Annotated in this window: 94 protein-coding genes and 1 riboswitch (2 of these 95 cut by a window edge); of the genes, 39 read left to right on the top strand and 55 right to left on the bottom strand. The window is 67.2% G+C overall.

Going from position 1 to position 115343, the window contains the following annotated elements; translation table 11 throughout:
• A protein-coding gene (locus tag IFE19_RS04940) for a HipA domain-containing protein (RefSeq protein ID WP_076222546.1) crosses the window boundary here: on the top strand, positions 1-250 show its final stretch. 1070 nt of this gene lie to the left of the window's left edge; the window shows 250 of its 1320 coding nt (coding positions 1071-1320); its start codon lies beyond the left edge, outside the window; it ends in the stop codon at positions 248-250.
• Between the two features lie 48 nt (positions 251-298).
• Here IFE19_RS04940 and IFE19_RS04935 read toward each other — a convergent pair whose 3' ends face one another.
• Together IFE19_RS04935 and IFE19_RS04930 are read right to left on the bottom strand one after the other, a co-directional pair.
• The gene (locus IFE19_RS04935) at positions 299-439 is read right to left on the bottom strand and encodes a hypothetical protein (RefSeq protein ID WP_207826187.1); all 141 of its coding nucleotides are present in this window, start codon (positions 437-439) and stop codon (positions 299-301) included.
• A gap of 283 nt (positions 440-722) precedes the next feature.
• Positions 723-1385 carry a methyltransferase family protein gene (locus IFE19_RS04930; RefSeq protein ID WP_076222548.1) on the bottom strand — a complete coding sequence of 221 codons (663 nt, stop codon included), beginning with the start codon at positions 1383-1385 and terminating at the stop codon, positions 723-725.
• Positions 1386-1733: 348 nt separating this feature from the next.
• Here IFE19_RS04930 and IFE19_RS04925 point away from each other — a divergent pair, with 348 nt between their 5' ends.
• The gene (locus tag IFE19_RS04925; protein ID WP_233126657.1) at positions 1734-2891 is read left to right on the top strand and encodes an MFS transporter; all 1158 of its coding nucleotides are present in this window, start codon (positions 1734-1736) and stop codon (positions 2889-2891) included.
• Between the two features lie 47 nt (positions 2892-2938).
• Here IFE19_RS04925 and IFE19_RS04920 read toward each other — a convergent pair whose 3' ends face one another.
• The gene (locus IFE19_RS04920) at positions 2939-3373 is read right to left on the bottom strand and encodes a CBS domain-containing protein (protein WP_207826185.1); all 435 of its coding nucleotides are present in this window, start codon (positions 3371-3373) and stop codon (positions 2939-2941) included.
• A 282-nt stretch (positions 3374-3655) separates the two neighbouring features.
• Between IFE19_RS04920 and IFE19_RS04915 the strand changes: the two genes are divergently transcribed.
• Genes IFE19_RS04915 through arsH form a run of 5 tightly spaced genes read left to right on the top strand, consistent with a single transcriptional unit; the run spans position 3656 to position 6689 of the window.
• The gene (locus tag IFE19_RS04915) at positions 3656-3991 is read left to right on the top strand and encodes an ArsR/SmtB family transcription factor (RefSeq protein WP_076222553.1); all 336 of its coding nucleotides are present in this window, start codon (positions 3656-3658) and stop codon (positions 3989-3991) included.
• A gap of 7 nt (positions 3992-3998) precedes the next feature.
• A complete protein-coding gene (gene arsC / locus IFE19_RS04910; protein ID WP_076222555.1) occupies positions 3999-4421 on the top strand; it encodes an arsenate reductase (glutaredoxin) in 423 nt (140 codons plus the stop codon).
• Entirely contained in the window at positions 4421-5506 is a 1086-nt protein-coding gene (gene arsB, locus IFE19_RS04905; protein WP_207826182.1) for an ACR3 family arsenite efflux transporter, read from the top strand. The genes arsC and arsB overlap by 1 nt, the downstream gene beginning before the upstream one ends.
• Entirely contained in the window at positions 5506-5946 is a 441-nt protein-coding gene (gene arsN2 / locus IFE19_RS04900; RefSeq protein ID WP_178826584.1) for an arsenic resistance N-acetyltransferase ArsN2, read from the top strand. Before arsB ends, arsN2 begins: the two co-directional genes overlap by 1 nt.
• Positions 5943-6689: an arsenical resistance protein ArsH gene (gene arsH / locus IFE19_RS04895; protein ID WP_040345443.1), complete on the top strand. Its 747-nt coding sequence runs from the start codon at positions 5943-5945 to the stop codon at positions 6687-6689. Before arsN2 ends, arsH begins: the two co-directional genes overlap by 4 nt.
• Before the next feature lie 189 nt (positions 6690-6878).
• On the opposite strand, the gene darG is transcribed toward arsH, so the two are convergent.
• From darG to IFE19_RS04865, 6 genes are all read right to left on the bottom strand, one after another.
• Positions 6879-7928 (bottom strand): type II toxin-antitoxin system antitoxin DNA ADP-ribosyl glycohydrolase DarG, encoded by a 1050-nt coding sequence (gene darG, locus IFE19_RS04890; protein WP_003164995.1) that lies wholly within the window; start codon positions 7926-7928, stop codon positions 6879-6881.
• 10 nt (positions 7929-7938) lie between these two features.
• Positions 7939-8541, bottom strand: a complete 603-nt coding sequence (gene darT, locus IFE19_RS04885) for a type II toxin-antitoxin system toxin DNA ADP-ribosyl transferase DarT (protein WP_081461864.1) — start codon at positions 8539-8541, stop codon at positions 7939-7941.
• A 281-nt stretch (positions 8542-8822) separates the two neighbouring features.
• Positions 8823-10091: a Swt1 family HEPN domain-containing protein gene (locus IFE19_RS04880; protein ID WP_178826586.1), complete on the bottom strand. Its 1269-nt coding sequence runs from the start codon at positions 10089-10091 to the stop codon at positions 8823-8825.
• A gap of 167 nt (positions 10092-10258) precedes the next feature.
• Entirely contained in the window at positions 10259-10768 is a 510-nt protein-coding gene (locus IFE19_RS04875; RefSeq protein ID WP_040345450.1) for a hypothetical protein, read from the bottom strand.
• An 11-nt stretch (positions 10769-10779) separates the two neighbouring features.
• Complete coding sequence (locus IFE19_RS04870) at positions 10780-11181, bottom strand: JAB domain-containing protein (RefSeq protein ID WP_306424861.1); 402 nt, start codon at positions 11179-11181, stop codon at positions 10780-10782.
• A 423-nt stretch (positions 11182-11604) separates the two neighbouring features.
• A complete protein-coding gene (locus IFE19_RS04865; protein WP_003165001.1) occupies positions 11605-12222 on the bottom strand; it encodes a cation transporter in 618 nt (205 codons plus the stop codon).
• Positions 12223-12619: 397 nt separating this feature from the next.
• Between IFE19_RS04865 and lspA the strand changes: the two genes are divergently transcribed.
• The 4 genes from lspA to IFE19_RS04845 all read left to right on the top strand — a co-directional run bounded on the left by lspA (position 12620) and on the right by IFE19_RS04845 (position 16179).
• Entirely contained in the window at positions 12620-13147 is a 528-nt protein-coding gene (gene lspA, locus IFE19_RS04860) for a signal peptidase II (RefSeq protein ID WP_218650374.1), read from the top strand.
• Between the two features lie 53 nt (positions 13148-13200).
• Positions 13201-13686 (top strand): MAPEG family protein, encoded by a 486-nt coding sequence (locus IFE19_RS04855; RefSeq protein ID WP_178826588.1) that lies wholly within the window; start codon positions 13201-13203, stop codon positions 13684-13686.
• 66 nt (positions 13687-13752) lie between these two features.
• Positions 13753-14187 carry a MerR family transcriptional regulator gene (locus IFE19_RS04850; protein WP_178826590.1) on the top strand — a complete coding sequence of 145 codons (435 nt, stop codon included), beginning with the start codon at positions 13753-13755 and terminating at the stop codon, positions 14185-14187.
• Positions 14188-14244: 57 nt separating this feature from the next.
• Positions 14245-16179: a cytochrome c/FTR1 family iron permease gene (locus tag IFE19_RS04845; protein ID WP_178826592.1), complete on the top strand. Its 1935-nt coding sequence runs from the start codon at positions 14245-14247 to the stop codon at positions 16177-16179.
• A 181-nt stretch (positions 16180-16360) separates the two neighbouring features.
• Here IFE19_RS04845 and IFE19_RS04840 read toward each other — a convergent pair whose 3' ends face one another.
• Entirely contained in the window at positions 16361-17266 is a 906-nt protein-coding gene (locus IFE19_RS04840) for a cation diffusion facilitator family transporter (RefSeq protein ID WP_184270874.1), read from the bottom strand.
• Positions 17267-17515: 249 nt separating this feature from the next.
• On the opposite strand from IFE19_RS04840, the gene IFE19_RS04835 reads away from it, so the two are divergent.
• Positions 17516-17869, top strand: a complete 354-nt coding sequence (locus IFE19_RS04835; protein WP_207826179.1) for a hypothetical protein — start codon at positions 17516-17518, stop codon at positions 17867-17869.
• A 37-nt stretch (positions 17870-17906) separates the two neighbouring features.
• Here the strand turns inward: IFE19_RS04835 and IFE19_RS04830 are convergent, their stop codons facing one another.
• Positions 17907-18599, bottom strand: coding sequence for an IS6 family transposase (locus tag IFE19_RS04830; RefSeq protein ID WP_088411784.1), 693 nt, complete (start codon positions 18597-18599; stop codon positions 17907-17909).
• Between the two features lie 282 nt (positions 18600-18881).
• Here IFE19_RS04830 and IFE19_RS04825 point away from each other — a divergent pair, with 282 nt between their 5' ends.
• The 6 genes from IFE19_RS04825 (at position 18882) to IFE19_RS04800 (ending at position 25812) form a co-directional block, all read left to right on the top strand.
• Positions 18882-19520 (top strand): hypothetical protein, encoded by a 639-nt coding sequence (locus IFE19_RS04825; protein WP_207826177.1) that lies wholly within the window; start codon positions 18882-18884, stop codon positions 19518-19520.
• Entirely contained in the window at positions 19517-20548 is a 1032-nt protein-coding gene (locus IFE19_RS04820; protein WP_207826175.1) for a hypothetical protein, read from the top strand. The genes IFE19_RS04825 and IFE19_RS04820 overlap by 4 nt, the downstream gene beginning before the upstream one ends.
• Before the next feature lie 539 nt (positions 20549-21087).
• Positions 21088-21546 (top strand): hypothetical protein, encoded by a 459-nt coding sequence (locus tag IFE19_RS04815; RefSeq protein ID WP_207826173.1) that lies wholly within the window; start codon positions 21088-21090, stop codon positions 21544-21546.
• Between the two features lie 9 nt (positions 21547-21555).
• Complete coding sequence (locus tag IFE19_RS04810) at positions 21556-23091, top strand: hypothetical protein (RefSeq protein WP_207826171.1); 1536 nt, start codon at positions 21556-21558, stop codon at positions 23089-23091.
• Positions 23091-25118 (top strand): hypothetical protein, encoded by a 2028-nt coding sequence (locus IFE19_RS04805; RefSeq protein ID WP_207826168.1) that lies wholly within the window; start codon positions 23091-23093, stop codon positions 25116-25118. The genes IFE19_RS04810 and IFE19_RS04805 overlap by 1 nt, the downstream gene beginning before the upstream one ends.
• 25 nt (positions 25119-25143) lie before the next feature.
• A complete protein-coding gene (locus tag IFE19_RS04800) occupies positions 25144-25812 on the top strand; it encodes a hypothetical protein (RefSeq protein WP_178823753.1) in 669 nt (222 codons plus the stop codon).
• Between the two features lie 141 nt (positions 25813-25953).
• Here IFE19_RS04800 and IFE19_RS04795 read toward each other — a convergent pair whose 3' ends face one another.
• From IFE19_RS04795 to IFE19_RS04770, 6 genes are all read right to left on the bottom strand, one after another.
• Positions 25954-26634 carry a thermonuclease family protein gene (locus tag IFE19_RS04795; RefSeq protein ID WP_207826166.1) on the bottom strand — a complete coding sequence of 227 codons (681 nt, stop codon included), beginning with the start codon at positions 26632-26634 and terminating at the stop codon, positions 25954-25956.
• Positions 26635-26960: 326 nt separating this feature from the next.
• A complete protein-coding gene (locus IFE19_RS04790; protein WP_207826164.1) occupies positions 26961-27641 on the bottom strand; it encodes a DUF799 domain-containing protein in 681 nt (226 codons plus the stop codon).
• A complete protein-coding gene (locus IFE19_RS04785) occupies positions 27641-28006 on the bottom strand; it encodes a DUF4810 domain-containing protein (RefSeq protein WP_178823757.1) in 366 nt (121 codons plus the stop codon). Before IFE19_RS04785 ends, IFE19_RS04790 begins: the two co-directional genes overlap by 1 nt.
• Complete coding sequence (locus IFE19_RS04780; RefSeq protein WP_178823760.1) at positions 28003-28308, bottom strand: hypothetical protein; 306 nt, start codon at positions 28306-28308, stop codon at positions 28003-28005. Before IFE19_RS04780 ends, IFE19_RS04785 begins: the two co-directional genes overlap by 4 nt.
• A complete protein-coding gene (locus IFE19_RS04775) occupies positions 28309-29247 on the bottom strand; it encodes a CsgG/HfaB family protein (protein ID WP_207826162.1) in 939 nt (312 codons plus the stop codon).
• Between the two features lie 82 nt (positions 29248-29329).
• Positions 29330-30901 (bottom strand): DUF2779 domain-containing protein, encoded by a 1572-nt coding sequence (locus IFE19_RS04770; RefSeq protein ID WP_207826161.1) that lies wholly within the window; start codon positions 30899-30901, stop codon positions 29330-29332.
• Between the two features lie 157 nt (positions 30902-31058).
• Between IFE19_RS04770 and IFE19_RS04765 the strand changes: the two genes are divergently transcribed.
• Positions 31059-31760: a hypothetical protein gene (locus IFE19_RS04765; RefSeq protein ID WP_207826159.1), complete on the top strand. Its 702-nt coding sequence runs from the start codon at positions 31059-31061 to the stop codon at positions 31758-31760.
• A gap of 52 nt (positions 31761-31812) precedes the next feature.
• Here the strand turns inward: IFE19_RS04765 and IFE19_RS04760 are convergent, their stop codons facing one another.
• The 4 genes from IFE19_RS04760 to IFE19_RS04745 all read right to left on the bottom strand — a co-directional run bounded on the left by IFE19_RS04760 (position 31813) and on the right by IFE19_RS04745 (position 35883).
• Positions 31813-32307 carry a hypothetical protein gene (locus IFE19_RS04760; protein ID WP_207826157.1) on the bottom strand — a complete coding sequence of 165 codons (495 nt, stop codon included), beginning with the start codon at positions 32305-32307 and terminating at the stop codon, positions 31813-31815.
• Between the two features lie 313 nt (positions 32308-32620).
• Positions 32621-33373: a plasmid partitioning protein RepB C-terminal domain-containing protein gene (locus IFE19_RS04755; protein ID WP_225910407.1), complete on the bottom strand. Its 753-nt coding sequence runs from the start codon at positions 33371-33373 to the stop codon at positions 32621-32623.
• A gap of 141 nt (positions 33374-33514) precedes the next feature.
• Positions 33515-34393 (bottom strand): plasmid partitioning protein RepB C-terminal domain-containing protein, encoded by an 879-nt coding sequence (locus IFE19_RS04750; protein WP_178823768.1) that lies wholly within the window; start codon positions 34391-34393, stop codon positions 33515-33517.
• Positions 34390-35883 carry a recombinase family protein gene (locus tag IFE19_RS04745; protein ID WP_213086732.1) on the bottom strand — a complete coding sequence of 498 codons (1494 nt, stop codon included), beginning with the start codon at positions 35881-35883 and terminating at the stop codon, positions 34390-34392. Before IFE19_RS04745 ends, IFE19_RS04750 begins: the two co-directional genes overlap by 4 nt.
• A 210-nt stretch (positions 35884-36093) precedes the next feature.
• On the opposite strand from IFE19_RS04745, the gene IFE19_RS04740 reads away from it, so the two are divergent.
• The 13 genes from IFE19_RS04740 to IFE19_RS04680 all read left to right on the top strand — a co-directional run bounded on the left by IFE19_RS04740 (position 36094) and on the right by IFE19_RS04680 (position 52955).
• A complete protein-coding gene (locus IFE19_RS04740) occupies positions 36094-36399 on the top strand; it encodes a hypothetical protein (protein WP_225910406.1) in 306 nt (101 codons plus the stop codon).
• A 286-nt stretch (positions 36400-36685) separates the two neighbouring features.
• The gene (locus IFE19_RS04735; RefSeq protein WP_207826155.1) at positions 36686-37372 is read left to right on the top strand and encodes a hypothetical protein; all 687 of its coding nucleotides are present in this window, start codon (positions 36686-36688) and stop codon (positions 37370-37372) included.
• Between the two features lie 154 nt (positions 37373-37526).
• Positions 37527-38972, top strand: coding sequence for an aldehyde dehydrogenase family protein (locus IFE19_RS04730; RefSeq protein WP_207826154.1), 1446 nt, complete (start codon positions 37527-37529; stop codon positions 38970-38972).
• A gap of 17 nt (positions 38973-38989) precedes the next feature.
• A complete protein-coding gene (locus IFE19_RS04725; protein ID WP_207826151.1) occupies positions 38990-39754 on the top strand; it encodes a glucose 1-dehydrogenase in 765 nt (254 codons plus the stop codon).
• On the top strand, positions 39738-40856 hold the full coding sequence (leuB, locus tag IFE19_RS04720; RefSeq protein WP_207826149.1) for a 3-isopropylmalate dehydrogenase: 1119 nt from the start codon (positions 39738-39740) through the stop codon (positions 40854-40856). The genes IFE19_RS04725 and leuB overlap by 17 nt, the downstream gene beginning before the upstream one ends.
• A 10-nt stretch (positions 40857-40866) precedes the next feature.
• On the top strand, positions 40867-42153 hold the full coding sequence (locus IFE19_RS04715; RefSeq protein WP_207826147.1) for an acetylornithine deacetylase/succinyl-diaminopimelate desuccinylase family protein: 1287 nt from the start codon (positions 40867-40869) through the stop codon (positions 42151-42153).
• A 5-nt stretch (positions 42154-42158) separates the two neighbouring features.
• Positions 42159-42725: a cupin domain-containing protein gene (locus IFE19_RS04710; RefSeq protein WP_207826146.1), complete on the top strand. Its 567-nt coding sequence runs from the start codon at positions 42159-42161 to the stop codon at positions 42723-42725.
• A 291-nt stretch (positions 42726-43016) separates the two neighbouring features.
• Entirely contained in the window at positions 43017-45212 is a 2196-nt protein-coding gene (locus IFE19_RS04705) for a TonB-dependent receptor (protein ID WP_207826144.1), read from the top strand.
• Positions 45213-45406: 194 nt separating this feature from the next.
• Positions 45407-46726 (top strand): aspartate aminotransferase family protein, encoded by a 1320-nt coding sequence (locus IFE19_RS04700; RefSeq protein WP_207826141.1) that lies wholly within the window; start codon positions 45407-45409, stop codon positions 46724-46726.
• A 52-nt stretch (positions 46727-46778) separates the two neighbouring features.
• Positions 46779-49367 carry an ABC transporter substrate-binding protein gene (locus IFE19_RS04695; protein WP_225910405.1) on the top strand — a complete coding sequence of 863 codons (2589 nt, stop codon included), beginning with the start codon at positions 46779-46781 and terminating at the stop codon, positions 49365-49367.
• The gene (locus IFE19_RS04690; RefSeq protein ID WP_207826139.1) at positions 49364-50215 is read left to right on the top strand and encodes an ABC transporter permease; all 852 of its coding nucleotides are present in this window, start codon (positions 49364-49366) and stop codon (positions 50213-50215) included. Before IFE19_RS04695 ends, IFE19_RS04690 begins: the two co-directional genes overlap by 4 nt.
• A gap of 2 nt (positions 50216-50217) precedes the next feature.
• Positions 50218-51834, top strand: a complete 1617-nt coding sequence (locus IFE19_RS04685; RefSeq protein WP_207826137.1) for an ABC transporter ATP-binding protein — start codon at positions 50218-50220, stop codon at positions 51832-51834.
• On the top strand, positions 51831-52955 hold the full coding sequence (locus tag IFE19_RS04680; protein ID WP_207826135.1) for a P1 family peptidase: 1125 nt from the start codon (positions 51831-51833) through the stop codon (positions 52953-52955). The genes IFE19_RS04685 and IFE19_RS04680 overlap by 4 nt, the downstream gene beginning before the upstream one ends.
• 34 nt (positions 52956-52989) lie before the next feature.
• Here the strand turns inward: IFE19_RS04680 and IFE19_RS04675 are convergent, their stop codons facing one another.
• Both IFE19_RS04675 and ggt read right to left on the bottom strand, forming a co-directional pair.
• Positions 52990-55455, bottom strand: coding sequence for a zinc-dependent metalloprotease (locus tag IFE19_RS04675; RefSeq protein WP_207826133.1), 2466 nt, complete (start codon positions 55453-55455; stop codon positions 52990-52992).
• 36 nt (positions 55456-55491) lie between these two features.
• On the bottom strand, positions 55492-57231 hold the full coding sequence (ggt, locus tag IFE19_RS04670) for a gamma-glutamyltransferase (protein WP_207826131.1): 1740 nt from the start codon (positions 57229-57231) through the stop codon (positions 55492-55494).
• 333 nt (positions 57232-57564) lie between these two features.
• Here ggt and IFE19_RS04665 point away from each other — a divergent pair, with 333 nt between their 5' ends.
• On the top strand, positions 57565-60660 hold the full coding sequence (locus tag IFE19_RS04665) for a TonB-dependent receptor domain-containing protein (protein WP_207826129.1): 3096 nt from the start codon (positions 57565-57567) through the stop codon (positions 60658-60660).
• Positions 60661-60740: 80 nt separating this feature from the next.
• Complete coding sequence (locus IFE19_RS04660; protein ID WP_207826127.1) at positions 60741-62192, top strand: amidohydrolase; 1452 nt, start codon at positions 60741-60743, stop codon at positions 62190-62192.
• Between the two features lie 197 nt (positions 62193-62389).
• Here the strand turns inward: IFE19_RS04660 and IFE19_RS04655 are convergent, their stop codons facing one another.
• From IFE19_RS04655 to IFE19_RS04645, 3 genes are all read right to left on the bottom strand, one after another.
• Positions 62390-62812: a low affinity iron permease family protein gene (locus IFE19_RS04655; protein WP_207826125.1), complete on the bottom strand. Its 423-nt coding sequence runs from the start codon at positions 62810-62812 to the stop codon at positions 62390-62392.
• A 33-nt stretch (positions 62813-62845) separates the two neighbouring features.
• A complete protein-coding gene (locus IFE19_RS04650) occupies positions 62846-64162 on the bottom strand; it encodes an amidase (RefSeq protein WP_225910483.1) in 1317 nt (438 codons plus the stop codon).
• A gap of 200 nt (positions 64163-64362) precedes the next feature.
• Positions 64363-66612 (bottom strand): S9 family peptidase, encoded by a 2250-nt coding sequence (locus tag IFE19_RS04645; protein ID WP_225910404.1) that lies wholly within the window; start codon positions 66610-66612, stop codon positions 64363-64365.
• 138 nt (positions 66613-66750) lie between these two features.
• Here IFE19_RS04645 and IFE19_RS04640 point away from each other — a divergent pair, with 138 nt between their 5' ends.
• From IFE19_RS04640 to IFE19_RS04625, 4 genes are all read left to right on the top strand, one after another.
• A complete protein-coding gene (locus IFE19_RS04640) occupies positions 66751-67566 on the top strand; it encodes a ferredoxin--NADP reductase (protein ID WP_207826122.1) in 816 nt (271 codons plus the stop codon).
• A 4-nt stretch (positions 67567-67570) separates the two neighbouring features.
• Complete coding sequence (locus IFE19_RS04635) at positions 67571-67912, top strand: chorismate mutase (RefSeq protein ID WP_207826120.1); 342 nt, start codon at positions 67571-67573, stop codon at positions 67910-67912.
• Between the two features lie 49 nt (positions 67913-67961).
• Positions 67962-68164: riboswitch (cobalamin riboswitch) on the top strand.
• 108 nt (positions 68165-68272) lie between these two features.
• Positions 68273-70606, top strand: a complete 2334-nt coding sequence (gene metE / locus IFE19_RS04630; protein WP_207826117.1) for a 5-methyltetrahydropteroyltriglutamate--homocysteine S-methyltransferase — start codon at positions 68273-68275, stop codon at positions 70604-70606.
• Complete coding sequence (locus IFE19_RS04625; protein WP_225910403.1) at positions 70603-71343, top strand: acyl-CoA thioesterase; 741 nt, start codon at positions 70603-70605, stop codon at positions 71341-71343. Before metE ends, IFE19_RS04625 begins: the two co-directional genes overlap by 4 nt.
• 10 nt (positions 71344-71353) lie before the next feature.
• Here the strand turns inward: IFE19_RS04625 and IFE19_RS04620 are convergent, their stop codons facing one another.
• The 27 genes from IFE19_RS04620 to IFE19_RS04490 form a co-directional block, all read right to left on the bottom strand.
• A complete protein-coding gene (locus IFE19_RS04620) occupies positions 71354-71791 on the bottom strand; it encodes a hypothetical protein (protein ID WP_207826115.1) in 438 nt (145 codons plus the stop codon).
• A 10-nt stretch (positions 71792-71801) separates the two neighbouring features.
• Complete coding sequence (locus IFE19_RS04615; RefSeq protein ID WP_207826113.1) at positions 71802-72392, bottom strand: OmpH family outer membrane protein; 591 nt, start codon at positions 72390-72392, stop codon at positions 71802-71804.
• Positions 72393-72395: 3 nt separating this feature from the next.
• Positions 72396-73175 carry a SapC family protein gene (locus tag IFE19_RS04610; protein ID WP_207826111.1) on the bottom strand — a complete coding sequence of 260 codons (780 nt, stop codon included), beginning with the start codon at positions 73173-73175 and terminating at the stop codon, positions 72396-72398.
• A gap of 65 nt (positions 73176-73240) precedes the next feature.
• Positions 73241-86569 (bottom strand): filamentous haemagglutinin family protein, encoded by a 13329-nt coding sequence (locus IFE19_RS04605; protein ID WP_207826109.1) that lies wholly within the window; start codon positions 86567-86569, stop codon positions 73241-73243.
• A 109-nt stretch (positions 86570-86678) separates the two neighbouring features.
• Positions 86679-86969, bottom strand: coding sequence for a hypothetical protein (locus IFE19_RS04600; protein ID WP_207826107.1), 291 nt, complete (start codon positions 86967-86969; stop codon positions 86679-86681).
• A gap of 260 nt (positions 86970-87229) precedes the next feature.
• Positions 87230-88948 carry a putative porin gene (locus IFE19_RS04595; protein ID WP_207826105.1) on the bottom strand — a complete coding sequence of 573 codons (1719 nt, stop codon included), beginning with the start codon at positions 88946-88948 and terminating at the stop codon, positions 87230-87232.
• A gap of 20 nt (positions 88949-88968) precedes the next feature.
• Positions 88969-89658, bottom strand: coding sequence for a TonB C-terminal domain-containing protein (locus IFE19_RS17835; RefSeq protein ID WP_207826103.1), 690 nt, complete (start codon positions 89656-89658; stop codon positions 88969-88971).
• A gap of 5 nt (positions 89659-89663) precedes the next feature.
• On the bottom strand, positions 89664-90074 hold the full coding sequence (locus IFE19_RS04585) for an ExbD/TolR family protein (protein WP_207826101.1): 411 nt from the start codon (positions 90072-90074) through the stop codon (positions 89664-89666).
• A 14-nt stretch (positions 90075-90088) separates the two neighbouring features.
• Entirely contained in the window at positions 90089-91816 is a 1728-nt protein-coding gene (locus IFE19_RS04580) for a DUF2341 domain-containing protein (RefSeq protein ID WP_225910402.1), read from the bottom strand.
• Complete coding sequence (locus tag IFE19_RS04575; RefSeq protein WP_225910401.1) at positions 91816-93345, bottom strand: ShlB/FhaC/HecB family hemolysin secretion/activation protein; 1530 nt, start codon at positions 93343-93345, stop codon at positions 91816-91818. The genes IFE19_RS04580 and IFE19_RS04575 overlap by 1 nt, the downstream gene beginning before the upstream one ends.
• Positions 93346-93536: 191 nt before the next feature.
• A complete protein-coding gene (locus tag IFE19_RS04570; RefSeq protein WP_207826094.1) occupies positions 93537-94472 on the bottom strand; it encodes a FecR family protein in 936 nt (311 codons plus the stop codon).
• A 47-nt stretch (positions 94473-94519) separates the two neighbouring features.
• The gene (locus IFE19_RS04565) at positions 94520-95065 is read right to left on the bottom strand and encodes an RNA polymerase sigma factor (protein ID WP_207826092.1); all 546 of its coding nucleotides are present in this window, start codon (positions 95063-95065) and stop codon (positions 94520-94522) included.
• Between the two features lie 10 nt (positions 95066-95075).
• Positions 95076-95690, bottom strand: coding sequence for an energy transducer TonB family protein (locus tag IFE19_RS04560; RefSeq protein ID WP_207826091.1), 615 nt, complete (start codon positions 95688-95690; stop codon positions 95076-95078).
• Between the two features lie 108 nt (positions 95691-95798).
• Positions 95799-96458, bottom strand: a complete 660-nt coding sequence (locus IFE19_RS04555) for an STN domain-containing protein (RefSeq protein WP_207826089.1) — start codon at positions 96456-96458, stop codon at positions 95799-95801.
• A gap of 9 nt (positions 96459-96467) precedes the next feature.
• Positions 96468-96944, bottom strand: coding sequence for a type II secretion system protein GspM (gene gspM / locus IFE19_RS04550; RefSeq protein ID WP_207826082.1), 477 nt, complete (start codon positions 96942-96944; stop codon positions 96468-96470).
• Positions 96944-98041 (bottom strand): type II secretion system protein GspL, encoded by a 1098-nt coding sequence (gene gspL / locus IFE19_RS04545; RefSeq protein WP_207826080.1) that lies wholly within the window; start codon positions 98039-98041, stop codon positions 96944-96946. Before gspL ends, gspM begins: the two co-directional genes overlap by 1 nt.
• Positions 98038-98994 (bottom strand): type II secretion system minor pseudopilin GspK, encoded by a 957-nt coding sequence (gene gspK / locus IFE19_RS04540; protein WP_207826079.1) that lies wholly within the window; start codon positions 98992-98994, stop codon positions 98038-98040. Before gspK ends, gspL begins: the two co-directional genes overlap by 4 nt.
• Positions 98995-99032: 38 nt before the next feature.
• On the bottom strand, positions 99033-99623 hold the full coding sequence (gspJ, locus tag IFE19_RS04535) for a type II secretion system minor pseudopilin GspJ (RefSeq protein ID WP_207826077.1): 591 nt from the start codon (positions 99621-99623) through the stop codon (positions 99033-99035).
• Positions 99620-99979 (bottom strand): type II secretion system minor pseudopilin GspI, encoded by a 360-nt coding sequence (gene gspI, locus IFE19_RS04530; RefSeq protein ID WP_207826075.1) that lies wholly within the window; start codon positions 99977-99979, stop codon positions 99620-99622. The genes gspJ and gspI overlap by 4 nt, the downstream gene beginning before the upstream one ends.
• Positions 99972-100397: a GspH/FimT family pseudopilin gene (locus IFE19_RS04525; RefSeq protein WP_263972814.1), complete on the bottom strand. Its 426-nt coding sequence runs from the start codon at positions 100395-100397 to the stop codon at positions 99972-99974. Before IFE19_RS04525 ends, gspI begins: the two co-directional genes overlap by 8 nt.
• A 112-nt stretch (positions 100398-100509) precedes the next feature.
• A complete protein-coding gene (gene gspG / locus IFE19_RS04520; protein WP_207826073.1) occupies positions 100510-101043 on the bottom strand; it encodes a type II secretion system major pseudopilin GspG in 534 nt (177 codons plus the stop codon).
• Between the two features lie 14 nt (positions 101044-101057).
• On the bottom strand, positions 101058-102272 hold the full coding sequence (gene gspF / locus IFE19_RS04515) for a type II secretion system inner membrane protein GspF (RefSeq protein ID WP_207826072.1): 1215 nt from the start codon (positions 102270-102272) through the stop codon (positions 101058-101060).
• Positions 102272-103771, bottom strand: coding sequence for a type II secretion system ATPase GspE (gspE, locus tag IFE19_RS04510; RefSeq protein ID WP_207826071.1), 1500 nt, complete (start codon positions 103769-103771; stop codon positions 102272-102274). Before gspE ends, gspF begins: the two co-directional genes overlap by 1 nt.
• 5 nt (positions 103772-103776) lie before the next feature.
• A complete protein-coding gene (gene gspD, locus IFE19_RS04505) occupies positions 103777-105894 on the bottom strand; it encodes a type II secretion system secretin GspD (protein WP_207827408.1) in 2118 nt (705 codons plus the stop codon).
• The gene (locus IFE19_RS04500) at positions 105894-106763 is read right to left on the bottom strand and encodes a type II secretion system protein N (protein ID WP_225910400.1); all 870 of its coding nucleotides are present in this window, start codon (positions 106761-106763) and stop codon (positions 105894-105896) included. The genes gspD and IFE19_RS04500 overlap by 1 nt, the downstream gene beginning before the upstream one ends.
• 124 nt (positions 106764-106887) lie before the next feature.
• Positions 106888-109533 carry a TonB-dependent receptor domain-containing protein gene (locus IFE19_RS04495; RefSeq protein ID WP_207826070.1) on the bottom strand — a complete coding sequence of 882 codons (2646 nt, stop codon included), beginning with the start codon at positions 109531-109533 and terminating at the stop codon, positions 106888-106890.
• A gap of 97 nt (positions 109534-109630) precedes the next feature.
• Positions 109631-111124, bottom strand: a complete 1494-nt coding sequence (locus IFE19_RS04490; protein WP_207826069.1) for a hypothetical protein — start codon at positions 111122-111124, stop codon at positions 109631-109633.
• A 297-nt stretch (positions 111125-111421) separates the two neighbouring features.
• Between IFE19_RS04490 and IFE19_RS04485 the strand changes: the two genes are divergently transcribed.
• On the top strand, positions 111422-112180 hold the full coding sequence (locus tag IFE19_RS04485; protein WP_207826068.1) for a prepilin peptidase: 759 nt from the start codon (positions 111422-111424) through the stop codon (positions 112178-112180).
• Here the strand turns inward: IFE19_RS04485 and IFE19_RS04480 are convergent.
• Positions 112177-113523 carry a purple acid phosphatase family protein gene (locus IFE19_RS04480; protein WP_225910399.1) on the bottom strand — a complete coding sequence of 449 codons (1347 nt, stop codon included), beginning with the start codon at positions 113521-113523 and terminating at the stop codon, positions 112177-112179. The genes IFE19_RS04485 and IFE19_RS04480 overlap by 4 nt on opposite strands.
• Before the next feature lie 14 nt (positions 113524-113537).
• Positions 113538-115343: the 3' portion of a TonB-dependent receptor gene (locus IFE19_RS04475; RefSeq protein WP_207826065.1), read on the bottom strand. It continues 1347 nt past the right edge of the window; only the last 1806 of its 3153 coding nucleotides appear in the window; its start codon lies off the right edge, out of view; the stop codon is at positions 113538-113540.

Genomic DNA, 115343 nt, shown 5'->3' with positions numbered 1-115343 from the left:
GATGACGGGCGAGGACCTGAACGCCTTCTTCGTAGAAATGGGCGTCGAAGAAGCCGATTTCGACCTGCTGCTCGAGGGCGAGATCACCCCCATGATCGTGGCTCTCGAGAAGGCCTCGCCCCGGCTGAAATCGGCGGGACTGAAATCCTTCAACGACCTCCTTGGACGGGAGATGGAAGAACTGACGGAACGATTGGAACTCGCCACCCCTGTCGAGGCCCGAGACTATTTTCCGGCCGAAGGCGTCTGATCGGAACACATTCGCGTCAGGCCATGCGGGGCTCGGCCGCAGCCGAACCTATCTCGATGGCGTCCGCAGGTACTTCACCAGCGCCGCGATCCCCAGCACAGCCAGCACGACGGCGAGGAGCCATTGGACGCCCATCGCCAGCATCATCATGCCGCCCATGCCGCTCATCATGTTCATGCAGTTCATCATTGCTCGCGTCCTGACATTCTGTCGGCGGGGACCAGTCCAACCGGCCGTTTAAATCTAAGCGTCTGATCCCATTCAGGGCGCCCATCGCCCTGGTCGGAATCGGGTTGAGAAGCAGCCGTTCAGTGAGGGCCTATTCTTTGCGTTTCGGGTCGGGGTCGATCTTACGCTTCGGAGCGTCCGTCTTCCCTCGGCGAAGGCTCCTCACGATCATGGGCGCCACGCAGCAGATGAACAGCATCAAGGCTATGATGGTTATAACGAAGTTCTGATCCATGACTGGCTCCTAGGTGGCCTTTCCTCCCGGCCCGGGTGAAGCGATCCATCGAATCAACGAGCGCCATGCGGCGACCCTCGGAATGAACATCGGCGTCTGGCTGCAATATCGCCTGTAGTCATCGCCGTACTGGCTGAGCAGTTGGCGCTCCTCGCTCCTGGCGAGCCATGCGTAGGCGATGACAATCACCGGAAAGGCCGCAAGGGAGAAGACGGTGGGCCAGTGGATCACCCCCTCGCCCAGGATCGCAATGAACAGTCCGGAGTATTGGGGGTGCCGCATATAGGCGTATGCGCCCTGCGTAACGAGCCGACCCTCCCTGACCCCCGCGTGCAGTTGCCGCCAGGCGACAATGATCAGCATGATCCCAAGGGCCGCAACGCCGTATCCCACGATCATCGACACGTACATGATCTCGGGAACGCCGGTCAGGTAAACCCAAAGATTTCCGCGCCAAAGCCCACCTCCCGCCTCGAGACCGAAGACACGGGTGATCACGTACAGGGTGAGCGGAAACCCATACATCTCGGCGTAGAAGGCGATGAGAAAGGCCTGGAGGACACCAGCGCGCGTCCATTCTCTCCACGTGCGGGGCGCGAGGTAGTGGTAAAGAAGCCAGGAGACGACGGCGATCGATATCGCCGCTACTCCCCAATAGGTACGGTCAGGCATCAGGCGCACCTTTCTGCTCGGACCTGCTCAATGATCAGCAATACCTGATCATCAAGGTTTGGTTTCAAGGGAACCCGTCTACGAGGCCATCGTTCCGCTGGCCGCCTCTCGCGGACCCCCGCCTCAAGGGCGGCGACCACACTAAATCCGTCGATCGTCCAGGACAGACTCAGGATTCACATCATACCCAGAGGGCGCGCATTGCCGCACATAAATACCGTAGCCGCCGAATAGGCGACGTTGGTCGGGCTCGAGAGGCCCTTCAGCGCGGGAAGGATGTTGATGATCGGTCGAGGTTTGCGAGCGGTCCCTCGCGGCGTCTGGGCTTTGGGGTTCGTATCCCTGTTCATGGACATCTCCTCGGAGATGATTCACAGCCTGCTGCCCGTCTTCCTCGTCACCACCCTGGGCGCCAGCGTTGCCCTGGTCGGCGTGATCGAAGGCGTGTCCGAAGCCAGCGCATCCATCACCAAGGTCTTCTCCGGCTGGCTCAGCGACCGGTTGGGCAACCGCAAACTGCTGGCGGTTCTCGGCTATGGCCTCGGCGCCGTGTCCAAGCCCTTCTTCCCCCTGGCGGTCACGCCGTTCGAGGTGCTGGGCGCCCGTTTCGCCGATCGGATCGGCAAGGGCGTGAGAGGGGCCCCACGCGATGCGCTCGTGGCTGACATTACGGAGCCCGGGACCCGAGGGGCCGCGTTCGGGCTTCGTCAGTCGCTGGACACGATCGGCGCCTTCATGGGTCCTGTGATCGCCATTCTGCTCATGCTGGCCCTGGCCGGAAACATTCGCGCCGTGTTCGCCTGGGCCGTCGTCCCGGGCGTCATCGCCGTGCTTCTGCTCGTGTTCGGCGTCGAGGAGCCGAAGAAGCATGGCGAGGCCAGGGCTGCTCGCTCGCCCATCCGATGGAGCGAGGTCAGGGCCATGGGGCGACCCTTCTGGTCGGTCGTGGCCGTCGGCGTCGTGTTCACCATGGCTCGGTTCAGTGAAGCCTTCCTGGTTCTGAGGGCTCAGGACGTCGGCCTCACCATGGCCCTGGTTCCCGCCGTGATGATCGTCATGAATGTGGTCTATGCCGCCGTGGCCGCGCCCGTCGGGGCCTTGTCCGACCATCTGGATCGGAGAATGCTGCTGGTCCTGGGCCTGGGCGTTCTGGTGCTGGCCGACCTGGCCCTGGCGTTCGCTACCTCAATTGGAGTCGTCCTGATCGGGGTGCTGCTCTGGGGGCTCCACATGGGCATGACCCAGGGGCTGCTGGCCGCCTTGATCGCCGACACGGCCCCCGCTCGACTGCGGGGAACCGCCTTCGGCGTTTTCAATCTCGCGACCGGCGTCGCCTTGCTGGCGGCGAGCAGCCTGGCAGGCGGCCTTTGGTCCCTGGCAGGGCCGCAGGCGGCCTTCCTGTCCGGCGCCGTCTTCAGTCTTGTCGCCATGATCGGCCTGGCGTCGCTTCATATGCGAGCGAGGCGATCAAAACCTCCTCCCTCCCAACGCCTGCCGGGCGCCTGAGCAAGGGGGAAGGGCGGTGCGTCCGAGAAGCAACGGGACCGGAGCGTTCAATGTTGACTGTGACGCGCACTCGGTTCGGTCACCCCCGCCAGCGCTGCGGCGGCCTGAGAGCGGTTTCCCCCGGCCTGGCTGATGTCGCCCAGGGATATGACCCCCACAAGGCGTTTGCTTCGACTAAGGACAGGGAGCCGGCGGACTTGCTGGGCGCCCATCTGGGAGGCGACGTCGTCGAGGCTCTCGTCGTCAAAACAATAGAGGACCTCGGCGCTCATGATATCCCGTACAGGCGTGTTCGGACCCCGATCTTCCGCAACCCCGCGAACCGCCAGATCCCGATCCGTGATCATCCCTACCAGGCGATCATTCTCACCGACCGGCAGGAAGCCGGCGTCAATCTTCTTCATCATCCGCGCGGCGTCGGCCATGGTGTCGCCTGGCGCGCAGACCTGCACGTCCGTGCTCATGCATTCGTTGACTTTCATCACCCGGCTCCTTGTCGATCGCCTTGCCTCGCTTCGGGAACAGCCCCCGAGCGCAAGGGACGATCAGTGCTTTTTCCCTTGGCGCAGTCTCGACCCACCCACGCCCGGGAGGGCGTCAAATCTGATGGTCGGAACCACAGTCCTCGGAAGGCCTGAGGACCACATTGAAACCGACCAGACCTGCCTCAGGTTCCGGCGCCATGCAGCCTTCCCGCCAATGTCGTGGCCGCAGTACGCTGACGCGGGACTTGCACGCCTCATTAATTCTATTATCTTGGAATTATGGAATCAGAACCCGCCATCCTCGCTCTGGCCGCCCTGGCGCAGCCGACGCGCCTTGAGACCTTCCGCCTGCTGGTCCGGCACGAACCCGAAGGCCTGCCCGCCGGCGAGATCGCGGACGCCCTCGCGGTGCCGGCCAACACCATGTCAGCGCACCTCGGGGTTCTGTCCCGCGCCGGACTGATCAGTTCGGAGCGCCGCAGCCGCTCGATCATCTACCGGGCCGACCTCGATCGCCTTCAGGCGCTGGTCCTGTTTCTGCTGAAGGATTGCTGCCAGGGCCGCGCCGAATTGTGCGAGCCGCTGCTGGCCGAACTCTCACCCTGCCGCGCCTGAGGTCATCATGGACGTCGTCATCTATCACAATCCCGCCTGCGGGACGTCGCGCAACACCCTGGCCCTCATCCGCCACGCCGGGATCGAACCGCACGTCGTCGAGTATCTGAAGACGCCGCCCAGCCGCGCCATGATCCTGGGGCTGGTCGAGCGCATGGGCGTCCCGCTGCGCAGCCTGCTGCGCGAGAAGGGTACGCCCTTCGCTGAACTTGGGTTGGGTGATCCCGCCTTGACGGACGATCAACTGCTGGACGCCATCGAAGCCCATCCGGTTCTGCTGAACCGTCCCATCGTCGTGTCCCCACTGGGCGTGAAGCTGTGCCGGCCGTCCGAGGCGGTTCTCGACCTTCTGCCGCCGGAAGGGCTCAAGCCCTTCACCAAGGAGGACGGCGAAGTCGTCATCGACGCCGAGGGCCGGAGGGTCCGCTGATGGTCGAGGCCGTCATCACTGATCAACCGAAGCGCCGCCTGGCCTTCCTCGACCGCTGGCTAACGCTGTGGATTTTCGTCGCCATGGCGCTGGGTGTGCTGCTGGGTACGGTCGTGCCGGCGCTGCCCGGCTGGATCGACGGCCTGTCGGTCGGGACGACCAATATCCCGATCGCCGTCGGCCTGATCCTGATGATGTATCCGCCGCTGGCGCGGGTAAAGTACGAGGAACTGCCGCGCGTCTTCGCCGACAAGCGCGTGCTTGCCCTGTCCCTGTTCCAGAACTGGGTGCTGGGGCCGGTGCTGATGTTCGCCCTGGCGGTGATCTTCCTGCGCGATCAACCGGAATACATGACCGGCGTCATCCTGATCGGCCTGGCCCGCTGCATCGCCATGGTGCTGGTCTGGAACCAGTTAGCGCGCGGCGACAACCAGTATGTGGCGGGCCTGGTCGCCTTCAACTCGATCTTCCAGATCGCCTTCTTCAGCCTCTACGCCTGGCTGTTCCTGACCGTGCTGCCCCCCCTGTTCGGGCTGGAGAGCAGCGTGGTCGACGTCAGCGTCTGGACCATCGCCGGCGCCGTCCTGGTCTATCTGGGTCTGCCCTTCCTCGGCGGCTTCCTGACCCGGCGCACCCTGGTCGCGAGGAAGGGGAGCGATTGGTACGAGACGCGCTTCCTGCCGCGCATCGCCCCGATCACCCTGATCGCCCTGCTCTTCACCATCGTCGCCATGTTCAGCCTGAAGGGCGGCGACGTGGTCGCCCTGCCGCTGGACGCCCTACGCATCGCCGTCCCGCTGACGATCTACTTCTTCGTCATGTTCGTGGTCAGCTTCCTGATGGGGCGGCTGATCGAGGCGGACTATCCGCGCACCACGGCCCTGGCCTTCACCGCCGCCTCCAATAATTTCGAACTGGCGATCGCCGTCGCCATCGCCGCCTTCGGCCTGGCCTCGCCAGTGGCTTTCGCCGCCGTCATCGGTCCGCTGGTCGAGGTGCCGGTGTTGATCCTGCTGGTGTCGGTCGCCCTGTGGCTGGGCCGCCGCTACTTCCCCGACACCGCCCCGAAGAAGGACGCCTGCTGATGGCCTTCAACGGCGTGGCTTTGTCCGCCCCCACTCCCGACCTGACCGCAGCGCTGGAGACCGCGGGACTGCCGACAGATGATCTCCGCGAACCCGGCCGCAGCTTCTACCGCTTCGAGGACGATGCCGGACTGATCGGCTACGGCGGGCTTGAGCAGGTCGGCTCCGACGCCCTGATCCGCTCCATCGTTGTCATCGACGACCGTCGCGGCGAAGGCCACGGCTCAGCAATCCTGTCCTGGCTGGAAACTATGGGGGCCGAGCAGAATGCGTTCGCCCTCTACCTGCTCACGACCTCGGCGACCGCCTTCTTCCAGCGGCACGGCTACACCGCCCTTCCCCGTTCGGCGGCGCCGCCCGCCATAGCCGCCTCCCGGCAGTTCAGCACCCTGTGCCCGGCCTCGGCGACTTTCATGTTCAAGGAGTTGCGCCCCCAATGACCCGCCTTCGCGTCCTGCCCGATCCCGACCACATGCCCGCGCTCGACCCGGCCTACCTGTCCAGCCAGCCGGCGCTCGGCCTCGGCCCGAACGACCATCCGCCCCGCATCCTGCTGCTCTACGGCTCACTGCGGGATCGGTCCTTTTCCCGACTGTGCGTTGAGGAGGCCGCGCGCCTGCTGCGCTTCATGGGCTGCGAGACACGCATCTTCGATCCGTCCGACCTGCCGCTGACCGACCAGGTCGACCACGACGACCACCCCGCCGTCCATGAACTGCGCGAACACGCCCTGTGGTCGGAAGGCATGGTCTGGAGCAGCCCGGAGCGCCACGGCCAGATTTCGGGGATCATGAAGCTCCAGATCGACCACCTGCCGCTCAACATGGGCGGCATGCGCCCGACCCAGGGCCGCACCCTGGCCGTCATGCAGGTCTCCGGCGGCTCTCAGAGTTTCAACGCGGTCAACACCCTGCGCCTGCTGGGCCGGTGGATGAGGATGATCACCATCCCCAACCAGTCCAGCGTCGCCAAGGCCTTCATGGAGTTCGACGACAACGGCCGCATGAAGCCCTCCAGCTACTACGACCGCATCGTCGACGTGATGGAGGAGCTGGTGCGCTTCACCGTCCTGACCCGCGTCCACGCCGGTCAGTTGGTCGACCGCTACTCTGAGCGGAAGGCTTCGGGCGTGCCAATCGATGCGGCCAACGACCTGTCCGCGATCGCCATCAGGACCGCTTAGCGCCAGCATACGCGCCCCCGAGGCCGAGGCTTCGCCACGTCGGCAGACCGTCGCCAACTGTGGCGACGAAGACAAAATCCGGCGCCGTCATCGAAGAACTAGGTTCGAGCTAAAGCAGACGACCCGTTGCGCCCGCTATTTGACGAACCGACTCCGATCCGCTGCCACGGATCGGAGTCCCGTCCTGGCTCAGGCGGCGTGCGCCCGGTTCGCCCAACCATTCCGCTGGAGATGATCGAGCGCCGTGCGGATGTGAGGCTCTCGCATCACAGCGGCCTTCCGAGAATTCCAGGCGTGCACAGCCTGAACCACGCGATCCGGGTCGCCGGACGCTTCGGCGTCATGAACCAGGACCCAGTGGACGGTAGACAGGAGTTCGAGACCGTAGGGGGTCTCGAAACCCGCGATGAGCTCGGCCACGCGGTCGAGACGATCCCGGGCGGCTTCATCGCCGGCGAGGTAGGCCTCGGCTTCCCTACGGCCGCCTTCCAGTACAGCGATCTCCGCCGCTTGGCTGCGATCGCCGTACCCTCGAATGAAGTGCCCCTCGATCCGCTGAAGCACGTGATTGAGATTCTCGGCGTAGGGGCCGTACTGGTACTTCTGGAAGCCCAGCTTGAGATCCTCGCCCGCCGCTTGCAGGAAGTAGGTCAGCTTCTGCACCTCAAGGAGGCTATGGCGGTAACCCGCTGCCCCATAGAGACCCAGAAGCGTCAGCACGAGCGCTCGTCCACGGCTCATGTTGGGGCGGGTCGTACCCACTCTCATCTCATCGACTTTCGGCGCTGCTCCAGGAGCGAAGAGCCGAACATCCACTTCATTGAGGTCGCCCAGGGCGCGGCGGATCACAGGCTCAACCTCAGCCCAGTCCAGACCGCCATTGCCGCATCCGAGCGGCGGCACGGCGATCGAGCGAATTCCATTCTCGAGGATCACTCGCTTCAGATCCTCAAGGCCGGTCTCGATGTCGGACAGGCGGGATTTCGCCTTCCAGTGACCCTTGGTCGGAAAGTTGATGATCCAGCGCGGATTGATCATGCTTCCGGTATCGAAGACGAACATCTCGCCCAGACGTACTTCGCCCGCGTCGCAGGCGCGCCGGTACGCATCATAGTTGCGGGGGAAGGCCTGCTTGAACTGCAGGGCGATACCCTTGCCCATCACCCCGACGCAGTTGACCGTATTAATGACGGCCTCGGCGCCGGACTGGAGCAGGTCGCCTTTCGAGAAGGTGATCATCGTCGGCTCCCTAGTAGTACCAGGCGGATTTTTCCACCACTTTCATTCTAACGCCTCGGCGCTCCAGAAGAGCCTCGACTTCGGCTTTGCGAGCCGCGGACTGCACCGCCAAGCCGCTGAGAAGCGTAACCGGGAATGCGTCCCGCACGAGAAACTCGGCCTGCTTGCGGCGTTTGCGGTCGCCGTCCTCCAGCGTATCAGCCCATTGTCGACTGCCGACCACATCCCAGTCGACCTCCCCCAGCCGCCCCAGATCGTCAAAGAAGCTGGAGTAGGTCATGATTCCGTGACCGTCGGTAAACGCGAAGCCCAGGCCGGCTTCCACGACCTTCTGGGCGGTCGACACCAGGTGCACCAGCGCGCCCTGCCCTCCCTCGCACGGCACGTTGCCACGATGGATGGTGTAGAGCATCGGGCTGCGCGTCGTGAAATAGAAGGGCACGTAATCGTGCAGACAGCCGCCAGGACCGCACGGGACCTGCCGCGCTGCACGCTGCGCCTGGATCGAGCTGTAGGCGATATTGTTATACCGCGCGTCAGCAGCCTGCAGGCGTGCGGTAGAACTCAAGGCGCCCTTTGCGAGAATCTCGTCAAGGTTGCCGATGTGGGTCATGTGAATGATCGGCGTCGGCTGAGGAACGTTTCCAGGCATGCTCCTTCAATCGATCAACCGCCCTCCATTGTCCAGCCAAGCTGCAGGACCGCTACGGCTCTGATCAACCTAGAACCGAAACGGGAACATTTCAAGAACACCATTCCCAGCAACTTCGGAAACGACGCTCGATCAGGATCAACAAACCGCCACCGCACATCAAGCTGAGCCGCATGACCGGCAGCCCGCTTCGAACATTGCTTCGTCGCAACGAGTTCCGCCGTTCGGACTGAACCGGCCTGTCACGCCTTACGGATGGCTCGTAGAATCCGACGCGTTTCTACGGTGAGCAACATCTCGTCGTCCTGGGTAATCATTCGCGCATGCATGGTGGCGATTCTCACCGGATAAAGCCGCTGAAAGGATTCCTGAATATCTGTGGACCTGTTGAAGACCGGAGCGAAGACGGTTTTCCAGTTCTGCTTCTTCTCAATGATCGCTCGGTAATCCGTGAAGTCCGCGAACTCGATCAGAGGCTTGATCGCTCCGGTCGCCTTGGCGTCCGTCGCCTGCTTCTGACGCCAATTGTCGCTTGTGCCTTCCGGCGCCTGGGTGATGCACCAGTCGGGACCGAAGGCCTCGGTCATCCGCTCGTCGATGAAACGGCGCAACGCCACCTCAAAGCGTTGCAGCTGGTCAAACGCCGATCGATTTCTTGCAAACGAAGCTTCCAACGTTTCGTCCGCATCGGCCTCGTCGTCATCAAGATCTTCGGACGAGTCCAGGTCCAGACCCGCATGATGCATGCCCTCGACGAAGGCGCCGCGTGGAAAAGCGGTCAGGTCAGGACTGTAGCCTTTGTCATAGTAGAGAGCAGTACGCGCCACGGGATCCATCAGGACATCCACCGTAGGCATGACCACCTCACGCCAGTCGCCTAAAGCCGGCCTGAGCAGGTCGCCTATATCCGCACCGAACGGATCCGAGTGACGCAGCACTGCGCCGATGGTCTGCATCTCCATCATGCCGAGCACGGAGTGATCGAGCATGGCGTCGTTGAGCCAGGGCCTGGTCATGGACGTCATGGCCGCCATGATTTGCCCCGGCTTGTCATGGAACAACATCGATTGGCCCTGCAGGGCGTCGACCTGTTCCTGATAGAGCCGCGCGGTCTCCATTGCCGATGGTAGCCGGAAAGCTTCTTCCCAGCGCTGATGGAGGCTCGCAGCTTCCACGGCGAGCTCACTGATGCTCCTGCCGTGGAGGCCCGCGGCTTCCCGGGCGAGAGCATCGGCTCGCTGCATCTCCTGCATCAAGAGCTCAGAGCCTGTCGGCATCCGCTGGAAAAGGTCGAGAGCGAGGTTGCGGTGCTGGTCGGGAGACAGGAAGCCCGCCGCGCGCGCCTCAATATCCGCCCGATCCCTCATCAGGCTCATCACGTCCAGTTCGGCGGCGGCCCGAACGATTGAACGTTCATAGGCGCCCAGGTTGGCGCCCACTTCAGTTAGCGGATTCATGAGCCGGCTGAGTTCACGCTCTCGCTCAATCAGGTCGCGGAGTGGGTCGGACATGGCAGCTCCAGATGAGACCTGTTGAGAATGTAGCTCTGACATGGTTCGAGCCGGACGTCGCCACATCGGCGCAGGGCAAGCTGATCCCTAGGGGGTGCAGCGTTCACTGAAGCAGCCCGACTTGATCAGAATCAGATCCCGCCGAGCGACCAGAGCTCTGGCAATCGCTAGTGCAGCTCCGACAGAAAATCGCGGATCGTAGGGGCCAACGCCTCTGCGAACCCTTCGGCCGTCTCTATGTCCTCGGACATCGAGATAGGCGAGAGGCGTCCGTTTGGGACCAAGGCGGCCACACGAGCCGCCAGCTCGGGCGGATGCGGTCCCTTCCGATGGCGGCTGCAGCAGCTACGCTGGCGGCGTTGGAGCGAGGGATAGCGTCTTCCACCATCGCTCGGATGACGGGCGCAAGGGAAGGCAGGATCGCCGCCTCGCAAGCGTGGCTGGACGCCCTGGCTATTCAGACGCCCCCAGGGATCAATGAAGCCGAGCCCCTGCAGATGCTCACGGACCGCACGCCAGTCCGCCGCTCCGAAGCCGTGGATCACGACCCGGTCGCCGTCGAGGAGAAGGGAGACGGACCGGTCGGCGCGGCTGTGGCCCGGGGCCGGCACATTGGCGCTTCGCCCGCCGGAATGGATGTCCCCGCCCAGGGCGGCGACGATGAGCCGGAGCGACATGACGCGGGGCCTCAGATGAGACCGAGGGCGCGAAAGCTCTGTTCGCCCTCCCGGCCGACCACGACATGATCATGGACCTGGATGTCGAAAACCCGGGCGGCCTCGATGACCCGGCGGGTCATCTCGATGTCCGCGCGCGAGGGTGTCGGATCGCCCGAGGGATGATTATGGACGAGGATCATGGCCGAGGCGGACAACTCCAGCGCACGCCGCACCACTTCCCGGACGTAGACAGGGGCATGATCCACGGTGCCGTCCGCCCGATGCTCCTCGCGCATCAGGATGTTGCGCTTGTCGAGGTAGAGCACGCGAAACTGCTCCCGGGGCTCGTGGGCCAGCGCCCCCCGGACATAGGCCAGCAAGGCCGTCCAGGACGAGATCGAAGGCCGCGCGCAGACATCGGATCTAATCAAATGAACGCAAACCTGTCGCAGCAGCTTGAGAGGTCCGCGACGGCGGCGACGTCCAGGCCGGGCGTTCGGGCCAGCTCTGACGCGTCCGCTGCGACAACCGCGGCCAGGGCGCCGAAGCGATCCAGGAGATCCCCGGCGAGACGATGAGGGTTGGTCGGAAGCGAAGCCCGCTTGAGCATCAAGGCCAACAAGGTTCGCTCATCCATCAACTCGATGGCCGGGAGGCCGGCGCCTGCAGCAAGGGCGCGGGCGTGTTCAAGGTCGGGTTTGGGGATCGATCGCATCGCGAACTCCTCGGTCGCTATCCGCCTCCTCATGGGAAGTCGACCGAAACCCGCCCTCCCCAATCCTTGAATTGCGCCGCAAATGATGGGCCGGCTGACTGGATCGGCTCACTCTCCGCCCATGGATTGCCTCTTGACGCTAGCCGCCCCGGGACGCTCCGTCAGAGGCCCTTTGTATGTTGATCTTTCGGGCGCCTTCGAGAATCTCGAGACCGCCCTTCGCGGCGATTCCGGCGACGATGACGCCGACCACCAGGTCAGGCCAGGACTGCTTCAACCACAGGACCAGGGCGCCGGCGACGAGGATGCCCCCGTTTGAGGCGAAATCGTTGAAGCTGAAGGTCTCGGCGGCGCGCAGGTTTACATCGTCGCCCTTCAAGCCGCGCAGTAGCTTTAGGCAGATCAGGTTGACCACCGCTGCGACGACGGCCAAACCGATCATGGTCCAGCCAATAGGCTCCGTTCCCAGCCACCATCGGCGGCCGGCGTCGATCAGAACGCCTGCGGCGAAGATCAGCAACAGCACACCCGAGGTTCTCGCGGCGCGCAGCTTCCAGGCGAGAGCGCGGCCAACCGCCAGAAAGCTGATCAAATAGACAAGGCTGTCGGAGGCGTTATCCAGCGCATTGGCGAGCAAGGCGCTGGAGTTGGCCAGCAATCCGCCGAGCCCGAGCCCGACGAACAACAGACCGTTCAGGATCAGCACGATCATCAGCGTTCGTCTCTGACGGTCATGCTCAGCGTTCGATGTCTTCATGGACGCCCTCCTGTTCCGGGCACGGCCGCCCACGTTGACTAGTTTCGGAAAACAGCGCGCATTGGCAGGCAGCGGTAAACATTGGAGCCGTCATTGAAACACGGTCTTGCCGGACTGCCCATGCGACGATCTTGAGATCCGACCGGCCGCTCGTCCAGACCGACGAGCCCAAGCGACGAAACCGGCCGCAAGGCCCCACCGGATCCCACGACGCGCAGCCGCCGGCATTGCCTGGTCAGATCCCAACGCCAAAGCCACCACATCAGCCTCAAACGCACCTTTCCTTCAGCCAGCCCCGGATTGAGAAAAGCGTTTGCCCTGCCCCTGCGGAAGGGGCTTGATCCTCCAGTAGCTAGAGGATGCATAGATCGTCGCATCAACAGGAGAACGCACGATCATGGTGTTCACGGAGCGCCGAGGCGCCAGGGTGCTGAACGTCCGCGCGATGGCTATCGGCCTCGCCGTGACGGTCATTGTTGTGGACCAGGCCACCAAGGCCATGGCCCGCGGGAACCTTGAGGACGTGGTCAATCTGACATCCTTCATCGCGCTTCGCCTCGGGTTCAACCCAGGGGTCACCTTTGGCCTTTTCGCCGGCTCCGGGGACATGGGGCGCTGGGTTTTGAGCATCGTCTCGCTGCTGATCATCGCCGTGCTGTCGATCTGGGCCTGGCGAACACGCAGACCTCTTCTTGCCGCCGGCCTGAGCCTTATGGTCGGCGGCGCGCTCGGGAACCTGCTGGATCGCCTGCGTTTCGGGCACGTGACCGATTTCATAGATCTTCACTGGGGCGATGCGCACTGGCCCACTTTCAACCTTGCCGATGCAGCGATCGTCTGCGGCATCGGCTTGCTTCTGTTGGCTTCGCGAAGCGGGGCCGAACCCGGGACGTCGTCCCCCACGATCGAACCCACCGTTCGATGACGGGGCCCCCCGAAAAAAAGTCCATAGCCGTTCGCTCCGCCCTGGCCATAGGCGTGACCGCAAGCAGCCTGACGGCTACCTGGCTGTGGATTCCTCCCGCGCCATTCGGCGTCGAGACCGACATGGCGACGGCCGATCGCCTGGCCTACGCCCTCAAGTGGGAGTTGCCGGTGCTCGTGTGGCTCGCCGGCTGCCTGCGGCTTGTCGCCAGCATTCGGTATCGGTCGGATGAGGACCGACCAGGAGCCGCCTACGGCCCGCCCAGCGCTCGGCTCGCCGTGCCTGCGGCCGTGTTGCAGAATTCCCTTGAGCAGACCGTCCTGGCCGTCGGCGCACATCTGATCCTCGCCGTTGTTTTGCGAGGCGAGGAGTTGATCCTGATCCCCGCTCTGGTGACGCTTTATCTCCTCGGTCGTGTAATGTTCGCGATCGGCTACGCCAAGGGCGCCGCCGCACGCGCTTTCGGCATGGCGCTTACCGGCGCCTCGACGCTTGCCGCCATGGTCATCGCCATCGTCCTGTTGATTCTCGGCCGGTAGTATCCGAGCGCGCCTCATGCCCGTCTTTCCGCCCCAGTCTCCAGGACTTCGACCCATGTTTGAGCGATGACACGCCCCTCGCCCACTTCGTCCGGACCTCGCAGCATCGGCAAACTCGCCGCCGCCACCGGCATAAAAATTCCGACGATCAGATTCTACGAGCAGATCGGATTGGTGCCGGCGCCGCCCCGAACCGCCAGCGACCGCCGGATGTATGACGATGACGCCGAACAAAGGCTGACCTTCATCCGGCATGCACGCCAACTTGGCTTCGACCTGGATTCGATCCGGTCCCTGCTGGATCTCTCCGATCATCCCGACCGCGCCTGCGACGAAGCCAACACCATAGCCGAACGTCATCTCGCCGAAGTGACGCAGAAGATCACCCAGTTGCAGGCCCTCCGGCGCGCGCTTTCGCGCATGACCGCTGAATGCGCGGGCGGACGGGTCTCGGCTTGCAAGGTGATTGAGGCCCTGCACGATCATTCGGCCCCACAATAATGCACGACACACGCGCCGTTCGAATGCTAATGCGAACGGCTCACAACTAGGTTTCCGATGCGCCCTCTGCTCAGCCTGATCGTCCTCCTGCTCACCCTTGGCCTGACCGCCCCCGCACTGGCCCAGACGGCCTCGGCCTCGGAGGCACAGGTCGCGTGGCGGCTGCTCGACTACGTGGCGGTCGACTACGCCGGCGCGGTAGAGAACGGCCAGGTGACCAATCCCGCCGAATACGGAGAGATGGTCGAATTCAGCGGCCAGATCCTCACCCGCCTGGAAGCCCTGCCCTCCACGCAGACCAAGGCCGATCTGGTCCGGGACGCTCTCGCTCTTCAAGTCGCTATCCGGAACAGGAGCGATCCGCGCACCGTCGCCGGCCAGGCCAAAAGCTTGGCCGCCGCGGTTCTGGCGGCCTATCCAAGTCCGCTGGCGCCGTCATTCCCGCCCGACCTGGCCAAGGGGGCCGCCCTCTATGACGCGCAATGCGCTGTCTGCCATGGCGCCACAGGGCGCGCCGACGGCGCGGGCGCGCAAGGACTTGATCCTGCTCCTATTGCATTCGCAGACGTCGAGCGCGCCCGCCAACGCAGCGTCTTCGGCCTGTACCAGGTGATCGACCAGGGGCTCGACGGCACGGCGATGGCCAGCTTTTCCCATCTACCGGCTGAGGACCGCTGGGCTCTGGCCTTCTACGTCGGCCGTTTCGCCTTCACTGACGCCGAAGCGGTCGAAGGCCGGCGTCTTTGGGAGAGCGACCCGGCGATCCGCACCGGCTACCCGGATCTGGCTGCCGTCACGCAGGCGACGCCGGCGGAGTTGGCGGCCCGCATCGGCGAGACGAAGGCGCGGGCGGTGACGGCCTATCTGCGCCGCCACCCGGAGGCGGCGGTTCGCCCCAAGGGATCGACCCTCACCCTGGCTCGGACGCGTCTGGCGGAGAGTGAAGCCGCCTATCGTCGGGGAGACCGAAAGGCCGCGACCGACCTGGCGCTGTCGGCCTATCTCGACGGCGTCGAGCCGGTCGAGCCGGCGCTTGGCGCGCGAGACACCGCCCTTCTACGTCGCATCGAGACGGCCATGACCGATCTCCGCGTGTCGATCAGCAAGGGCGCGGCAGAGACGGAGGTCGCGGACCGGATCGCTCGTCTGAACGCCCTGTTCGACACCGCCGAGCGGGCCCTGGCGCCCCAGAAGGCGGACAATCTCGCCAGCTTCATCGGCGCCTTCACGATACTGCTTCGCGAAGGACTGGAGGCGCTGCTCATTGTGGTGGCGATGATCGCCTTCCTCAGGAAGGCCGACCGGCCTGAGGTGTTGCGTTACGTCCACGGAGGATGGGTGGCGGCTCTGGTCGCCGGCGGCGCCACCTGGGCGGCCGCGACCTTCTTCATCTCCATCAGCGGGGCCAGCCGAGAGCTCACTGAAGGGTTTGGCTCGCTTCTGGCGGCGGTCGTGCTCGTTTCCGTCGGCATCTGGATGCACGGCAAGTCGCATGCCGACGCCTGGCAGACCTATATTCGCGCCAAGCTCTCCAAGGCGCTCTCGAAGCGATCGGCATGGTTCCTCTTCCTGTTGGCCTTCGTCGTGGTCTACCGGGAGGTCTTCGAGACGATCCTCTTCTATGCGGCGATCTGGAGCCAGGGCGGCCATGTCGGCATGCTGGCCGGCGCGCTCACCGCAGTGGCGATCCTGGCGTTCGCGGCCTGGGCGCTGCTCGCCTACAGCAAACATCTGCCGATCGGTCGGTTCTTCTCGCTGAGCTCAATCCTCATGGCCGTCCTGTCGGTCGTTCTTGTCGGGAAAGGCGTGGCGGCGCTTCAGGAAGCGGGTTGGCTCGATGTCCACCCGATCACCTGGGCGCCGCGTATCGAGATTTTGGGCCTCTACCCCACCGTGGAAGGCGTCGGGGTCCAGCTTCTAACGCTCGTCGTGCTGGCAATCGGGTTTGCGCGTACCTCCGGTTCGAAACGGCAGGGCTCGGCCAAGGCCTAGCTGGTTATCTCCGAATGTATCGGACCGAGAGGACCAGCGGCTTCACTCGGGGGGAAGGCCCGCCCCGGCCCGGGGCTGTAACCCCGTCAAGCCCCAGAGTATCGGTCAGGTCTCTACCGGTCTGTATCGACAAGGACAGTCGCCGCGTTGCCTGGCCCTCATCGGGCAGGTGGGAGAAGCTCTATTGGTGAGCGACAGACCCGTGACCGACGCCAGCCCCGTCGCCGTCGCCGGTTTCAATTTGAACGGTGGCGTGGTCGATGCCGTGAACGTCGTTCATCTGCGCCAGCACCGCCCGACGCACCTGTTCAGCGGCCTGGCCTTCGGCAACGACCAGATGGACCGAGCCGTTCACATCATCGCTGCTGACGCCCCATAGGTGCAGGTCGTGGACTTCAGCCACACCCGGCACGGCCGCGATCGTCGCGCGCACCGCCTCCAGAGACAGGCCCTTGGGCACGCCTTCAAGGAGGATATGGGTGGTGTTCTTCAACAGCATCCAGGTCCGCGGCAACACCCAAAGGCCGATGCCGATCGCGACAACCGGATCGACCCAGGTCCAGCCCGTCAGCATGATGAGGACGGCGCCGCCGATCACCCCGACGGAGCCCAGCATGTCGGCCCAAACCTCCAGATAGGCCCCTTTCACGTTCAGGCTGGCGTTCGCCCCAGAGGCCAGAAGCCGCATCGACACGAGGTTCACGACCAGGCCCAGGGAGGCGACGACAAGCATCCCGACGGAGCCAACGGGTTCCGGCGAAAACAGGCGCAGAACTCCTTCATAGAGGACGTAGCCGGCCACCACGAACAGCAGGACGGCGTTGAAGGCGGCGGCGAGGATTTCGAACCGGCGATAGCCAAAGGTCCGCACAGCGTCGGCCGGACGCTCGCCTATCTTGATCGCCGCCAGCGCGATCGCCAGCGCAGCGACATCGGTGAACATGTGCGCCGCGTCCGACAGCAGGGCCAGACTTTTGAACACCACGGCCCCGACGACTTCGGCGATCAGGAAGCTGGACGTCAGGGCGAGCGCCCATATCAGGCGCTTGCTGCTGGCGTCGGCGCCGTGAGAATGACCTTGGGCCATGAAGCTCTTCCTGGTGGGCGCCGTCGATGTCTGGCCTGATCGATCATTGGCGAACATGCTTCGCCCCGCAACAGTCCTGATCGATCGAAACGACGAGAACAGGAGCGCCAGACCCTGCCCCTGCGCCGCTTGGAATCGGTATTCGTCCCAAGTCGCCGTGGAAACGGCGACTATGCGTTGACGGCGCCGACTGCATGGGTGTGATCTGGATCAACGCAACTTCACGTCACGCTGAGCCAGAGATCGAGAATGACTGAAAAGCTCCGACTCGACATTCCGCTGCTATTGCCGGACGTCCCCGACGTGGCCGACGCCTGTGTCGCCCGATTGCTCTCTGATATCCGTGGAAGAGAGGGCGTCGACGACGTCCACGTCGTCGCAATGAGCGATGAAGCGGCCGCGCAGCTGTGCATTCACTTTGATCCCGACCTCCTGTCTATGGCCCGGATTCGCGAACTCGCTGCAGCGGCCGGCGCCGACATCTCCCAGCGATACGGCCACGCCGTGTGGCGGATCGACAGTCGATATGAGCGCCAGGCACGGACGATCGGCGCACGACTTAGGGCCGCCCCGGGCGTCCTGGAAGCGGTGCCGTCAGGTTAATTAGGCATTGGCAAAAAAGTCCCTACCCTGCTCATTTTCAGATGGTAGCGGCCGCCCAAGCAGCATCCGCATCGCCACGAAAGCGACGAAGTGTAGGTCTGCTGATCAGATGGCATTGGATGTTGAAGGTATTGTAGATAGCTGCGTGGGTTGTGAGAAATCTCTGCGCTGAGGCTTGGGATTTGAACCTCTGCTGCTGTCGCTCTCGTCGTCGGATCGGCAAATGCGAGTTTTCAACGCGGTTATTGTCTCGTAGCCGGCCAGGGCGATGAAGGTGCCGCAGTTCCAACTGATCAAGCGCCGCACCGTACGATGCCAGCCCATCCGTTGTGATGGTTTCCGGCTCGACAGGTTGTTTGCGTAAAAGACGTTTGATTAGATTCAGCGCGGCCTCTGTGTCCCGCCGGCGCTGGACGATGACGTCTAAAACCTCGCCTTCGTCGTCAACCGCGCGCCACAGATACATGCGCCGTCCTCCGATCTTGCAGACCATTTCATCGAGATGCCAACGGCCTGTCGGAGGCACTCTCCTCTTCTTGAGCCGCCGTGCAATCAGAGGCCCGAACTTGATCGTCCAGCACCGGATCGTTTCGTAGCTGACGTCAATTCCGCGTTGCGCCATCAGTTCCTCGACGTCGCGGAAGCTCAAGCTGAAACGAAAGTACAGCCACACGGCATGACGTATCACCTCAGCTGGAAAACGATGTCGCTTAAAAGATAGAGGCTTCATAAAATCGCCCACCCCACCAATGGCTTGCAGCCTTCGAAGTGGAGCACCTTTACCGTTAGACTGACAGCACCGCCGTGGCGCATCCCATGTTCGGCCGCAGAGGGTCCGTTTAACGCCACATCGGGAGAGAGAGAGAGAGAGAGAGAGAGACGAACCGCAGGCGTCTAACAGATCTTATGCCGCCTGGGCCGCAGCCCCGCCCGAGCGGCGCCCGGTTGCGCCCCCGCGAATCCCCGTTATGGCGAAGGTTCGACACGTCCTGATCGTCGAGGGGGAGAGAAGATGGACCTGGGCTATCAAAGGCAAGCCGTCGCCGAATGGCGCGACCGGCAGATGACGGCCGCGGCGGCGCTGTTCAACTTGAAGGCCATCGACGCCCGCGCGGCCTTTGACCGCGATCTTCACGACGCCACCGCCCGCGACGCCTTCTTCCCGTCGGCCTTGGCCACGACCCGCATCGACGCCCTGATGACGGCGGCCTTGGACCAGGCTCTGCCGGACTTCTTGTCTGCGGCCGCGCAAGAGCTGGTCGCCATCTCCGAGCGCCTCACGACGCTGTCCCAGGGCCTTGGCGACGCCAAGCTCGATCTTCCGAGCGCCGCTTCGGCGACGCTCGAGGCCGCCTCGGCGCCGGCGAGCGAAGAAACCCCGCCGCCCCCCGCCGCCACGCCTCCGGCCGCCTGGCTCACGGACCTGCCGGGCCGGCTGCGCAAGCAGGCGGCGGGGGTGATCGACAGCGCCGGCGCGGCGGCGGACCAGCTCGTCACTGAAAGGCTGAAGCTGGTCGATCGCCTGCGGACGGCCGCGGCCAAGCGGATCGAGCGGGCCTGGATGAACGACGAGGCCGGTCATGATCCGCTCTCGCAGCTGATCGGCCTGATCGACGAAACCGCTCACGCCAGCCGGGTCAGCCTGTCATGATCGCCGGGGCGATCGGCGGGCTCTTGCTGCGGGAGATTCCCGGCCCCCTCCTGCACGGCCTGGCGAGCGGCGAATACCGCCTGTTTGGATCGACGATCCGCCAGGCCGCCAACGGCCGGATCGTCGGCTTTCTGCAAGAAGCGGCGCCGCGCGCGCTTCAGAGCGGAAACCCCGTCCTCGCCCCGGTCAGCATCGCCGCCGACCTGGGCCAGTTGGTCCAAGGCGAGCTCATTCGCGCCGGGGTCAAGCGATTGGAGGCCGGCATGGCCGTGCTGCAAACCCTGGGGGCGGCGAACCTCGCCGTCAGCGCCGCCGGTCTCGGCGTGTCCCTGGTCGGCTTCGCCGTCATGTCGGCGCGGATCGAGGCGGTGCGCCAAGCGGTCAGCGCGCTGCCAGACCAGATCGCCGACGTCGGCCGCAAGATCGACCAAATTCAGCAAGACGCCGTCGATCTCGAGTTCGTCGAAATCCAGGCGCTGGCGCGCAGCGCGGACGAGGCGTGGCGCCTGTCCGACGTCGCCGCCGAAAGCCGCTGGCGAGAGGTCGCACGCGCCGCGCTGCACCACCAGGCGCGCTTTGAGCTGCGGGCCGATCGCATGCTCGCCGGCGACGCCCGACGCTATGCGCTCGCTGATCCCTTTTTGGACGCCTTGGCGCTCACCGCAGCGCTTCGCGTCTCGGCCCTGATCGCCAGCAACGAATCCCAGGCCGCCCGCGAGGCGGCCGCCGACGGCGCCCGAAGCCTGGAGCGGCTGACCGGCGGGCTCGGCCTGGCCGATCTCAGCCGGATTGAACAGAGGAAGAGCGATGCGCCGCCCGGCACGCGCCAATGGGCTCTGGCGCAAGCCTGCGCCAACGAGGCGGTGCGCGACACCGTTCGCAAAATGCGCCAGCGCGAGGCCGCCGCCCTGACCCGCGCAGCGCCCCTGGCGGACCTCGCGCAGAGGGGCGTCACGCCCCGCGACTGGCTGGCCCAGGTGCGCGCCGAAACCGAAGCGCCCGTCTTGGTGATGCTCGCCGACCGCTGACGCGGGGCGCGCCCTCAAGGAACGTCGGTTTTTAGGACTCGCGCCGCGCGGCCTTCCATGGCTTGATCGCTTGTCACGGCTCAAGCCTGGCCGGGCGGTTCGGTTGCGGCGTCCAGCGCCCCCCCTTGTCGGGCCCGCGCCCGAGCCGCCCCTTTTTTGAGGCCGGGCGGCCGCCCTTGTCACCGAACGCGGCTCTGTTTCATCCGGCGACGGCGCGTCGAAAGGCTGCCCTGATCGCCCGCGAAGCCACGGTCTGGAAGCGGCGGACCTTCATCCCGCTGTGACCAAGGACCGTCCGCTGCGGAAGACAGCGCCCCTGCCCGGACAGCCGTCTGCGCCCCGCCGCCAGGCCCCGAAACCGTGGACAAGTTTTAAAGAACATTGATCGTCGCGATAACGCCAAGCTAAGACTTTAAAGCGAAGCTTTCGTCGCGGCCGCGCTAAGAACGCCGCAATTTCAAGAGGATCTTGAGCTGTCCATGGCGTTTCGTCTCTCTCTTCCGACGCTCCTTTGTTCCGCGGCGCTCGCGTCCTTCGGCTTGGCGGCCTGCAACAAGCCCGAGGCGCCGCCCGCTTCTGAAGCGGCCGAGGCCAATGCCGACAGCCGCTTGGCCGCGATCGACGACAGTCTGGCGCGCATGAACTACGGCAAAGCCGCCCGCCTGGCCGCTGAGGCGCAAGCGCAATACCCCGGCGATCACCGCCTGCACGCCGCCGCCGCCCGCGCCCAGGCGCGCCTCGGCGACGCGGACGCGTCCGCCGCCGCCCTGCAGCGCGCGGTCGCCGCTGGCCTGCCCGACGTCCGCGCCCTTCTCGCGGACCCCGCCTTTGACACGGTGCGCGACCATCAGGCGCTCGCCGCCTACCGCCCGCGCCGGGCGGCCAAAGCGCCCGCTGCGCCGACCAGCCGCATCCGCGCCGGCGACGTGGAGATCATCGAAAGCGCCGATGGCGACGTCATCCGCGCCGGCGACGTCGTCCTCGACACCCGTCCCTAAGAGTTTCTCATGACCTTCAAAACCTCCTGCTTCGCCGCCGTGGCCCTGGCAGCGATCGGCTCCGTCGCCTTCGCCCAAGCGTCCAACGTCGTCTCCGGCAGCGGCTCCGCGCCGGTCACCCGCGACGCGAACGCCGTGCGGGCCCAGGCCGAAGCCCTGGCCAAGGCCGATGTGGTCCGCGCCTTCGCCCGCCAGGTCCTCGGCGCCGAACGCATGGGCGAACTGACGCCGGAGATGGTCGATCAGTTGGCGGTCCAGATCCGCAACGACATGATCGTCGATCGCGCCTCCGAACGGGTCGGCAACGCCTTCAACGTCACCCTGTCGGCCAGCATCGACCGTCAATGGTTCCAAAGCGCTCTGGATGATCTGGGCCTCGCCTCCTCCTCGCGCCGCGGCGGCGGTCAACAGCAACGCATCGTGGTCATGATCGACGAGGCCATCGGCGTGGCGCCGGACTTCAGCCAACCGGCCGAGATCGTCACCGAATATGATCGCGACAGCGGCTCCTCCTTCAGCGACAAATCGGCCCTGGCCTACAGCAACCGCGAACGCTCCGGGTCGTCGTCCTCGTCCGCATCGGGCCAATCCTCGCAAGGCCGTTACGCCGGCGCGGCAAGCGGTCGGGGCGGCTCGGTCGCCGTCAGCGGATCGGGCAGAAGCTCCAGCGCCCAGCGCTCGCGTTCGTCCTCCGCCTCCTCCAGCGACACCGCGCTGATCGACCGCACCAATATCGAGGCCAGCACCCATGACGATGTGCGCTTCCGTCAGCGCATCACCTTCCAGTCGGCCGCCAACAGCGCCACCGGCCGCGCGGCCGTCTCGGCTCTGACCGAAGGCCTGGTCAACTACGACATCGGCACCGCCAGCGTCACGCCGCTGATGGCGGCTTTCCAGCCCGGCCCGACCCCGCTGTTCACCGAGCTGCAAGCCAGCGGCAAGCTGAACGCCTTCTTCCAGTACGCCCAAAGCCAGTCGGCGCCCTTCTTCATGTCGGGCGCCCTGGAGATCAATCATGGCGGCCGCCACCCCGCGACCGGCGAGGTCGAATGCACCGGCGCCTTCAACGCCGACGCCTACAGCACCGCCACCGGCCAGAACGTCGGCTCCGCCTTCCGCGAGGCGACCGGCGTCGGCCGCAACAGTTCCGACTGCGAAAACCGCCTGACCACGGTTCTGGCCAGCCAGGTCGCGGCCGCCCTCGGCCCGCAGATCCAACGCGAATGGCGCAATGTCAGTCGCGCTCAAACCTCAGCCGTCCAGTCCGCGTCGGCCCCTGCCGAATACACCCTGACGGTGCGCGGAAACGACCTGAACATGGGCGTTCAGGCCGATCTCCTGGACGCGCTCGGCGCCATCCCAGGCGTCGATCAGCATGCCTTCCTTGGACAGGACGCGCGTCAGATCAACATCCACGTCAAATATTCGGGGTCCACGCCGCTGCACCTGGCCCTGTTCCAACGCCTGCGCGGCAACCCCGCCTTCGCCGCCATGCAGTCGCAAACGGCGCCCCAGCAGGTCATCCTCTGCCTGAACGGCTGCTAATGTCGCGCCTCGCGTCTTGGCTCCTGGCCGCAGCCGTCGCCGCGCCGACCGTCGCGTCGGCCGGCGAGAGCGGTCTTCGCCTTCACCCGATCCCAGGTCTGTTCGGGCCCGAGGACTCCGCCTGCGGAACCTCGGGCCGAACGGACAATCTGATTTCACCGGCTCTGTGCGACAAGCTCGCGCCGATCGACCGGCGCCAGTACTGGGGCCAGCGCTTCGACGCCCTGATCACCGACCGCTTCGGCGAGGACCAGGTGGCGCGCGACCTCTCGACCCCGCCGCCTTCAGGGATGACGCGCGAGACCCTCATGTCGCGCACCCTGGTCGCCTCCCTGCATGTGTCGCGCGCCGATCTATGGACCGTGCCGCGTCCCAGCGTGGTCGAGGCCCACATGCCCATCACGGCGACCCTGCTGATGACCAATGTCCTGACCGGCGAGGTCATGTTCGCCCATACGGTCTCGACCAACGTCCAGGGCCTGATGGGGCGCAACACCTATCAGGCGGAAGCGGCGGCTCAGTTCGACCAGCATTTCGACGCCGCCCTGGTCCGCCTCGTCGATGAGGCCAAGGCCCGCTTCCAGCCGAACACGGTCACGGCCCAGGTCCGCGGTCGTAACGGCGACCTCTATATCGTCGACGCCGGCCTGCAGAAGGGCTTGCGGCCGGGCGACCAGATCGGCGCCGACGCCCGCGTGGTCTTCGCCGACGCCCACTACGCCCTGGTGGCCCCGGCTCTGGATACGCTCAGCGTGGGGCAGAGCCTGTCGCGCTATGTGGCCCAACCCCTCGATGCCCTGACCCGTCCCTCCCTGCTGGTGGTGGTGGCGGACACCGCGCCCGACGTTCCGCCCGGTTACGCCGCCGCCATCATGGAAGAAGCCTTGGCCGCCGCCGGCGGCTTCGCCCTCATGCCGATCAATCCCGCGGCGTCCGCCATCCGCGCGCCGCAGCTGACCGCCGCGGGCATCGAAAGCCGTCCGCCGGCCCTGCCCGACTACTTTCTGCGCCTCACCGTCGCACCGCTAGAGCCTTTGCAAGCGCCCACCAATGTGCCCAGCGTCGAGCGCCGCGTTCAAGACGCCCGGGTTTTCCTCGAGGTGATTGATCATGACGGCCGCGTGGTCTTCGCCGTCGAAGGCAAGGACCTGCAGATCGACGAGATCACGGACGGCATGGCGCCGTCGACCGCTCAGCGTCGGGATGTGGCCGTCCGCAACGCCATGCAACAGGCCGCTCAGGTTCTCAAAGCCGGCTTCACGCCGTCTCGCGTACGACTGGCGGTCGCTTCGGCCGACGACGGCGAGGTCGTGATCACCGACCCGGCCGGCGCCCTCGGTCTGGGCCAGAACGCCCACGTCGTGCGCGCCATCGGCCGGGTCTCCGGCGTTCAGGGCGAGGTCTGGGCGCCGGTGGCGGCGTTGGAAGTCGTCGAATTCGGCGACGGCGTCGCCAAGGCGCGACAATCCGGCGTCGAGGTCGCCCGGGTGCGCCGAGGCGATCAAGTCGTTCAGGACACAGTCGGCTCGCTTTCCGCATCGCGTTTCCACTACGCCCCCTGCGCGACCGCCGTCGCCTTCCGCGGCGCGGAACAGCCTCTGTTCCAGGCCCTCAGCTTCAATCGCTTCGCCGCGGGCTTCCCCGGCGCGGTCCAGGCGTCGCGCTTCGCCGAGGAAGCTGCGCCTCTGGCGCTCGCGTCGCTCTCTCCGGACTACCGTGAGGTCAAGGCTCTGACGGCTCGCCCCGCCGACCTCTGCTTCGAAGCGGTTCACAATCTGACGCAGACTGGGCAGAAGCGCTCGGGCCAGAGCTTCGTCCAGAACACCTATGACCTGACGGTCGGCTATGTTCTGAAGCGGAACGATCAAAGGGTCGGCGCCCAAGGCCTGCAGCAGACCCTCACCGCCACCGCCGTCCCGGCTGACGCCGACGCCGCGCATCAGGATCTTTCGGTTCAGATCGACCTGGCCGACTTCGCCTCGGACCTCGCCCTGCGCGCGGCCAAGGCCCTGACCCCCGCCCCCTAAACCCAAACCTCACTTGGAGACTTCCATGAAGACCTCGTCCCTCCTGGCCGTCGCTGTGGCCGCCACCCTTGCGGCCTCCGGCGTCGCCTCTTCGGCCCACGCCCAACTGGGCGCACTGCGCAAGCTCGCGCCCGGCGGCGCGAGTGCCTCGGCCGGCGACCCGGACGCCTTTCTGAGCGAGACGATCGAGACCACCAAGCTGGTCATGACCTCCGCGGCGCTTCTGGCCGCCGCCGCATCGCAAGACGCCGACCGTGACGCCATCAAGGCCCGCATCACGGCCATCGAGGGGGCGTCGTCACCGCGTGACCTCCAAGCTCACAAGGCCGAGTTCGAGGCGGATGTCGCCACCGTCAACGCCAATGCCGCCGATGCGGCGGCCTGGCAGGCGAAGTACGACGCGGCCAACGCCCAACAGCGCGCCTTGATGGTCAACGCCGCCTACAACTTCACCATCGGCATGATGCGCAACGTCGCTCTGGGTCAGCAGGCGCCAAGCCTGATCAGCGGCCTGCAGTCCAACCCCATGCAGCTTACCAAGCTGGGCAGCCTGCGCGCCGCCGCCGGCCTGCTGGGCGACCAGGTCCAAGCCACGCGCTCGATGGTCGGCCCCATGCGCACCCTGCTCAGCCGCGGCGGCGTCGAAGTCCCCGCCGACGCCACCGCGTCCAGCGCCCGACCCGTCGATCTCTAAACGATCACCTCAAAAACAGACGCCGGGTCGTCCGGCGCGCATTCGCCCTGCATCAACTCCGACGTCCCAGCGTCGGAGTTTCTTTTTGCCCCACCTTTGCGGGCCCCCATGGCCCCGTGCACAGTCGCCCGAGAAGAAGGATTAGGAACGACCCGGCGCTGAAACCCACCCCGCCGCCCGGGCCTCGGCTTCCGAACAAAACCAGCGCTCGCCGGCCGTCTCGTCGATCCGCGTGCGGGCGTAAGACCGCATGCCCGGCGCATGATAGTAGCGCGCGCCCTTGGCGTTGATATTGCCCTTAATAGCGCAAGCCGGTTGGGGCGGCGCCTGTTCTGGACGGTCATTCCGGCGCGCCGCTCGCCACGCCCACGCCGGCTCGAACGTCCCAGCATGCAGGCCCCTCGCGGCCGCTCGCGCCGACGCCTCATCCCGGGCGTAGACCCCGGCGCTATAGCGCCGATAATCCAGAGCCAGACCCTGCGACACCATCCAAGCGCCGATGTCCTGACCGTCAACGGCGCACCGGGCGACGCTGCGGCCGTATTGATCCTTCTCGACCTCAACGCAGGAAACCGCGCTCTGGCCGATCCATTCGCGCAGCGCCTGACTGGCGACCTCGCCGCAGCGATAATCCTGACCGTGGCGACGACAGGTTTGGTCCTGTTCGGGCGCATCCACGCCCCAGAGCCTGATCCTCTCGCCATCGATCGTCAGGGTGTCGCCATCGACAACCATCGGCGCCGAGTCGCTCGACGTGAGCGCAGGACTGGCCCCGCACGCCGCAAGAACTAAGGCCGCAACGGCAATTATATGGGAAATCACGTATCCCGTCCCAGACCTACGGGACGTCGCTGTCCAAAACTGCATGCCTCTATCCTATCGGCGGCCGAAGACGGCGATCCAGGCTGTGGCGGTCACCAACGCCTGAAGACAATGAAATCGACGAGACGCCGTTGGACACGCTCTGGCGCTAAAGGCTCAGCCGCGCGCAGACGCATGCTGGCCTCATCACGCTCTCCTCCAGCCTGGCTTAGACGTCGCCTAAAGCCGGCAGCCAGACACGGCGAACTCAGTCGCCCCAGCCCCACGCAGGCGAAATCCAGGTTGAAACGAGCGGGCCGATCCGCATGGATCGGCCCTGCCCTTCCTTAGTTGGGGAAGGTCTTTTGATCGGCCTGATGCTGGGCCGGCAGATAGGGCCCCGCCGGCAAGCCCTGCCCCGCCACGTGGGTGGCCAAGAGGTTGGCCTGCTGGGTCAGAGGAATATAGTTGGGCTTGGCCTTTTCGACCGCCGCAGCGATCGCCTGGACCAGCAGATCAGCAAGCGGATTGCCCGAACTCGACGCCTGAGGACTGTAAGACAGAGCCTGGTTGTTAGACCACAAGGTTTCGCCCGTGCGGCAGCTCTTCAGCGTATAGTCGAACTCCACATTAGTGGAGGTCGAAATGACGATATATTGAGACTCCCACTTCTGGATCTCCACGAACATCACCGTATCGCAGCCGAACAGGCCTCCGAACTGAGAAGCGTCAGCCTGGTGCACCAAGCCGGCGTCAGACAGGCCTTCGTCGTCCAGAAGGCGTTTCACCATGTGGGCGGGGAAGACATAGTAGCCGCGCTCAGCGACCGGACGAGAAATCGTCGAGACGAAATAATCGGCCGCATCAACATTCACTGTGGAGTTGAGCGCCGGCACGACCAGAACGCTGCGAGGATTGGCCGCCCTCAGAGCCCCATAGCTCTTGGGGGTCGGCGCGGTGACGCAGGCGGAAAGCGCAGCGCAGCCGGCCAGGGCCGCCGCTGCGGCGATGAGTGTTGAACGTCGCATCAGTTGCCCCCTCCGGCCACGGCCGTCCCGCCGTCGATCTTCTGAATGATCCGATCCATGAACTGGGCCGACTCCGGGAAGCGCGTCCGCTCCTCCTGGAACAGCTTCAGCGCCGTCGCTGCGTCGCCCGCTTCCAGATGGAGATAGCCCAACTCGGCCAGCAGACCCGGCGCCACGGCGTCGCGCGCACGACCGCGCTCGATCGCCTGTTCCAGCGCCGTCTGATAGACGTCGCGTCGCTCGGGGCTTTGCGAATAGGCGTAGAGGGCCGGCTCATAGGCGCCCCATTCAAAACGGCTCGTGGGGGCGCAGGCCGCGACGGCCATGAGGGCGGCCAGGGCCGCGAGCGATACCAGGCGCCTCATGGGACCGTCACCGCGACGCGCGCGCCGGCGGACACGAAGACCGCCTGGGCGTGCAGGCGACGTCCGCCGTTTTCGATGGCTATGTCGTGACGTCCCGTGGTCAGGGGCGCGCCCGCCTCGAACTGGGCCACGGCGCCGAGATCGCGTCCATCGACGATGAGGCGCGCCTCGGGCGGGGCGTTGGTCACCACCAGCACGCCCGCCGCCGCGCCTTGGGCGACCTCGCGTTCGGCGTAGTTCTGCACGCAGCCCGTCGCCATCGCCGCGCATAGCGCAACGAGGGCCAGTGTCTTCAGTCTCATCTATTTGATCTCCGTGACCCGCAGGCCAGTGATGTCTTGAGGCAGGGCGCCGCTGACCAGACGGGCGGTCGAGCCCTCCGCGTCCGGGGCGTCGCCGAAGAAGCCCGTCAGTTCGATTTCAGCCACGACGGACCCAGGCAGGGTGATGGGCAGGCCGGATTGGGCGCTGACCACGGTCTCGCCCGGGGTCTCGACGCGGAAGCGGTCGCCGACGCGCAGACCCTGGCTAGCGCCGCCGCTCACGAACACCGTCTCGCCCGATACGCGCAGGACGTCGGTGAACCAGGCCCGCTGCTGCAACTGATTGATGACATTGGTCATGGTGTCGGCGATGGCGGCGGCCACGGCGCGATCGTTCAAGGTCGAGTCATAGCCCGCACGGGTGCCGAAACCAGCGACTTCACCCGTCTCGGTCGTGGCCTCCCCCGAGCCCGAGGTCGAGAAGAAGACCCGCCCCGTGCGCACATCGACGAGACGGATCTCGACCGTGGCGTTGACCGCCTGGCGACGCTGGGAGTTCAAGAAGCCCTGCTTGCCCTCGTTGCGTCGGCCCAGCTGCGTGATCGAACCCAACAGAAGGGCGTCGACGCCCACGAGATTCTGGGCCGTCGCCTCCGAAATCAGGCGCTCGGCGTTCAGCGCCGTCAGATCCGCCCGTTCGAAGACGAAGAAGTGCTGCGAGGACGTCAGGGCGTTGACCAGCATGTCGCTGGCCTGGGTCGCGATCGGATCCGCCTGACCCGGCGATTGCAGCAGGCGGCCGTAAGGCGTGCTGTTGGTGAAGCGCCCGACGGCCACGCGCCGTTTCAGACCCGTACGCTGGACGGTCTCAGCCTGTTGCGCCGCCATGTCGGTCGCCAAGGCGGGCGGCGCCCAGGTTGCGCCGACCGTCAAGGCCAGCGCCGCGGATGCGACGCAAACCTTTTGATAGATTGTCATTTTTAGCCCCCGAAGTAGCAATGATCGCTGTGCCATAGCACTGCTGAGAGTGGCAAGCCTTGTCCGTAACACCCCTCACCGATCATGGCCTCGCCCCCACCCCCGGCCCGTCGACCCGCCCGGCGCCGGTCAGTCGCCGCAGCAAGACGATCATCGCCTCGGTGTCGCGCTCGCAATAGGTCTCCAGCCCCGCCTTGAGTTGGTCCCGGCGCGTATTGCTCGTCTCGGCCCTGGCCGCCTCGAACCAGGCCTGCTGGGCCGCGCCGCCGTCCTTCACCTCCAGATCGTCATAGGCGAGATCAGGCGCGATCGTGGGCAGAACCGCCTTGATCGACCAACTCCCCCTCTGGTCGCGGTGATAATAGACCTCGCGCGTCACCGGCAGCAGATCCACGATCCTGGCCTCGATCTCGATCAGAGCCTGCGCCAGATCCGGGAAGGCCTCGGCCAGGTCGCGAACGCAGCGTCTTTCGAACGCGGCGTTGTAGGCGATGATCGCGCCGCAGCGCTCGGCGCCCAACTGAGCGACCAGGGCCTCGGCGCAGGCGCGCCGCGGATCTCCGCCGTCGATCGACAGGAAGCCCGTGTGAATAATCTCGCCGCCTTCGGCCTCGATGTGGCACGAGAACTGAAACGGAATCTGCTGAAACGGTCTGCAACCGACCCACCGCGGCGCGGCCGGTCCAATGGTCTCGAAATCAAGATAGGCGCGCGGCCAGGCCCACCCCTTCGTCGCCTCGATCGCCCCTTGGCGATCCAGATAGGCCTCTCCCGTCACAGTCGCTTCACGCACGCGTTCATGCACCGCATTGGCCAGGACGCCCGGCTTGAGATCATTCAGGTCGAACAGGCCCTCCTCGGCCCAACGCGCGGCGATGGCCCTTCCAGTCCGCGGCAGCAGGCTGATGGGCCAATCGGGGCCGGGAGGATCATGGCGGGCGCAATAGCTCGAAAACTCGCAAGCGAACGGACGGGCGCAATGTTCGCCAGCTCTGACATCGGGCTCATCGCCGGCGAGAACGGCCCGGGCTCTAGCGACGATCGCATCGCGATCCGCGATCAGATCGGCCAAGAGGTCCAGGCATTCCGCATCCCGGAAAAGACCCGCGTAGTCCCCCTCGCGCTGAAGCCGGAAGCTGCTGTCGATATGGCGGATGCAGGCCGACGACACAGGCGTCCCCGACCGGGCCACCACCCACGCCTGGGTGGCCAGGTCCCCGAGATGATAGTCCTTCACCCCCGCCGAACTCTTCACCTCGGCGATCGCCCATCCGTCCCGCATAGGCAACAGCACGTCGACCCGAACCAGGACGCCGTCGTGCTCAAATGTCGCCTCGAAAATAGGCTCGGACCAGCCCTGATCGATGAGGGTGCGCGTGCGCGCCACCGCCGCGGCCAGATCAGGTTCGGCCTCGACCATCACGCCCGTAGGCCACAGGCCGCAGGCGATTTCGCCGACTTCATGGCCGGTCGCAAATCGCGCTTCAGCCCCGTCGTCGACCAGGGCCGCCTCCGGCCTGTGCTTCGACAGCCAGAGCTTACGCGGACACTGCTCGAAGGCCGCGATCTTCGATTTCGACAATCCGTAGCGACGCGCGCCGCGCACCAAAGTGACGACGCTCCCGCCAGAGACGGCGTCCATAGCCTGGTCCATGTCTTCGCCTCCCTGCCCCGGCGCCGCGCGCGCCTTCTTCCAGAGCCCAGTAGCAACACACAGATACGCCAGTTTCGGTCGCACGATTGAGCCAAAGGCTAGACGGGGCACAGAACCCGGTTACGTCACTCAGCAACCTAACGCTCAGGGGGATGATGTGACCGACGACCTTTCAACCGCGCTTCCGAACGAGCGCACTCAGCTTCTTGAAACTGGGAAACGCGTTTTCGCCAAAACGCCAAACCCCTGCGTCGCCCGCTTCCTTCAGCTTGATCGACTAGCCAAGGGCCCGACGGACAAGAAGGCGATCAGCAACGATCTTCGCAAGTTTCACGACCGGTTTGGCTGGATGGCTAAGGAAAGCTCGTCGGCCGGAAAATGCGCGGGCGCGCTCTACCGAACCCAGGCCTTCATCCAACTTCCGAGCGATGAACGCATCGGTAAAAAGCGCGGCCAAACCGTGCACATCGAGCATACCGTGCCAGTCAATGTTCTCTCGATGCGCTGGCTTGAGGTGCGCAAGGGCGGCCAAGAACAGGAACTCATGCCGACTTTTGCATGGGTGATGCACCACACCGTCGCCACAGCATTCCATCAGGACGAACGAATGTCGCTGAAGGGCGTCTCCAAATCGACAGACTGCTTCGCTGAAGGCGCGCCGGGCTTCGGCCGCCCCTTCAAACGCTACAGCGGCCTCTTTCATCAGGGCGGCCAAGTCTGGGACGTCTACAACGGCGCCTTGATCGAGCCTGACCTGTTCTCCCTCAGCGACCACTTCGCCAATGTCGTCGCCCTTGCCCAGGAGGCCGGCGCCGCCCCTCAGTTCATCGCGGCGCTCAAGGCGAGCAGTCCCGACTAGATCCAGCAGCGCCACGCGCAAAAGTCGTCCAAGGCAACGGTAGGACCATACTCTATCCCGGCGGAGCTTCGCTTCCGTTCATCGACACCCACTCGATGTTCGCTGCTGACAGCCGAGCATAGATGTCATCGCCGAAGGCCCACCCCGTCGGCATGCGCTGCCGCAAGCCAAGCTGATCCTTGCGGTCGAGTCTTGAGCACTCTTCGTTGGAGATCCGGACGATCTTCACATGATCACGGATGAAGATCGCGATCTGAGCATCTGTCGCGCCACGCTCCAGCATGTCGTGAACTTCTTTGATCACAACGAGCCGGGGGATGACGTGCTCACGCCGCCCCTGCCCGCTGAATGCACGCGAATCCCCTACCACGGTGAAATCATCGGGAAGAAGCAGCCCCTCGATCAAGCGCGTGTCCGAACTCCCCTTCTCTTCCCACAGCCCCCGGATATTCATCGCAGCGCGCAGGCATGCACGCTCATGGCGCTCTTCGAACGAGTATTCTCTTCTCATAACGCCCCCAGCGCCAAACGTGTCGGCATAGTCCACACCGCCCTGATGCGCCCCGCCAACCGGACCTGATCGTCGCGGCTCCGACTAAAATTGTGAAGACCTCGCGGCGGAATAGCTGTTGCGACAGGCGAAAAGCCAGCTGACCTGAAGCCGTAAGGGGCGGCCGAAACGCGCAGCGCCTCGCGCGCATTCCAGCCGCCTCTCATCGACAACCGACCTGATCGCGATCGGTCTAGCGGGCTCCGAACGGGTTCGCCGCCATCCCCGCCGCCATCCTCGATCCGCCCCACACGACGGCGTCTCCGATGGTCCCGGCGCTTGAAGGGTCCCGGTCCCCTGATCCCGGCGCTCAGGCCGCCGCCGGCGGCGCCTCAAGTGAAACGGCGGCGATGACGCCCCGAAAGGTCTCCAACACCTCGAGATGCCCGCTCGCCAAGAACTGTTCGATGGGCCGCCGAGACAGCAGACGCTCCAGGAAGCCCGCTGCAATCACCAGCAACAAGGCGTCGTCGCCGTAAGAGACCTCCAGCGCCTTATAGTCATGGGTCACCACCGCCAACTCACGCACCAGACGCTCTCGCTCGGCATGATCCGCGCCGGCGCCTTTCTTGTCGGCTTTGGGTTTGACTAGGTCGGCGGGACGGGTCGTGACCAAAAGGGCCTTGGCGTAGTTGGCGCTGTAATTGTTCGCCGACACCATCAGTTCCGCGACCTCCAGCTGGCGGATCGGCTTCATTTTCCGCAACTTCTGGAAGGCGTTGATCCCCACAGGCTTGTCCTTCAACAACTCCGCCACGTCGGCATGGATGCCGTTCAGCAGCTGTCGCCGCTGGCGGATCGCCGCCACATCGACGTTCAGCGCCCGCGCCAATTTTTGCATGGAGACGCCGCGGTCGATCGCGCGGACGATCATATAGTGCTCCTGGATCGGGGCGAGGCGATTGACCCGCTTGTTGTAGGTGAAGGCTTCGTCGTCCGCAGCCACCACGCACTGTGCAGCTGCTTCTCCCCTGGCCTTCAACACGCTCAAGCGAACATGGCCGTCGAGCAGGGTATAGAGGCCGTCGGCGCCCGCCTGAGCCACCACCAATGGCTCCACCACCCCGACCTCCGCGACGGACGCGGCGATCCGTTTCTATTTGGTTGACTCCATGATCGTTGACGCCAAGATCTTGGACGGCAGGAGCTTTTCCAAAGACAGCACCCTAACCCGCGTCTCAAAGGCGATCCGGACCGGCTCCATCTAGAGACGCTCCCGTCCAATGCGCGCCGCCAAGGCGGTCGGCAGGGTGTTGAAGCCTTCCGCCCGCAGGAGGGCGACGAACAGGTCATTGGCCAGGAGGTGTTGAAGGGCGCTGACGACGAAGTCGAGACGCGACTGGGTCAATCCCGCCCGCCGGACAAACGCTGTTTGGCGTTCCGTCTCACGCTGCAAAGCCCTGATCAGCGATTCCGGCGTGGCCGGCTTCGCCGGACGAGCGCCGCGGCTGCGCGGGTTCATGCCTTTCCCGCTGGTGTTGCGTTGTTCGATGATGCGGCGGATCGCCAAAACCTGATTTCCAGGGATCGCCTTGTCTTCGTAGGCCTGGGCGAGGGCCTGCTGCACATCGCCTTCTTTAGCTTGGGCGATCTCCATGGCGATGGTGTGCGGAATGACCCCGCGCTCCACCGCAGAGATCAGTTTTTCCTCTCCGTTCTCCAGCAGGAAACAGATGGCGTAGATATATTCGCGGCTGAAACCGACCTTGGCCGCAATCTCCCCATGGCTGTAGCCGCGCTCGCGCAGGGCGCCGATGGCGCGCACCAATTCCAGCGGCGTGTGCTGTCGGCGAGCCAAGTTCTCGACCAGGCTCATGACGAAACAATCGTCTTCGGCGGCGTCGATCACCACAGCGGGTATCGACTCCTGGCCAAGCGCCATGAAGGCCTCCAACCTTCCCTGCCCGCAGACGAGATCATAACGGGATCGTCCAGGCCGCTGGCTGACCGTGATCGGCTTCTTCAAACCCAACCGCTCGATGCTGGTCACGAGTTCTTGGAACACGCGTTTGTTGCGCGCTCGAGGATTGAGAACGGTGATGGCGTTCACCGGAATCATCAGGATTTCGGGAATATCACTCATGCCGCCCGCAGCTCCGTCCGTCGTGTGAGGTCGTAAAAGGCGTCCAAGTCGTCGAAACGAAAGGCGTCGAACCGCACTCCGTTTTCCGGCGACAGTTTGAGGCTGGGATCGGCGCCGCCCTCGATCCAGGGCAGAAGATAGTAGTCGCGGATTTGCTCGTTGCCGGCCTGCATCCGGACGGCGATGGTGATGTCCGGTCGCAGCCCTTGATCCAGCCGAATTTTCCATCGCAGCGCCCCGCCGGCGGTTTCGCAACACCGAGCGAGCACGATGGAGGCGGTGAACTCGGCGTTGACGGTGATCATGTCGGTGGTCTCGTCACGCGCCGCCGTTCCGCCGGCCTGCGCCACCCCGTCGATCACTTGGGCCACGATATCCGGGTGGAGGCGGCGCAGCGCGCGATTGGTTTCGATGTAGCGGAAATCCTTCGCCGGCGCGTAGCCGATCAGGGCGTAGGCGCGCACCAAGCTGCCGAAGCGCTGACGAAAGGTCGAACTCGACGCCATGTCTTCGACTTCGTCGATGACCAATCCCGACAACCAGCCCTTCTGCTCCAGGAGCGCCGACAGCTGGCCGAGCAGTTCCTCGTCGGAGAAGCGCCGACTGCGGTCCTGAATGATTCTCTGCGCCGCTTCGAAGAAGTCGGGCTCGACGATGCCTTCGAAAGCGCCGTCCTTGCGCACCCACATATCGGGCGTGTTCAAAACCCGTTTGGCCTTCAGCTTGAAGGAGCGTCGATTGTAAACGTTGTTGCCGATGTATTTTTCATTGGTCAGCACCTGGTGGACCGTCGATCGCGTCCACGGTCGCCCGAGATCGGTCATCACGCCTTCGGCGTTGAGCAGGGCGGCGATCTCGCTTTCCGAACGTCGCTGAAGGACAAATAGCCGATAAAGGCGGCGGACCACCTCCACCTCCTGCGGCGGTCCAGGCGTTAGGACCACGCGATCCGTTTGCAGGCTCTTCTGCTCGCCGCGCGCCAGCTCCCCCTTGGGATGGCAGAGCTCATCGACCAGCTGGCGGCGCAATCCAAACCCAGCCGGTCCGCCTTGACGGAAGCCGAGGGTGATCAACCGGCACTGGCCGGCGAACACCTTGGTCGACAGCTCGCGGCTATACTCACCGGCCATCGCACGTTTCATGCTCTTGATGATGGTGGCGCTGAGACTGCCGTCGTTCTCGAACTGCTCTGCGCAATAGTGCACCGCGATGCCGGCCTCGCGGCAGATGAACTCGTAGTAGGCGCTCTCGTCGGCGTCTTGAAACCGGCCCCACCGGCTGACGTCGTAGACGAGGATGGCGTCGAAGTCGGCGACGCCGCGGCGCACGTCGGCGATCAAGCCTTGCAGCGCGGCGCGTCCATCCAGCTTCAGGCCGCTTTTCCCCGCGTCGGCATAGGTTTTGACGATTTCAAATCCCCGCCGTGCGGCGTAGGCCGCAAGCGCTTCCGATTGGTTCTCGGTGGAGTATTTTTGATGCTCGGTCGACATGCGCACGTACTGAGCCGCACGCACCAGCGTCCCGCATTCACCTCCGCACTGGTCCCTCGGTCGCTGCATCGCCCTGCCGGTCGTTCGCCGCCTTGGCGGCACGGTTGGACCGACACCGTAAGCGCCCTCCGACGTGAAAGTCGTTTCAGAAATTGGAGTGAAAACTTCAGTCCCAAACAGGAAAAACTTTTCACACGGAAGAGGCGTAGGATGGAGAGCTTCTCGCAGCAGATCGCCGCGGCCATGCGGCGCGAGTGGGGGGCGACGCCCTCGGCACGGAAAGAGGTCGGACGGATTACGCGCGCCAGCGAACGCGCGGTCCGCAACTGGTTCGAGGGCCGCAACGGTCCGAGCGGAGAAAACCTCGTGTCCCTCATCCGCGCCTCGGATGCCGTCTTCGAAACCGTTTTGGCCCTCTCAGGACGAAGGTCAGCCTTGTCGGGCGTTCACGTGCCGGCGCTGCGAGAGCGTTTGAAGTCACTCCTCGATCTGATCGACGAAGCCCCTTCTCGATAGATACCGCCACTTCGGCGAATTTCTTTACCGGAGGAAGCAGTCCCATGGCGCGACCTATGGGCGCCCGACGCGCGCCTTCCAGGCGCAGTTATTGTGGAGACAAGTTCGCATTAGACTGGCAGCACCGCCACCGGCCTTCAGATAGATCGACATCTCACCCCCACCCCAAGGCGACGCGCAGCCTGGGCATGCGTTGCCGACGCGCCAGACGCTTCGCACTGGAATAAGATCAGAACCCGTCATAATCTCTCGACAAGCTTGACCATTCCGTCGACGAGATTGCTTCATGACCATTCAAGTCGCGACCCGGTCCGCCTTGCGGTCGATGCCGCGCCTCATGACGATCTTCTCCAGCCTCCTGGTGGCGCTCGCCACGCTGGCGGCGGCTGTAGCGAGCTTTCAGCCCTTCGCCGACCCGCGCTTGCTGTTCATGGACGTGATCGCCGGGGCCCAGGCTTCCGGCTATTGCTGCCGGGGCTATTACGGCGTGATGTCCTCTCTCGGCGCCATCAGCTGGGCTTTGGCCGCCGGCACGGCGCTATTCGCCGCCCTCTGTCTCTGGAGCCGGGGCGAAGCGGCGTCGAGATGGTCGTCGCTGGCGTTCGGCGGCGCCCTCAGCCTCGCCTTGTGCCTGGATGACATGCTGTTGCTGCACGAATCCATTCTTCCTGGTTGGGGCCTTCCCCAGGAGGTTGTTCTGGGGGCTTACGGCCTCACCGGCATGGCCTACGCCTTCGTCCAGCGCCGCCGCCTGCTGTCGTCCGAGGGCGCCTTCCTGCTGCTGGCCTTCCTGCTGTTCGGCGGCAGCCTGGCGATCGACATCCTGCTGCACTCGACGGAAAGCATGGCCGTCGCGGCCGAGGACAGCCTGAAATTCGTCGGCATCCACGCCTGGCTGGCCTTTCACATCGACCAGGCGCAACGCGCGGTTCTGAGCATGCATCCGAACCCGCCACCCCATCCGGTTTCGTGATCAGTTACTGCCAGATTGATCATAATCTTGATCATCCGACACCGAAAAACAGTCACTTGGCGTATCGCCATAAAGGGCTTGTTGCCTAATCCATAATCAGGCCCACTGACTGTCGAGCGTTCGCGATGGCGAGCGATGATGGTGAGCACGCTTGATGATCGCGCCCTTTCCTACCGATCAGGTCTTCATCGGCGGCCAATGGCGCGCGCCGGTCGGCGGCCAGACGCTCGCCATCGAAAATCCCTCGACCGGTGAGGCCCTGGGCACGTTGGCGGCGGGTGGGACGGCGGACATTGACGCGGCGGTTCAAGCTGCACGCACGGCGCTGGACGGGCCGTGGGGCCGCATGACGGCGGTCGAGCGCGGCCGCATCCTGGCCCGCATGGGGCGCGAGGTCGAAGCCCGCATCGACCTGCTGGCCGAGCTTGAGGCGCTGGACGTCGGCAAGCCTCTGAAACAGGCCCGCAACGACGTGATCGCGCTGTCTCGCTACCTCGAATTCTACGCGGGCGCGGCGGACAAGCTGCACGGCGAAACCATTCCCTTCCAGGACGGCTATACCGTCTACACCCTGCGCGAGCCGCACGGCGTGACGGGGCACATCATCCCCTGGAACTACCCGATGCAGATCATCGGCCGCTCGGTCGTGGCCGCCCTGTGCGTCGGCAACGCCGTGGTGCTGAAGCCCGCCGAGCAGGCGTCGCTGACGGCGCTGGCCTTCGCCCATGTGGCCGCCGACTGCGGCCTGCCCGCAGGCGCGCTGAACGTCGTGACCGGCACGGGCGCCGAAGCGGGCGCGGCCCTGGCCGCCCATCCGGGGATCAACCACCTGTCCTTCACCGGCTCGACCGGGGTGGGCGTCGCCATCCAGCAGGCGGCGGCGATCAACGCCGTACCGGTGACGCTGGAGCTGGGCGGCAAGTCGCCCCAGCTGGTGTTCGACGACGCCGATCTGGACAAGGCCCTGCCCTTCCTCGTCAACGCCGGCGTCCAGAACGCGGGCCAGACCTGTTCGGCCGGATCGCGCGTGCTGGTCCAGCGCGGCGTCTATGACGAGGTGGTGCGCCGCATGGGCGAGCGCTTCAACGCCCTGACTGTCGGCCCCGCGATGGACGACCGCGACGTCGGCCCGCTGGTGTCGAAGAAACAGCAGGCCATGGTCGAGCGCTATATCGAGATGGGCCGCGCCGACGGCCTGATCGCAGCGCAGGCGACGCTGGGCGACCTGCCCGAAGGCGGCGCCTATGTGGCCCCGACCCTGTTCGCAAATGTCGCGCCCGATCATTCGCTGGCGCAGCAGGAAATCTTCGGCCCCGCCGTTGTCGTCATCCCCTTCGAGACCGAGGATGAGGCCGTCGCCATCGCCAACGGCACGGATTACGGCCTGGTCGCAGGCGTCTGGACCGCAGACGGCGGGCGGCAGATGCGGCTGGCGAAACGGCTGCGGGCCGGACAGGTCTTCATCAACAACTACGGCGCGGCGGGCGGGGTGGAACTGCCCTTCGGCGGCGTCGGAAAATCGGGCCACGGTCGCGAGAAGGGGTTCGAGGCGCTCTACGCCTTCACCACCCTGAAGACCGTCGCGGCCCATCACGGATAGCGCAAGGGAGTAGCGTCTTGGGGGAGAACAGATCGAAGCGGCTGGAGGGCAAGCGAGCGATCGTCACGGGCGGAGCCTCCGGCTTCGGCGCCGGCATCGCGCGCCGCTTCGCCGAGGAAGGCGCCCGCGTCATCGTCGCCGACCTGAACTTTGAGGCCGCACGCGCCCTGGCCGCTGAACTGGGCGACGCCGATCTGGGCGTGAAGGCCGACGTATCCAGCGCCGCCGACGTGGCCGCTCTGGCCGAGACGGCGAACCGCCTGCTGGGCGGGGTCGACATCGTGGTCAACAACGCCGGCGTCGGCCACACGCCCCAGCCGCTGGACGAATTGTCGGACGACGCCTTCGACCGCATCACCAACGTCAACATGCGCGCCATCTATCTGATGTCGAAGGCCTTCGTCCCCGCAATGAAGGCGCAAGGCTCCGGCGCCATCCTGAACATCGCCTCGACCGGCGGGGTCAGCCCCCGCCCGAATCTGACCTGGTACAACGCCTCCAAGGGCTGGGTCATCACGGCGACGCGGGCCATGGCGGTCGAACTGGCGCCCTTCCAGGTGCGGGTGAACGCCCTGAACCCGGTGGCGGGGGACACCCCCCTGCTGAAGACCTTCATGGGCGCCGACACGCCCGAGGTGCGGGCGAAGTTCCTGGCCTCCATCCCCATCGGCCGTTTCTCGACGCCCGAGGACATGGGCGCCGCCGCCGCCTTCCTCTGCTCGGACGACGCCTCGATGATCACCGGCGTGGCCATGGAGGTGGACGGTGGCCGCTGCATCTGACCGTCCCTTCAAACTGCTGGTCCTGCCTGGCGACGGCATCGGGCCTGAGATCATCCGCGAGACCCTTCGCGTCGTCGACTGGGCCCGGAACGCCGGGCTGCGCATTGAACTGAGCGAGGCCCTCGCAGGAGGCGCCAGCATCGACGCCGTCGGCGCGCCCATCGCCGAGGACGTGGTGGATCAGGCGCTGGCCTCTGACGCCGTCCTGTTCGGCGCGGTCGGCGGGCCGAAGTGGGACCACCTGCCCCGCGCCCAGAGGCCCGAGATGGGCATCCTGCGCCTGCGTCAGGCGCTGGACCTCTACGCCAACCTGCGCCCCGCCGTCTGTTTCGACGAACTGCTGGACACCTCGGCGCTGAAGCCCGAACTGATCCGGGGCCTCGACATCCTGATCGTGCGCGAGGCGACGGCGGGGGTCTATTTCAGCCTGCCCCGCGCCAATGAAGTAGACGCAGACGGCCAGCGCCGCGCCTATGACACCCAGGCCTATACCGAGGCCGAGATCGCCCGCGTCTGCCGCACGGCCTTCGAACTGGCCCGCACCCGCCAGCGCCGCGTCTGCTCGGTCGACAAGGCCAATGTCATGGAGACCGGCGCCCTGTGGCGGGCCGTCGCGACCGAGGTCGCCGCCGACTATCCCGACGTGGAACTGTCGCACATGTACGCCGACAACTGCGCCATGCAGCTGGTGCGGCGTCCCGACCAGTTCGACGTCATCGTCACCGACAACCTGTTCGGCGACATCCTGTCCGACGCGGCGGCGGCCCTGACGGGCTCGCTGGGCCTGCTGCCCTCGGCCTCCCTGTCCGGCTTAGGAAAAGGCGGCAACAGCCGGGGCTTGTATGAGCCGATCCACGGCTCGGCGCCCGATATCGCGGGGCAAGGCGTCGCCAACCCTATCGCCACCATCCTGTCCTTCGCCCTGTGCCTGCGCTGGTCGTTCGACCGCGCCGATCTGGCCGACAGGCTGGAGCGCGCCGTGCGGCAGGTCGTGTCCAGCGGCGTCCGCACCCCCGACATCGTGGAAGCCGGGGTCGCCCCCGTCTCCACCCTTCAGATGACCGACGCGGTTCTGGCCGCGCTGGACGCCCAGTTCGCGTGAGGATCAACCGATGAGCGCCCCTACCATGCAGACCGTCATGGACCTGATCGACGGACGCACCGACGAACTGGTCGCCCTGACGCAGGACCTGATCCGCTTTCCCACCATCAACCCGCCGGGCGAGGCCTATCGCCCCTGCGCCGAATACATCGGCGAGCGCCTGAAGAAGCGCGGCTTCACCGTCGAATATGTGCGCGGCGAAGGCTCGCCGGGCGACAGCGACCAGTATCCGCGCACCAACGTCATCGCCCGCTGGACCGGCTCTGAACCGGGCCCTTGCGTCCACTTCAACAGCCACATCGACGTGGTCGAGGTCGGCGCCGGCTGGACCGTCGATCCCTTCGGCGGTGAGGTGAAAGACGGTAAAGTCTACGGTCGCGGCGCCTGCGACATGAAGGGCGGGCTGGCCGCCTCCATCATCGCAGTCGAGGCCCTGATCGATTCCGGCCTGCCCCTGCCCGGCGCGCTCGAAATATCCGGCACAGTGGACGAGGAATCCGGCGGTTACGGCGGCGTCGCCTATCTGGCCGAGCGGGGCTGGTTCTCCGAGCCGCGCGTCAACCACGTCATCATCCCCGAGCCGCTGAACGTGGACCGGGTCTGCATCGGCCACCGCGGCGTCTGGTGGGCCGAGATCGAGACCAAGGGCCGCATCGCCCACGGCTCCATGCCCTTCCTGGGCGACTCGGCCATCCGCCACATGGGCGCGGTAATGGAGGCGTTCGAGAGCAAGCTCTATCCCGCCATGGCCGCCCGCCATTCCGACATGCCGGTGGTGCCCGAAGGCGCCCGCCAGTCGACGATGAACATCAACTCGATCCACGGCGGTCAGGGCGAGGACTTCGACGGCCTGCCCGCCCCCTGCGTGGCCGATTCCAGCCGCATGATCATCGACCGCCGCTTCCTGATCGAGGAGACGCTGGACGACGTGAAGGGCGAGGTGAAGGCCATCCTCGACGGACTGGCGGCCCAGCGCCACGGCTTCCGCTATGAGATGCGCGACCTGTTCCAGGTGGCGCCCAGCATGGCCGACCGCGACGGTCCCGTCGCCAGCACGACCGCCGCCGCCATTGAGACGGTGCTGGGCAAAAAGGCCCAGTTCGTCTGCTCGCCCGGCACCTATGACCAGAAGCACATCGACCGCATCGGCAAGCTGAAAGACTGCATCGCCTACGGTCCCGGCGTGCTGGATCTGGCGCACCAGCCGGACGAATGGGTCGGCATCGACGACATGACCAACTCGGCCAAGGTCATGGCCCGCGCGGCCTACGACCTGCTGACCCGCAAGCGAGGATGAGCGAAATGGCGCGCGGCGATATGGAAGACGACAACATCATCGGCCCGCGCCTGCGGGCCCTTCGCGACCGCCTCGGCCTGTCGCAGCGCGCGCTAGCCCGCAAGGCCGGGGTGCCGTCCAGCACCGTCAGCCTGGTCGAGAGCGGCCGCACCAGTCCCTCGGTCGGATCGCTGAAGCGGCTGCTGGACGCGGCGGGCGTGTCCCTGGGCGAGTTCTTCAGCTCCGAGTTCGAGACCCCGACCAAGCACTTCTATCGCCACGACGAACTGACCGACATTTCGCGCGGCGAAGTCTCCTACCGTCAGCTCGGCTCGGGCCACGACAGCAGCCTGCAGATCCTGCACGAGACCTATCAGCCCGGATCGGACAGCGGTCGGGTCATGCTGTCTCATGAAGGCGAGGAAGGCGGACTGATCATTTCCGGGCGCCTCGAAGTCACGGTCGACGGTCAGTCGCGGGTGCTGAAGGCGGGCGACGGCTATCTGTTCCCCAGCACCCTGCCGCACCGCTTTCGTAACGTCGGCGACGTCCCCTGCGTCGTCATTAGCGCCTGCACCCCGCCGACCTTCTGATGCTGCGTTGCGGTTGATCGGAATACTGAGCAATAAAAATAAATTCCCAAGCCTTGTCAGCAATCTCCGCATCGAAAGAAACAGTCTTGCGAAACAAGGGGTATGGGCAGCTACTTCGTGCGTGACAAAGCAATGACACCGGGGAGCCGTCAGGCAAACGGCAGCGCTTGCTGCGTTGCACAATAAATCGAGCCGAGGATAGATGCAGGAAGAGCGGAACCGTCGTTCCGTTCGCAGCCGCAAAAAGACCGCCAAGAACGGTCCACGCGGCCATATGGGAGGGATAAGGCGATGAATCGTCTTTTGGTCAGCGTATCCGCCGGGGCGCTTGCGGCCCTGTGTTCCACCACGGCCATGGCCCAGCAGGCGCCGCCAGAACGAGCGACGTCCGTCGATGACGTCATCGTCACCGCCCAGCGCCGCGAACAGGCGGCCCAGGACGTGGGCATCGCCCTCAGCGTTCTCAGCGGCGAAAGCCTGACGCAACAGGGCATCACCAACGTCAACCAGCTTCAGAACGCTACACCCAATCTGGAGGTCGAACCGGCCTTCGGGGGCGGCGCGGCCCAGTTCCGGATGCGCGGCGTCGGCTTCCAGGACTACGCCTCGAACAACTCGCCCACCGTGGGCGTCTATGTGAACGAGGTCGCCTATCCGGTCCCGGTGATGACTCAGGGCCTGATCTTCGACGTCGACCGCGTCGAGGTTCTGCGCGGCCCGCAAGGCACCCTCTATGGCCGCAACACGACCGGCGGCGCCATCAGCTTCGTCACCAAACGCCCGACCGAGGAACTGTCGGCCGGCCTGATGACCGAATGGGGCAGTCACAACCTGTTCCGCGCCGAGGGCCATGTCTCCGGCCCCCTGGCCGAAGGTTTACGCGGACGACTGGCGGTCTCGACTGAACAGGGCGGGGCCTGGCAGCGCAACCGCACGACCGGCGAGAGCCTCGGCGACGCGGACCGCACCGGCGCCCGCGCCTTGCTGGCCTGGGACCCCAGCGAAAGCCTGTCCTTCCTGCTGGATGTCCATGGCGGCGTCGACAAGTCCGAAAATCAGGGCCTCTACCTGCTCAGTGATCTGCGCACGCGTGGCGGAACGGGACCGCTGATCCCAGCCGACAAGGATCACTCCAAGACCGGCTGGGGCCTGTCGCCCCGCTTCGCCGCCTCCATCGGCCGTGACGTCAAGGACAAGCCGGGCCGGGACAACTCCTCCTGGGGCACGTCGCTCAACGCCAACCTGGCGCTGAACGGCATGAACCTGACCAGCATCACCAGCTACGAGACCCTGGACCGCAGCGAATACGGCGACTGGGATTCCAGCGCCTCGGTCGAGGCCGACACCTTCTTCGGCAGCGACGTGGACGTGATCTCGCAGGAACTGCGACTGGCCTCGGACAACGACAGCGCACTGACCTGGGTGGCCGGCTTCTACTATTCCAAGCAGGACCTGAACGAACGCTACTTCTCCGACTTCATCGACATCTACGGCACCTACGCCCAGGTCACCTATGACCAGACAGTCGAGTCCTGGAGTCTCTTCGGGCAGGCGGAATACGCCTTCACGGACAAGCTGAAAGCCATCCTGGGCCTACGCTACGAGGAGGAAACACGCGAGCTCGCCGGTTTCGGCTCGGCCTTCGGCGGCGCCACCGCCCTGCCCCCGACCACGGTCGACACCAAGATGACGCCCCTGACCGGCAAGGCGGCGCTGGAGTTCAAGCCGACCGACAACATCCTCATTTACGGCTCGGCCAGCCGAGGCGCCAAGTCGGGCGGCTTCACCACCTACAACACCGGCAACCGCAGCGGCATCGAGCCCTTCAACCCGGAAATCCTCTGGGCCTATGAGGTCGGCTTCAAGGCCGATCCGTCGCGCGCCTTCCAGTTGAACGGCGCAGCCTACTACTACGACTACACCGACCAGCAGGTGCTGTCGGCGGTATGGGGGGCCAACGGTCCGGTCGGACGCTTCACCAATGTGCCCTCCTCCCACATCTGGGGCGCCGAACTTGAGGCCGTGCTCAAGCCGATACAGGGCCTGCGCATCAGCCAGTCGCTCAGCTACAAGAAGGGTGAGTACGACGAGTATGAAGCCCTCGACGTGCCCGCGTCGCGCGCCGCCAACATGGCCGTCTTTGAAGACAAGGCAGGTGATCCGATCCTGTTCCCGGCATGGAGCTATTCCGGTTCCGTCAGCTACGACTGGACCGTCAGCGGCTTCGCAGTCACGGCCGAGACCAACTACTCCTTCCGTGACGAGTATCCGTCCTGGCTGGGCGTAAAATACGACGTGCCGGACTACTGGCTGGCCAACGCCAGCGTGACGGTCGGACCTGAAAACGCCAACTGGTCCGTCACCTTCTGGGCGCGCAACCTGTTCGATCAGGAATACGACCTGACGCGCAACTTCTTCACCAGCGCCGACATCGCCCAGCCGGGTCGGCCGCGGACGATCGGCGCGCGCCTGAGCCTGCAGTACTGACGGCCCGCAGCCCGGTGCGGAAGGCGTCCTCCTCGCCTTCCGCATCACCCCTTTCCTGCGGATGATCGCGACGCCCACGATCCTGATCACATCCGCATCGAACTTCATGTTTTCAATAACTTGAAGTCATTCAATAACAGTCTTTCCTTCCTCGACCATTCATCGGCTACTGGTCGTCTCGAAAGGATGCTTGCATGATCGCACGGGCCGCCAACGACCTTGATCCCTTCTGGATGCCGTTCACCGCGAACCGCAGCTTCAAGGCCCAACCGCGCCTGTTGGCCTCGGCCCGGGACATGCACTACTTCACCCCGGATGGTCGCCCGATCCTCGACGGCACCGCGGGCCTGTGGTGCGTCAACGCTGGCCACGCGCGCAAGCCCATCGTCGAAGCCATCCAGCGTCAGGCCGAAGTGCTGGACTACGCCCCGACCTTCCAGTTGGGCCACCCCCTGGTATTCGAACTGGCGGCGCGGCTGGGCATGCTGTTCCCGGCCGACATCGACCACGTCTTCTTCGCCGGATCGGGTTCGGAAGGCGTCGACAGCGCCCTGAAGATCGCCTTGGCCTATCAGCGGGCGCGCGGCTTCGAGAACCGCACCCGCCTGATCGGACGGCAAAAGGGCTACCACGGCGTCGGCTTCGGCGGCATCTCGGTCGGGGGGCTTGAAAACAACAAGCGCGGCTTCCTGACCCTGCCCGGCGTCGATCACCTGTCGCACACGCTGAATCTGGACGAGGCAGCCTTCTCGCGCGGACAACCGACCTGGGGCGCGCACCTGGCGGACGAGTTGGAAGTCCTGATCGCCGAGCATGGCGCCGAGACCATCGCCGCCGTCATCGTCGAGCCCATGTCCGGTTCGGCCGGGGTCATCGTCCCGCCGGTCGGCTATCTGGAGCGTCTGCGCGAGATTACGCGCCGCCATGACATCCTGCTGATCTTCGACGAGGTCATCACCGGCTTCGGCCGCGTCGGCGGGGCCACGGCGTCCGAGACCCTGGGCGTCATCCCCGACCTGCTCGTCTGCGCAAAGGGCCTGACCAACGGCGCCGTGCCGATGGGCGCCGTCGGCGTGCGTGGCGAGATTTACGAGACGGTGGTCAACGGCGCTTCTGCCCCCGGGATCGAGTTCTTCCACGGCTACACCTATTCGGGCCACCCCCTGGCCGCCGCCGCCGGTCTGGCGACGCTCGACGTCTATGAGAGCGAGGGCCTGTTCCAGCGCGCCACGGACATGGCGCCCTATTGGGAGGATGCGGTTCACGGGCTGCAGGGCCTGCCGAACGTCATCGACATCCGCAACCTGGGCATGGTCGCCGCCATCGAACTGGCCCCGCGCCCCGACGCGCCCGGCGTCCGCGCCACCGAGGTCTTCCACCGGGCGTTTGACGAGGGGGCGCTGATCCGCGTCACTGGCGATGTGATCGCCCTGTCGCCGCCGCTGATCATCAGCCGGGAACAGATCGACGAACTGGTCGGGCGACTGTCCGACATTCTGCGAAACACGCCCTGACGCCGTGCGCGATTTGGGCGATGCTGCACCATCAATCGGGAGGCGAGACTGCGTGAAGCGGGGTTTGGGGCGTCAGGCATGGAATCGGCTGGGCCGCACGCTGCTGGCGGCTGCGCTGCTGGTCGGCCTGACGGTTCTTACGCCCACGCATGACGCCCAGGCCGCGCCCGTCCGCGACCGTCTGGTGCTGGGCCTGCCGCTGGAGCCGCCGAACCTCGACCCGACCTCGGGCGCGGCGGCGGCGGTGGATGAAGTCGTCTACGCCAACGTCTTCGAGGGCCTGACCAAGCTGACGCAGAACGGCGCCGTGGCCCCGTCCCTGGCCGAGTCGTGGGAGGCCGCGCCCGACGGCCTGACCTGGACCTTCCACCTGCGGCGCGGCGTGACCTTCTCGGACGGCTCGCCGTTCGACGCCGCCGTCGCCAAATTCTCTCTCGACCGCATCACCGCCGAAGGCTCGACCAACGCCCAGAAGGCCCTGTTCGCGCCGATCCGATCCGTCGAGGTCGTCGATCCGGCGACGATCCGCATCCGCCTGTCACGCCCGATGGCCACCCTGCCCTATGTCCTGGCCTGGGGCGACGCGGTCATGGTCTCCCCCAAGAGCGCCGCGACCAACGCCGTTACGCCCGTCGGCACCGGCCCGTTCAGGCTGCAAGGCTGGCAACGCGGCAGCCAGCTGACATTGGTCCGCCGCGACGGCTACTGGGGAACGCCGCCGCGCCTGAACACCGTGGTCTTCCGCTTCATCAGCGACCCGACCGCCGCCTTCGCCGCCGTCAGCGCCGGCGATGTGGACGCCTTCCCCAACTATCCCGCGCCCGAGAACGTCGCCCAGTTCCAGCGCGACCCGCGTTTCCGCGTCGTCGTCGGCGCCTCGGAAGGCAAGGTCATCCTAGGTATCAACAACACCAGGGCGCCGTTCAACGACGTGCGGGTGCGCCGCGCCTTGTCCTACGCCATCGACCGCGACACCCTGATACAGGGGGCCATGTTCGGCTTCGGCCAGCCGATCGGCAGCCATTATTCGCGTCAGGCGCCGGGCTATGTCGACCTGACCGGCCTCTATCCCCACGACCCGGCCAAGGCGCGTCAACTGCTGGCCGAGGCGGGCTATCCCAACGGCATCGACGTGACCCTGCGCCTGCCGCCCCGCCCCTACGCCCGGCGCAGCGGCGAGGTGCTGATCTCGCAACTGGCCGAGGCCGGCATCCGCGCCAAGATCGAGAATCTGGAGTGGGCCCAGTGGCTGGACCAGGTGTTCAAGCGCCGCCAGTTCGACCTGACCATCGTCGAGCACGTCGAGCCGATGGACTACGACATCTACGGCCGCAAGGACTACTATTTCGGCTACGACAGCCCGGCCTTCGACGCCCTGCTGACGCAGGTCAACGCCGCCCCCGACGAGCCGACACGCAACCGCCTGCTGGGCGATCTGCAACGCCGCATCGCCGATGACGCGGTCAACGGCTTCCTGTTCCAGTCCTCGCGCATCGGCGTGTGGAAGGCGGACGTGAACGGCCTGTGGATCAACGGCCCCATCGCCGCCAACGACGTCACCGGCGCCTACTGGACCGGCGCGGGCGCAGCGGGCGCAGCGACCGCCGAGCGCACGGGCGGCGGCCTGCCCTGGGGCTGGATCAGCCTGATCGCGGGCGTAGGCCTGCTCGCCTTCGTCGCCTGGCGCTTCGGCGCGGCCTGGCTGCTGAAGAAGCTGGGCGGCCACGCCCTGACGCTTCTGGCCGCCACCGTCGTCATCTTCCTGCTGCTGCAGGTCGTGCCCGGCGACCCGGCCAGCTATATGATGGGGCTGAACGCCAGCCCCGAAAGCATCGCCGCCCTGCGCCAGCAGATGGGCCTCGAAGGCTCGGGCCTTGAGCGCTACTTCGCCTGGCTCGGCGATCTGCTGACCGGCAAGTTCGGGACCAGCTACACCTATCAGGTGCCGGTCGGCGGCCTGATTGCGGAACGTCTGGCCGTGTCTGCGCCGTTAGCCCTGATGGCCACCGTCCTGTCCTTGGTGGTCGCCCTGCCTATCGGCGTCACCGCCGCCAGCCGCAGGGGAACCGCCGTCGACACCGGCCTGATCGGCGTGACCCAGGTCGGCGTCGCCCTGCCCAACTTCTGGATCGCCATGCTGCTGATCCTGCTGTTCTCGGTGAACCTCGGCTGGTTCTCGGCAGGCGGCTTCCCCGGCTGGAGCCAAGGCTTCTGGCCTGCCTTCAAGGCCCTGATCCTGCCAGCCGTAGCGCTGGCCGCGCCGCAGGCCGCCATCCTCGCCCGCGTGCTCAGGACCGCCCTGCTCGACACCATGAACGAGGACTATGTCCGCACCGCCCGCGCCAAGGGTCTGTCGGTCAATCAGGCCCTGTGGCGACACGCCCTGAGGAACGCCTGGATCCCCGTCCTGACCATTCTGGGGCTTCAGTTCCCCTTCCTGCTGGCGGGCGGCATCATCATCGAGAACGTCTTCTCCCTGCCCGGCCTCGGCCGACTGGTGTTCCAGGCCATCACCCAGCGCGACCTGATCGTGGTGCAGAGCGTGGTGGTGGTGCTCGTCTTCGCCGTGGTTCTGGTCAGCTTCCTGATCGACCTGGCCTATCTGTTCGCCGATCCGCGACTGAGGGGACGCCGCGCATGACCGACGCCCCCGCCATCATCGCCAAGGCCCGCGTGCGTTGGCCGCTGTCCCTGATCGTCGGCGCGGTCCTGACCGCCGTCGTGCTGGCGACCGCCCTGCTGGCTCTCGTCTGGACGCCCTGTGACGTCGAGGCGGTGGACATCGCCGCCAAGCTGGCCGCCCCCTCCGCCGCCCACTGGATGGGCACGGACCACTTCGGCCGCGACGTCCTGTCGATGATCATGGCCGGGGCGCAGAACTCCCTGATCGTCGCCTTCGTCGCCGTCGGCATCGGCGTCGCGATCGGCACGCCTCTGGGCCTGACCGCGGCGGCGCGCGGCGGCTGGATCGACGAACTGGTCATGCGCGGCAACGACCTGATCTTCGCCTTCCCCGCCCTGCTGCTGGCCGTGATGATCACCGCCGTCATGGGGCCGGGCGCGATCAACGCCGTCATCGCCATCGGCGTCTTCAACATCCCCGTTTTCACCCGCGTCGCCCGCGGCGCGGCGCAGGGCCTGTGGACTCGCGAATACGTTCTGGCCGCCCGCACGGCGGGCAAGTCCAAGGCCCTGATCTCGCTCCAGCACATCCTGCCCAATCTGATGAGTCTGCTGGTCGTGCAGGCCGCCATCCAGTTCGCCGTCGGCATCGTCGCCGAGGCGGGCCTGTCCTACGTCGGCCTGGGCGCCCAGCCGCCCGCGCCCAGCTGGGGCCGGATGCTGGCCGAGGCCCAGACCATGATCAGTTTCGCCCCGTGGCTGGCCATCATGCCGGGCCTCGCCATCTTCGTGACCGTGCTGGGCCTCAGCCTGACCGGCGACGGCCTGCGCGACCTGTTCGACCCGCGCGTGCGGCGGGAGCGTTGAGCATGACCGTCCTCGACATCCGCGACCTCAGCCTGTCGATCGGTTCGACGCCGATCCTGAAGACCGTCAGCCTGTCCGTCGCCCCCGGCGAAATCCTCGGCCTGGTCGGCGAAAGCGGCTCGGGCAAGTCCATGACGGCGCTGGCCGTGCTGGGCCTGACGCCGCCGCGCGCGACCCTGACCGGCGAGATCCGCCTGAACGGCCAGGTCGTCTCGAACGCCCCTGACGCCGTGATGCAGCAGGTGCGCGGTCGCGACGTCGGCGTCATCTTTCAGGAGCCGATGACGGCCCTGAACCCCGTCATGACCATCGGCGATCAGGTTGCCGAGACGGTGCGCCTGCACAGGAAGACCTCGCGCAAGGAGGCCCTCGCCGTCGCCCGCGCCGTGCTGGACCGGGTGGGCCTGCCCGCCGAGCGCTTCCCCCTGACCCGCTATCCGCACGAGCTGTCGGGCGGTCAACGACAGCGCGTCGCCATCGCCATCGCCATCGCCCTGACGCCCAAACTGCTGATCGCGGATGAGGCGACGACGGCGCTGGACGTGACGACCCAGGCCCAGGTGCTGGACCTGCTGAAGCGGCTGGTGCGCGAGGACGGCATGGGCCTGATCCTCATCACCCACGACCTCGCCGTGGTGGCCGAAACCGCCGACCGGCTGGCGGTGATGAAGGACGGCGAACTGGTCGAGGAAGCCCCCGTCAGCCGCATTGGCGCCGGCATGACGCACCCCTATTCCCAGCGCCTTCTGGCCAACGCGACCCACGCCCCGACGCGCCGCAGCGCCCCCCAGGCCGACGCCGCCCCCGTGCTTCAGGTCGAGGGTCTGGTGCGCGAATACGGCGGCGCGCCCGCCCTGTTCGGCAAGTCGAAAGCCTTCCGCGCCGTGGATCAGGTCAGCCTGTCGATCCAGCCGGGCGAGAGCCTCGGCCTCGTCGGCGAAAGCGGCTGCGGCAAGTCCACCCTGCTGCGCGCCATCCTGGCGCTGGAAACCCCGCAAGCCGGCCGCGTCCGGGTCAAGGGCCGCGACATCACCGCCGCGCGCGGCGCCGCGCTGAAATCCATCCGCCGCGACATCCAGGTGGTCTTCCAGGACCCCTACGGCAGCTTCGATCCGCGCTGGAAGGTCAGCGATCTGGTGGCCGAAAACTTCCACCTGCTGGACGCCCGCCCGAGCCCCGCCGAGGCCCGCCGCCGCGTCGATGAAATGCTGGAGCGCGTCGGCCTGAACAGCGCCGCCGCCGACCGCTATCCGCACGAGTTCTCGGGCGGCCAGCGCCAGCGCATCGCCATCGCCCGCGCCCTAATCACCGAGCCCTCGGTCATCTGTCTGGACGAGGCGGTCTCGGCGCTGGACGTTTCGGTGCGAGCCCAGGTGCTGGACCTGCTGGCCGACCTGTCGGATCGGCTGGGTCTGTCCTACCTCTTCGTCACCCACGACCTCAGCGTCGTGCGCACGGTGACGGATCGCCTGCTGGTCATGCAGGCCGGAAAGATCGTCGAACAGGGCGAGACGGCCGCCGTATTCGCCGCGCCGTCGCACCCCTATACGCAGAAACTTCTGGCGGCGACGCCGGATCTGGTTCGCAATCACGCTCTGGAAAAGGAAACCGTCGGATGAACCGCAGAACCGTCCTCGGCTCGGCCCTGATCGGCGTCGCAGCCTCCGCAGCGGGCGCCGCCAGCGCCAAACCCGCCGCGCAGTCCGCCGCTCGCGCCTCGGGCCGCACCGGCCGCCTGAACCTCATCAGCGACGTCGAGGGCCTCAAGGTCGGTCAGGCCCACGACGCGGGCGTCCGCACCGGCGTCACCGTCATCCTCGCTGAAAAGCCCGCCACGGCCGCCGTGGATGTGCGCGGCGGCGGCCCCGCCGGGCGCGAGACGGACGTCCTGCGCGCCGAAAACCTGGTGCAGGAGGTGGACGCCATCATCCTGTCGGGCGGGTCGGTGTATGGCCTCGGCTCGGCCGATAGCGTCGCCGCCTGGATGGGCATGCGCGGACGCGGCTACGGCATGGGCGGTGCGCCCGGCGTGCCCCCCTCGCCCATCATCCCGACCGCCTGCCTCTATGACCTCGCCAACGGCGGGAACAAGGCCTGGGAGATGGAGCCGCCCTATCGCCGCCTGTCGGTTCAGGCGCTGGAGGCCGCCAGCGACCGCTTCGACCTGGGTACGGCCGGCGCGGGCTATGGCGCAGAAGCCGGCGCGCTGAAGGGCGGCATCGGTTCGGCGTCGGCCGTCATGGCCTCGGGCTGGACGGTGGGCGCCATCGTCGCGGTCAACAGCGTCGGCTCGGTCGTGGCGCCAGGCGGCAAGAGCTTCTGGGCCGCTCCCTATGAGATCGGCGACGAGTTCGGCGGCCTCGGCGCCTCGGGCCTGCACGCCTCGGCCGAGGACTGGGGCCTGTCCAAGTTCCGGCCCCAACCGCGCGAGAACACCACCATCGCCTGCATCGCCACCGACGTGGCGTTGACCCGCGTCGAGCTTCAGCGCGTGGCCATCATGGCCCAGGACGGCATGGCCCGCGCCATCCGTCCGGCCCACGCCCCATTCGACGGCGACACCCTGTTCAGCCTGTCCACCGGCAAGAAGGTCATTGAGAACCCGGCCATGCGTCAGGTCGCGGTGGCCCAACTGGGCAACGTCGCCGCCGACGTCCTGGCCCGCGCCGTGGCCCGCGGCGTTTATCACGCGACCAACTATGAGGGCGTGACCGGCAAGACCTGGCGGGAGCTGAAGTAGCCCTCTCCCGCCGGGAGAGGGTTATGCGCTCAGATCAATGCCACTCGCCGCCGCCGATCGGCGCGCCGGGCGGCACCGTCTGCGCGACCGGCAGGGTCTCGCTCAGCGCCTTCAGCCCCTCGACCGGCCCGATCAAGGCTTCCGCCAGCCAAGCGCACTGGGCCGTTTCCAGCCGATCGCCACGGCAGCGTTTCAACTGCTCGCCGAACCGCCGCGCGCTGTCGCGCACCGCACCCTGCGCCGTGGACGACAGGTCCTTGCCCTGGATTAGCGCCGCCAGATGGGCCGCATAACGGGCGCGAACGACCCGGCGCAGTTCGGCCTGACGCGGGCTGAGGCTCGCGCCCGGCCCCACCGCCGTCGCCACCCGATCCAGCACCTCGGTCAGGCCCAACTGCCCCGCGTCCCGGCGCTGCTGCTCGACCAGACGGTTCAGACGCTCAGGCGCCAGCAGGGTCTCGAACACCACCTGAGACGCCGCCGCCGCCGCCGATGACGGGTCAAAGACCGCATCGGTCTTGCCCTCGAACAGCTCGATCTCCGTCTGGCGGTCGCCGTTGCCCGACTGGGCCGAGGACAGCAGGTCGATCAGGTCGTCCCGCAAATCCAGCTCGTCCGGCGCCACGGCCTGCATCAGGGCCTCCAGCGCTGCACGCTGCTTGTCGGCCGGCACGACCTCCGCCCGCTCATGGCCGTCGCCGCTGATGGCGTAGCCATAGTCCACGCCACCGATCTGACGCCCGACCGCCGTGGTTTGATAGCGGTGATAGAGATAGATCGGCACGATCACGCGGCGCAGATCCGCCGCCGGCGCCCCCGCCGGCAGATTGGCCAGGCCGAACCGCGACAGGGCGATGCGCCGCACGGCCATGACATTAGCGAACTCGGCGACCGGATCGGTCCCGTTGTCCCACATGGCGCCATAGGGCTGCAAACTGCCCAGTGGCCGGGTGTCGGTGTCGTTGACGAAGCGATAGCCCTTGGCCTGCACCTCCGCCGCCAGTTCGGCGCGACGAGCGATCGGGTCCTGCCCCGGTGCATCGCCGTACAGCCAGTCCACCACATAGCGGTCCCAGGCCCCGACGCCGGTCGTATAGGCGCGGCTGAAGTCCAGACGCTCGCCGTCGGCGATCACCCAGGGCGCCGGATAGTCCATGACCGAGGCCCGATCCTCATAGGTCGAGGCGGCGAAGTTGTGGGAAATGCCGAGCGCATGTCCGATCTCGTGCGCCGACAGGTGGCGCAGGCGCTGATAGGCCAGACGGTCGGGATCGTCCTGCCCGCCCGTGCCGCTGCGCGCGGCACCGACCAGACCCTCGAAGATCATCTTGTCCTGACGGTCGCGCAGCGAGCCCAGCTGCACCACGCCGCGCACGATCTCGCCGGTGCGCGGATCATTGACGCTGGTGCCCGTGGACCAGCCGCGCGTCTCGCGGTGGACCCAGGAGACGATGTTGTAGCGCGCGTCCATCGGGTGCGCCCCCTCGGGCAGCAGCTCGACCCGGAAGGCGTCCACGTATCCCGCCTTGTCAAAGGCTTGCGCCCACCAGTCGCCGCCCTCGATCAGGGCCTGACGAATGGCGGGCGGGGCGGCGCGATCCACATAGAAGACGATCGGCTTCTTCACCGTCGAACGGGCGGCGGTCGGATCGGTCTTCTCCAGACGGAAACGGCGCGCCAGACGGCTGACCACCGGCTGATCCAGATCGGCGGCGAAGTCCGTCACCATGACCTGGGCCGAGGTGCCCGAGCGCGGGTCGTGCAGCACCGGCTGGAACCCAGCGTCGGGCAAGCGGATGAACGAATGGCGCACCGTCAGGGTGACCGAGCGCGATTCCGGCGAGACGCGCGACAGTTCGGCCCCTGGCTCGTCGCTGGTGAAGGTCTGGACCGTCTGGAACTCGACGTTGTCGGGGAAGACCAGGGTCTGGTCCGCCTCGAGATAGCCCAGGGTCGGCGCCGCCTTGAACGTGCCCAGCCGCGCCCGCTTCAGGCGTCCGACGGCGTTGACCGCGTCCCGCTCAAGGAAGCCCGACAGGTCCACGCTGACCGATCCGTCGGCGCCCGTCTCGACCACCTCGCCGGACCAGACCACCGAAGGCGCGAAGGAGGCCGCAACCGCGTTCACCTGATCGGCGTCGGCGTCCACGGCGCGGAAGCGGGTATTCTCGAACTCGGCGAAGACGCGGTTGCCCACCTTGCGGAAGGCCACCACCTGGGCCGCCCCCAGACCCGAACGGTCCAGACCCGCGCCGTCCATGCCCAGCCCCGCCGAAAGGCCCGGCTGATACAGATAACGCCCAAGCACCCCGTCCGCGCCCGGCGCGGGCAGACGCACCGTCGCCTTGCCCTTCTGCCGATCCAGCTTCACCCCGAACAGGCCGTCCTGCCAGGTGGAGGCCGACGCAATAGCCGGCCTTTCCGCTTGGGCCAGAACCGGCGCCGCCCCCGCCGCCACGACCAATCCGGCGACGCTCGCCAGCAGAACCTTGCGCAACATGAGCCGCCCCCCGCGGTTGACTGAAAACTGAAGTGCTTACTGGACGCCGAGCGCCAGGGCGTCAGGGCGGCGGGTGTCCGCCGCGCCCAGGAATCGATCGCCCTCGATCATGATGGACTGGGTGCTGCCCATTGTCATGGACGGGCGAACCGTGTGGCCGCGCGCTTCCAGCAAACGCTCGACGTCGGGCGAGAAGCCGCCCTCCAGCTCCAGCGGGCTGTCGCCGCCGCCCTGGTTCAGGCGCGGGCGCATCGCCGCCTCGGCGATGTTCAGCTGGTGGTCGATGACGTTGGAGATCAGTTGCACCATGGTGGCGATGATGTAGCCGCCGCCCGGCGTGCCGGTGACCAGCCAGGGCTTGTCGTCGTCAAAGACGATCATGGGCGTGATGGTCGAGCCCAGACGCTTGCCCGGCGCCGGCGAGTTCGGCTCGTCCCGCGTGCCCCACGAGAAGTTGTCCAGTGAGTTGTTCAGCAGGATGCCCGTCCCAACCGGGGCCACGTGCGCGCCGTAGGAGTTGGACAGGGTATAGGTGTTCGACACCGCATTGCCGTGGGCGTCGGCCACCGAATAGTGGGTCGTGTCCTGGCTCTCGTACGGATAGGGGTTGCCCTCCGGGATGTCGGCGGCTGCCAGCGAGCGATCCATGCGGATCAGCTTGACCCGCTCGGCGGCGAATTCCTTGCTGGCCAGACCCTGCGCCGGCGTCGTCCACTGCGGCGCCCCGCCGATCAGGCGACGGTCCGACGAGACGATCTTCATCGCCTCCGAGATCAGGTGCAGGCTGTCGACGCTGCCCCAGCGCAACTCGCGCATGGGGAAGTGCTCCAGCAGGTTCAGCCCCTCGGCCACGCTGACGCCCGAGGCGGTCGGCGGCATGTAGGCGATGCGGTGATCGCGATAGGTGGACCAGATCGGCGCGGTCACGTCGGCGCGGTAATCGGCCAGGTCCTGGGCGTCCATGATCCCGCCGCGCGCCTGCACGCCCTCGACGATCTTCTTGGCCAGTTCGCCGCGATAGAAGGCGTCGACCCCGCCCTGCTGCACCTGACGCAAGCTCCAGGCCAGTTGCGGCTGCTTGAACAATTCGCCCGCGCGATAGGGCGTGCCGTCGGCCTTCAAATAGGCCTCGCGCGCGCCGGGATCGGTGGCCAGAACCGTGGCCCGGCCCGCCGTCGCGTCCGCCTCGCCGTCCGACAGGATGACGCCGTCCTCGGCCAGCTTGACCGAAGGCGCCACCACCTGGGCCCAGGTCAGGGCGCCGAAGCGCTTGTGCGCCTCCCACATGCCCGCGACCGTGCCCGGCACCGAAACGTTGCGGAAGCTGGACGGCGCGCGGCGGTCGAACTTGCCGCTGTCGTCCAGCAGGAAGTCCGGCGTCGTGGCGCGGGGCGCCGTGCCGTAATAGTTGATGGCGATGTCGGCCGCCGGGCGGTCCGCCGTCGCGGCCATGTGCACGATCATGTAGCCGCCGCCACCGATATTGCCCGCGCGCGGCAGGGTCACGGCTTCCGCAAAGGCCACGGCCACCGCCGCGTCCACGGCGTTGCCGCCCTGTTTCAGGATGTCGACGCCGACCTGGGTCGCGATGGCGCTCTGGCTCACCACCATGCCGCCGCGTCCGACCGTCGGGCTGTGGATCTGGCCGTAGTTGACGATGTCGCCGCCGCTGCCGACGGCGGGCCGGGTCTGGACCGGCGCCTGCTGAGCAACCGCAGGCGCAGCCGCCAACAGGGCCGCCGCGGCGACCGCCAGAATCTTCAGATGAGAACGCATGGCCACCCCGTCACAATTGGCTCTGATCTATCGCACGCGCCCACATCAGAACGCCCTTTGACAGCGATAGCATTGCTCAAAGTGGAAACTCAACGCCCAATTGAGGTGATTAGTTTGCCCAATATATTGAATAACAGCAATATTTAACCCTAAACGGTTGACGCGTCGAATGTGTCAGTTTCTAGTCCGACACGAGGCGAAACCTCCGACGTCGCATCTTTCCGGGACGACGATCGGGACCAGGAGGCTGCCTTGCTCAATAGATCCGGCCGCCGCCGGACGAGCCCCGGGGGGATACCGGGCTTGATGACCATCAGAGGGGATACCAGGATCATGCGTGCAGCCTTCACCCGCCGAAACCTGAAAACAGCCATGCTGGCCACGACCGCGCTGTTCAGCGCCGCGACCGCCGCGGCGGCCCAGGACGCGCCGGAGCCAGAGGCCACACAGGTCGACGAAATCGTCGTTGTCGGCTCCCAGATTCGCGGCGCCAAGGTGACGGCGGCCCTGCCGGTCACCGTCGTCGGCGAGGAGCAGATCCTGGCCTCAGCCGCGACATCAGGGGACGACCTGATCCGCTCCATCCCCCAGATGGGCGACGTCACCTTCAACTCCAGCTATCTGCCCGCCAGTTCGAACTCGGCGCGCGGCGACACGGGCTCGGTCAACCTGCGCGGCCTGGGCATCGGCAACACCCTGGTGCTGCTGAACGGGCGTCGCGTCGTCGGCCACCCGACTAGTCAGGCGAACGAGCATCTGGTTCCTGTCCTGACCTACAACACCAACGCCATACCGGTGACCGGCCTGCGGCGGCTTGAGGTCCTGCGCGACGGCGCCGCCGCCATCTACGGCGCGGACGCCGTGGCTGGCGTGATCAACACGGTCCTGCGCGATGACCTGAACGGCCTGACCGTCTCGGCCCAATACGGCGGCGCCGAGGGCACGGGCATGCGCGAAACCAATTTCAGCGCCTATGGCGGTCGCGACTTCCTGGACGGCCGCGCCAACCTCTCGGCCTTCCTGAACTACGACCAACGCACCGAGCTATCCACCACGGATCAGGACTATACGGCGTCGCTGGACAAGCGCCCCCTGTTTGCGGGAACCGGATATGAGGGCAATACCTCGCTGAACGGACGCTCGTCGCTGACGCCCTGGGGTCTGTTCCGTCCGACCGGCGGCACGGTGCGCCTGCCAGGCGCAACCTCCAACCTGACCGCCTTCAGCACCCAACCTTCCAGCTTCACCGGCTGCGGCGCGGCCCTGGGAAGCGGCCTTTGCCTCAAGTCCGGCACGACGGTCGATTCACGCCTCTATTCCGACTCAGCGGCCCAGGGCCTGACGGTCATGCCGGAAGTCGAGCGCCTCAACGTCTTCGTGACTGGCAAGTACAGGCTGAACGACAGCGTCGAAGCCTTCGGCGAGCTTGGCTATTATCACGCCGAAACCACGGCGTGGCAGGCCCCGATCAGCACCCTGTCCTCGATCGTCCTGACCATCCCCAAGACCAACTATTACAACCCCTTTGGCGCTACGACCCTGCCGGGCGGCGCGCCTAATCCGAACCGCCTTCCGGGCATCACGGCCCCCGCCGCCGGGGTGGATCTGCTGCTCAGCGGCTACCGCTTCGACGACCTGGGCCCGATCGAGGTCAACGTCACCAACAAGCAGTATCGCATCCTGGGCGGCCTGCGCGGCGAGTTCGCCGGGTGGGACTGGGAAAGCGCCCTGCTCTACTCCGAGGCCAGCGCCGAGGATATCAGCGACAATATCTCGACCACGGCGCTGCAGAGGCAACTCGCCCTGTCGACGCCCGACGCCTACAATCCCTTCAACGGCGGCGACCTGAATAATCCGGCCTTCGGCGACGGCGCCCCCAGCAGTCAGGCCGCGCTCGACGCCATCCGCCAGAAGATGCGCCGCTACACCGAAACCACCCTGGCGCTCTGGGACTTCAAGGTGTCGCGCCCAGATCTCTTCACCCTGCCTGCCGGCGACCTCGGCATGGCGGCGGGGATCGAGGCCCGCCTGGAGACCCAGCTGGACGATCGCGACCCCCGAATCGACGGAACCATCACCTTCACCGACGTCTCGGGCGCGGTGTACGGCGACCTGATCAACTCTTCCATGAACCCGGACACCAAGGGCGATCGCAACGTCTATTCGGCCTATGCCGAACTGGCCGTGCCCATCGTCTCGCCCGAGATGAACATCCCCTTCGTCCATAATCTGGAAGCCCAGATCGCCGGCCGCTACGAGCACTATTCGGACTTCGGCGACATCGCCAAGCCCAAGGTCGCCGTGGCCTGGGACCTGGCCGAAGGCCTGCGTCTGCGCGGTTCCTGGGCCCAGGGCTTCCGCGCCCCGAACCTGGAGCAGATCAACGCCAGCATCGTCACCCGTTCGAACAGCAGCACCGACTGGGCCTATTGCGAGGCCCTGGCCCGTCGCGGCGCCATCACCGGCCTGAACCGCTGCGTCAGCCCGACCATCGCGTCCGGTTTCCCCGACGCCTCCTCGGTCAATACCGCGCGCATCCGTCGCAACGTCGCCGAACAGCGCGCCGGCAATCCGAACCTGAAGCCGGAAGAATCTGAAACCATGTCGTTCGGCACGGTGATCCAGCCGGACTTCACACCGGCCCACCTCGGCGATTTCACCATCACGGTCGACTGGTGGAATGTGAAACAGGAAGGCATGGTCGGCGTCTTCCGCGGCCAGAACGCCCTGACGCTGGACTACCTGCTGCGCAAGCAGGGCAGCTTCAACCCGAACGTGGTGCGCGCCGCGGCGACCCCCGAAGACATCGCCATCTTCGCCGGCACAGGCATGCAGGCCGCCGGAGAAATTCTCTACGTCAAGGACCTCTACGACAACCTGCAGCCGCAAGAAGTCCAGGGCATTGACCTGGGCCTGATGTGGAGCCTGCGCGGTACGGCTCTGGGCGACTTCAGCGCTAATCTGAACGTCTCGCACCTGCTGAAATACTACCTGGAGCCCTCGCCGGCCGTTCAGGCCCTGATGGACGCCAAGGCCAAGGGCGATATCGACGCCGCCATCGCTTTCAGCGGCAGCGCCGGCGATCTGATCCGCCAGGGCGGGCGCCCCGAATGGAAGTGGTCGGCTTCGGCGACCTGGCGCCGCCAGAACGTCACCGTCGGCGCCTACACCGCCTACACCGGCAGCGTGGAGCAGGACGGCCTGACCAATACGCTTGGCGAAGCCTGGACCGTCGATTCCCAGATCACAGCCAACCTCTATGGCGAGTATGAGTTCGACAATGACGGCCTTCTGGGCGGTACGGCGGTCCGTCTGGGCGTGCGCAACCTGACCGACGAGGCGCCGCCCCTGGCCTCCGATGGCTACCTTGGCACGGTCTATCAGCCCTACGGTCGCTATTGGTACGCCAGCATCCGCAAGTCGTTCTAGAACGTCCATCGCCAACAGGGCGGAGAGCGCGCCATCGCTCTCCGTTCTTTTTGTTTCGCTGCCTGTTCGTGGAGTTCCCGATGAAACCCGTCTCGATGCGCGCCCTGGCGCTCGCCGCCGCCCTGACCGGCCTGACCGCCCCGGCCTTCGCCGCCGAACTGTCGCCCCAGGCCCGCGCCCAGATCACCGGCACGGTCGAGCGCAACCAGCCGGCCCTGGACCACGCCGCCCTCGAAATCTGGAAGTTCGCCGAGCTGGGCTATCAGGAAACCCAAAGCTCGACCCTGCTGCAGGGCCAGCTTCGCGAGGCCGGTTTCCAGGTCACGCCGGGCATCGCCAACGAACCCACCGCCTTCCTGGCCAGCTTCAAGAACGGCGACGGCCCGGTCATCGCCGTCCTGGCCGAATACGACGCCCTGCCCGGCCTGTCGCAGACCCTGAACCCGGTGCAGGAATCCGCCGGTGGTCACGCGGGCCACGGCTGCGGCCACAACCTGTTCGGCGCGGCGTCCGTCCACGCCGCCATCGCGGTCAAGGACTGGATGGTCGCCAACAACATCAAGGGCGAGCTGCGCGTCTATGGCACCCCCGCCGAGGAAGGCGGCTCGGGCAAGGTCTACATGGTCCGCGACGGCCTGTTCAACGATGTCGACGTCGCCGTCCACTGGCATCCCGGCAACGTCAACAGCGCCCGTCAGGGCGACACCATGTCCAACGTCTCGGGCAAGTTCCGCTTCTACGGCGTCTCCTCCCACGCCGCCGCCGCGCCGGATCGCGGACGCTCGGCCCTGGACGGGGTCGAGGCCATGAACGCCATGGTCAACCTGATGCGCGAGCACGTGCCCGACCGCACCCGCATCCACTACGCCATCACCGACGGGGCCAAGGCGCCCAACGTCGTCCCGGCCTTCGCCGAGAGCTACTACTACGTCCGCCACAACGACCCGCAGATCGTCCGCGACGTGCTGGAGCGGGTCAAGAAGGCCGCCGAGGGCGCGGCGCTCGGCACCGGCACCCGCGTCGAGTTCGAGGCCATCGGCGGCGTCTATTCCATGCTGCCGAACGAAGCCCTGATGACCGTCATGGACCGCAACCTGCGTCATGTCGGCGGCATCACCTGGACGCCCGAGGAAATCGCCCTGGCGACCGAGATCCAGAAGACCCTGCCGACCAAGCCGGACCTGGCCAGCGTCGGCGCGATCGAACCGGCCGTGATCGGCGGCGACTTCGGCGGTTCGACCGACGTCTCGGACGTGTCGTGGGTCGCGCCGACAGTCGGCCTGTCCACCGCCACCTTCGTCCCCGGATCGGCGGGTCACTCCTGGCAGAACGTCGTGGCCGCCGGCTCGACCATCGGCCTGAAGGGCGCCCATCTGGCCGCCAAGACCCTGGCCCTGACCACCGCCGAACTGTTCCAGAGCCCGGACACCATCGCCACGGCCAAGGCCGAGTTCGAGCGTCGTCGCGGCCCGGACTTCAAATACGAGGCCCTGCTGGGCGACCGCGCCCCGGCGCTCAACTACCGCGACTAGGGCAGGATGAGGGGTGTCGGCGCAGGGTTTGAACAGATCAACCCGCCTGACATCCCCCTCCAATCCCGGTAAAATAGGGCGATTGTCCGCGTCTTGAGGCGATCGGCCCGCCGCCAGCCGCCCGTGCGCCATGATGCGCGCTTCGCCAGCGGCCAAGGAGGCATTTCAGACGATTCAGACGAATTGGACTCTGTTTTTCAGGTCTCGCTCTCCGCCGCGCGCCTGGCCGGCCGGCTCCTGACCGCCCGCGCCGGCTGCCCCGCATGGATGTCGCGCCCGCGCCGCTCGACCTCCTGCAGGATGACCGCCAGCTCCTTGTCGGTCAGGTGCTCGATGCCGATGAAGCCCGCATCGGCCTTCTTCACCGCATAGACCAACTCGTCCAGCTTGGCGTGCATGGCCGCCGCGTCGCGGTTCTGGGTGTTCTGGATCAGAAAGACCATCAGGAAGGTGATGATGGTCGTGCCGGTGTTGATCACCAGCTGCCAGGTCTCGCTGAACTTGAAGGCCGGGCCCGTCACGGCCCAGACCAGGACCAGCAACAGACACAGGATGAAGGTCCACGGACGGCCCGCCACCTTGGCCGTCGTATTGGCGAAATGGTTGAACAGCTTTTCCATGGCCGTTTAACCCGCATGAACGGTCGAGGTTGCTCAGGGCAGCGGCGGCGCCCTTCGCTCCTTGGTCACCTGTTCATAGGCATAGCCCAGCGACAGGATGCGGGCGTCGTCCCACTTGCCGCCGATGAAGCTGAGCCCCACCGGCATCCCCCGGTCGAAACCCATGGGCACGCTCAGGTGCGGATAGCCCGCGACCGCCGCCAGCCGACTGGCCGAGCCCTGCATCTCGTCCTCGTCCTTGGGATCATTGGTCCAGGCGCGCGAGGTCGTCGGCGCGATCAGGGCGACCACCCTGTGCTCGGTCATCATCCGGTCGATCCCGTCCGGTCCCGCCGCCCGCAGCGACCTGGCCCGCGCCTCGACATAGGCCGGATCACCCAGGCCGCGGGTCGCCTGGGCCTTCTCGAACAGGTCCTGGCCGAACAACACCGTCTCGCGCGGCTCGGCGGCGTTGAAGGCGATGACGTCGGCCAGGGTCCGCGTCTTCACCTGCGCCGGCTCGGTCGAGGCCAGATAGGCGTTCAGGTCGTGCTTCAGCTCGGTCAGCAGGACCGTCAACTCCCACCCGCCGATGGCGCGCAGATCGGTCGGCGCCTGCTCGATCTCGACCACCTCGGCCCCGGCGGCGCGCAGGGCGGTCAGGGCCCGCTCGAACTCGGCGCGGGTCTCGGCGGAATAGGAGGGCGACAGGAAGCGCATCACCCCGATGCGGGCGCCCCGCAGGCTGTTCGCGTCCAGCGCCGCGCGATAATCGACCTTGCGCGCATCGGCCTCGGCCGTCGCCGGGTCGGCGGGATCGCTGCCCGCGATGACGCTCAGGACGATGGCCGCGTCCTCGACCGTCGTGGCGATGGGGCCGGCGGTGTCCTGCGAATGGCTGATCGGCACGACGTGGGTACGGCTGACCAGACCCACGGTCGGCTTGAATCCGACCACGCCGTTGACCGAGGCGGGACAGGTGATCGAGCCGTCCGTCTCGGTGCCGATGGCGACCGGCGCCAGACCGATGGCCACCGCCACCGCGCTGCCCGACGACGAACCGCACGGCGTCCGGGCGGGGTCATAGGGGTTGCGCGTCTGCCCCCCGACCGCGCTCCAGCCGCTGATGGAATCCGACGAGCGGATATTGGCCCACTCCGACAGATTGGTCTTGCCGAGGATGATCGCCCCGGCCTCCCGCAGTCGGGCGACCAGAGGCGCGTCGCGCCCTGGCGCATTGGCGGCCAGGGCCAACGAACCGGCCGTCGTCGGCATATCGCGCGTCTCGATATTGTCCTTCAGCAGGACAGGAAGGCCCTCCAGATAGCCCTCCCCCTCGCTCGCCGCCCAATCGATGCGCGGCGCCAACATCACCAAGGCGTTCGGCGCGACAGCCTCGCCCGCCTGCCGGTCGATCCGTCGCGCCCACGCAACATGGCTCGGTCCATAAAAGGCCATATGGTCAATGATCTGCGCTGCCGTCGGAAGCTGACGCCCCGACGTCGCAGCCGCCGGTTCCTCCTTGGCCGTGGCGCACGCCGTCAGCGCCAGGGCGCTGACGGCGGCGAGGATCAATCCGCCTTGGCGGGCGCCCGCGCGCCGATGGTGCGGTCGAGGAAGTCGAGGTAGGTGCGCCATAGGTGAAGCTGCCTCTCGTTGCCGCGCACGCCATGACGCTGTCCGGGATAGAGCATGGTCTCGAAGGGAATGCTCTTTTCCTGCAGCGCGTTCAGCACCCGCGTGGTGTTCTCGAAGATGACGTTGTCGTCGGCCATGCCGTGCAGCAGCAGCAGACGCCCGGTCAGGTGATCGAGGCGGCCCAGCACGTCGGAGGCGGCATAGCCGTCCACATTGGCCTGCGGCGTCGACATGTAGCGCTCGGTATAGGCGGTGTCGTAGAGGCTCCACTCGGTCGGCGGGGCGCCCGCCAGGGCCGAGGCCAGACCCATCTTGGGCTCGGTCAGCGCCATCAGGCTCATGAAGCCGCCATAGGACCAGCCCATCATGGCGATGCGGCTGTCATCGACATAGGGCAGCGACCGCAGATAGTCGGCGGCGATGACCTGATCCTCGATCTCGGGCTGACCCATCTTCAGATAGAGGGCCTGCTTGAACGCCGCCGAACGATCGCCCTCGCCCCGGTTGTCCAGTCTGAAGACGATATAGCCCGCCTCGGTCAGCAACTGGTTGGTCGCCGACTGCCAGCCGTTCTTCACGCCGCCGCCCGAGGGCCCCCCGTACACCTGCATCACGACTGGATAGGTCTTGCTTGGGTCAAAATCAGGCGGCGTGGTCATCTGCCACATCAGCGTCTCGCCGTGGCTTTGCAGGGTGCCGAAGGTCGGCTTCTGCTGCCGCTCGGCATAGGGCCAGAAGGGGTGGCCGGGCTGCAGCCTGTTCTCCTCGATCCAGCGGATGCGCTGGCCGTCGATGCCATAGAGGGCCGACTGCATCGGCGTGTTCACGTCGGTATAATTGCCGACATAGGCCGTGCCGGTCCGGTTGACCGAGGCGCTCCACCAGCCGCCGCGCGGGGTGATCTCTACGGGCGTCGCGGTCCGCTTCATGCTGGCGCGGAACAGCTGCTGCTCGATCGGGTACTCCTTGCCGTCGCGCATCGAGGCGGTGAAGAAGATCTCCCCCGTCGCCTCATTGACGCCTTCCAGCGCCTTGACCGGATAGTCGCCGCGCGTGATCGCCCGCAGGCGGCGGCCGTCGCGGTTGTGGAGATAGAGGTGCTTCCAGCCGCTCTCTTCCGACGCCCAGATGAAGTTCCCGTCCGTCAGCGCCTTGAAGTCATGATTCAGCGGCACCCAGGCGTCCGAGCGCTGGGTGGCGATGACGCGGCTGGCGCCAGTCGCCGGATCGACGCTCAGCAGGTCGAGCGTCTTCTGGTCGCGCGACAGGCGCTGGACGTACAGGGTCCGCCCGTCCTTGGCCCAGTTGACGCGGGCCAGATAGATGTCGGCGTTCGCGCCCAGGTCGACCTTGACCCGCTGCCCCGCCTGCACGTCCTGCACATAGAGTTCGACCACGGCGTTGGGGCGACCGGCGCGCGGGTAGCGCTGCTCGATCACCGAGGCGCCGCCGCCGGTGATGTCCAGGCGCGGAATGATGTCGACCTGGGTCTCATCGGTGCGTTGCAGGGCGATGAAACGCTCGTCCGGGCTCCACCAGTAGCCGGTGTCGCGATCCAGCTCTTCCTGGGCGATGAACTCGGCCGTGGCCCAGGTGATCAGTCCGTCGCCGTCCGTGGTGATCGCCTGCTCGGCGCCCGAGGCCAGGTTGAGCACGACCAGATCCTGATCCCGCACGAAGCTGACGAAGGCGCCCTTGGGCGAAACCTTGGCGTCGATCTCATCGGCCGTGGTTTCGGTCAGACGGCGCACGCTGCCATCAGCACGGTTAGCCAGGAAGATGTCGCCTTCCAGCGGCGCCAGGATGTAGCGGCCCTGCTCGTCCCACGAATATTCGACCACGCCCCGCTGCGAAATCCGCATCCGTTCGCGCCGCGCCTTCTCGGCCTCGGACAGCTCGCCGGCATCAGGGACCAAGGCCCGTGCGTCGATCAGCTTGAAGGGCTCGCCGCCCTTCACCGGCGCGGCCCACAGGTCCAGCACGTCCACGTCGTCCTCGCGCGAGCGCAGGAAGGCGACCAGTTCGCCGTCGGGCGACAGGCTAACGCCCTTGGCCACCGGCCCGGCCAGGGACGGATTGGCGAACACCCGCTCGACCGTCAGGATCGAGGACGCGGGCGCTGTGGCGGCGGGCGGAGCCGCCGGCTGCGGAGAAGATTGGGCAAAGGCCGAGGTCGCAGCCATCAGGATCGTCGAAGCAAGAAGGAATGTGCGCATGGCGGCGAAGCTAGAGGCGGATTCTTCCGCCGTCATCCGCAAATCTGCGCGGCTGCGACGCCCGCGAGCCTTTCGCATTCGCCCGCGACCGCCTAGTTAGGCCCCATGTCCGACGCCTCCACCGCCGCGCCGCCCGTCAAGGCCAGCCCGTTCCACAATCTGGAAGTCCTGTGGGTCCGCCACTGGAACGATCAACTGTTCAGCTTCGGCGTGAAACGGCCGGAGGATTTCCGCTTCCGTTCGGGCGAGTTCGTCATGATCGGTCTGCCGGGCGAAGACGGCGCAAAGCCCATCCTGCGCGCCTATTCCATCGCATCGCCCTTCTGGGCCGAGGAACTGGAGTTCTTCTCGATCAAGGTCGAGGACGGCCCCCTGACCTCGCGCTTGCAGAAGATCCAGCCGGGCGACAGCGTTCTGATGGGCAAGAAGCCGACCGGCACCCTGGTGCTGGACGCCCTGACCGGCGGCGAGCGTCTGTGGCTGATCGGCACCGGCACGGGCCTGGCGCCCTGGCTGTCGGTCGCGCGCGATCCGGAAACCTATTCCCGCTTCAAGCAGGTCATCGTCTGCCACACGGTGCGCAACGTCGCCGACCTGGCCTATCGCGACTTCTTCAGCCACGAGATCCACGACGATCCGCTGATCGGCGACGAGGCCAAGGCTCAGTTGACCTATTATCCGACCGTGACCCGCGAGCGTTTCGAGACGCCGGGCCGCATCACCGATCGCATCAAGTCGGGCGACGTCTTCGCCGACCTGCAACTGCCCATCGGCTTCTCGCCCAACAGCGACCGCGTCATGCTGTGCGGCTCGATGGCCATGATCAAGGAGACCGGCGAGTTGCTGGAATCCTACGGCCTGAAAGAAGGCTCGAACGCCGAACCCGGCGACTATGTTCTGGAGCGCGCCTTTGTCGGCTGACCTGATGACCGCCCCCCGCACCGTCGCCATCGACGACCGCAAGGCCCCGGAAGACTGCGCAACCATGATCGACGTGCGTCAGGGCGTGGATGCCCTGGACCGCGCTCTGGTGACCCTGCTGGCCGAGCGCCAGCGCTATATGGACGCCGCCGCCCGCATCAAGCCGAACCGCGACGCCGTCTTCGACCAGGCCCGCATCGACGACGTGGTGGCAAAGGTGCTGGCGGCGGCCGAACCCGCCGGCCTGTCGCCCGACATCGCCGAGCCGGTCTGGCGCCTGCTGATCGACCGCTGCATCGCCCACGAGTTCGGAACCTGGGACCGCACACGCAACCCCAAGCCATAAACATATAAGCATATCGTTATATGTTCTTGACTTACCCCGGCGCATAAGGCCTTTTGCCCGCCGTCGTGGTCTGCGCGTCGTTTCGGCGGCGCGGAGCTAAGAGGGAAGCCGGTGCGACACCGGCGCTGCCCCCGCAACTGTAAGCGGCGAGCCGAAGGTTCATCTTGTGTCACTGGCGTTTCGACGCCGGGAAGGCCGAGCCTGAAGCCGTGACCCGTGAGCCAGGAGACCTGCCCCGACAGATAACGTCCTCCGGCGGGGTGTCCGGTCAGGCCGCATGTGCGCCGCCGGTCTCCTGAAGCCCGCGCGGGCGTGCGCGCGCCCCTGTCTGAAGCCCTGCCCTTGCAAAGGCTTCGAGACATGACCGTCCGCCCCAACGTCCAGTCCGCCATTCTCGGCTTCCCCCGTATCGGCCCGAAACGCGAGCTCAAAGCCGCGCTCGAAGCGCATTGGGCCGGGCGAATGAGCGCCGACGACCTGCTGGCGACCACCGCGGACCTGCGCGCGCGCACCTGGCGGAAGCAACGCGAGTTGGGCGCAAACATCATACCTTCCAATGACTTCTCGCTATACGATCATGTTCTGGACACGTCCGCCATGGTCGGAGCCTTGCCGACGCTTTACGGCCAGGAGACGGAACAGGTCGCACTGAAGACCTATTTCGCCACGGCGCGCGGATCGCAGGGCGAACACGAAGCGACATGCGGATGCGGCCATGGCGCCGCGCCCGGAGGCGAAGGTGTGCCGGCGGCCGAAATGACCAAGTGGTTCGACACCAACTACCACTACATCGTGCCGGAATTCACCGAGAACCAGACTTTCCGCCTGACGTCGACCAAGGCGCTGGACGAGTATCTGGAAGCCAAGGCGCTGGGCATAGAAACACGCCCCGTCCTTTTGGGGCCGGTCAGCTATCTTTTGCTGGGCAAGGCGCGGAATGCTGACTTCGATCCCTTGAGTCTGCTGCCGCAACTTCTGCCGGTCTACGCCGAGGTTCTGCGCTCCCTGGCCCGCGCCGGCGCCACCTGGGTGCAGATGGACGAACCCTGCCTGGTGACCGATCTGAACGATGAGGCCCGTGAGGCCTACCGGCTGGCCTATCGCGTACTGACCGACGTCGTGCCCCCCACCAAGGTCATGCTGACCACCTACTTCGGGGGCTTGGGGGACAACCTGGAAACCGTACTGTGGCTTCCGATCGATGGTCTGCATATCGACCTGACCCGTGCGCCCGAGCAGTTGGACGCCGTGCTGGCGGACGCCCGACCGGATCTGGTCCTTTCATTGGGCGTCATCGACGGGCGCAACATCTGGAAAGCCGACCTCAACGCAATTCTCGACCGATTGGAGCCTGTCATCGACAGAGGCCGCACAGTGATCCTGGCGCCGTCCTGCTCCTTGTTGCACACGCCCATCGATCTCGAGCGGGAAACAACGCTGGACCCCGAGGTGAAGGACTGGCTCGCCTTTGCCGTACAGAAAATCGCCGAGCTGGAGATTCTGACCCGTGCCTTGAACCAGGGGCGCGAGAGCGTGCGCGAAATTCTGGATGCAGCTTCGGCTTCTGTCGCCTGCCGAGCGGCCTCTCCCCGTATTCACGACCCGGTGGTTCAGGCGCGTACAGCCGACCGCACGCAGATGCAGACGCGGCGTTCCTCCTCTTTCGAGGTGCGTCGTGCGGCTCAGGTTCGCCGTCTGAACCTGCCCGCCTGGCCGACAACCACCATAGGCTCATTCCCCCAGACCCCCGCCGTCCGAAAGGCCCGCGCCGACCACGGCAAAGGCGTCATCGACGCCGGCGCCTATGAGGCCTTCCTGCGCGAGGAAACGGCCCGAACCATCAGGTGGCAGGAAGAGATCGGTCTCGATGTCCTGGTCCATGGCGAATTCGAACGCAACGACATGGTCCAGTATTTCGGCGAACAGCTCTCCGGCTTCACCTTCACCAGGAACGCATGGGTCCAATCCTACGGCTCGCGCTGCGTGCGTCCGCCCATCATCTACGGCGATGTTTCCCGGCCCCTGCCGATGACGGTGGAATGGTGGCGCTACGCCCAGTCCCTGACCGACAAGCCGATGAAGGGCATGCTGACCGGACCCGTGACCATCCTGAACTGGTCCTTCGTTCGCGACGACCAGCCTCGTAGCGAGACCTGTCGCCAGATCGCCTTCGCCATCCGTGACGAAGTGCTCGACCTAGAAGCCGCCGGCGCTCCCATCATCCAGATCGACGAGGCGGCCCTGCGCGAAGGCCTGCCCCTGCGCCGATCTGACTGGCAGGCCTATCTCGGATGGGCGGTGGAGTGTTTCCGCATCACCGCCTCGGGCGTCGCCGACCACACCCAGATCCACACCCATATGTGCTACTCCGAGTTCAACGACATCATCCGTTCGATCGGAGAGATGGACGCGGACGTCATCTCCATCGAGACCTCGCGTTCGAAGATGGAGTTGCTGGACGCCTTTTCTGACTATCGCTACCCCGCGGAGATCGGACCGGGGGTCTACGACATCCACTCGCCGCGCGTGCCCGCCGTCGAAGACATCAGCGCCCTGCTGAAGGCCGCGGCCGAGAGACTGCCCGCTGACCGTCTGTGGGTGAATCCCGATTGCGGCCTGAAAACACGAAGCTGGCCGGAGACCGAAGCGGCGCTCGTCAACATGGTCACCGCGGCGCGGGCGGCGCGGGCATGAGCATCCGGCTGATCGACATGGTGTTTCCCGGCGACGCCAATCACCATGGCACCCTGTTCGGCGGCGTGGGACTGGCGCACCTGGACAAGGTCGCCTTCCTGGCCGCCAGCCGGCATGCGCGACGCACCGTGGTGACCGCAGGCTGCGAACGGATCGACTTCGCCGCACCGGCGCGGATTGGTGAAATGGTCGAGGCTGTGGGTCGTGTGGTGCGGACCGGCCGAACTTCGCTCGGCGTGGAAGTTGAACTTCACGCCGAGGCCCTGTTGAGCGGCGAACGGCGCCTGTGCACCCGAGGCCTGTTCAACATGGTCGCCCTGGGCGCGGATCAGCTGACGCTGTCTCCGCCGCCCGGGATCGACATCCCGACAGAGGCGGATGATTGGTTAAGGGCCGCCGACATGGTCTTCCCCGGCACGACCAATCACTACGGCACCCTGTTCGGCGGAGACGCCCTGAAGTTGATGGGCAAGGCGGCCTTTGTCGCGGCGACGCGACGTGCGCGAAAAGTCGTGGTCATGGCCGCCACCCACCGCATCGACTTCAGCACCCCAATCCGCGAAGGCGACATGGTGGAGACGGCCTCACGCGTGAAGACGACAGGCCGCTCCTCGTTGACCATCGAGGTCCAGCTTTGGGCCGAAGACCTGCTGAACGGTCGACGTAGTCACTCGGCGACGGCGGAGTTCGTCATGGTGGCGGTCGATCAGAGCGGCCGTCCTGAGCCGTTGGGCTGATCGCCGAAGTTCAGGCCGGAGGCTCCAGCTGAACAGCGAGGCGCAGCGGCTGCAGCATGCCCTTGGGCGGCGGCGGCAGACGGCGACCGTCCACCACCCCACGCAAGGCTGCCGAAGCCTTGAGCGGAGCGCGCGGCGCCGGTTCGACGCGGGTGACGACGCCGTCAGCCGAAACCCACAACCTCAGCTCCAAAGACTCGGTCGGCTGATCCGGGGATGAGCGGAGCTGGTCCAATTCCTGACGCAGGTCGATCGCCGCCGCCTCATCAGCTTCCAGCCAGGTCGTCAAAGTCCGTGTTGCGTTCTCGGCATAGGCGACCCAGGCTTCGGGCGCCTCGTCGGGCGTCAGGCTCTGGGCCTGCGCCTGGCCCGCCAGGCCCAGAACGGCGGCTATCCCGGCCGCGAGGGTCCGAAACGGGGCATGTAGATGAGACCTGGAAGCGATCATCAGTCCTGACCTAACGGGCGGGTTGCGCGGCGACCTGAGGCAGGCGTTCGCGTTCGAAAGTGATGGTCGACAGGCGACTGTCCAGGAGTTGCACCACCTCGGCGGTCAGGTCGTTGGCGAAGTTGCCGCCCAGCGCCGAGTTGCGGTCCAGCAGCAGACCGCAGGCCTTGGCGGCATAGACCTGGGCGATGGCGGGCTGGGCCTCGTTGGCGATGCGCTCCATCGCCTTGAGGCGAGTCGCCTCGACCTCCTGATTGGCGTGGGCCGCCTTCTGCTGCAAGGCCTGCCATTGGCCGGCCAGGGCCTCCGCGCGCTGGCGGCGAGCGGCGTTGTCAGGCTGCCCTTCGAGGGCGCGTAGTTGGGTCTCAAGCGGCTGGCGCTCGGTCTCGATCTCGGTCTGGGCCATGGCGGCCAGTTCCTGAAGGCGGGCGCTGGCGGCCTTGCCGGCGGCGGCGTTGGCGAAGACCGCCTCGCGCGACAGCAGGCAGACGCCCGGGATGACCGGACCGCCCAGCGGCTGGGCCTGTTGCGCGGCGGCCGGCAGGGCGGCGCCCGCGACCGCGGCGAGGGTCAAGGCTGCGAAGATAAAGCGATTGGTCATGGCTCAGGCTTTCTTGGACTTGGTCGGCTTGGTCGCGGGCTCAACGGTCGTCGTCGCCTGCCCGTGCAGGGCCAACAGCGCGCCGAAACGCTCCAGCGAGGCCAGATGGAAGTGAACCAGCGCAAGCCAGCCCTTGCGATGCCAATCCAGGACGACAGCTTCATCCAGCTTGGCGAACTGATCCGTATCGATGATCTGGAAACCGTCGAGACCCAGCTTGCGGCCATCCGGCAGGGTGACGTCGGCGCGGCGGTCGATCAGCAGGCCTTGGGCGCGCAGGGCCTCGGCAAAGGCCTGGGTGGCGCCGGCCTCGCCCTGGAAGGCGTTGCAGAAGGCCATGGCCTCCAGCGTCAGTTGCGTCGGCTGATCACCGTCGAACAGGGCCGTCCCCTCCTCGCCCGAAGGGGCCAGTCGTTCCGAGGCGGCGTCGACGGCCAGGGCGAAGCCGTCGGGATTGACGGTGGCGATGAAGCCGAACGGATAGCGGCGCACATAGGCGGGCACATAGGCGTCCTCGGCCCAGCGGCCGTCGGCGACGAACAGGTTGCGCTGCTCCAGACCCAGGACGACGACCGGCTGCGCCCCCTCCCCGGCCGAGAAGACGACGGGGTAGCTGCGGGCGGCGGCGGCGATCTCGCTAACCACTACGGGGACAAAGGGCGTGTCGGCGGCGAAGGCCGCGTCGCCATCCTTCAGGCGCCAGCTTCCGTGCTGGACCGCCGAGAGCGGCTGGGGGTCGCGATAGAAGAGCGGCAAGGCGCCTGCGGGAGAAGCGTCGGACATGGGATACTCCAGTCGGAAGAAGGGAGTGTGAAGGGTGGGCGCGTGGGCCTCCCTTCACGCTGCGGTTACTCGCCGAAGCCGAGGAAGCGGCTAGTGATGATGGCCGGGATGTCGCCGGTCGGCTTGGAACGGGCGCGTTCGGCCAGACGGGCGGCCTCGGCCACCACTGAACTGCTGGCCGAAGAGGCGGCCGTCAGGGCGCCGGTGTTGACCGCCGCCACCGCCGGGATGCCCACCGCGTCGCCCTTGACCTGGATGTTGGCGGCGTTGACCACCTGCAGGGCGGCCAGGTTGACGTTGCCCGAAACCCGGATGCCCGCCTCGCCCGCATCGATCGTGCCGAGCGGCGCGATCAGGTCCACGTCGCCCGCCGGGATCTCCGGGATCGGGTTCAGGGTGGCGATGCCGGCGCCGGTGTTCTGGGTCGGCGGCGACAGGGTGACGTTGCCGTACAAATCATAGACCCGGCGCGGCGGCTGATAGACGGCGGTCGACTTGGACCCCCGCCCGGCGTTGATGTCGCCCTCGGCCGACCACATGAACAGGTCGCCGCCGAAGGTGGTGAAGACCCGGCTCTGGCCCAGCAGCACCGATCCCAGCGAATAGACGTCGATGTCGCCCGACCCCATGGACAGGACCCCCGCCGTCGAGGGCGGCGCCACGCCGCCGACGCCGACCACCGTCTGGCCGCCCGCCACCAGCATCTCGATGTTGCCGCCGAACAGGGTCCGCACCGCCGAGCCGCCGAACATGGTCAGGTCGCCGGCGTAGGAGATGGCCTTTCCGCTGGCGTCCTTCTCGGGAAGCAAGACGGAGATGGCGTTACGGCCGCGCAGGTAGCTGCCGAAACGCGCGCCATTGGGGTCGTTGTATTCACGCCCCCCCGCCTTCAGTTCGTCGAAGTAGACCAGTCGGGCGAAGACGGCGCGCTGCTGGCGGTCCAGGCCGTTGAAGTAGGTCAAGGCGTCACGGGCGTCGGCGGCTTCATAGCCGAAGCGGTTTTCCAGCCACTGGATCAGTTCAACGTCATAGGTCTTGACCACCTTGCCGGCCTGGTCGGCCAGCGGCCGCCCGACCTCGGCCAGGTTGGCTGGGTCCAGATACAGCTTGGTGAAGGCGTCATAGTTGGGACCGCCCGCCCCGACCCCGGTCAGGATCGAGATGCCGGCCCCGCCGTTACGGGTCGATGGCGACAGGTCGAACAGCGGACCGACGCTGGTGAAGCGACCATTGCCGGCCTGATAGATGTTGCGCCCCGCCTCGACCACCAGATTGCCAGGACCCGCCACGGTCATGTTGCCGTAGATGATGTCCCGGCCCGCCGAGATCAGCGAGATGTCGGATGGGTCATTGTGCACCACCAGACCACCCAGGTTGAACACCCCGAACAGATAGGCCGGCGCGCCGCGGCACTCGATCGGACCGCTGTTCAGACAGCCGATGCCCGTGCCCGTGCCCAGGTTGACGATGTCGCGCGAGGCGCGCAGGTCGACCGAGCCGGAGTTGACGTAGAGCTGCGACTGGCCGTCGTAGGTGATGAAGCCGAAGTTCAGATTGCTGATGTCGCCGTCGGCCGCATAGAAGAGCGCCGGGTTCTGGCGGCCCGTCCGCAGCGTGCCCGTCGCCGTATCCGGCTGGAAGGCCAGCAGGCCGCCGAGGGTCGCCGCATTGCCCTTGATCGGCTGGACGACGTTCACCGGTGCGCCTTGCGTATCGCGCCAGTCGGTCATCCACACCGGGCGGAACGGATTGGGCAGAAGATCCAGCGTCCGGGCCATACCCGACAGGGCGACCGGGCGACCGGCGGCGTAGGACCCGCCCGCGTCCGGATCGCGCGAACCGCCGCCCAGGATCGAGGTTCCGGCCAGGTATTCGACCAGTCCCATCGACGACGGCGCCAGCTCCAGCGGCGGGATGCCGCCGCTGCAGTTGTCGTCGCAACGTTCCGCGCTCCAGCGAATGCTGCCCTCGGCCGCCGTCACCCGCAGGATGGGCGGGTACCAGTAGCGACCGTCCCGCACCGCGCCATTGCCGGAGGCCGCCGTGATCGGCGTCACGTCGCCGCCCGCGCTGAACAGGCTGATACTCGTGTCGTCCCGCCACAGCGAGAAGCTGGTCTGCATCACCAGACCGTCCGGCCGCAGGAACTGACCGGCGGCGTTGACATAGCCGACCGACACACCCGCCATCGAGGTCTGGGTCGAGCCCGGATCACCGACCCCGGCCAGGATCAGATCGCCGCGCGTGTCGATGCGCACGTCGGCGTCGCCGATCACCAGGGTGATGCCGCCGCTCGGCAGGTGGAAGGCGGTCCGCAGCGGATCGGGCAGACGCGGATCAAGCACGTCTACCGCTGAGCTATAGGCGCCGACGCCAACCCCGCCGGACAGGATGGAGACCTGACCGCGCAGGTTGGTCACGCTGCCCGCCAGGTCCGAAGGCATGTTGGACGCCGCGCCCGGGTTCAGGACGCCGCCCAGACGGATGTCGATGTCGCCGCCGCCGGTCTGGACCACGCTCCCGTCCGTGACGATCCCCGCCGTGCGCGTCACCGAGGTCACGCGGCCGGTGCCGCCGACGGCGAAGTGCAGGCCCGAGCTGGAAATGCGGACCCGGCTCGTGTCCGAAGCGCCATCCAGCCCCCGGCCCCAGTCCTGGGTCACGCCGGCGTCGCCTCCGGCCTTCACCGTCAGATTGCCGCCGCCCAGAGCGCCGATGCCCATGAAGCCTTCGAGCAATGGACCATTAAATCCGACGAAGTCATTGAGCCCGCTGGAGTTGTTCGGGACATAGCCGCCGAAGTTGATCCACCAGGCGGTCGGCACGTCCTGCCCCAGAGCGACCGAGACGCCATTCTCGCTGACGCCGTACCCGCCTTGTCGCCACAGCCAGTTGCCGATCCGCCCGCTGCCCACGCGTTGATAGGAGACGTCGCGATCGGTCGAATAGCCGGACAGGCCGCCCTGCACCGCCAGCAGCAGGTCGCCGCCGTGTTCGGGATACCAGGCCTGATAGTCGCGGATGGCGTCGGCGTAGCCGTCGAAGTTCGGCCCGATCCAGGGATTGGCCAGACCGGCGGAGCCCGTCAGCGTCGCGCGCGGCTGGTTGAAGACGTTGTGGCCGTCCAGCGTCAGGCCGCCGATCTCGGCCGAGGGCGTGCCCGCCGTATAGACGCCGTACAGCGACATCTGGCGGTAGTCGCCGCCCGCGAGCAGGTCCAGCGAGCCCACGCCGGTGCGAATGACGCTGAAGTTCTGCATCAGCTTCATCCCCTCCAGCCAGTTGGGGGTGAAACCGTCCGTCAGAGCCGCCTGCGGGTTCACATAGTGACGGTCCGACAGGGTCAGGTCGCCCGAATGGCCGGCGCGGGCCAGATCGGTCGCCGCCCGCAGGGTGCGGCCGTCGGCCGAACCGATGTCGGCCCCCGCGACCAGACGCATCGACCAGGATTGCGACCCCGCCGCCAGCATGGGCGCCACGGCCCAGATGCGGCCTTGCGTGCCGTCCGCCTGGATCGGGCGGGTATTGTGCGGTCCGCCCGCGCCCAGAAGCTGCAGGTTGACGCCGGCCGGGATCAGGGTTCCGGCGTTCACCGTCACATTGCTGTTCAGCGAGACGTCAGCCGCGAAGATGTTCATCGGCGTCCCCGCCGGAACGACCGTCGGCGCGATGCCGCGGCTGCTTCCCAGGATCGTCGGAATGACCGCGCCCGCGCCCCAGTAGGTCCCGGAGCGAACGGGCTGGTTGATGTTCATGACATCGCCCTGACGGTGCACCGGCGCGTCGCCCGCCTCGAAGGCCGCCTTGCTGGCCCAGATGTCCACCGGAACGGTCCATTGCCGGCTGCGCGAAGTGGCGATGCTCGTGGAGACGAAGCCGAACGGGATGTAGACCCCGGTGCGGATGGTGGTGAAGTTACGCACCTCGATGTCGAAATCGAGCACCACGGTCGAGGCCGCGCCGCCAGCGATAGTGGTCGCATTGCCGGAGGCGCCGCCGACCAGGGTGTAGCTGGCGTCCAGAACCACCGGCTCGGTCTGCAGGCCCGTCAGACCGGCGACCAGGACCGTGCTGGCGCGCGGAATGACGTCGCCCGCCTTTAGCTGGGTCGTCGAGGACAGGGTCAGGATGGCCGGCAGGGCCACGCCCTTGGGCCAGGTCATGGCCTTGAGCGAGACCGCCATCGGCAGCAGCGCGCCCCGGCCGAGTTCCGTGTCGGCCGGCAGGGTCATGCCCGCCTTGAGGATGGTTCCGCGTTCGAGCACCGAGCCGTCCGGCAGACGAATGGCCGAGGTCGCCACCCAGTCCTGCGGCAGGACCACTGACTGGGCCAGGCTGACGTCCGCCTCGATCACCTGGTTGCCGATGACGCTGAAGGCGCGGACGGGGGCGTCGAAGGTCAGGCTGACCCCGGCCGGGAAGGCCGCCCCCGGCGACAGACGCACGGGCGCCATCAGCTGATGATCGGCCGGCAGGGCGTAAAAGCCGCCTGCGTCGGCGGTGTTGTAGAGCACCCAGCCGTTGTCGTCCGGCGTGCGCGCGGGCTCGCCGAAGCCGTCGGTGATGCTGCCGTAGATGTTCAGGTCGTCAGCGGCGCGAACCAGCAGGACGCCCGCCTCGCCCGAACCATAGACGCCGGTCATCGGGGTGTCGGGGTTCAGGCTGGCGTAACGATAGCCGGCCAGGTTCAGGTCGCCCGACACGCTCAGGCTCTGCCCCGGCGCGCTGGTCAGCTCGACGCCCGGACGCAGATGGAAGGCGTCCTGATAGGCCCGCAGCCCGGCCAGACGGCCCAGCAGGGCCTGATTGGCGATGGCGGCGTTGATGAAGGCCGTGCTGTCCGTGTGAATGCCGTCCATCAGGGCCTGATTGATGACCCCGTCCGCCGGTTGATAGGTGCGGAAGCCGTTGACCGACAGGCTGTCGGCCCCCTTGATCGTCAGCGCGCCGCCTGCCTCGATGGCGATGTCGTCTCCGCCCAGACGCGGGGCGTTCAGCTCGACGCGGCCGCGATTGACGCCGTCCGGGGACGACAGGTCCAGCGTGGCGCCCGAGGCCAGGGTCAGGGTTCCCGCCTTGCTGCCCAGGTCGATGTGGGCGCGGTTCGAGGCTTCGATGGGCGCACCATAGCCGTCGACCACGATGCTGTCGGCGCTAGCGTCCAGCACCGCCGTCGAGGCCAGGGTCAGGTCGTCGCGCGCCGACAGGCGGATGGAGCCCGGACGGGCGCCGCTGGCGTCGATGCGGCCGTTGACGATCAGGTCGCCGCCGTCGGCCGCTATCGTCACCTGACGCGCCTTGACCTCGTCGCCGACCACCAGATCGCCGCTCTTGACGACGAAGCTGCGGCTCTCGGTGACGCCCGTCTGCGTCAGCCGCTCGTTCAGTTCGCGGAAGTCGCTGACGACGTTGGCGCGGATGTCGATCGAGCCGTTGCGCAGCGAGGCGTCGGGCGTCTTGTCGCCGTTGCGGGCGTGGGCCTCGATGACCCCGTTCAGGGTCGCCGCGCCGTTCAGCGCCGTGACCTTCAGCGTGCCCGCATGGTTATGGTCAGCGCTCAGGTCGATCTTCGACCCCGAAGACGCGATGACGTTCCCTTGCGCGCTTTCCAGCTCGACGTCGCCGCCCCAGCTGTAGCGGGTCTCCTCAAAGAAGTCGGTGGCCTTGCCTGACAGATCCAGGCGCGCCTTGTCGCCCAGGACGATGTCGCCCTCGGTCGCCGTCAGGACCAGTCGGCCGCTGGGCAGGGCGATGGTGGTGTCCGCCGTGATGCTGGCGGCGGTCATCTTGATCTCGGCCCCTAGCTGCGGCTTGGGCGCCTCGGCGGTCGCGGCCGTCACGGGGGCGGTCAGGTTGATGGCGCCGCCCGCCTTGTAGTGCAGGCTGGAGCCCGCCTGTCCCGTCAGCAGGGGCGTCGTCAGATTCAATGCCCCGCCCTGCCCCGGCTGGCCGTAAACGGCCTGGGACTGATAGACGGCCAGCTCGCCCTTGTGGTTGCTCTCGATCCGCTGTGAGGCCGTCAGGTTGACCGTGCTGAAGCCCAGAGCCAGCCGGTTCATCGGCGCCGAGGCGGTGATCGCTACCCCGTCCTGATAGCCCAGCACGATGCGGTCGGCGATCAGGTTCAGCGTTCCCATGCCCGTTCCCGCGCCTCCGGCGACCGGCGCCCCCGGCTGACCGGGAATAATGGTCGGGCTGTAGCTGGGCCCCTGGGCGCCCAGAACGCCGTTCCAGACCAGGGTTCCGGTCGTGATCTGGGCCACGTCCCCCGCGCCGCCCGCGCCATAGAGAGCTGGCGTGTTGAGCACCAGTTGCAGGGCCGAAACGCCGGTAGCGGCGTCACGGGTGTCCAGACTGATGGAGCCGTAGAAGTTGACCGACTGGCTGGCCGACAGGATCAGGCGCTCCAGCTTGGGCGCGCCTGTGCTCTGATCGCCCGCCATCAGGCGATCCAGCACCGACTGGTTCAGGGCGATGCCCGACGGCAGGACGCCATTCGCGCCCGCAGCGGCCAGGGCATCGCTGGTCCCGATGTTCACCGAACCCGACGAGAAGGCCAGGTAACGCGCGCCATAGTTGACGTTCTCGCCCAGACTGACCGCGCCCGGCGTGACGAAGCTGAGCGTGCCGTCGGAATAGAGGGAGGCGCCGTCCTCGACCGTGATCACGCCGGTGGTGCCCGCCGAAGCGTTGCTGTTGAACTCCAGCAAGCCGTTCGACACGGCCAGCAGGTTCACGTTGTTGGCCCGCAGGGTGTAGCCCATGGTCGAGTCGAAAGCCGGATCGCCCTTGCCCAGAGTCGTGATCCGGGCGCCCTGCTCCACCAGAATGTCGGCGTTGCGATCCGCGATCAGCAGGACTTGCGGCCCTTGCAGAACCGCGCCCTCGCGCACGGCGATGCCGCCGAATCCGCGGGCGCTGAGATTGCTCTGGTTCGGCCAGGCGCCGCCGGCGACGACCTGGATCTCGGTCGACTGGTTGGTGGTGAAAACGCGGTGCGCCGCACCGCCCAGGGTCATGATCCGCGCCCCGACCGCATTCAGGTCGGAGGCATAAAGCGACAGATAGCCGTCGCCCGACTTCGTCGCGCCGTCCGCCAGGATTTCCAGCGTGTACTTTTCACTGTCGTAGTAATCGCCGCCGACCACGGCCAGCGAGCCGCCGATGCCGCCCTCGGCGGCATCGAACAGGCCCTTGCCCTTGAAGGAGAAGGCCGGACGATCCTTGTCCGCATCCGGCGCCAGGGCCAGGATGAAGGTCTTGCCGTCCTCCGGCAGGAAGGGCAGCGGGCTGTTGAACAGGGCCGACGCCGGCGCCTTGACCAGGAATTCGCCGAAGCTGGTTTCGTTGTACTGCGAATAGGTGCGGACCACCTTGGCCGGGGTCAGGATGGCCTCGACCTTCAGGCTGCTGCGCGCATCCGTGTGCGCCACGCCCGTGGTCAGGCCCAGATGGGTCGAGCCGTCGGCCAGACGGGTCACGCCGTTGGCGCCCGCCGGAACGTTGCGGCCCAGTTCGACGCGGAAGGCCCCTTCCATCAGGGCGTACTCGGCGGGCAGCAGGGTATAGACGCCCGCCGCCAGACCCTCGATCCCGGCTGGGATGACGATCTGCTGACCAAGCCCCGGCTGGGCGTGGCCGTCGATGGCGTTCGGCGCAACCGAAGCGCCATAGGACGGCACGATGGCGTAAACCTTGTTGTCCGCATGGCTCAGGCCGTCGAAGGCCGGGCTGACATTGGCCAGAGCCGTCTTCAGCACGTCGACCGAGCCGCCGCGCCCCGTGATGAAGCCCGCGCCCGCAGGCGTGCCGCCGCCCGACAGGTCCAGCACCGAGCCCTCGTCGGCGCGCAGCGAGCCCAGCACCATGACCCCCTGCTTCGCATCCGTGCTCTTCAGCTCGATGCCGTTCAGCAGCCACTTCAGACCGTCGGTCGTGCCGCCATAGGGAATGACCAGGTCGCGGGCGCTGACCGAAGTCAGGCTGCCGGGCAGCAGGTTGACCTCGCGGGTCGTCACCGAGGTCTGCTCCCACCATGTCTGGCCAGGCTTCAACTGGTCGGGGCCGGGCACGAACTTGTCGCCGCCGACGCCGAGGGTGATCGAGCCCAGCGGCGCACGCAGCACGCCGCCCTGGTTGATGATGTCGGCCCCGACCGTCAGCGATCCATAGAGCGACAGCGGCGCCGAGGGCGTCACGCCTTCCAGCTTGTGGAAGCTGACCGTGCCGCCGGGAACCAGCGACTGATAGCCGATGGTGTTGCCGGGGATGCGATAGGTGTACTTCCCGGCGAAGATCGACGCGACCGCCCCCGTGATCGGATAGATCTGGGCGGCCGTCAGGGCGATGTTGCTCATCGCATTGACCTCGCCGCCGGTCATGCGGATGTCGCTGCCGCTGACGATGTTGATCTGGCCGTGGGCGGCGTACTCGTATTCGTGCTGGCGACCATCCGACAGGCCGACCGAACCGTTCACGCCGAACTGGGCCCCGCCCATGTCGACCAGACCGCCGCTGATGGTCAGGACGCCGTCGCCCATGTCGGGGATCTTGAACAGGGCCTGGGTCCCGTCCTCCCAGCGGACCTGGTTGTTGCCCCGCATCGTGCCCGCCGAGACGAAGCGCACATAGGCGGCGCTGAGGGTCGAATCCTGATCCGCGCCGTCGCCGAGCGAGCCGATGGTCCCCGACAGGGTCAGGTTGCGTGACAGATTCAGATTCACCGGTCCGTCCAGCAGGACCACATCCGTGGAGTCGAGCGTCAGACTGCCAAACCCGCCGGCCTTGATCTGATCCACGCCAATGCGGGCCTGACCAACCAGGTCCGCCACGCCTTGGTTGGCCGCAGCGGCGTCGGCGTTCAGTTGTCCGGGCGTCCAGCAGCCGGTGATGCAGTCGCCGTACTGCAGGTCCGCCGACAGGCCGCTGTCCTGCTCGGCGCCGAGGATGATGCTGCGCAGGCGGCGCATGTAGTCGGGCGTGTCCCGCACGCCCTTGCCCATCTGCGCCAGATAGGGGGTCGTCAGCTTGATCGACAGCAGACCGCCCGAGGCGTTCGCGCCGCCCGCATGGGCGCGCATGTCGCCATCCAGGAAGACGCCGTACTGCGACTGGAAGCGGATCGCACCGCCGTCGGTGGCGACCGTCAGGCTGTGCCGATCATTGGTCAGACCCGAGGTCAGATAGTCGATCTGGGTCGCCGCGCCCGAGGCGTCCAGCACCGCGCCGGGGCGCACCACCACATAGGCCGCACGCTGGCCGCCAACCGAAATCTCGCCGCCCCTCGAGACATGACCGTAGCGCAGGCCGTCCGCGCCGACGGCGCTGACGCCCCGGCCCGAGACGTCGATGACGCTCTTCTCGCCCAGCCACAGGGCCGTGGAGGAATTATAGACGATGTTGAACGGCTGGTAGTCGAGGCGCTCGTTCTCCTCGTTGCCGGCGATCAGCGACACCTTGCCGCCGCGCGCCTCGATGCGGCCGTCGATCCGCATGCCTTCCATGGCGGTCAGGTTGACCGACTGGCCGTCGTCGACCCGGATGCTCGCGCCCTCGGCCAAGACCAGTTCGCCGAGCAGGCGCGCATCGGGCACGACATTGCCATAGCCCGTCAGCCAGTTGCGCTCGCTGAGAGCATGGGCGGTCAGGCTGAGGCTGGCGCCCTGACGCTGGACGAAGCGCCCGTTGGCCGCGTCCTCGCGCAGCAGGTCCGGCGTCCACAACTCCATCGCGTCCGACAGGGCCGCGCCGCTGGCGAAGCTGGCGCTGTCGGCGGTGAAGCGGCGCACCGGGGCGTTGACCACAACATCCCCGCGCACATGCAGGTCACCGCCCGCCCGGATATCGTAACGCGAGAAGCCGGTCTGGAAGAGATCGGCCTCCAGGTGCAGCGGCTTGGCCACCTTGACCGCCGCGTTGAACACCGTCCCGGCCGTGATGGTGCGGCCTGCCGGAAGCGTCAGATCCGCCTGAAGGATATCGCCCTTGGCGTAGGTGAAGGCCACCGGCGGAATGCTGACCCCATTCGGCCAGATATCCGGATTGATGATGAAGCCCGGCGCCGCCTGACCGTAGCCGAACTCCAGATAGGTCCCGCCCGGAATGACCTGACCGCCGTAATAGATGTTCCAGTCCCCGTCATAGACCTCGAAGCCGTCCGGCACGGTCCAGTCGCTGGTCAGGGTGACCGCAGCAAAGTCCAGATTGACCGTGGCCGGCGTCGGTTGCCCCGCCTCGACCCGGTCGATCGTGTAGGCGTAGTCAAACGGCAGGACCTCGCCCGCCTTCAGCACTAGGTCTTCCAGAAGCTGCAGGTCCATCGGCGCGGCCTCGCCGGCCGCCAGTTCGTCGCCGCCGCCCATGACGGCCTCGCCGATGGTGATCGGACGCCCGGCGGCCGAGACCGTCAGCGTGCCGCCCGCGTTCTCGCCCGTGCCATAGGCGCGAACGGCGCCGTCCAGCGTCATCTGTCCCATATTGGCGCGCGGCTCATAGCCGACCGCCAGACCGACCGAGCCGCCCCTGGCCCCCACCGTCTTGCCGTCCAGCAGGATGGCGGCGCCGGCCGAGACGTCGATCAGGCTGCCCTTGCCCAGCGTCAGGTCGCCCTGACGGCTTTCCAGCATGACCGTCCCGCCTTCCAGGTGGGCCAGGTCGCGGACGTCGCCGCCCGCCTTGACGTTCACCCACAGGCCGCTGGCGTCCAGCGTCACGCCCTCGCCGACCTTCAGGTCCGTGACCTCGGCGCAGCCCGCGCCGCAGGGCGGGACAGCCGCCAGCGAAATGGAGCCGCTGCGCGCCGTGATGTCGGCGTCCACCGCGATGGTCTGGCCGCGCACGGCGACTTCGCCGCCATGGCTCAGGGTCAGATCGCCTTCGATCCTGACCTCGCCGCCGTTGATCCGCAGCCCGCCCAGACCCGCCGCGCTCAGCGCCTCGGCCGACAGGACCACCGTATTGGTAAGGTCCGGCGTCAGGGCCGCGCCCGTCGTGACGCCGACCGAACCGCCCCCCTCGCCCACCACTACCGTGTTGTTGAACGGGATCTCCTGCGAGAGGACGGGCTGATAGGACTGATGCAGGCGGTTGCCGACAAAGAAGCCGCCCGCCAGCGGCGTGACGTTCTGCGGCAGGTCATAGCCGTCCAGTCGATTGGCGAAGTCGCCCGAGATCACGCCGTCCTTGATGCCCGGAGGCGTAGTCGGACGGGCGCCCGTCTGGCGCTCACCCGTCACCACGTCAGCGACGATCTGACCGTCGAACAGGACGGTCGGCGCCGACAGGGACAGGACGCCCGCGTCGCGGCCGACGGTGTAGCCCGCCTCCCAGCGCACGCTGCGCGCCGAACTGAACAAGGGCTGGGCGTAGACCTCCTGGAAGGCCTCGCCCCAGCGGTCGTGATTGACCACGAAGGCGTTGCCGACCGACAGCATCTTCACGCCCGCAGGCACCTGGCCCAGATCGTAGAGCTTGCCGTCCGAACCCATCATCCGCGTCGACTGGATATAGCCCGCCGCATAGTCCAGCGAGCCGCCCGAGATGTCGAACACCGCGCCCTTGTGGGCGACGATCTCGTTGCTGTTGATATTGATCGTCCCGCCCTGGGCCGCCCATTCGCCGATGCCGTGGGCCGTATTGCCCAGATGGCCGCCGACCTCGATCAGGCCGCCCGGCGTATAGTAGCGGTCGCCCTCATGCCCGCCCGTGCCGTCGGGCAGCAGGATCAGGTCGCGGATGTCGATCCAGACGTCGTTGTTCTTGAGCCCTTCGCCCTCGCGGTTCAGCGGCGAGTCGCGCAGCTCGAACGGCTGGATGTTCACCTTCAGATTGTTCGAGGACATGTCCATGACCACGTCGCGCACGCCCGAGACGTTCAGTTCGGCGCGATCCTCGATCGTGGTGCGCTTCATCGCCACGATCGAGATCTGGCCGCCCTGGGCGATGGTCTGGGAATCCGACTGGAAGGTCACGGAGCCGCCGGTGGCGATCTCAACCCGCGACATGTCCTTGCGATCGGGCGTGCCCTGGGTGACGCGGTTGATCGCCTGGTTGTTCAACCAGGTCGTCGGCGCGCCAGAGGTCAGCGCCGACTGCGCCAGCAGGGCGTCGCGCTGGGCGTTGGTGGCGGTCGCGTCGCTGTCGAGCTCGGGCAGGATCAGGGTCAGGCTGTCGCCGGTCAGGGTGACGCTGGCCTGGCTGTCGGACAGATCGGTCAACAGATGGATGGTGCCGCGCGTATTGACCGAGGTGGTGGCGATCGCGACCCCGTCCTGAACCACGTGGCGACCGGCCAGGGTGATGTCGCCCTCGGCCGCCTGGATCAGGCCCTGGTTGACGACGCGGCCCGCGGCACTGCCAGCGTCCAGGTTCACGGCGATCTCATAGCCGCGCGTGGTCGAGACCTGATTGGCGTTGGTGCCGTAGCCGGGACGCATGATGAAGTCGTCGCCCGCCGCCATCAGGGTTTGGCCGCGCCCGGTGACGATCGTGCCCGCGTTCGTGACCTCCTTGCCCAGCAGGGCCACGAAGCCGCCGCCCTCGACCACCGTCGCCGGCTTGGCCGTGATGATCTGCGCACCCGCCTCGACCGTCACAGCGCCGCCCGCGTCGGTGAAGACCGGCACGAGGATCGGAGACTCCCACCAGTTCACCGGCGGAACGGAGTTCGAGGTGATCCCGCGCTCAAGGAACTGGATGTTCGAGATGTCGGCCGTGGCGGCGATCAGGTTGCGGACGTTGACCTGCGAGGCCCCGCCGAAAATGATCCCGTTGCGGTTGATGATGTAGACCGAGCCGTCGGCCTTGATGCTGCCGAGGATCTTGGTCGGATCGGCGCTGGCGTCGGTGACGCGGTTCAGCGCGACCCAGTCAGAGTGGCCCTTCTGATTGAAGACCAGATCCGTCTCGCGACCGACGTTGAAGCTGTCCCAGGTCAGGATGGCCTTCTGTTCCGTTTGCCCGACGGTGACTGTGGTGCGGCCGTCCGAGCCGGCCGTCTGGGTCGGACCATTGGCGCCGACCCACAGGCTCGGGTCCAGCGTCACGCCCTCGGCGACCTGAAGCCCGCCCTGGCCCAGACCATTGGGGATGTGGCTCTGCGCGGCGAGCGCTGCAGCGCGGGCGGCGGCCTGGGCGTCGGTCATGGCCTGACGCGTGGCGGCGGCGCGGGCGAAGGAGGCGATGGCGCGCTGACTGGCGCTGCTGGCCTGGGTCGCGCGACCGACCTCGGCCTGAATGGCCTGGGTCACGGCGGCGGTCGGATTGGCGCCCGCTCCGCCCCGGCTGCCGAAGCCGCCCCGGTTCTGGGCCTCGGCCGCGCCGGCGACGATCAGGGAGCCGAGCGAGGCGCCGACCAGCAGGCGGCGGCGCAGCGAACGCGAGTCGAGACGGATCATCGGGCGATCTCCAGAGGCGCAGAGGCCGCAAGCGCGGCCATCTGGCGAATGAGGGAGCAGACCGGGCGCGGCGCGCCCTCGGCCTGAGAAAGGGAAAGGGTGAAGCGGCTCATGGCTGTCCTCCCGGTCGCGGCGTCGGCGCGGGCCGGACGGGACGCTGGGGATGGACGGACAGACCGAAGTTGGCGCCAAGGCGCTGGCGGGTCGCCGTCTGGTTGGCGACACCGACAATCAGGTCGGATGAGCGCACGTCGGGCGTCGGCGCCTCGAAGGCGGCCCTGGCCTGGCTCTGGGCCAACCGCGCGGCGCGTTGCAGGACCTCGGCCGCGCAGTCCAGATGACCCGCGCGGTCGCCGCCGACATCGACCTGAACGCACAGTTCGGCGGGCGGGGGAACCACAGAGGGCGCCTGCTGAGCCCTGGCCGCGACAGGCCAAGACGCCAGCAGAAGAGGAAGAAGGAAGCGGACCGCTCCGACCGGGGATGGGCCGAAACGGTCCGCCCGCGTCGCCTCGCCCCGGGACGGGCGAGAACCAGGCGAGACGACGAACCGGTTGCACCTGACGACGGCGTCCGTCCGGTCGCGCGTCTCCGACCCGCCGCAAGCGACGGGGCGAAGGGGCGAACGCAGAAGGGCGAAGACCGTCGTCATGGCGCGGATCAGAACCGGGTCAACAAGTCGATCAGCAGGCGATCCGCCGACAGGGGCGCGCCCGCGATCTCCTCGCCCGACAGCCAACGGGCGCTGGCGGCGGTGTTCTTGCCGATGGCGTAGGCGCCGCCGACCATCCAGCCCTGCGAGTTGGTGCCGCCCAGGTGGAAATCGCTGTCGGTGAAGGCGTCCAGCACCGCATCGGATTCCAGACGGCGATACCCAGCATGCACGTTCCAATCGCCGCGCGAGGCCAGGTCCAGCCTGCCCGCCGTCAGCTTCAGCGACCAGCCCGACGACCCGCCATCCCAGACCCCGGGCAGCGTGACCGTGCCGTTGGTGTTGGTCGGGTCCGGGATGGTGGTCGATGGGCCGAGGTTGTTGACCGCCCGCAGACGCATCAGGGCGTCGTCGATACCGAGGTTCTCGACATAGTCGCCCTCGATGCGGAAGCCGACGCCGTCGAAGGCGTTGAAGTCCAGGCTGGCGCGGACGTTCAGCACCTCATAGGCCGAGGCCAGACCGAAATACTGGTTCTCAGGGCTGGTGATCGGGTTCAGCGGATCGGCGACCACATTGCGGATCGGGAACATGGTGTTGCCGAACTGCTGGAACTGCGGACGCGTCGGGTCCGTGTCGCAGGCGACTTCGTAGAACTGGCAGGGGCTGGAGACCTCGCCCTCGACGCCGTCAAAGTTGAAATAGCCGACGGCGGCGCGCACCCGCATGTCGTCGCGCGGCGTCCAGTCCAGACCCAGCTGGGCGGCCAGCAGGTACTTGTCCCGGCTCTCGAACGGACCGCCCTTGCCCTCCGGCGCGTTGCGCGAGCCGAAGTTGAAATCGGTGTTGAAGATGGGGAAGGCGCCGGCCGTGCCGAAGACAGCGAACGCGGGGTTCAGGGCATGACGCGCCGACACGGCCACGCCGTCGAAGTTGATGTCGTCGTCGAAGATCAGGTCGCCGGTCCAGAACGGATTGGCGAAACGGCCGAAGTCCAGGGCCACGTCCTTCACCGGGGTCAGGCGGATGGCCGCGCGGTCCAGCCACAGGGCGTACTTGCCGAACTCGTCGCCGCCGCCCAGCGTCTGGTTGGTCGAGACCGGCGAGGTGTCGTTGCCGGTGGCGACGCGCACTTCCGCCGAGATCCAGCTGTCGATCTGGGCCTTCAGGCCGAAGCGGGCGCGGATGCGAGCGCGCTGGCGGTCTTCGAGGGTGTTGAGGTAAGGCGGGCCGACATAGCCGGGCGTCTTGTCGTTGATGTTCTGGCCGCCGCCAGCGTTGATCGCGCCGTAGTCGACAAAGATGTCGGCGTTATTGTCGTCCATAAAGACGCCTTCGCCGCGCACGCGAATGTCGCCCGACAGGGTGATGCCGCGCGTCCATTCCGGCGTCTGGCCAGGCGCCGACCAGCCCTGCGCCTGGGCCTGGGTGCTCAGCTCGGCGCGCAGCTCTTCCTTGATCTGATCGCGGACGACCTGCGGGATATAGGGGATGGTCTGCACCCCGTTGGCCACGCCGCCGGCCGGGATGGGCGCGGGCGTCGGCGCCACGGTGGCTTGCGCCAGAAGGCCGTCGGCCTCCTCGCGGGTGACCAGACCCTTGGCGACCATCAGCTCCAGCAGTTTGGCGGAGTCGACGGCCTGGGCGAAGGCCGGCTGGGCGGCGAGCAGACTGAGGCCTGCGGCGCAGGCCATCAGAGCCGGTTTCAGGCGGTTAGGACGGTTCATTACGATAATCCCCAGGAAGGTCAGGCGCCGCTTCGGGCGTTCAGTTCGATACGCATGACGGGCAGACCGTCGGGCGGGCGGCGGGAAAGTCTCAGGCCGGTCAGGGCGCGTTGCAGGGCGGCGTCGCGGCGGGCGTCGCCAGTACCGCGCAGCAGACGGACCGAGGTGATCCGGCCTTCCGTGTCGACCGTGACCGCCAGCTGGGCGGAGTAGCGGCCCCGACTGAGGTCGCGCTCGCCCTGGACGGCCTGGGTCACCTCGCGACGGGTCAGTTCGCCATAGGCGCCGAAGCCGCCGTCGCCGCCGCCGGGACGCCCGCCGATGCGGGTCCCCGAGCCGTCGCCGCGCGCCAGACCGTAGTTGGACGGCCCGGCCCCTTCGCGGGCGGTCAGGGCGCTGTCTCCGACCGTCGGTTCGGACGGCGCGTCCGGCGGCGGCGGGGTGTCCTCGACCGGCTGATCCATCGGGGTCGGCGTGGGCTCGGGCGGCTTCTCTTGCGCGACTTCGGGCGGCGGCGGCGGAGGCGGCGGGGGCGGCAGGACCACCCGCACCGTCTTGTCCTCGCGCTGACGCTCGCTGACCGAGGCGGGCCGCAGGAAGGTGGCGGCCAGGACAGCGGCCAGCACCGCGACCGCCCCGACCACCGGCCAGTTGATCCTGCGCCGACGACGCGGCGGCGGCGGATCATCCGCCATGAAGGCGTAGGTCATGGCGCTCAGGCTCCCCCGCCGGGCGGGCGGGTCGAGGCCATGCCCAGGCTGCCGACGCCGACCTTGGAGCACAGGTCCAGCACCTGGATGATCTGGTCGTACTGCACCGCCCGGTCGCCGCGCAGGATCACCGGAAGGTCCGGCGTCGAGGCGATGGAGGCGCGCAGCTCCTGCTCCAGCTCGGCCATCGAGACCGGAACGGCATCGATCGACACCGTGCCGTCGTTGGCGACCGCGATAACCCGCGACTTGGGCTGGTCCAGCACCTGGGAGGCCGAGGCCGACGGCAGGTCGACCTTGATGCCCTGCACCGCCGCCGTGGTCAGCAAGATGAAGATGATCAGCAGCACGAAGGTCAGGTCGACCAGAGGCGTGATGTTGATCTCGTTATAGGGTTTCTTGCCCTGAACCTGCATGGGTCAGCGCTCCCCTATTCCGCCGCAAGGGCGGCGGCAGGGGCGTCCTGCCAGGTTTCGGCGATGCGCTTTTCCAGCTCGTCGACGAAGATCTGGTTGTCGGCGGTGACGTCCTCGACCCGGCTCAGCAGGTAGTTGTAGCCAAACAGGGCGGGGATCGCGACGGCCAGACCGGCGACGGTGGCCAGCAGGGCCGCGGCGATGCCGGGGGCGATGGCGTTAATGTTGACCTCGCCCGCCGCCGCCACCGAGGCGAAGGTGATCATGACGCCCAGAACCGTGCCAAGCAGGCCGATGAAGGGTCCGCCCGAGATGGCGATGGTCAGCAGCACCATCCACTTGTTCAGCTTCTGGCTCTCACGCACCTGACCAGCGTCGAGGGCCGAACGGATGGCGGCGATCGACTGCGGACGGATGGCGAAGCGGCTGCCCGACGCCTTGCCCTCGGCCAGACGCATGCCCAGTTCGTGACGACCGATCTGGTAGAGACGCGCCAGCGGCGAATGCTCGGTCAGGGCCGGCGGCAGGGCGCCGAGGCCGTCGTGTCCGTTCGAAGCCCGAGCCGACTGGCGATAGACGTCCAGGAACTCTTCGTTGGCGCGCGTGGTGCGGCCCAGCGTCAGCCCCTTGGAGATCATGACCCAGATGGCCAGGGCCAGCATGAAGCCCAGGATGATGATGACCACCCAGGCATCGACCGTCAGCGCCTTGAACAGGATGCCGAAATAGTTGTGCCCGCCGCTCTCGGTCTGTTCGGCCGTGTCGAAGGTCAGCAGCTTGGCGCCCTGCCCCTCGCTGGCGGCCGCCAGTTGGAAGGCGGCCTGCGGCAGGGCGACGCCCGCCACGCGGAACTCGTCGATCTCGCCAGTGAAGCCCTGACCCAGAACAGCGGGACCAGCCGACAGCGCGCCCGCGACCTCGCCGGCCGGCTGGCCGTTGACGAACAAGCTCGTTTTTTGACCGTCGTTGACCAGGGCGACGTGGGCCCAGGTTCCGGCCGGCAGGGCGGCGCCCGCGCTGCGTTGACCGGCGGCGTCGAGGAACAGGGTCGCGCCTTCCGAGATCAGGCCGAGGCCCGGCAGGCCCAACAGCTGACCGTCCGAACCCGGCTTGACCCAGAAGCTGACCGAGACCGGCCCCTGGGCGAAGGCTTCGGCGGGCACCGAGACGGCGGCGGCGCCGTCCAGCGTCAGGCTCTGGCCGATCAGGCCGCCCATATTGCGGCCTTCGCCGCCGACGCCATTCAGGCCGTTGGCGGTGGCGTCCTGCGGCGCGCCCGCGCCGTCGAAGTGCCAGACCAGCCTGTAGTCGGCGCCGAAGGTCGCGCCGGCGTTCTGGCCGGGCTCGGCCTTTTCATTGCCGTAGTAGGCGTAGATGGCCGAGGCGGCGCCGGGCTTCAGGTTCGACACGTCGACCCAGACCAGAGCCTGCTGCTCGGCGGGCGCCCACTTCTCGATGTGGAAGGCCAGCGGCGTGCGGTCGTCGCCCGCCACGAAGCGCAGGTCCGAGCCGTCCGCCTTGACGTCGGCGAAGTCGAAATTGCCGGTGTGCAGGCGGATCAGGACGGGGGTGCGGGCCACCTCGCCCGTCACGCCCGCCGCCTGGGCGTTCAGATTGATCTTGGTGCGATAGGCGTAGTCCGCCTGCCACCAACCCGCGGCGGCGGCCGGGGCTGCCGCCCCGATCAGCACGGCGGCGGCGAGGCCGCCGAGCAGCCCCTTCTTGGTCATCGTCAAAGCCATCAGAATTCCCCCCAGATGCGGAAGCGAACGGAAACCAGGCCCGCATCGCGGCCCGGCATGGAAATCAGGGGCGTGCCGACATCGACGGCCCCGTTGAGGTACTGGAAGAGGCGCAGCCGCCCGCCGACGCCGGCGCTCATCAGAAGGTTCTCGCCCTTCTGGCCCGGCAGCGGATCGTGGATGCCGACGAAGCCGGCGTCCCAGAAGCCGTAGAGGCGCAGCTCGTCCACGCCCGGCCAGTCGGCCAGCAACGGCGGCGAGCGCATTTCCAGCTGGGTGGCCAGGCCATAGTCGCCCATGGCCTCGCTCTCGCGATAGGCCCGGACCGTGTTCGAACCGCCGATGCCGAACTGCTCGTTGGAGATCAGCGGACGATCGGTCCACTGGGCCGACAGTTTGGCCATCAGTTGCAGGTCGTGGACCAGTTCCTCGGTGTGGGAGGCATCGACCTTGACCGTGAAGAAGCTCTGGCGGGCGTTGTAGCGCTTGGCGTCAAAGGCCCACTTGTCGTCGCCCAGCCCACGCACGCCCAGAACGCCGCTGAAGGTCAGGTCGCTGCGCCGCGCCTCGCCGCTCCAGTCGCCACGCCACGAGGCCATCAGCGGGAAGTACTCGATCGGCGCGGCGGCCCGGTCCGCGCCCAGGATCACGTCTTCCTTGAAGCTCTTCCAGTCGAAGCCGAGCGTCAGCGAATGATAGAAGCCGTCGCCGCCGCCCAGAGACCGGATCAGACGCAGCCCCGCCAGATCGCCCTTGCCGATGACATTGGTGCCGCCGACCACGGCGATGTCGCTGTCGGAATGGACGGCGTAGGCCAGCAGCTGCGTGCCGACGCCCAGGCGCATCAGATAGTTGCCGGAATAGACGGTGCCGTCCGTGGTCCGTTCCGGCGCCGTCTGGGCCGACAGGCTGAGGCTGTCGCCGCGCCCCCACATGTTGTCGTGACGCAGGGTCGCCGCCGTCCGCAGCTGGGTGGTCGAGGCGCTGGAGTAGTTGTTCAGCTCCAGCGAGCCATGCCAGGGCGAGGTCTCCTCGACCGCCAGCACCACGTCCAGCGTCCCCGGCGCCACGCCCGCGCGTAGTTCCGGCGTCACCCGCCGCGTGGGGTTCTGGTTCAGCGCCACCACGTCGCGCTGGAAGTCCGGAAGGTTCGGCGTCTGGCCGGGCGTCAGCGACGGCGCCTGGGCGCGTACGGCGTCGGGTCGCTTCGCGCCCTCGACCAGCACCTGACCGATCGGCTGCTCGGCGACCTCCAGCATCAGGACGCCGCCTTCGACCGACTGCTCGGGAATGAAGACGGAAACGGCCACGAAGCCGCGCGCTTCATAGGCGGCCTGAAGCGCCGCCCGCGCCGCCTCCACGTCGTCCGAGGTCCGGCCCGGCCCCATGAAGGGATAGACCGCCCGCTCCACCGCCTCTGGCGGCAGGACGGTGTTGCCCTTCACCTGAAAGGCGCGAACCTCAAAGCTCGCCTCGTCCTGCGCCTTCGCAGGCGAGGCGTGAACAGCCAGAACAGCGGCCAGCGCCAAGGCGCTCGCCGCGCCTCTCAGCGCGCAATGTCTCTTGTAATCCAGCATCAATCCCCCGTGACGCGACGGCCGCCGAGGCGACCGACGCCCCGCACTTGGTCGTCAGGGGAGAGACACGTGCGCCCGACACAGGCGCAAAGATTTAGCGTGAAGATTTCGCGACGTTTTCCAGTCGCTTATGTGCTGTTTCGTCAGGCCACGAGGACAACATCGCCGGGCAGTCGCGTGGCGCGAACCCCATAGGCCAGCCGCATCTGGTCAATGACCTGATCGATGCGATCGGTATGGAAGGCGCCGTTGACGCGGCGGTTTCTCAGGCGCGGATCGGCGATGACGATGCGCCCCGTGCGATAGCGATTGATCTCCTCGATCACGTCGCCGAGGCGCTGGTCGCGGAAGACCAGCAGCCCGCGCCGCCAGGCCGCCTCGGCCTCCGGGTCGATGGCCGTCGGCGCCTGCATCTGCTTCTGATCATAGGTGACGCTGTGCTGCGCCGACAGCGTCGCCGCCTGCCCGGCTGAGCGCACCTGCGCCGCGCCTTCCAGACAGGAAACCCGCACCTCACCATCCAGACAGCGCATCGCGAGCCGCGCTTGCGACGCCGTGGTCTCGCCGTCCCGGGCGAAGATCGACAGGGGCGCGTCGGGGCGGTTGATGGTCACGACCGCCTCCCCCGTCAGCAGTTCAAAGGCGCCCTCACCCGCCGACGGCCGCAGGGCGATCCGCGTCAGGGTGTTCAGCTCGGCCGAGACCCCCGCCGTCAATTCAACGCGCCGCGTCTCGCCCTTGACCGTAGTGAAGTCGGCGGGCGCAGGCGCAAAGCGCGTCGTTCCCGACCGCTCGGCCATGACGGCGACCCCGGCGGCCGAAGCGGCGATGGCGCCGCCCACCACCATGCGGCGGCTCATGCCCCGTCGGGCGGCCGGTTGCATGACTTGCTCGCGGCGTAGGTCCGCAGCCGCCTGTCGCGCCGCCTTGTGCAACCGCGCCGCCTGAACAAAGGCGCGCTCGTGGCGCGCATCCGCCTGACGCCAGATCGCCAGGTCCAGGGCGTCGTCCTGCGTCGCCTCGCCTGACATCAGGCGACGCACCCAGTCCTGGGCCTGCTCGACGACCGCGTCGTTCACGTCCTGATCTCGCCGCTCATGTCCGGCCTCCGGGGCGCTCCTGTAATTCATGACACGCCACCGTCGGAACGGCGCAAGGATATGACCCTGGGTTGAGCCAGATTCTTCTGCAAGGCCTCGGTCGCCAGTTTCAGTTCGTGCTGGACCGTGCGCTGGGCCACGCCGTGGCGTTCTGCGATCTCGGCCGTCGACAGGCCATCCAGCCAGGCGGCGGTGCAGATAGCCAGACGCCGCGCGGGCATCCGCGCCATCGCCGCCTTGACCGTGGCCAGATCGGACCGCGCCTCGGCCACGGTAGCCGGGTCCGGGTTCTCATCAGGCACGTCCAGCAAGGCCGCGACCTCGTCAAAACCCAACAGGCGTCGGTCGCGCCGTCGTGCATTGGCGGCGATGTTCAGCGCCATGCGGTACAGATAGGCCGTCGGATGACGCACCTCGTCCTGAGGTCCGCTGCTCGACAGCTTCACATAGGCGTCCTGCAGCGCGTCGCGCGCCATCTCGCGCGAGCCCAGCCGCGCGCTGAGACCGCTCAGCAGGGTCTCGTACTTCTCGACCAGATGGCCACGCAGGCGGGCGGCGGCGTCCGTCACCATGCCGACACTCTCATTCGCCGACTCGCACGCCGGCGCTCCGCGTCGAGGCGGCGTAGCGCAACGGCACGATCAGATCGATCGCTCCCGGCAAGGTCGCGGGCAGACCCGGCAGGGGTTCCGCGCGCTGCAGGGTCTGCAGCGCCGCCTCATCCAGAGACACGACCCCTGAGCTGGTCTCGATCCAGGCGTCCATGACGCGCCCGTCGCGCTGGACGATCAGACCGACCCGCACCACTCCGGTCGGACGCGGGCTGGTCAGCGAGGCGGGATAGGCATGAAACCGCGCCAGATGGCTTTCGACCCGCCGGTAGTAGTCAGACACCGCGCCGGGATCAGCCGCCGCCGCCGGCATGGCCGCCGCGCCTCCGCTCGCCGTCTGGGCCGGCGCCGCCTTAGCCTCTCCGGCCATGGGCAAGGTCGGCGCTTCGGCGCTTGGGCTGGCGGTCTCGGCCGCGTTTGAGGACACTTCTGTGCGGTCGCTGTCGCCGACCTGTCGGCGAGCCATGTCGATCAGCTCGACATTGACCGCGTGCGGCCGGGTCTCGGGCGCCGCTACACCCTGCGGAATGGCCGATGACGCCAGCAGAACCGCCGCCGCCCCGCCATGCAGGGCCGCCGACGTCATCGCGCCAAGAAGCCAGTTTCGCGTCATGGATGGAGGCCGAGCCGTCAGAGCCGCTGGAACCCCGCCTCCCTAAACCGACACCGGCGACAGAACGGTGACGCTGATATGTCAGTGACGCTGACGGACGCGAAACTCGATCCGCATCGGCTGCGGCAGATCCGGCGGCGGAGCCGGAAACCGCAGCGTCGAGGCCAGGGTCAGAAATTCGGCGTCGCGCCCCGCCTCGCCTGAACCATTCAATACTTCGACCCGGCGCGTCGCCCCGTCTCCAGCCACCCACAGCCGCACGCTCAGGGCATAGTCGCCGCCAGACAGCACCGCATCCCGCCGCAGAGCCTCGACCGTCTGACGCTGCACCGCCTCCGCATAGGCGCGCGCCTCGGCGTTCGCGCCTGACCGGCCGATAATCGGCGCCGCCGTCGCGGTGATAGGGTTAAGCGTCACCGCCGAGGTCGATCCAGCGTAGATCACCACCGCCCCTGCCGGAGTGAACCGCGCCGTCAAGCCGGTTCCGGCCAGCATCAGCGCCAGGGCTTCTCGCGACCGCATCCGACCCGACACCGGCGACGACCGGCGTCCCGCAGCCAGCGAACTATCATAGAGCATCTGCAACCCGGTCGAGACTGAAAAGGCCGCCAGCGCCTGATCCAGCGGCTGGGCCCTCAGTTCAAATTCTCGCGCGCCGTCCGCCTCCGCCCGGCCGGCGTCGGCTTGAACAATCGCGATCAGCGCCACCAAGCCCAGAAGCCATCGACGAGGAAGCCGCATGCCCACACGCTAGCCTTTCAGCGATCCTTGCGCGTCCAGCGTCGCGTCGGCGTTTTCGATCACCGTCAGTTCGTGAACTTCCACACCGTAGTCAGCCTTCAAGCTCGCCAGCCAGTCGAACAGAGCCGCCGAGGTCACGCCCGGCGCGTCGAACCCGATGCCGCCCGTCTCGTCTACCGACAGGGTCACGCCCAGGCCCGCCGCCTCGGCGGTGCTGCGCGCCGCCTGCTCGACCTCGGCCAGCGGCATGGCCGCCTTCTTCTGGGCCGTCCCCCGGCTGGCCAGACCGGCTTCGATCCGCGCCAGACCGGCCGTCGCCTCGCCCCGCCGTTCCGCCGCGGCCTCGCGCCAGGCGAAGGCGGGTCGCACGATCAGCAGCCAGATCAGGACCGCAACGATCAGCAAGCCCATGACCGCCAGCATCCCCTGCTCACGCACCGAGCGCCCGCTCCACCACAGGCCGATCGACTGGATCATCCGGTTCATCAGGCGCCTCCCACGCGGACTTCCGAGACGACCTTGCCCTGATCGTCCACGGTGCTTTCATCGGTCAGAGACATGCCATGCCCGGCCATGGCCTGCTGCAGGGCGTCGAGGTCCTGATAGGCGGCATAGGTGACGGTGGCTCGAACGCCGTCATCGCCAGCGGTCAGACTGTCCAGTTCGGCCCCCTCCACGCTCTCGACAGCGGCGAACAGGGCGGCGGCGGCGGCCGTCGCGCCGCCCGGCGGCGGCGCTTTGGCTAGACGACGCGTAGCCTCGGCCACAGCGTCGGCGTTCGCCTCGATGTCCGGGAAGGCCCCTCGCGCAGCCGCTTCGGCGCGGTGCTCGGCGTTGCGGGCGCGCCACTCGTCATGCCCGGCGGAGGCGAGGGTCAGGATCAAGGGCGAGACCGCCAGCGCCGCCGCCAGGGCTGCGGCCCGCTTCCACCCGCGCCGATCGGCCTCGACCCGCCGTCCCGCCCCCGCCAGCAGGTTGATCGGCGGGTTCAGCGCCGCCGAGGCCAGCAGGCGCTCGATCTCGTCGGCGCGACCGATGCGCTCCAGCACGCGCCCCGCCGCCACGGCCTCGGCCAGATCGGGCTGGACGCTGAGCGCCATTTCACGCCCGCGCAGGGCCAGATCGGCGCCGAAGACAGCGGCGCTGAGCGCCCCCTCCTCGGCCGGTTCCGGCAGGATCAGGCTGTCGGGGATCATGACGTCGGCCTTCAGGCCAAGACTCGACAGATAGTCGCCCCAGGCCTGCAGCAGCGAACGACTGGCCACCGCGACCAGCCGCCGCTCGCCCGGCGCCGGAACCGGCCCCAGCGCCGCGCTCAGTCGGTCGGCGGGCGCCGCCAGGTCGTCGCGCAGCCCATGCAGGGCCGCCGCCGCCACCTGGGCCGGACTACCCGTCGGCAAGTCCAACCAGCGGATCAGGACGTCGGCGCCGGGAACCACGGCCACGGTCCGCATCGGCTCGGGCGGCTGCCCGTCCAGTTCGACCACGCCGCGCGTCAACACGTTTCCCTGCGCGTCCAGCGTCAGGCAGGACGCCGGCAGGGCCGCCGAGGGCGGGATCAGGATCAATCGGATGCGGCTCATTCGTCCAGGGTCCAGCGTTGGATGACGGTGCGCGCGGGACCGGCCTGGGGCAGCTCGATCAGGGCGGTGCGGACGGCGCGGCTTCCGCCGTACTCCACATCCACGCGCAGGTTGAAGAAGCGGGTCAGGACCGTCAGCTGGTCCTGCACCGGGATCGACAATTGCACCCCCGCCATTGGCCCCTGCATCAGGAAGGCGTTGGCGTCGCTCCAGCCGCTGGCGGGCCGGGCGGCGATGGCGGCGCGGGCCGAGGCCAGACTGAGTTTGCCGTCCGCCAGCATGACCAGCAGCGGCGCCTGATCGGGCCTCAGGGTGTTGGGGTTGATCGGCGACAGGTCCGTGGTCGGCAGGGCGCAGAGGTAGGGCCGCAAGGTCGCATAGGTCGCGGCGTCCACGCCCTTCACGGCGCGCAGTTCGCTGACCTCGGCCAACAGGGTCCCGGCGGTGCGATAGGGCTGCGTCTGACCGGCATAGGCGGCGTCCTCGCCTCCTTGCGCGCGCGGGGTCGTGTCGGTGTCGATCCAGTCGGTCAGGGCGTCGGCGATCGCGCGCATCCGTCCCTCGGGCAGGTTCAGGGCACGGCCCAGGGCGACGAACTGCTGAAGGCCCAGAGGTCGGGCGACATAGACCTCCAGCTGGCCCTCGACCACGCTGTTCAGATTGAAACAGGCCTGACCGTCGCTGAGGCGAGCGGTGATGGTCCCGTCCTCCACCGGGAAGCTGAGGACCCGACCGTTCCAGTCGGGCTGGATCGGCGTCTTCACCGGATCAAGGTCGCGCAGGCGGTTGATCTGACGCCGCGCCAGGGCTTCGGCCCCCGCCGCATACCACTGGGCCTGACTCTGGGTTTCCGCGTTCATCGTCCGGCGCACCGAGAAGCGGATGTCGTCCAGCACCAGCACCGCCACCGCCGCCATCACCGCCACCAGCAGCAGAACGGTCAGCAGGGCCATGCCTTCCCTGTCTCTGGGCAGATCCTTCAGACGCGCCCTCATCGGCCGCCCCCGACGACGAACAGCTGGCGCACCGGGCCGTAGCCCTCCAGCGTCAGGTCCAGCCGCACCGCGTCCGGCAGCGGCCGGTCCGGCGACGGCAGGAAGCGGGGCGTCTCGGCGCCGTCGCTGATGAAGGCCAGCGTCGGCGCGCTAACCCCTTGATACAGCACCTGCGGCGGGCCGGGCCGCGCGCCGTCCAGATAGGGATAGATCCTTCGTTCCAGCCGGTCCTCGACCAGCCGGTACTCGACCCGTTGCAGCGAGGCGCGCGGGCGGCCGTCCGGGTTGCTCCACCCGGCGCGGACCAGGACCAGCAGGGGATCGCCGGGCGCCTCGGCGGCCAGGATGGGCGAGGTCGCGGGCTGGCCGTTGGCGGCGCGCACGCGGCGTGGCGCGGCCTGGCCCAGATCGGCGCGCAAGGTCGCGCGCAGGCGCTGCAGCTCGGCGGTGCGGTCGGTCGAAGCCTTGACCACGAAGCGGTTGTCGATGCTCTGGCTCAGCACCAGCACCCCCGCCGCCGCCAGCAGGGCGAAGATCAGCAGGGCGATCATCACCTCGATCAGGGTGAAGCCGGAACGGGATTTCATGACCCGACCGCCCGGAACAGGACGCGCTCGGCCGCCTGCCCCTCGTCATCGGAGACGCGGATGTCGATACGCAGGATGTCGGGGTCGTCGGTGGCCGAAACCGAGCGGGTCCAGCGCCAGTCGCGGCCGGCCAGGGCTTCGCTCCCGTCGCTGTCGCCCGGAGCCGGTGCGGGTTGGGCCGTCATGGCTTCGACCGCCAGGTTCTCGGCCACGATCCCGCCCAGGGTCCGCGTCTCGGCGCGCGCGGCCGAGCGCGTGTTCTCGCCGCCGAGGTTCAGCAGGGCCAGAGCCGCCAGGGCGAACACCGCCAGCGCCACCAGAAGCTCAATCAGAGTGAAGCCGGATCGCCTAGCCATCGACCTTCACCTCGCCCGCCGCGTCGACGGCGACGGTCACGGCGCGGGGGCCGCGCGACAGGGTGAGCGACGCCGCTTCGGCTACTCCGGTCGGGTCGAAGACCACGCGCAGGGGCGCATCCGCAGGCAGGCCCTCGGGCCGCGCGGCGGTGTCCTCGGCCCAGCGTTCCTCTCCGAACGGGCCGTCCGTCAGGGGCGACCACTGCACGCCGTCGAAGCTGGAAAAGGCATAGCCCGTCGTCGTCGCCTCCACCGCGACGGCGCGATTGGTCAGCAGGGCCTCCTCGCGCGCCCGGACCAGCCGCGCGGCGAAGCGCTCGGCCTCGTCGCCGACGGGCGGGCGCGGGTCCGGCACGGCCAGCACCACGGCGGCGGCGGCCAGGCCCATGATGGCGACGACCATCAGCAGCTCAACCAAGGTGAAGCCCTGACGGGCTCCACCTTGGCCTTTTTCGCTATCGCTCGTCGCGCGGCGGCTCGCTGCATGAGCGAGATTGCGTGCGCGCGACAATAGGGTTGCGGCGAACGCCTCAGCTCTGCCAGTTGCCGATGTCGGCGTCATTGCCCTCGCCCCCTTCCTTGCCGTCGGCGCCGAAGGAGAAGACGTCGAACTGGCCGCCGTGGGCGGACGGGCGGCGGTACTGGTAGGCGTTGCCCCAGGGGTCTTCCGGCAGGCGGCGGATATAGCCGCCCTCGCGATAGCGCTCGGGGCGGGCCAGACCGGCGGGCGGCGACGTCAGGGCGTTGAGGCCGCTCTGGGCGTCAGGGAAGGTCAGGTTGTCGAGGCGGTAGGTTTCAATGGCCTGTTCCAGCGTCGAGATGTCGGCCCTCGCCTTGCCGATCATGGCCTTGTCCTGGGTCGGCAGGACATTGATCGCCACCACCGTGGCCAGCAGGCCGATGATGACGATGACGACCATCAGCTCGACGAGCGTAAAGCCCTGACGGGCTTTGCGCGAAGAGGCGCTATCGCGAGCGACGCGGTCGCTCGCTGCTTGAGCGCAGATGCAGGCGCTGTCGGTTGCGGCGGGCTCGGCGGAATGTTGCGGCTGAATTTCGGTCATGGCGGGTTCCGGTCTCACCCCATCGCCAGGGTGTTGATCTGAAGGATGGGCAGAAGGATCGACAGGACGATCAGGGCGACCACGCCGCCCATGACGACGATGATCGCGGGCTCGAGGAAGCTGAGCATGACGGCGGTGAAGGCGCTGAACTCGCGTTCCAAATAGTCGGCGGCGCGCTCCATCATCGGCTCCAGCCGACCGCTGGCCTCGCCCGACGCGGTCATGTGCACCAGGATGGGCGGGAAGACGTCGGCGCGGCGCATGGCGGCGGACAGGCCCCCGCCCTCGCGCACGGCGTCGGCCATGGTCTCGGTCGAGGCGCGCAGGGCCCGGTTGGACACGGTACGGGCCGTGATGGTCAGCCCCTCCAGCACCGGCAGGCCCGCCGCGATCATGGTCGACAGGGTGCGCGCCATCCGCGCCCCGTGCAGATCACGCGTCAGCCGCCCGACGACGGGCAGGCGCAGCATCCGCCGGTCCACCGCCAAGCGGAAGCCGGAATTCCTCATCCCGGCGACGAAGCCGCCGATCCCGCCCGCTAGCACCAGGGCGATCAACCAGCCCCAGTGGCGCATCAGGTCCGAGACCCCGATCACCGCCCGCGTCAGCAGGGGCAGGGTCTGGTTCATGCTGTCGAACTGATCCACCACCTTGGGCACGACGAAGACCATCAGGGCCGTCACCACGCCCAGAGCCACCAGGGCCAGGACGGCGGGATAGACCAGGGCCGTGATCACCTTGCCGCGCACCTGCTGGTCGCGCTCCAGCCCCTCGGCCAGACGCTCCAGAATGGGGCCGAGCGCGCCGGACGCCTCGCCCGCCGCGACGGTGGCGCGAAAGAGGGGCGGAAAGGCCGCGCCCTGCCGGGCCATGGCTTCCGACAGGCGCTGGCCCTCGACCACCCCGGCGTGGACGCCCGACAGGACGCGGCGCACGTCGGGCCTCTCGGCCTGCAGCATCAGGGTGCGCAGGGCCTCGTCCACCGGGGCGACGGTGATCAGGGTGGCCAGCTGGCGGGTGGTCAGGGCCAGGGTGCGCGACGACAGCTTGCGGCTGCGGCGCGGGGTCTTTTCCGCAGTCGCAGCAGCGCCAGAGGCCCGGCTCAGCGACAGGGGCATCAGGCGGCGGCGCTCCAGCGTCTTGCGCGCGGCGGCCTCGTCGGGCGCGCTCAGCACGCCAGCGACGGTGCGGCCCGCAACGTCCACGGCGCTGTAGTCGAAGGCGGGCATCAGGCCGCAGCCTCAGGCAAAGGATGCGCCTCGGGCGTTTCCTGGCGGGTGACGCGCACCGCCTCCTCAACCGAGGTGACGCCCGCCAGCACCAGGCCACGCGCCCGATCCGACAGAGTTCCGCCCTGCGGGAAGGCGGCGTTGATCAAGGCTTCCTCGTCGGCCTCGGCGGCGATCAGGCGGCGGACCTTGTCGTCGATCTTCAGCGTCTCATAGACGCCGACGCGGCCGACATAGCCGGTGTGGTTGCACGATCCGCAGCCCTGCGCCCGCCAGACGGTCGCGCCCTCGGTCACGCCGCACAGGCGGGCGGTGGCGGCGTCGGCGGGCTCGGACTGGCGGCACTCCCCGCACAGGCGCCGCACCAGACGCTGGGCCACGATCAGCCGCAGGGTCGAGGCCAGAAGGAAGGGCTCCACCCCCATGTCGCGCAGGCGCGTCACGGCCCCGGCGGCGTCGTTGGTGTGGACGGTGGACAGGACCAGATGCCCGGTCAGCGAGGCCTGAACGGCCACGCCCGCCGTCTCCACGTCGCGGATTTCGCCGACCATGACCACGTCCGGGTCCTGGCGCAGGATGGCGCGCAGGCCCGTCGCGAAGGTCATGCCGACCTTGGGATTGACCTGAGTCTGGCCGACGCCGTCGATGGCGTATTCCACCGGGTCCTCGACCGTCAGGATGTTGCGCGTCGCGTCATTGAGCAGCGACAGACCGGCGTAGAGGCTGGTCGTCTTGCCCGAGCCGGTCGGCCCGGTGACCAGGATGACGCCGTTCGGCTCGCGAAGGGCCGTGCGGAAGGCGTCGTGCGCCTCGGCGTCCATGCCCAGCTGGTCCAGCGACAGGCCCGCCTGATCCTTGTCCAGAATCCGCAGCACCACCCGCTCGCCCGCCCGCGACGGCAGGGTCGAGACGCGCACGTCCAGGGTCTTGCCGCCGAGCGCCAGAGGGATGCGCCCATCCTGCGGCACGCGCTTCTGGGCGATGTCCAGCCGCGCCATGACCTTGATGCGCGACACCAGCAGGGGCGTGATGCGCGGGTTCAGGCTGAGGCTTTCACGCAGCACCCCGTCGACCCGCATCCGCACGATCAGGGCGCTCTCATAGGGCTCCAGATGGATGTCCGAGGCGCCCGCGCGCACGGCCTCGGCGATGATGCCGTTGATCATGCGGATGACCGGGGCGTCGTCGGCGGAGTCCAGCAGGTCGGCGGCGGCGGGCAGGTCCTCGATCAGGCCGTCGAGGCCCGACGGCATGTCCATGGGCTCATCGCCCGCGCTCAGGTCGCCCGCATAGACATCGGACAGGCGGCGGTCGAACTCGGCCTGATCCATGGCCTGAACCTGCAAGGGCCGCCCCAAGGCGCGGCGCGTCTCGATCAGGGCCAGCGGGTCGGCGCCGTCGCGCAGGCCGACCACGGCGATGTCGCCCGCGTCCAGCAGGATGACGCCGTTCCGTTTGGCGAAGCCATAGGGCAGGGTCGGATTGACCAGGGTGATCATGGCCCTCAGCCCTGTGGCGGGACGGCGTTGGCGGCGGGGGCCAGCGGGCTGATCGTCACCTCGCCCACGGGGGCCGCCACGCCCGGCGCCGGGTTGTCGATGGCGCGCGGCGCGACCGGGGCCTGTGTCCGCATATAGTCGCGCAGCATCTCGTCCAGGCTGGGCTCGACGCCCGGCTGCGACCGCAGCTGCTCGCCGCGCATATAGCCCCAACGGTCGGCGCTCAGTTGCTGAGCGTCGCCCGGCGTGCGGACGATGGTCGGGCGGATGAAGACCATCAGATTGGTGCGCCCGCGCTGGCGGCTGGTCGACTTGAACAGGTTGCCGAGCACCGGCACGTCGCCCAGCCCCGGCACCTTGTCGATCGACAGGCGGTCATTCTGATCCAGCAGGCCGCCCGCGACCGCGATCTCGCCGTCGTCCACGACCAGGGTCGTCTCCAGCTCACGCTTGTTCAGCACCAGGTCCGACGCGCCGCGCGTCAGGACGCCGTTGATGCTGGACACCTCCTGCCGCAGGAACAGGGTGATGGAGCCGCCCGCATTGATCTGCGGCTTGACGATCAGCTTGACCCCGATGTCCTGACGCTGGGTCGTGCGGAATGGGTTGGAGTTGCCGTCCAGCAGAGCCTCGCCGGTCGTGATCGGCACCTCCTGACCGACCAGGATGGTGGCCTCCTCATTGTCCAGCGTCATCAGCGACGGGGTCTGGAGAAGGTTGGAGCCCTCGTCCGACTTGGCCGCATTGATGATGAAGCCGAACAGGCCGTCCGAGCCGATGCGCCCGCCGCCCCCGCCGATGAAGCCGTTGGCGCCCAGCAGGCTGTTCAGGGCCAGGTTCTGAAGCTGCTCGCGCAGCGGGTCGTCCTTGTCCAGCTGACCTGCGGCGGCCCCGCCCGCCAGCGGAACCAGGGGCGCGGCGCGGTCGGAATAGTTGGTCAGGCCGATGGGATTGCCGTCCGATCCGGCCAGCAGCCACTGCACCCCCAGCTCGCGCACGGCGGTGTCGCCCAGCTCGACCACGATGGCCTCGATCAGGACCTGCTGACGGCGGCTGTCCAGCTGGCGGATGACCTCGGCCAGCATCCGCTGGGTGTCGGCCGACGCCGAGATGACCAGGGCGTTGGCGCCGGGGAAGCGGGCGATGCTGGCCTTCTGGCCGGGCGCCGGCGCGGCCGGAGCGGAAACAGGCTGAGGCGCCGGGGTCTCGCCGCCGCCGGTTCCGGGACGGACAATGGCGGGCGTCGCAGCAGCCGGAGCCGTCACCGGCTGGCCGACGATCTGTTGCAGCACGGGCAGCAACTGCTCGGCGTTGGCGTGTTGCAGGAAGACGACCTTGACGTCGTCCGCCGAGCGGGCGCGGCGGTCCAGATCCTCGACCAGAGGCCGCACCCGCGCCACGGCGGCGGGGTCGCCGCGCAGGATGACGGAGTTGGAGCTGGCCACAGGCGTCACCGACACCATCCCCTGCCCCGGCTGGCCGCCGGGCGGGGCCAGAACCTGAGCCAGGACGCCCGCGATCTCGGCGGCGGAAGAGTTTTCCAGCGTCACTACGTCGAAGGCGGCCCGGTCCACGTCGATGCGCTGAATCAGGCTGCGGATGCGGCTCAGGTTGTCAGCGAAGTCGGCGACCACGACGCTGTTGCCGCTGGGGTTGGCCAGGACCTGCCCCTGGGCGCCCACCAGAGGCCGGATGGTCTCGGCGGCCGAGGCGGCGTCGATATTGCGCAACTGAAAGACCTGGGTCGAGAAGCGCTCAGACCCCACGGTGGACGGTCCCTGCGCCGCGCCCTGGGCTGGGCTGATGCGATAGGCGCCGGAACTGGTCGGCGTCACCACCAGGCCGTTGGCGCGGAGCGTCGAGAGGAAGACCTCGAACAGCTCGGTGCGGTTCAGCGCCCGCTGGCTGGTCACGGTGACGTTTCCGGTCACGGCGGGATCGACGATGAAGGTGCGGCCCGTGGTCCGGGCCACGTCCTGGATGAAGGCGCGGATGTCGGCGCCCTGGACGTTCAGGGTCTGGCGCGCGCCCTCTTGGGCGAGAACCGGCGAGGCCAGCAGCGGGCCTTGCACGGCGATCAGGGCCGACAGGGCGACGGCGGCGAAAGAGCGGTGAAGGCGCATCACGGGCCGGTCCTTATGGTGGTGGTCTGCACCCGGCCGTTCCGCTCGAAGCGGATCTCGGCGGCGCTGCTGCCGGATAGGTCGCCGCCCAGTTCGGACAGACGTTCCAGACTGTTCAGTTCGGCCCCGTTGACGGCCAGGATGACGTCGCCGGATTGCAGCCCCGCCGCCCGCAACGCCGCCCCATCGCCGCGCGCGGCCAGGGTGAAGCCCTTGATGCGAAGCCCGTCCATGCGCGGACGCAAGGAGGCCTGAGCCATCAGCCTTTGCGGATCGACCACCGGCCCGGTCGGCGCGGCGGCGGGGGCCGCAGCTGAGACCGGGGCCGGCGCGCCGGTCGGCGTCATGACCTGGGCGGTTGTGGGCGGCGGAGGCGGCGCGGCCGCGCCTGCGGGCGTCTCGGTGAAGACCAGTCGGCTGACCGATCCGCCGCGCGAGACGGTGACGAAGTCCTCGCCCACCGAGGCCAGGGTCAGGCCCTCGGAAATGGTCTCGCCCACCCCGACCGAGACCTGGCGGCCGTCGGGCAGGCCGATGATGGCCGAGCCGCCGTCGGGGCCGCCCGCACGCACCCCGAACAGGCGCAAGGAATCGCTGTCAGCGCCGGCGGCCTCGGCCAGGCTGCTCTTGTCGCCGGTGCGGAAGAAGGCGTCGAAACGCTGGAAGATGGAGGCGTCCAGGGGCGCGGCCTCGGCGCGGGCGGCGACCGCCGTTTCCGGCTCGGGCGAGACGAAGATCCAGGCCAGACGGCCGGCCTGCACCGCCAGCAGGGCGACCAAGGCGATCTCGACGCCCGCACGAATCCGCCCCGGCCGCGCGGCTATCACCGTGCGCGCCTGACGCCCCCATTCCCCGACCCGTGCGATCACGCCCGACGCTCCGAACACCCCCGAAAACGGGAACCCCGGCTGCTTACTCCAGCAGCCGGGGTCAGAGCCTCACGCCACGATGACGGGCTTGAGACGTTGTCGTGACAACGCCGCCGTATGCGGATCAGAAGGTCGTGGACAGGCTGAGCGAGAAGGTGGTGCCCAGCTTGTAGCCCTCGACCACGCCCTTGCCGCCGTTGGCGAAGGACTGGCTGCGCTCATACTCCTCGCCCAGGATGTTTTCGACCTTGGCGCCGAGATCATAATCGCGACCGCCGACCGTGAAGGTCTGGCTGGCGACCAGATCCAGCAGGATCGGCGGGGTTTCGATCACGTCCGGCAGACGGGTCGAGCCGGTGATGATGCCGGCGTCCGAAATCCGCTCGCCCTGATAGTTGACCAGCAAGGTGGCGCGGCGGCGGGCCGTGGTGTTCTCGAAGCCGAGCTGCAGATTGCCCAACCATTCCGACTGACCTTGCAGAGCGCGAGTATAGGCCGCGTCCTTCACTTCGGAATCCGACCAGGTGACGTTGGCGACGACGAAGACCTCGTTGTCCTGGAACCAGGTCAGGTTCGGGGCCCAGACGTCCATCGGCAGGGTGTAGTCGATCTCGGCCTCGACACCCTTCAGCGTGGCTTCCTGGGCGTTCTGGAACGAACGGCCGAAGCCTTCGCCGATCGGCTGATAGGTACGCTCGATCGGGTTGTCGAAGGACTTGTAGAACAGGCCGATGGTGGCCGACTGACGCTGGCCGAAGTACCATTCCCAGCGCAGGTCGTAGTTCTGGATCTCAGCGATCTTCAGGTTCGGATTACCGCGCTCAAGCGTGTTGGAATCGTCGTCCAGGAACAGGGCGTTGGCCAGTTCGCGCAGGTCGGGACGGTTGATCGTCTTCGAGTAGCCGAAGCGCAGCTGCATATTGTCGGCGAACTCCCAGGTCGCCGTCGCCGTCGGCAACCAGAAGTCCTGGGCCAGGTTGGCGTTGATGGGATCGCCCGCGCCAGTCTCGCCCAGCGGAATGAAGCTGTTCACCTGCTGCTCGGAGTCCTCGTAGCGAACGCCCGCCGTGACGCGCAGGTCCTTGATGACTTCGACCTCGGCCGAGGCGTAGGCCGCGTTGATCTCCATGGTCGCGTCGAAGAAGTCCGACGGATCGGTGATGTCGCGCAGGGTGTAACCGGCGTTGCCGCCGATATTGTCCGGGCTGAAGATGATCTCCGGCACGAAGCTGCGCAGTTCGGGCGAAATGATCACGCCCGCCGCGGGCTGGAAGGAGTAGCGGCGGCTGGCGAAGTCGCGCTCTCGCTCCTGATGCAGGCCGCCGGCCTTCAGGGTGATCTCGCGATCGGCGATCATGCCGTTCAGGGTGAAGTCGAGGCCGAACTCCTTGTTCTCGTCTTCCAGGGCGCTGAAGAAGGTGCGGTTGGAATCCGACCCCGGCGTCAGACGGAAGACGTTGTCCGGCTCCAGACGATAGGAATATTCACGGCGATAGGGGGTGTCGCGCGTGGCGGTCGAATAGGCCGCGCGCCAGTCGATCTGCAGCCGATCCAGCGCCATCGGCAGCATGAAGACGTGACGGCCCGACAGCTGGTTCGAGTTCATCTGCTGCTCGATCCAGTTCAGGCGCTGGAAGCTGCGGATCAGGCCGGGGTCGGCCGAGAACAGGCCGCGCTCGATCAGGGCCTGCTGGCGCGTCTTGCGCAGCAGCAGGGTGGTCAGCTTCAGCTCGTGGTTCTCGTTGAACTCGATACCGAAGGCGCCCAGGGCGTTGAGGGCGTATTCCTGTTCGGTGCGGCGGAAGCCGCAACCCACAGCGTTCGACAGGCCGCCGGCGCCGGCGCAGGCCTCGGGGCTGATCTGGTCGTTTACGCCGCCGTTGACCTCGAAGGAGTTGCGCACGCCTTCGCGGTTGCGGACCTGATAGTCATAGTCCACGGCGACGAAGCCGCCCAGACGGACGCCGTTGGACAGGTCGATGATCTCCGCGCCCGACAGGTTGAAACCGAAGTCCGGCAGATTCTTGTCGCCGTCGATCGACCAGATGTTGCGCAGCGAACGGCCCGCCGCCTGCAGCATGGCAGGGTTGTTGGCGAAGGACTTCAGCGAGGGGTCGATGGCGATGAACTTGGGCAGGTTCAGACTGTTGTCGGCGATGCCGATGTTCGACAGCTTGCCGCCGGCGTCCCAGTAGAGGCCTTCCTTGCCGGTCGTCTCCGTCTCGGCGCTGATCGAGGCGCCGAAGGACAGGAAGCGTTCATTGGGAATGGCGCGCGTCGACAGGGCGATCAGGCCGCCGCCGAACTCGCCCGGATACTGGGCTGAATAGGTCTTCTGGATCTGGGCGTTGGACACCAGCGAGGTGGGGAACAGATCCAGCGGCACCACCCGCTTCAGCGGCTCGGGGCTGGGCAGGGTCGAGCCGTCCAGCACAATGCTGGAATAGCGGTCGCCGAGACCGCGTACATAGACATAGCCGTCACCGACGATGGACAGGCCGGTGACGCGGGCCAGGGCCTCGCCGATCTCCGAGTCGCCCGAGCGCTTGATGTCTTCCTCGGTCAGGATGTTGGCGACCGCCGAGGTCTCGCGCTTCACATCCGGCACGAAGCGGCCGCGCACGACGATGTCCTCGACCGTCGAGACGGCTTCAGGGTCCTGCGGCGCGGGGACCGAGGGCGCGGCGTCCTGGGCCCAGGCGATAGCGGGGGCGGTCAGAACCGTGCTGGCGAGCAGGCCGGCGAGGCCGATCGTGCGGGTAGGCGTCATCTCAAGAAGTCCTTCGGTGCGAGCGCCGGAGAGAAGGAGGAAAGGCAAGACGGCGGGCGGCCGATCAGCCGCCCGCCGCTCAAGGATCAAGCGACCCTTAGTCGTTCAGCCAACGGGTCCAGTTCAGCGTCCAGTTGGAGGCCGAGTCACGGACCGCGCCGACGTAGGGGGCGGCGTCGAAGAAGGCGTCGACCGTACGCGGATCGACCGACACGCCAGCATTCTCGTTGACGCCGTTGATGTAGGCTCGACCGCCCGAGGTGTAGGACGACAGGGTCGAGGCGCCTGTGCGGCTATTGGCGTCCTTGGCGAAGACGGCCTGAGCCTGGGCGCTGTGGAAGGGCGTCGCGACCGAGATGTAGAAGGAGCGCAACGACAGATTGCCAGCGTCGGCTTGCGCGTAGGTGGCGGCGTCGTCGATGCGCAGACCACGCTGGAAGTTGCCCGACACCACGTGATTGTAGAGCTTGCCGGCGGTGCCGCGACGCAGACGCAGACCGGCGCCGGCCGTGGTGTTGCCCACGAGGGTCACGTTGGAGATGGTCGGGGCCGAACGCAGCGTGATGTCGAAGCCCAGCTCGTTGTTGTCAGCCTCGTAGCCGGCGTCGCCGGCGGCCTGCAGGGGGTTCTGAGCGATGACCACGTGCTGCACCTTGCCGTTCCAGCCGAAGGTCCAGTCCAGACTGTCGTCGTCGGCGCCGGTCAGCACCAGGTGCTTGGCGTTGACCGAACCGCCGAAGAACTCAACCGTGTCGTCGCCGCCGTTGTGGGCCTGGATATAGTCGACCGTCGTACCCGAGCCGACGCCCCAGAAGGCGATAGCGTTCAGTTCGTTGGTCTCGGTGAAGCGCACGCCGGCGTACTCGACACGGACATATTTCAGCGTACCCGAAGTGTCATTCGGCACATTGCCGCCGTAGAGGCCCGAGCCGCCTTCCGCTTCAGCTTCGCAGACGGCCGGAGCGGCCGGACAGTTGTTGATCACGCCGCGTCCCAGCAGCGACAGACCGCCCCACTCGCCCGAATAGGGGTCGTCGCGGACGCCGGCGGCCAGCGGCGAACGGGCGTTGGCCAGACCCAGGGTCGTGGCGTAGCCGAGCGCGTCGGCGCTGGTCATGATGATGGGCTGGGCGGCGGTGCCCTGGGCGTTGATGCGCGAACCCCGCTGGATGGCCAGTTGCGAGGTGCGGGTGCCGGCGTAGATCTTCACGCCCGGATCGATCGACAGGACAGCGACGACGCCGCCGGCCTTCTGACCGTCGAAGCCGACGTCCTTGCCGACCTTGACCGTCCCGTTCAGCTGATAGGCCGGGCCGGCCGTCAGGGTCAGGTTGGTGGTGATCTCGCCCGAGATACGGCAGTGTTCTTCGGTGCCGACAGTCACCTTGGTCACGTTCGGGTGGGTCGGGCAGGCGCCGGTCGAGCCGCCGCCATTGTTGCCGCCGCCGTTATTGTTGCCGCCGCCCGTACCCGGGTTGCCGCCGGTGTTGCCGGGATTTTGCAGTTCGGAGGTGCCGTCTCCGCCGCACGCGGCGAGGGCCAGGGCGCTGGCGGCGACCGCGAGCAGGGTTTTCGTCTTGAGAGCGGTCATCGTTCTCCACCGTGTCTGACCAGATGAGACATGCAGGAGGACGCCCGTGACGATTGTCAGGGTTTGGATGAAAGTTCGGCGCCCGCCTACCCGGCCCCTCCCTAGAAGCCCGATGTGACAAGGCAGCCGCCGAACCACGACAATCCGGACGCCGTTACATGAAGCTGTTCCGGCGAACGCGTGACAATCGCTCCAGACCCGGTGGAAATGTCACGAAACCAGACAGGAACATGCGGGATTCCGCTTCCTGATCCCCCCTCGCCGCCGGTATGGCTCAATCATTCAGCGGGGGGCGCCATGATAACCTATGCAGTCTTCTTGGGCGGACTGGGCCTTTTCGTCGGCAGCTTTCTGGGTCTGGTCAGCTGGCGATTGCCTCGCGGCGAGGGTGTTGTCCTGGGCCGTTCACGCTGCGGCAGCTGCGGACGCGATCTGCCCCCCTGGCGCATGATCCCGGTGTTCAGCTGGCTTGTGTCGCGCGGCCGCTGCGCGAACTGCGCCGGGCCCATCCCGCTGCGCTATCCCCTGATGGAAATCGGTTCGAGCCTGATCGGCGTCTGGGCCGGCCTGCATCACACGGAGCTTGCGCCAGCCCTGTTGACCGCCGTGCTAGGCTGGCAACTCCTGCTGCTGGCCGTCGTGGACGCTGAACATTTCTGGCTGCCGGATCAGTTGACCCTGCCCCTTCTGCTCAGCGGCTTCATTGCGGCCTTCTGCCTGCGTCCGCACGATGCCGGCGCCGCCTTCGTCCATGCCGGTCTGGGCGCATTGCTGGGCTTCAGCGGTCTGTGGTTGGTCGCGCGACTTTACCGGATCGTTCGCAAACGCGACGGACTGGGCGGCGGCGACCCCTACATGCTGGGCGCGGGCGGCGCCTGGGTCGGCGCCCTGGCGCTGCCAACCACCCTGCTGTGGGCGTCGGCCGCGGGCTTCAGCCTGATCGTGGCGCAACTGGCGGTGCGGCGGAAGGTCCGCGCGACCGACCGCCTGCCCTTTGGGGTCTTCCTGGCGGTCGGTCTTTGGATGACCTGGCTCTACGGCCCTCTGGGCCGCTAGTCGGCGGCAGGCAAGGTGTCGATCCGCGCTAGGCCGTCCGCGCCCTTGGTCAGGCGGAAGGCGTCCAATTCGCGGCCCGTCGCGGTAAAGGCGCGATAGGTCACGGCGTCAGGCGACACCTCCAGGGTCTGGAAGGTCTGGGTCCGCGACGCCGACCGCGTGGCCCAGCCCAGATCGGCGACCGGGTACATCTTGGGCCCCGCCACCGAGACGACATAGGTCGAGCCCTGATCCGACGGATGATCCGGCCCCGAATTGCCCATCGGCCCCGCCCCGATGGCGCCGCGCGCATAGCCGTGATCGTGGGCCTGCAGCACCAGATCGACGCCGTACCTGTCGATCAGCGGCTTCAGGGCGTCGCGCACCCGGGCGTTGTCGCGATCCGGATCGATCGAGAACAGCGGGAAATGCAGGAACAGCGCCGTCCAGCGGTTCGGATTGTTCGCCAGCAGGCCGTCCAGCCAGCGCACCATCTCGGCGCGCATGGCCTCGTCGCCGTGGAACAGGGGAGCGTCGACCGAGATCAGGCGCAGGCCCTGATAGTCGACGGTCCAGGCCGTCTCCTTCAGCTTCTCGACGCCCGCCGGGCCGGTCTCCGGCAGGGTGTACTGACGCCGCCACTGCGGGTTCAGCACCGGGCCGCGCCCGTACTCATGATTGCCCGGCGTCGGCATCTGCGGCGTCTGGGCGTAGAGGAAGCCTCCGGCGGCGAACCATTCGCCCCATTCATTGTCGCTGTCATGCCGGTTGATCAGGTCCCCGGCGTGGATGACGAAGGCGGCGTCCCCGGCCTTGCGGAAGGCCATCCTCATGGTGCGCGACGCTTCGCTGAGGATATTGTTCTGCATATCCCCCATATAGAGGAAGGTGAAGGGCTCAGCCGTCGTCGCCGCAGTGCGGAACTGTAGCCATTCCGACCACAGCGCGCCGTCACCGACGCGATAGGCGTAGACCGTCTCAGGCTTCAGCCCCTTGAGCACCGTCGAATGATAGGCCGCCCGAAACTCGGGCGCCTCTCGCACCGTGATGGTCGCGTCGTCGGTGACGGCGCTCACGCGGACCGCCTGCTGGATGAAGTCCGGTCCGTCCTGGGCCTCGGCGTATTCGACGAAGCCGACGGCGCCCGGCGCGGTGCGCCAGGTCACGGCCATCTCATGCGCCGGGTCGGCGGTCAGGTTCAGAATGATCCGCTCCGGCTGCGCCGTGGGCGGAACCACCGGCCGGTCCGAAGCCTGAACCGGCGCGGGTTCTGGCCGCAGCGGGCGTTCCGCCGTCTGCGCCATCGTCTGTCCGCCCAGGGCCGCCAGCGCGGCCCCGAGCATCAGAGCGTGGGTCGTTTTCATGCTCCCCTCCCCGATCAGAAGACGTAGGTCAGGCCGACCGAGATCGACCGCCCGTTCTTGATGTAGGCGCGGCTGGAGCTGGTGCTGGCGCCGGCGGTGTACCAGTAGGTGTGGTTGTCGAAGAGGTTCTGCACCTGCAGCGACGCGGTCGCCCCCTTCCACAGCTTGCGCCGCACGTTCAGGTCCACGAACTCGTAGTCCTGCTCATAGGGGTTGTTGCCGAAGTCCTGGATGCCTTCGAGGAACTCCGACTGATAGCTGTAGGCGGCGTAGGCCTCCCATCCGTCGCGCGCCCAGAAGACCTGAACGTTGGCGACCGCCTCGGGCGTCTCCATCAGCGGCAGGGTGTAACCTTCCGGGTGCCAGGAGATGCCGGTCTCGGCCTCGGACTTCTGCAGCGTCAGATTCACGCTGGCGCCGAGCGCCGACAGCGGACCCGGCAGCCAGTGGAAGACCTGCTGGGCGCTCATTTCGACGCCATAGACCCGCGCCCACTTGCCGTTGTTGGGCATGGAGACGGTCACGCCGTCAGGGCCGACGTTCACGCCCGACGTCCCGTCGCGAATGTTCGACGACGAAGAGCGGTACAGGAAGTTCTCGATATCCTTGTAGAACAGGCCCAGCGAATAGGCGCCCGTGTCGCCGTTGTAGCGCTCGATCGACAGGTCGTAGTTGACCGCCTTCATCGGCTTCAGGTCGGGGTTACCCTGCTCAATGGCGACCAGCAGCCATTCGCTCTTGGGGTTCACCTTGCCGTCGCCGTCCGGGTCGCTGTCGTAGCCATACTCACGCGCCGAGGACATGCGGGCGATGTCCGGGCGGGCGAAGCTGGTCCAGATGGCGGCGCGGACCTTGGTGCTGTCGTCCAGGTCATAGTTCAGGTGGATCGACGGCAGGACGTTGACGAAGTCGCTCTTGTCCGTGGCGAAGTGCGCGCCTTGAACCTCGTCGAGGATATAGGCGTCGATCTCATTGTTGGTGCTCTCGACGCGCACACCGCCGAGGATCTGCGCCTGGCCGAAGCGAGCCGTCGCCATCAGGTAGCCGGCGAAGATGTCTTCCTTGAAGGTAAAGCTGTCCTCACCGCTCAGTTCGGCATTGCCGGGGTCGGTGGCGAAGCCGTCGAAGAAGTCGCTCTTGCCCGCCATGGCGCGCTGCAGCTCGGCCAGCATGGCGTCGTTGTCGATGACCGTGCCGAGGCGATAGAGGCCGGAGTACTCGCCATCGAACAGACTGACGACTTCCTTGCCGTAGAAGCGCGAAAAGTCGGCCAGGGTGCCGCTGGCGTCCAGGTCCATGAACTCGCCGTTATAGGTCGAACGCTCCGAACTATAGACCTTGCCGCCGGCCTTGACGGCTTCCAGCCAGGTCGAGACCGGACGCCATTCGACATTGAATTGGCCCTGCCACAACTCTTCCTGCGCGCCGCCGATCTCGCCCGACAGGCCGCTGAAATCATACTGGCTGTTGTCGTGGATCGCCGCCATGCCGGCGTCGTTCAGCACCCATTTCGGGAAGCGGCTGTCACCAAAGTTGGTGACATTGACGCCCTTGTTGCCCAGCCAGCCGTACTTGTCGCTGCGGAACTCCATTTCATAGCTGTCGTCGGTATTGTCCTCGGACTTGGCGTAGGAGACGTCATAGTCGACGGTGAAGTCCCCGAGGCGGCTGACGCCGCCCAGGTTCAGCGACATCACCGTGCCCGTCTCGCGCGAGCCTTCCCAGAAGCGACGCAGACGGAAGCCCTGCGGATCCCAGGTCCCCGAGGCGCCGTCCAGCGTATAATAGGAGCGCGTCGAGCGGTCGGCGTCGGTGATGCG

The sequence above is a fragment of the Brevundimonas pondensis genome (assembly GCF_017487345.1).
Classification (GTDB): domain Bacteria; phylum Pseudomonadota; class Alphaproteobacteria; order Caulobacterales; family Caulobacteraceae; genus Brevundimonas; species Brevundimonas pondensis.
Note: the sequence above shows the minus strand (reverse complement) of the source record. Positions and strands in the feature narration are given on the sequence as shown.

What these genes read in the sequence shown, in the direction of transcription:
- IFE19_RS04660 (WP_207826127.1), top strand. Translation starts at nt 60,741, where the DNA reads ATGAAACCCGTCTCGATGCGCGCCCTGGCGCTCGCCGCCGCCCTGACC.
- gspL (WP_207826080.1), bottom strand. Translation starts at nt 98,041, where the DNA reads ATGAGCCGCATCCGATTGATCCTGATCCCGCCCTCGGCGGCCCTGCCG.
- gspI (WP_207826075.1), bottom strand. Translation starts at nt 99,979, where the DNA reads ATGGCTAGGCGATCCGGCTTCACTCTGATTGAGCTTCTGGTGGCGCTG.
- IFE19_RS04805 (WP_207826168.1), top strand. Translation starts at nt 23,091, where the DNA reads ATGTCGCGCCTCGCGTCTTGGCTCCTGGCCGCAGCCGTCGCCGCGCCG.
- IFE19_RS04730 (WP_207826154.1), top strand. Translation starts at nt 37,527, where the DNA reads ATGATCGCGCCCTTTCCTACCGATCAGGTCTTCATCGGCGGCCAATGG.
- IFE19_RS04565 (WP_207826092.1), bottom strand. Translation starts at nt 95,065, where the DNA reads ATGGTGACGGACGCCGCCGCCCGCCTGCGTGGCCATCTGGTCGAGAAG.
- gspE (WP_207826071.1), bottom strand. Translation starts at nt 103,771, where the DNA reads ATGATCACCCTGGTCAATCCGACCCTGCCCTATGGCTTCGCCAAACGG.
- IFE19_RS04865 (WP_003165001.1), bottom strand. Translation starts at nt 12,222, where the DNA reads ATGAAGACATCGAACGCTGAGCATGACCGTCAGAGACGAACGCTGATG.
- IFE19_RS04685 (WP_207826137.1), top strand. Translation starts at nt 50,218, where the DNA reads ATGACCGTCCTCGACATCCGCGACCTCAGCCTGTCGATCGGTTCGACG.
- IFE19_RS04555 (WP_207826089.1), bottom strand. Translation starts at nt 96,458, where the DNA reads ATGCGGCTTCCTCGTCGATGGCTTCTGGGCTTGGTGGCGCTGATCGCG.
- IFE19_RS04845 (WP_178826592.1), top strand. Translation starts at nt 14,245, where the DNA reads ATGCGCCCTCTGCTCAGCCTGATCGTCCTCCTGCTCACCCTTGGCCTG.
- darG (WP_003164995.1), bottom strand. Translation starts at nt 7,928, where the DNA reads ATGATCACCTTCTCGAAAGGCGACCTGCTCCAGTCCGGCGCCGAGGCC.
- IFE19_RS04740 (WP_225910406.1), top strand. Translation starts at nt 36,094, where the DNA reads ATGGAGAGCTTCTCGCAGCAGATCGCCGCGGCCATGCGGCGCGAGTGG.
- IFE19_RS04645 (WP_225910404.1), bottom strand. Translation starts at nt 66,612, where the DNA reads ATGGCTGCGACCTCGGCCTTTGCCCAATCTTCTCCGCAGCCGGCGGCT.
- IFE19_RS04580 (WP_225910402.1), bottom strand. Translation starts at nt 91,816, where the DNA reads ATGGCTTTGACGATGACCAAGAAGGGGCTGCTCGGCGGCCTCGCCGCC.
- IFE19_RS04665 (WP_207826129.1), top strand. Translation starts at nt 57,565, where the DNA reads ATGCGTGCAGCCTTCACCCGCCGAAACCTGAAAACAGCCATGCTGGCC.
- IFE19_RS04840 (WP_184270874.1), bottom strand. Translation starts at nt 17,266, where the DNA reads ATGGCCCAAGGTCATTCTCACGGCGCCGACGCCAGCAGCAAGCGCCTG.
- arsB (WP_207826182.1), top strand. Translation starts at nt 4,421, where the DNA reads ATGGTCGAGGCCGTCATCACTGATCAACCGAAGCGCCGCCTGGCCTTC.
- IFE19_RS04490 (WP_207826069.1), bottom strand. Translation starts at nt 111,124, where the DNA reads ATGACCGCTCTCAAGACGAAAACCCTGCTCGCGGTCGCCGCCAGCGCC.
- IFE19_RS04810 (WP_207826171.1), top strand. Translation starts at nt 21,556, where the DNA reads ATGACCTTCAAAACCTCCTGCTTCGCCGCCGTGGCCCTGGCAGCGATC.
- IFE19_RS04790 (WP_207826164.1), bottom strand. Translation starts at nt 27,641, where the DNA reads ATGCGACGTTCAACACTCATCGCCGCAGCGGCGGCCCTGGCCGGCTGC.
- IFE19_RS04825 (WP_207826177.1), top strand. Translation starts at nt 18,882, where the DNA reads ATGGACCTGGGCTATCAAAGGCAAGCCGTCGCCGAATGGCGCGACCGG.
- IFE19_RS04930 (WP_076222548.1), bottom strand. Translation starts at nt 1,385, where the DNA reads ATGCCTGACCGTACCTATTGGGGAGTAGCGGCGATATCGATCGCCGTC.
- IFE19_RS04675 (WP_207826133.1), bottom strand. Translation starts at nt 55,455, where the DNA reads ATGTTGCGCAAGGTTCTGCTGGCGAGCGTCGCCGGATTGGTCGTGGCG.
- metE (WP_207826117.1), top strand. Translation starts at nt 68,273, where the DNA reads ATGACCGTCCGCCCCAACGTCCAGTCCGCCATTCTCGGCTTCCCCCGT.
- IFE19_RS04615 (WP_207826113.1), bottom strand. Translation starts at nt 72,392, where the DNA reads ATGACCAATCGCTTTATCTTCGCAGCCTTGACCCTCGCCGCGGTCGCG.
- IFE19_RS04775 (WP_207826162.1), bottom strand. Translation starts at nt 29,247, where the DNA reads ATGACAATCTATCAAAAGGTTTGCGTCGCATCCGCGGCGCTGGCCTTG.
- gspD (WP_207827408.1), bottom strand. Translation starts at nt 105,894, where the DNA reads ATGCGCCTTCACCGCTCTTTCGCCGCCGTCGCCCTGTCGGCCCTGATC.
- IFE19_RS04770 (WP_207826161.1), bottom strand. Translation starts at nt 30,901, where the DNA reads ATGGACCAGGCTATGGACGCCGTCTCTGGCGGGAGCGTCGTCACTTTG.
- IFE19_RS04735 (WP_207826155.1), top strand. Translation starts at nt 36,686, where the DNA reads ATGACCATTCAAGTCGCGACCCGGTCCGCCTTGCGGTCGATGCCGCGC.
- gspM (WP_207826082.1), bottom strand. Translation starts at nt 96,944, where the DNA reads ATGAACCGGATGATCCAGTCGATCGGCCTGTGGTGGAGCGGGCGCTCG.
- IFE19_RS04710 (WP_207826146.1), top strand. Translation starts at nt 42,159, where the DNA reads ATGGCGCGCGGCGATATGGAAGACGACAACATCATCGGCCCGCGCCTG.
- IFE19_RS17835 (WP_207826103.1), bottom strand. Translation starts at nt 89,658, where the DNA reads ATGACCTACGCCTTCATGGCGGATGATCCGCCGCCGCCGCGTCGTCGG.
- IFE19_RS04820 (WP_207826175.1), top strand. Translation starts at nt 19,517, where the DNA reads ATGATCGCCGGGGCGATCGGCGGGCTCTTGCTGCGGGAGATTCCCGGC.
- gspJ (WP_207826077.1), bottom strand. Translation starts at nt 99,623, where the DNA reads ATGAAATCCCGTTCCGGCTTCACCCTGATCGAGGTGATGATCGCCCTG.
- IFE19_RS04850 (WP_178826590.1), top strand. Translation starts at nt 13,753, where the DNA reads ATGACACGCCCCTCGCCCACTTCGTCCGGACCTCGCAGCATCGGCAAA.
- IFE19_RS04875 (WP_040345450.1), bottom strand. Translation starts at nt 10,768, where the DNA reads ATGTCGCTCCGGCTCATCGTCGCCGCCCTGGGCGGGGACATCCATTCC.
- IFE19_RS04835 (WP_207826179.1), top strand. Translation starts at nt 17,516, where the DNA reads ATGACTGAAAAGCTCCGACTCGACATTCCGCTGCTATTGCCGGACGTC.
- lspA (WP_218650374.1), top strand. Translation starts at nt 12,620, where the DNA reads ATGGTGTTCACGGAGCGCCGAGGCGCCAGGGTGCTGAACGTCCGCGCG.
- IFE19_RS04830 (WP_088411784.1), bottom strand. Translation starts at nt 18,599, where the DNA reads ATGAAGCCTCTATCTTTTAAGCGACATCGTTTTCCAGCTGAGGTGATA.
- IFE19_RS04920 (WP_207826185.1), bottom strand. Translation starts at nt 3,373, where the DNA reads ATGAAAGTCAACGAATGCATGAGCACGGACGTGCAGGTCTGCGCGCCA.
- IFE19_RS04650 (WP_225910483.1), bottom strand. Translation starts at nt 64,162, where the DNA reads ATGTTGGCGCCGCGCATCGATTGGGCGGCGAGCGAGGGGGAGGGCTAT.
- IFE19_RS04925 (WP_233126657.1), top strand. Translation starts at nt 1,734, where the DNA reads ATGGACATCTCCTCGGAGATGATTCACAGCCTGCTGCCCGTCTTCCTC.
- arsN2 (WP_178826584.1), top strand. Translation starts at nt 5,506, where the DNA reads ATGGCCTTCAACGGCGTGGCTTTGTCCGCCCCCACTCCCGACCTGACC.
- IFE19_RS04605 (WP_207826109.1), bottom strand. Translation starts at nt 86,569, where the DNA reads ATGATCCGTCTCGACTCGCGTTCGCTGCGCCGCCGCCTGCTGGTCGGC.
- IFE19_RS04610 (WP_207826111.1), bottom strand. Translation starts at nt 73,175, where the DNA reads ATGTCCGACGCTTCTCCCGCAGGCGCCTTGCCGCTCTTCTATCGCGAC.
- gspG (WP_207826073.1), bottom strand. Translation starts at nt 101,043, where the DNA reads ATGACCGAAATTCAGCCGCAACATTCCGCCGAGCCCGCCGCAACCGAC.
- IFE19_RS04495 (WP_207826070.1), bottom strand. Translation starts at nt 109,533, where the DNA reads ATGACGCCTACCCGCACGATCGGCCTCGCCGGCCTGCTCGCCAGCACG.
- IFE19_RS04585 (WP_207826101.1), bottom strand. Translation starts at nt 90,074, where the DNA reads ATGCAGGTTCAGGGCAAGAAACCCTATAACGAGATCAACATCACGCCT.
- IFE19_RS04705 (WP_207826144.1), top strand. Translation starts at nt 43,017, where the DNA reads ATGAATCGTCTTTTGGTCAGCGTATCCGCCGGGGCGCTTGCGGCCCTG.
- IFE19_RS04750 (WP_178823768.1), bottom strand. Translation starts at nt 34,393, where the DNA reads ATGAGTGATATTCCCGAAATCCTGATGATTCCGGTGAACGCCATCACC.
- IFE19_RS04680 (WP_207826135.1), top strand. Translation starts at nt 51,831, where the DNA reads ATGAACCGCAGAACCGTCCTCGGCTCGGCCCTGATCGGCGTCGCAGCC.
- IFE19_RS04560 (WP_207826091.1), bottom strand. Translation starts at nt 95,690, where the DNA reads ATGACGTCGGCGGCCCTGCATGGCGGGGCGGCGGCGGTTCTGCTGGCG.
- IFE19_RS04935 (WP_207826187.1), bottom strand. Translation starts at nt 439, where the DNA reads ATGATGAACTGCATGAACATGATGAGCGGCATGGGCGGCATGATGATG.
- IFE19_RS04880 (WP_178826586.1), bottom strand. Translation starts at nt 10,091, where the DNA reads ATGTCCGACCCACTCCGCGACCTGATTGAGCGAGAGCGTGAACTCAGC.
- gspK (WP_207826079.1), bottom strand. Translation starts at nt 98,994, where the DNA reads ATGGCCCTGCTGACCGTTCTGCTGCTGGTGGCGGTGATGGCGGCGGTG.
- IFE19_RS04780 (WP_178823760.1), bottom strand. Translation starts at nt 28,308, where the DNA reads ATGAGACTGAAGACACTGGCCCTCGTTGCGCTATGCGCGGCGATGGCG.
- IFE19_RS04745 (WP_213086732.1), bottom strand. Translation starts at nt 35,883, where the DNA reads ATGTCGACCGAGCATCAAAAATACTCCACCGAGAACCAATCGGAAGCG.
- IFE19_RS04625 (WP_225910403.1), top strand. Translation starts at nt 70,603, where the DNA reads ATGAGCATCCGGCTGATCGACATGGTGTTTCCCGGCGACGCCAATCAC.
- IFE19_RS04700 (WP_207826141.1), top strand. Translation starts at nt 45,407, where the DNA reads ATGATCGCACGGGCCGCCAACGACCTTGATCCCTTCTGGATGCCGTTC.
- IFE19_RS04635 (WP_207826120.1), top strand. Translation starts at nt 67,571, where the DNA reads ATGACCGCCCCCCGCACCGTCGCCATCGACGACCGCAAGGCCCCGGAA.
- IFE19_RS04485 (WP_207826068.1), top strand. Translation starts at nt 111,422, where the DNA reads ATGATAACCTATGCAGTCTTCTTGGGCGGACTGGGCCTTTTCGTCGGC.
- IFE19_RS04595 (WP_207826105.1), bottom strand. Translation starts at nt 88,948, where the DNA reads ATGAACCGTCCTAACCGCCTGAAACCGGCTCTGATGGCCTGCGCCGCA.
- IFE19_RS04655 (WP_207826125.1), bottom strand. Translation starts at nt 62,812, where the DNA reads ATGGAAAAGCTGTTCAACCATTTCGCCAATACGACGGCCAAGGTGGCG.
- IFE19_RS04785 (WP_178823757.1), bottom strand. Translation starts at nt 28,006, where the DNA reads ATGAGGCGCCTGGTATCGCTCGCGGCCCTGGCCGCCCTCATGGCCGTC.
- IFE19_RS04800 (WP_178823753.1), top strand. Translation starts at nt 25,144, where the DNA reads ATGAAGACCTCGTCCCTCCTGGCCGTCGCTGTGGCCGCCACCCTTGCG.
- IFE19_RS04915 (WP_076222553.1), top strand. Translation starts at nt 3,656, where the DNA reads ATGGAATCAGAACCCGCCATCCTCGCTCTGGCCGCCCTGGCGCAGCCG.
- arsC (WP_076222555.1), top strand. Translation starts at nt 3,999, where the DNA reads ATGGACGTCGTCATCTATCACAATCCCGCCTGCGGGACGTCGCGCAAC.
- ggt (WP_207826131.1), bottom strand. Translation starts at nt 57,231, where the DNA reads ATGCGTTCTCATCTGAAGATTCTGGCGGTCGCCGCGGCGGCCCTGTTG.
- IFE19_RS04480 (WP_225910399.1), bottom strand. Translation starts at nt 113,523, where the DNA reads ATGAAAACGACCCACGCTCTGATGCTCGGGGCCGCGCTGGCGGCCCTG.
- IFE19_RS04715 (WP_207826147.1), top strand. Translation starts at nt 40,867, where the DNA reads ATGAGCGCCCCTACCATGCAGACCGTCATGGACCTGATCGACGGACGC.
- IFE19_RS04640 (WP_207826122.1), top strand. Translation starts at nt 66,751, where the DNA reads ATGTCCGACGCCTCCACCGCCGCGCCGCCCGTCAAGGCCAGCCCGTTC.
- darT (WP_081461864.1), bottom strand. Translation starts at nt 8,541, where the DNA reads ATGACCCACATCGGCAACCTTGACGAGATTCTCGCAAAGGGCGCCTTG.
- gspF (WP_207826072.1), bottom strand. Translation starts at nt 102,272, where the DNA reads ATGCCCGCCTTCGACTACAGCGCCGTGGACGTTGCGGGCCGCACCGTC.
- IFE19_RS04620 (WP_207826115.1), bottom strand. Translation starts at nt 71,791, where the DNA reads ATGATCGCTTCCAGGTCTCATCTACATGCCCCGTTTCGGACCCTCGCG.
- IFE19_RS04690 (WP_207826139.1), top strand. Translation starts at nt 49,364, where the DNA reads ATGACCGACGCCCCCGCCATCATCGCCAAGGCCCGCGTGCGTTGGCCG.
- arsH (WP_040345443.1), top strand. Translation starts at nt 5,943, where the DNA reads ATGACCCGCCTTCGCGTCCTGCCCGATCCCGACCACATGCCCGCGCTC.